Here is a 115343-nt window from a genome sequence, read left to right as displayed (position 1 = left end):
CGCGAGATGGTCCGCGACGGCCGCCGCCGCATCCTCGTCCTCGCCACCAGCGCCTACGCCTCCTACTCCGGCTGCCGCCAGTACCGCGAGAACCTCGCCGACGCGCTCGCCGCCCTGGAGAAGGAGGGGCTGGAGCTGCCGAAGATCGACAAGCTGCGGCACTACTTCAACCACCCCGGTTTCGTCGAGCCCATGGTCGACGGCGTGATCCGGTCGCTCGCGGAACTCCCCGAGGACGTCCGGGACGGAGCGCACATCGCCTTCTGCACCCACTCCATCCCCACCGCCGCAGCGGACACCTCCGGCCCCGTCGAGGCCCACGGCGACGGCGGCGCGTACGTCGCGCAGCACCTGGACGTGGCACGGCTGATCGCCGACGCCGTCCGCGAGCGCACCGGCGTCGACCACCCGTGGCAGCTCGTCTACCAGTCCCGCTCCGGCGCCCCGCACATCCCGTGGCTGGAGCCCGACATCTGCGACCACCTCGAGGAGCGGAAGGCCGCCGGCGTCCCGGCGGTCGTCATGGCCCCCATCGGCTTCGTCTCGGACCACATGGAGGTCATGTACGACCTCGACACCGAGGCCACCGCCAAGGCGGAGGAGCTGGACCTGCCGGTGCGCCGCTCGGCGACCGTCGGCGACGACCCGCGGTTCGCCGCCGCCGTCCGCGAGCTGGTGCTGGAGCGCGCCGCGGCCGAGAGCGGGCGGGACGTCACCCGGTGCGCCCTGGGCGCGCTCGGCCCCAGCCACGACCTGTGCCCGGTGGGCTGCTGCCCGGCCCGCGCCCCGCGTCCCGCCGCCGCGGGCGCCGACAGCCCCTACGCCTGAGGAGCCCCGTGACCGACCCCCTGCACGCGGAACTGCTGGACCTGGCCCGGGAGGCCGCCCGGCGCGCGGGTGAACTGCTGCGCGACGGCCGCCCGGCCGACCTCGCGGTCGCCGCCACCAAGTCCAGCTCGGTCGACGTCGTCACCGAGATGGACCTCGCGGCGGAGAAGCTGATCACCGGACTGATCGCCGAGCGCCGCCCGGAGGACGGCATCCTCGGCGAGGAGGGCGCCTCCACGGCCGGCAGCAGCGGCGTCCGCTGGGTCGTCGATCCGCTCGACGGCACGGTGAACTACCTGTACGGCCTGCCCACCTGGGCCGTCTCCGTGGCGGCCGAACAGGACGGCGTGGCCGTGGCCGGCGCGGTGTTCGCCCCGATGCGCGGCGAGGAGTACCACGCGGTGCTCGGCGGCGGGGCGTGGGCCACGGGTGCGTGGGAGGGCGAGCGGCGCCTGGCCTGCCGGCCGTCGCCGCCGCTGGACCAGGCGCTGGTCTCCACCGGTTTCAACTACGTCGCCGACGTCCGCGAACAGCAGGCCGAGGTCGCCCGCCGGCTGATCCCTCTGGTGCGGGACATCCGCCGGGGCGGCTCGGCGGCGATCGACCTGTGCGACGTGGCGGCCGGCCGCCTGGACGGCTACTACGAACGCGGCCTCCACCCGTGGGACGTCGCGGCCGGCGCCCTGATAGCCCGAGAGGCGGGCGCCCTGACGACCGGCCGCCACCCGGACAGCGTCCCGTCCGGCGACCTGACGGTGGCAGCGTCTCCGGGCGTTCTGAAGCCGCTGCTGGGCCTGCTGGAGGAGTTCGGCGCGTAGGAGGCGGCTGACGCCGCCGACCACCCGGGGGGGGCACCCCCCGAGAGCGGCCGCCGGACGGTGGCCGACTTCCGGCCGGGTTCGGCCGGGCCGGACCGCGTCTGCGGTGAAGTCGGTCGATCCCGGCCCGAGGGGGCGACGGCCAGCCGGGCCGGGGGGCGTCGGCGGGAGGCACGAGCTGCCCCGCAGGCCGGGTGCCTGCGGGGCGGTTCGTGCCTCGCCGGCGGCCGGGTGACGGCTCACCGAGCCGGGGCCGAGGCGGCGAGCCTTGCTGGGGCAAGTCCCTGTGCCGCTGCCCGCAGGGACGCCGGGTGTCGTCCGCCGGCCGCGCGCCGGAGGTGTGCCCCCGCTCCTCGGCTCGGTGACGGGCGGCTCGTCCGGAGGACACGGGTGCGTGCGGCGGGCGCGTGCGGGTGAGGGCGGCGCGCCGGCGGTTCTCGCGAGGAACGGGGGCGCGCCCCGGGGGAGTGATCCCACGCCTCGGCCCGGTGACGGGGAGGCTCGCGTGGGGAACACGCGTGCCGCGGGCGCGGTGTCGGTGAGGGCGGCCCGGCGGTCTCGCGCCTCCTGGGTGTCCGGGGGGCGTGCCCGCGAGGAACGGCGGCGGGCCCCGGTGGAGTCATCCACCGGGGCCCGCCGGGCGTTGCTGTGCGACGGTCAGACGCTCGTCGCGCCGACTTCCACGCCGTGTTCGGCCGCGAGGCGGCGCAGGTCGTCGAGTTCGCCCTGCTCCACGTCGACGAGGAAGTCGTCGCCCTCGTCGCGGGCCCGCGACAGGTCGGACTCGGTCGCCTTTATGCGCTGCAGAAGTCCTGCGGTGAATGCGTCCATGCTGCGCCCCCTCGTCCTGGGTCGGTGGGTCGGTGGCACGGGGGTGTGCCGTCGGAAGGGACGATCACGTCCGTGGCGGATGCCCGGCGCCGCTCGGCCGGGCGGCGACGGTACCGGACATCCACGCCCGCTCTGCGGAAGCGGAACGTGTGCACCGCATGGTGGTGCGGTGCAAGCAGAGCGTGATCGCGGGATGTAAACCCGTCCTCCCCAAGCTCCCTCCCGCGGAAACCTAACCTCGCGAGAAATTCTCGTATTCCCGCCCCGTTCGTCCGCACGTTCCCCGGTCCCGGCACCGCCGGCCACCCCCTGCTCCGACCGCCTTACAGCCGACTTACGGCCGAAAAGGGCAGGATGGAGGCAACAACACCCACCCGTACCCCCTGCCCGTATGCGCGCCCTCGCGGCCCGCGGGCGGGTCATGAGGAAGGACAAGCGACGTGCGCGTACTCGTCGTCGAGGACGAGCAGCTGCTCGCCGATGCGGTGGCCACCGGACTGCGCCGGGAGGCCATGGCCGTCGACGTCGTGTACGACGGTGCGGCCGCCCTGGAGCGCATCGGCGTCAACGACTACGACGTGGTCGTCCTCGACCGCGACCTCCCCCTCGTCCACGGCGACGACGTCTGCCGCAAGATCGTCGAGCTCGGCATGCCCACGCGCGTGCTGATGCTGACAGCGTCCGGAGACGTCAGCGACCGCGTCGAGGGGCTCGAGATCGGCGCCGACGACTACCTGCCCAAGCCGTTCGCCTTCAGCGAGCTCATCGCCCGCGTGCGGGCGCTCGGCCGGCGGACCAGCGTGCCCCTGCCGCCCGTCCTGGAGCGGGCCGGGATCAAGCTCGACCCCAACCGCCGCGAGGTCTTCCGCGACGGCAAGGAGGTCCAGCTCGCGCCGAAGGAGTTCGCCGTGCTGGAGGTCCTCATGCGCAGCGAGGGCGCCGTGGTCTCGGCGGAGCAGCTGCTGGAGAAGGCCTGGGACGAGAACACCGACCCGTTCACCAACGTGGTCCGCGTGACCGTCATGACCCTGCGCCGCAAGCTGGGCGAGCCGCCGGTCATCGTGACCGTGCCCGGCTCCGGATACCGGATCTGATCACCGACCATGGCTTCCACTCCCGCGCCCCCCACCGCGCCCCCCAAGCCCACCTGGGACCCCCGGTCGCCCACGCCGATGCCGTGGCTGCGTCCGACCATCCGCATACGGCTCACGCTGCTGTACGGCGGCATGTTCCTGATCGCCGGCATCCTGCTGCTGTCGATCATCTACCTGCTCGCCGCGCAGGCCCTGCGCACCGGCAGCCAGCCGCTGTTCAAGATCGTCGACTTCGACGGCCTGAAGGTCTCCAGCAACGACTGTCCGGGCATCGCCGACGGCAACCTCTCGCTGACCGAGTTCAACAACGCGATCAGCGAGTGCATCGACGACCAGCGCCAGGTCGCCCTGGACAATCTGCTCAGCCGCTCCCTGCTGGCCCTGCTCGGCCTCGCCGTCATCGCCTTCGCCTTCGGCTACGCCATGGCCGGACGCGTGCTGTCGCCGCTGGGCCGGATCACCCGCACCGCCCGCGCGGTGGCGGGCTCGGACCTGTCCCGCCGGATCGAGCTGGACGGTCCGGACGACGAGCTGAAGGAGCTGGCCGACACCTTCGACGACATGCTGGAGCGGCTCCAGCGTGCGTTCACCGCCCAGCAGCGCTTCGTGGGGAACGCCTCGCACGAGCTGCGCACCCCGCTGGCGATCAACCGCACGCTGCTCGAGGTGCACCTCTCCGACCCGGACGCGCCGGTGGAGCTCCAGCAGCTCGGCAAGACCCTGCTGGCCACCAACGAGCGCAGTGAGCAGCTCGTGGAGGGCCTGCTGCTGCTCGCCCGGAGCGACAACCAGATCGTGGAGCGGGGCCCCGTGGACCTCGCGGAGGTGGCCGGCCAGGCCATCGACCAGGTCGCCGCCGAGGCGGAGGCCCGGCACGTGACGATCCGCGGCAGGCGCCGCCCCGCCGTGGTCCAGGGCAACGGCGTGCTGCTGGAGCGGATCGCCCTGAACCTGGTGCAGAACGCCGTGCGGTACAACGTCCCGGAGGACGGCTGGGTGGAGGTGACGACGGACGTCCAGCACGGCCAGGCGGTTCTCGTGGTGTCCAACACCGGCCCGGTCGTCCCCGCGTACGAGGTGGAGAACCTCTTCGAGCCGTTCCGCAGGCTGCGCACCGAGCGGACGGGCAGCGACAAGGGCGTAGGACTGGGTCTGTCCATCGTGAGGTCGGTCGCCCGGGCGCACGGCGGGCACATCTACGCGCAGCCGAGGGAGGGCGGAGGACTCGTGATGCGTGTCACCCTTCCGATCTGACATCATGCCCCGCTGCTGATCCGTGTTCGTTTTGGGCGGAATTCCCGGGCGCCTCCGCAATCGAATTCATGTGTGATCGATCACAGGCGCGCCGATTCGGCCATCTACTCTCCGTGATCATGAATCCCGCCGGAAGGCCGGAAAAGTCCCGGTTTTCAGGCGTCCTGTTCACGGGAAGTACACGGTGAGGTGCCTTTGTAGTGCGGCATCGGGACCGTGTACGGTCCCCATCGCCATCCAAGCCGATCACTCATGAGGAGTCCGGTTGGGTGTCGATTGAGTAACAGACCTTGATGTGAGGCAAAATCTCCGCCTCAGGTCGGGCACAAGTCCGGCCTCTCACGCGTTACGTGCGCTGGAGACACCGCATACACCCAGAGGGGGAGAGCGACATGGCTACCGACTACGACACTCCACGCAAGACCGACGACGACGTCGACTCGGACAGCTTGGAAGAGCTGAAGGCCCGGCGGAACGACAAGTCGGCCTCGGCCGTGGACGTCGACGAGTTCGAGGCCGCCGAAGGCCTGGAACTGCCCGGAGCGGACCTCTCGAACGAAGAGCTGGCCGTCCGGGTCCTGCCCAAGCAGCAGGACGAGTTCACCTGCATGAGCTGCTTCCTGGTGCACCACCGCAGCCAGCTGGCCCGCGAGAAGAACGGCCAGCCGATCTGCCGCGACTGCGACTGAGGCGGGGTCGGCCGTGACTGGCTCGACCCCACCGCGGAAGCGCCGCTTCTTCTCGAGGGGAGCGGACCAAGGGTCCACCGAGGACCCACAGCACGACACGCGTGATCCCGAGCGAGGCTGGACCGGTGACGGGGCGGCCTCGCTCGAAGCGCCGGCCGGCCGGGGTGACCTCCCGGTGTCCGTGGAGGTCACCGCGCCCATGGCGCGCAGACGCACCGCCGTCGTCCGGGAGAAGGCCCTGGAAGGCGTCCGCAAGGGCGGAGCACGCGCCCGCGCGGGTCTGGCGCACCTCGCCGACCGGATCATCGACATCGCCCCGCGTGTGCCCGTACGGGACCTCGCGACGCTGCGGGAGCAGTTCCCCGGGCTCGGGCCCGAGGAGATCGCCGACAAGCTCGTGGCGGGCGCCGCGAAGGCCACCGCGACGGTCGGGGCAGGCGTCGGAGCGGCCGCGATGATGCCCGTGCCGCCGGCGATGCCGACGGAGCTGGCCGCCGAGGTCACCGGCGTCGCCGCGATCGAGCTCAAGCTGATCGCCGAACTGCACGAGGTCTACGGCGTACGGCCCGCCGGCACCCTCGCCCAGCGCAGCACCGTCTACCTCAACTCCTGGTCCCAGGAGCGCGGCATCGAGGCGACCAGGCCCTCCACCGTCAGCGCCGCGCTGAACAGCCGCATGAAGCGCGAACTGCGCCAGCGGATCATGAAACGCACGGTGCGCAACCTGCCGAACCTGATGCCGTTCCTCGTGGGAGCGGCCGTGGGCGCCGTGATGAACCGGCGTGACACCAGAAAGCTCGCCGCCCGCATCCGGGACGACCTGCGCAAGGTCCAGGTCCCCTGGGACGAACTGCCCACGCTCCCGGCACTGGAGCGCCCCGCCGACGCCCTCCCCGAGCACGCGCTGGAACTCGACATGAAGGCCGACCGCCACCGGAAGGACGACGGCCCCCGGTGACCCGCCCGGGGACCCCGGGACGGGCCTCTACGACGCGTCCGCCCCGTCCCTCGCCGCCCGGAGCGCCTGCGCCAGCCGCTCGGGCTCACGGGTGGACAGGAAGACGTACGGAGTGGGGTCCTCCGGGTCCGTGACCGTCACGCGCAGCGCGCCGGGGACGTACGCGCGCAGCAGCATGAACGCGCGCGGGTCGGCCTTCGGGCCGCGCCAGGCGCGCGCCTCCTCGGCGTCCAGCACCTCCGCGTCACCCAGCGCCGACGCCGGGATCTTCGCCTCGCCCGCGATCAGATGACCGTTCACGACCCGGATCCGCACCGAGCCGTACGCGCTCACCACGACCGCCGCCGCGGCGGCGGCGCCGGCCAGCCCGGCCAGCATCGGCAGGGTGCCGAACGGCAGCATGATCAGCGCGAAGGAGACCCCGGCCAGGAGGCACAGGAACCACCAGGAGCGGGGAGCGGTGAGGCGTTCTTCGTACGGGGCGGCGGAAAGCTGCATGAGGCCAAGCTTGGCACGCTTCCCGCGGGGGTCCCGCGCCAGGGCGGACGCATGCTCGGCCGCCTCCCGGCGGGCGGGTAAGGTCTGCGGCTGTGAGTGGTGATTCCGCAGCTCTTCAGCCCCCCGCCGACGCCGTGCCGCCCGTGCGCCACCCCGACGCCCCCGCACCGGGCGAGCTCCTCGGCGCCCACTACGGGCAGTGCTTCGGCTGCGGCGACGGACAGCCCCACGGGCTGCACCTCCAGGCGCGCGCCGGCGAAGGCGTGTCGATCACCGCCGAGTTCACCGTGCAGCCCGCGCACCAGGGCGCCCCCGGACTCGCCCACGGCGGCGTGCTGGCCACCGCCCTCGACGAGACGCTCGGCTCGCTGAACTGGCTGCTCCGCACCATCGCTGTCACCGGACGGCTGGAGACCGACTTCGTCCGGCCCGTGCCCGTCGGCACCGTGCTGCACCTCAAGGCCGAGGTGACCGCCGTGGCGGGACGGAAGATCTACTGCACCGCCACCGGGCAAATCGGCGGCCCCGACGGACCGGTCGCCGTCCGCGCGGACGCCCTGTTCATCGAGGTCAAGGTGGACCACTTCATCGACCACGGCCGCCAGGAGGAGATCCAGGCCGCCATGGAGGACCCCGACCAGGTCCGCCGGGCCCGCGCCTTCGAGGTGAACCCGTGACCGCCGGCCGCGGAGCGCTCGAGGTGCTCATCCGGCGCGTCGACCCGGACGTACCGCTTCCGGCGTACGAGCACCCCGGCGACGCGGGGGCCGATCTGCGGACCACCGAGGCCTGTGAGCTGGCTCCGGGGGAGCGGGCCGTGCTGCCCACCGGGGTGTCTGTCGCGCTCCCGGAGGGGTACGCGGCATTCGTGCACCCGCGCTCCGGCCTTGCCGCCCGCTGCGGCGTCGCCCTGGTGAATGCCCCGGGGACGATTGATGCCGGGTACCGTGGGGAGATCAAGGTGATCGTGGTGAATCTCGACCCGCGCGAGTCCGTGCGGTTCGAGCGCTTCGACCGGATTGCCCAACTGGTCGTCCAACAGGTCGAGAGGGTGCGCTTCGTGTCGGTCGCGCAGCTGCCCGCATCGGCCCGGGCCGAGGGGGGCTTCGGATCCACCGGCGGCCACGCCGCGGTGGAAGGTAAGAGCGGCACAAGCGTTCAGGCCGCCGAGGGCGGTACAGCGGGTGGGAATCGATACGCTTCGGTCGTATCCGACCGGGAAGGACAGTGACGTGTTCGGACGTCGCAAGAAGAGGGATGCCGCCGACGGTGCGGCCGGCGAGGCCGAGCAGGTCGTCGACGGTGTCGACGCGGAGGCGGACGCGGAGAGCGCGCGCGTGAGGCTGGAGCCCGCGCCCCGGCCCGACGGGCCCTGGGACAGCTCCGAGGTCCGCGAGCCCGGCGAGGGCCGGGTCGATCTGGGCGGTCTGTTCGTGCCCGGTGTGGACGGCATGGAACTGCGTGTGGAGGTCGCGGGCGACGCGATCGTCGCGGCCACCGTCGTGCTGCAGGACAGCGCCATCCAGTTGCAGGCCTTCGCCGCGCCCAAGCGCGAGGGCATCTGGGGCGAGGTGCGCGAGGAGATCGCCGCCGGCATCACCCAGCAGGGCGGCATCATCGACGAGGTCGAGGGTCCGCTGGGCTGGGAGCTGCGCGCCCAGGTGCCGGTGCAGCTGCCGGACGGCACCGGCGGCTTCCAGGTCGTGCGGTTCGTCGGTGTGGACGGCCCCCGCTGGTTCCTGCGCGGAGTGATCTCCGGTCAGGGTGCGGTGCAGCCGCAGGCGGCGGGTCTGCTGGAGCAGATCTTCCGGGACACGGTCGTGGTGCGCGGGGACGGACCCATGGCTCCGCGTGATCCGATCGTCCTCAAGCTGCCGAACGACGCGCAGATGGTGCCGGAGAACGTGCAGCAGGAGGAAGGGTCGCGGTTCGCGGGCGGGATGAGCCGGCTGCAGCGGGGACCCGAGATCACCGAAGTGCGCTAGCGCTGTTTCCTCGTCGGCCCGCGGGGCCGGTCGTTCGCGGCCGGTTTCCGCGGGCCGTCGTGTTTTCCGGGGCTCCGCCCCCCGACCGCCGGAGGGGCTGTTTCCAGCCGGTCCGGCGGTCGAGGACGAAGCCTGTGCGCGCGGCCTTGACGCGCTATTGGTCTGGACCTAACGTCCCGGATCAGTTCGGGTGTTCAAAGGGACGCCCACTGTTCATGTACGGGAACGGATGGCCCCCACATGTCCGCTTCACGCCCCCGTCGTCTCCGCTGCGGCCGCGCCGCCCTGTTCGCACTCCTGACCACCGCCCTCGTCGGCACCCTCGTCCTCCGCCCCGGCGCCAAGCCCGCCGAGGCCGCCCCCGCCACCTTCACGCACCCCGGAGTCACCGTCTCCAAGGGCCAGCTCGACTTCGCCCGGAGCAAGGTGCTGGCCGGCGCCCAGCCCTGGAAGGGCGCCTACGACCGCATGGCGGCGAGCAAGTACGCCGACCTGAACCGCACGCCGAAGCCCCGCGCGGTCGTGGAGTGCGGCTCGTACTCCAACCCCAACCTCGGCTGCACCGACGAGCGCGAGGACGCGATCGCCGCGTACACCCAGGCCCTCATGTGGTACGTCACCCGCGACGCACGCCACGCCACCAAGGCCATCCAGCTCATGGACGCCTGGTCGGCCGTCATCCGCGACCACACCAACAGCAACGCGCCCCTGCAGACCGGCTGGGCAGGCTCCTCCTGGGCCAAGGCCGCCGAGATCGTCAAGCACACCTACACCGGCGGCTGGCCCAACCAGGGCCGCTTCGCCACCGTGCTGCGCGACGTCTACCTGCCCGAGATCATCAACGGCTCCCACTCCAACGGGAACTGGGAACTGACGATGATGGAGGCCGCCGTCGGCATCTCCGTCTTCCTGGAGGACCGCGCCTCGTACGACAAGGCGATGGCCACGTTCCGCACCCGTACCGCCGCCTACGTCTACCTGGCCTCCGACGGGCCCCTGCCGAAGACCGTCCCCAGCCAGAACCTCGACACCCGCGACAAGATCGTCCGGTACTGGCAGAACCAGTCCACCTTCGTCACCGGCCTCACCCAGGAGACCTGCCGCGACTTCACGCACACCGGCTACGGCATCTCCTCCATCTCGCACGTCGCCGAGACCAGCCGCATCCAGGGCCAGGACCTCTACGGCACCGACGTCGGCGAGCGGCTGCGGCACGCGCTCGGCTTCCAGGCGAAGTACGAGCAGGGCGAGCCCGTGCCCGGCTGGCTGTGCGGAGGCTCCCTGCACCTCGGCCTCGGCCCGGTCACCGAGGTCGGCTACAACGCCCTGCACAACCGTCTCGGCTTCGCCATGACCAACACCCAGGCGCTGACCGAGCGCACCCGTCCCTCCGGCACCGACAACCTGTTCGTCGCCTGGGAGACCCTCACCCACGGGGACAACCCCGCCTGATTCTGTTGATCCACCGGGCGTCGGACGGCGATACTGGCGCCCGGTTCACGGGGGAGGGGCATCCACATGGGACGGACGATCACCGGCGCCATGGTGCGCGTCGAGGACGTGCACAAGTCGTACGGCAGCGGCGCCGCCGCCGTCCACGCGCTGCGCGGCGTCTCCTTCGAGGTCCCGCGCGGCGAACTCGTCGCCCTCAAGGGACGCTCGGGATCCGGCAAGACCACCCTGCTGAACATCGTCGGCGGCCTGGACACCCCCGACCGCGGACGGGTCGACGTGGACGGCCGCGACCTCGCGGACCTCGACGAGGACGCCCTGCTCGCCCTGCGCCGCGACCACGTCGGCTTCGTCTTCCAGTCCTTCGGCCTCATCCCCATCCTCAGCGCCGCCGAGAACGTCGGCGTCCCGCTGCGGCTGCGCGGCACGGACCCCCGCGAGCGCGAGGAGCGCGTCGAGCTGCTGCTGTCCCTCGTCGGCCTCGCCGACCACGCCGCCCAGCGGCCCGGCGAGCTGTCCGGCGGCCAGCAGCAGCGGGTCGCCATCGCCCGCGCACTCGCCAACAACCCCTCCCTGCTCGTCGCCGACGAGCCCACCGGCCAGCTCGACGCCGAGACCGGGCACGCCGTGATGGAGCTGCTGCGCGCCGTCGTCCGCAGCGAGAACGTCACCGCGCTCGTCGCCACCCACGACACCACCCTGCTCGACCTGGCCGACCGGGTCCTCGAACTGAGCGACGGGCGGATCATCGAGCACTGACCGGCCGGCGCCCGGCGCGCGCGTCAGGGTTGCGTCAAGGTCGGACCCCGCGCCCCCGCCCGCCGCCCGGCCGCCGCGCGCGGCGGCCTAGGGTCGACTCCGCGAGGAGCACGACCGGAAGACAATGGGGCCATGGGACGCGGCAAGCTTCGGATCCACCTCGGCGCCGCGCCGGGTGTGGGCAAGACCTACGCGATGCTCGCCGAGGCGCACCGCCGCCTGGAACGGGGCACCGACTGCGTCGTCGCCTTCGCCGAGACGCATGGCAGGCCCCGCACCGAGGCCCTGCTGCCGGGTCTGGAGAAGGTCCCGTACCGGCGGCTGGAGCAGGGCGGCGTGACCGTGGCCGAGATGGACCTCGACGCCGTCCTCGCCCGCCGCCCCCGCGTCGCCCTGGTCGACGAGCTCGCCCACACCAACGCGCCCGGCTCGCGCAACGCCAAGCGCTGGCAGGACGTGGAGGAGCTGCTGGCCGCCGGGATCGACGTGCTGTCCACCGTCGGCATCCAGCACCTGGAGTCGCTGGGCGACATCGTGGAGTCCATCACCGGCGTACGGGAGCCGGAGACCGTGCCGGACGAGGTGGTGCGCCGCGCCGACCAGGTCGAACTCGTCGACATGACACCCGAGGCGCTGCGCCGGCGCATGGCGCACGGCAACATCCACCAGCCCGACCAGGTGGACGCGGCCCTCTCCAGCTACTTCCGCCCCGGCAACCTCGCCGCCCTGCGCGAGCTCGCCCTGCTGTGGGTCGCCGACCGGGTCGACGCCCACCTCCAGCGCTACCGCAGCGAGCACGCCGTCTCGGCGATCTGGGGCTCGCGCGAGCGGATCGTGGTCGGGCTGACCGGCGGGCCCGAGGGCCGCACCCTCATCCGGCGGGCCGCGCGGCTCGCGGAGAAGGGCGCCGGCGGACAGCTGCTCGCCGTGTACATATCCCGCAGCGACGGCCTCACCTCCGCCTCGCCCGGCGAACTGGCCGCCCAGCGCACCCTCGTGGAGGACCTCGGCGGCAGCTTCCACCACGTCGTCGGCGACGACATACCCGCCGCGCTGCTGGACTTCGCGCGCGGCGCCAACGCCACCCAGATCGTGCTGGGCTCCTCCCGCCGCCGCACCTGGCAGTACGTCTTCGGCCCCGGCGTCGGCGCCACCGTCGCCCGCGACTGCGGACCCGACCTGGACGTGCACATCGTCACCCACGAGGAGGCCGCCAAGGGCCGCGGACTGCCCGTCACCCGGGGCGCGCCGCTGGGACGGCTGCGGCTCGCCTGGGGGTGGGCGGTCGGCACGGCGGGGCCCGTCCTCCTGGCGATGCTGCTCAACGCCTTCGACCCGGGGCTCGCCATCGACATGCTGATGTTCCTGGCGGTGACGGTGGCCGCGGCGCTCCTCGGCGGTCTTGCGCCGGCCCTCGCCTCGGCGGCGGTCGGCTCCCTGCTGCTCAACTTCCTGTTCACCCCGCCCCTGCACACCTGGACCGTCGCCGACCCGCGGAACATCGTCGCCATCGTCGTCTTCGTCGCGGTCGGCGCCTCGGTCGCGTCCGTGGTCGACCTCGCGGCCCGGCGCACCCAGCAGGCGGCCCGGCTGCGCGCCGAGTCGGAGATCCTTTCGTTCCTCGCGGGCAACGTGCTGCGCGGCGAGACCGGACTCGAGGACCTGCTGGAGCGGGTCCGGGAGACCTTCGGCATGGAGTCCGCCGCGCTGCTGGAACGCGCCGGGGACGTCGAGCCGTGGACCTGCGCGGGCCGGGTGGGCCGGGGCCGCCCGGTCGAACGGCCCGAGGACGCCGACGTCGAGGTGCCGGTCGGCGACCACATGGCGCTGGCGCTGACCGGCCGGGTGCCGCCCGCCGAGGACCGCAGGGTGCTGGCCGCCTTCGCCGCGCAGGCCGCCGTCGTCCTGGACCGGCGGCGGCTGCGCGAGCAGGCCGACCGCGCGCTCGCCCTCGCCGAGGGCAACCGCATCCGCACCGCGCTCCTCGCCGCCGTCAGCCACGACCTGCGCACCCCGCTGGCCGGGATCAAGGCGGCCGTCTCCTCCCTGCGCTCCGAGGACGTCGAATGGTCCGACGAGGACCGCGCCGAGCTGCTGGAGGGCATCGAGGACGGCGCGGACCGCCTGGACCACCTGGTGGGCAACCTGCTCGACATGTCCCGCCTGCACACCGGCACGGTCACCCCGCTGATGCGCGGCACCGACCTGGACGAGGTGGTGCCGCGCGCCCTCGGCGGGGTGCCCGAGGACAGCGTCGTCCTGGACGTCCCCGAGACCCTGCCCATGGTCGACGCCGACCCCGGACTGCTGGAGCGGGCCATGGCCAACGTGGTCGAGAACGCCGTGAAGTACAGCCCGCCGGGGGAGAAGGTGCTGGTCGCCGCCAGTGCCCTCGCCGGCCGGGTCGAGGTACGGGTCGTCGACCGCGGCCCCGGCGTCCCCGACGAGGCGAAGGAGCGCATCTTCGCGCCGTTCCAGCGGCACGGGGACGCCCCGCGCGGCGCCGGCGTCGGCCTGGGCCTGGCGGTCGCCCGCGGCTTCACCGAGGCCATGGGCGGCACCCTGAACGCCGACGACACGCCCGGTGGCGGCCTCACCATGACCCTGACCCTGCACGCGACGGGCGCCTCGCCGGAGGACGGCCGCGTGACCGCTCCGAACGAAAGGCGAGCCTCATGACCCGGGTACTGGTGGTCGACGACGACCCGGCCATCGTGCGGGCCCTGGTGATCAACCTCAGGGCCCGGCAGTACGAGGTGGACTCCGCCGAGGACGGGGCGGGCGCCCTGCGCGCGGCCGCCGCCCGCCACCCCGACGTGGTGGTCCTCGACCTGGGCCTGCCCGACACGGACGGCGTCGACGTCATCCGGCGGCTGCGCGCGTGGAGCCGGGTCCCGATCCTGGTGCTGTCCGCGCGGCACGCCTCGGGCGAGAAGGTCCAGGCGCTGGACGCCGGCGCCGACGACTACGTCACCAAGCCCTTCGGCATGGACGAACTGCTCGCCCGGCTGCGGGCCGCCGTACGGCGCGCGGAACCCGCCGACGGGGGAGACGTGGTCGTGGAGACCGAGGCGTTCACCGTGGACCTCGCCGCGAAGAAGGTCCACCGCGACGGACGTGACGTACGGCTCACGCCCACCGAGTGGCATCTGCTGGAGGCGCTGGTGCGCGCCGGGGGCCGGCTGGTGGGGCAGAGGCAGCTGCTGAGGGAGGTGTGGGGACCGTCGTACGGGACGGAGACCAACTACCTGCGGGTCTACATGGCGCAGCTGCGCCGCAAGCTGGAGGCGGACCCGTCGCGGCCGAGACACCTCATCACCGAGCCCGGCATGGGCTACCGCTTCGAGAAGTGACGGGGCCGTTCGGATCGGGGAAGCAGGGGGTACGTAACCGTCAGTGCACCCCGGTACGCTTCAGATATGAGTGCTGTTCCTCGGTCCGAGAAGCCGGCAGGCCGGTTCCGCCGCATGCTCGACCGGCTCTCGTCCTCCCAGGAGGACCTGGAGTCGGAGGAGCTGCGTGAGGACGCCGCGACCGCCGGTTGCACGCGGATAGGTGACTGCCAGGACCGCGAGATCGTCACGGTTACTGGTACCTTGCGCACGGTCACGCAGCGGCCACGCGCGGGAGTGCCGGCTCTGGAGGCCGAGCTGTTCGACGGCTCGGCCGCGCTGGACGTGGTGTGGCTCGGCAGGCGCTCGATCACGGGGATAGAGCCGGGGCGCAAGCTGATCGCATCGGGCCGGATCGGCATGAGCCGTGGTCGCCGGGTGCTGTTCAATCCGAAATACGAACTGAGACCCCTCGGACGGGAGTAGCCGGTGACGTCGCTCGACAAGCCGACAACCGAAGAGACCTCCGCGGACACGTCCGCGGACGACGCCCGGGCGGTGACGGAAGCGGCCCTGTTCGAGGCGTTCGGCGGTGTCCGGGGCATGGTCGAGACGGTGCTGCCGGGGCTGCTCTTCGTCAGCATCTACACGGTCAACAAGAACCTGCACATGTCCGCGCTCGCGGCGCTCGGCGTGGCGCTCGTCATGGTCGTGGTCCGGCTGGCCCGCAGGGACACCGTGAAGCACGCGTTCAGCGGCGTCTTCGGCGTCGGCTTCGGCGTGGTCTTCGCGATGATGACCGGCAACGCCAAGGACTTCTACCTGCCGGGCATGCTGTACACGCTGGGCCTGGCCGTGGCGTACATCGTCACGGCGATGGCGGGCGTCCCGCTGATCGGCCTGATGCTGGGCCCGGTGTTCAAGGAGAACCTCTCCTGGCGCACCAGGAACCCGGGCCGCAAGAAGGCGTACACCAAGGCCAGCTGGGCCTGGGGCCTGATCCTGCTCGCCAAGTGCGCGATCCTCTTCCCGCTGTACTGGTGGGCGGACACCACCCAGCTCGGCTGGGTGCTGGTGGCGCTGAAGATCCCGCCGTTCCTGCTCGCCGTCTACCTGACCTGGGTGTTCCTGGCGAAGGCCCCGCCGCCGATCGACGTCTTCGCCGAGATGGAGGCGGAGGAGCGCGCGGAGGAGGAGCGGAAGGCCGCCGCCGCGGAGGAGGGCGAAGGGGCGCCGGCAGGCCGGCACCGCCGGTCCTGAGTCCCTGCACGTGTGAGGGGCGCCCGGATGTCTCCGGGCGCCCCTCACGTCTCGCTGTTACGACTCCTTGCGGACCGAGAGCAGGTCCTCCAGCTGCTCCTCACGGGCCTGCGCGGCCACGAAGAGCAGCTCGTCGCCGGCCTCCAGGGAGTCCTCGCGGGTCGGCGTCAGCACCCGCGTGCCGCGGATGATCGTGACCAGCGAGGTGTCCTGCGGCCACTCCACGTCCCCGACCTGGGTGCCGGCCAGCGCGGACTCCTCCGGCAGGGTCAGCTCCACCAGGTTGGCGTCGCCGTGGCTGAAGCGCAGCAGCCGGACCAGGTCGCCGACGCTGACCGCCTCCTCCACCAGCGCCGACATCAGACGCGGCGTGGAGACGGCGACGTCCACGCCCCACGACTCGTTGAACAGCCACTCGTTCTTCGGGTTGTTCACCCGGGCGACGACGCGGGGCACGCCGTACTCGGTCTTCGCCAGCAGCGACACCACCAGGTTGACCTTGTCGTCGCCGGTCGCGGCGATGACGACGTTGCAGCGCTGGAGCGCCGCCTCGTCCAGGGACGTGATCTCGCAGGCGTCGGCGAGCAGCCACTCCGCCTGCGGGACGCGCTCCACCGAGATCGCGGTCGGGGCCTTGTCGATCAGCAGGACCTCGTGGCCGTTCTCCAGCAGCTCGCCCGCGATCGAGCGGCCGACCGCTCCGGCTCCGGCAATGGCGACCCTCATCAGCGACCGCCCTCCTCATCGGGCCCCTTGGCGAAGGCCGCCTCGACCCGGTCGATCTCGTCCGTGCGCATCATCACATGCACCAGGTCACCCTCCTGCAACACCGTCTGCGAGCTGGGCAGGATGGCCTCGCCGAGCCGGGTGAGGAACGCGACCCGCACGCCCGTCTCGTCCTGCAGCCGGGAGATGCGGTGCCCCACCCATGCCGGGGAGGTGTGCACCTCCGCGAGCTGCACCCCGCCGGTGGGGTCGCGCCACAGCGGCTCGGCGCCCGAGGGGAGCAGCCGGCGCAGCATCTGGTCGGCGGTCCACCGGACCGTGGCGACCGTCGGGATGCCGAGCCGCTGGTACACCTCCGCGCGCCGGGGGTCGTAGATGCGGGCGGCGACGTTCTCGATGCCGAACATCTCGCGGGCCACCCGGGCGGCGATGATGTTGGAGTTGTCGCCGCTGGACACGGCGGCGAAGGCGCCGGCGTCCTCGATGCCCGCCTCGCGCAGGGTGTCCTGGTCGAAGCCGACGCCGGTGACCCGGCGGCCGCCGAACGAGGAGCCCAGCCGGCGGAACGCGGTGGGGTCCTGGTCGACCACGGCGATCGTGTGCCCTTGTTCCTCCAGGGCCTGGGCCAGGGCGGAACCGACCCTGCCGCAGCCCATGATGACGATATGCATCGCGTTACACCGCGCTTCCTGCAGGCCGTGCGACCTTCATGACCTTCGTGCTCATGTCTCTCTTTCGGCTCGCCAGGCAACACGTCGCGGCCTGTTGGCGGCCGCCAGGCAACATCATGCCGGGGTCCGCGGACCCTGACGCCCCTCGGGGGCGTCCTGTCCGCCGTGACCGACGGTACGCGGGGGGCGCCGTCACCGGCGGCAGGGGGTGTGCGGGCGCGGCGGAGGGTGTTCCCGGGCCGCGTCCCGGACCCACGCGCGCAGTTCCCCGCTCCCATGCGGGTACTGCGGTGGACGCACCCGCAGGGGCGCGGGGAACTGCGCGAGCAACCCACGACGATGCGCATCGAACGCGTACCGTCCGACCGGCGCCCCGGGCAGGTCCGGGGAGCGCGGGCAGGCATCCAGGCCCTAGCGGCGCGTGATGCTGCGCACGCTGGCGATGGCCAGGACGCCGAGAACGACGAGCCCGGCCGCTGCGCCGATCAGTTCTGCGGTCGTGTGCATGGGACCCTCCACGAGACGTGGCGACAACGGCCGGGCATGTGGTCGTACAGGCATGGGCCTCCCCCGGCCTGCCCAGTCCGCACCCCGGCGCCCCGACTTTTCACCCTGAGGGCAGCGGCCGTATGGATGTCGTATGGATCGGGGGTGGCGGGTGCGCCACACGTCGCCGGACGGCTTACGATCCACACTTGTGTCCAAACTGACCGACGTGCCCAAACGCATCCTCATCGGGCGCGCACTTCGCAGCGACCGGCTGGGCGAGACGCTCCTGCCGAAGCGCGTCGCACTCCCCGTCTTCGCCTCCGACCCGCTGTCCTCCGTGGCGTACGCGCCCGGCGAGGTGCTGCTGGTCCTGTCCATCGCGGGCCTGTCGGCGTACCACTTCAGCCCCTGGATCGCCGTCGCGGTCGTCGTGCTGATGTTCACCGTGGTCGCGTCCTACCGGCAGAACGTGCACGCCTACCCCAGCGGCGGCGGCGACTACGAGGTGGCCACCACCAACCTCGGGCCGAAGGCCGGCCTGACGGTCGCGAGCGCCCTGCTCGTCGACTACGTCCTCACGGTCGCCGTGTCGATCTCCTCCGGCATCGAGAACCTCGGCTCCGCGGTCCCCTTCGTCGTCGAGAACAAGGTGGCCTGCGCGATCGGCGTGATCGTGCTGCTGACGCTGATGAATCTGCGGGGTGTCAAGGAGTCGGGCACACTCTTCGCGATCCCCACGTACGTCTTCGTCGCCGGCGTCTTCCTCATGATCGCGTGGGGCGCCTTCCGCGGGGTCGTCCTCGGCGACGACATGCGCGCGCCGACCGCCGACTTCGAGATCAAACCCGAACACCCCGGGCTGGCCGGCTTCGCGCTGGTCTTCCTGCTGCTGCGCGCCTTCTCCTCCGGCTGCGCCGCGCTCACCGGCGTCGAGGCGATCTCCAACGGCGTACCGGCCTTCCGCAAGCCCAAGTCGCGGAACGCGGCGACCACGCTCGCCATGATGGGTCTGCTCGCCGTCACCATGTTCTGCGGCATCATCGGGCTGGCCATGGCCACGGACGTCCGCATGGCCGAGAACCCCGCCAAGGACCTGATCCACGACGGAGCCCCCCTCGGCCCCGACTACGTCCAGGACCCGGTGATCTCCCAGGTCGCCGAGGCCGTGTTCGGTCACGGCAGCCTGCTGTTCATCGTTCTCGCCGCCGCCACCGCGCTGGTGCTGTTCCTCGCCGCGAACACCGCCTACAACGGCTTCCCGCTGCTCGGCTCGATCCTCGCCCAGGACCGCTACCTCCCCCGCCAGCTCCACACGCGCGGCGACCGCCTCGCCTTCTCCAACGGCATCGTGCTGCTCGCGGGCGCCGCCGGACTGCTGGTGTGGGTCTACGGCGCCGACTCCACCCGGCTGATCCAGCTCTACATCGTCGGCGTCTTCGTGTCCTTCACGCTCAGCCAGACCGGCATGGTGCGGCACTGGAACCGGCTGCTCGGCGCGGAGAAGGACCCGGCCGCGCGCCGCCGCATGGTCCGCTCCCGGGCCATCAACGCCTTCGGCGCCTTCTTCACCGGCCTGGTGCTGGTCGTCGTGCTGCTCACCAAGTTCACCCACGGCGCCTGGGTCGCGCTGCTCGGCATGTGCATCTTCTACGCGACCATGACGGCGATCCGCAGGCACTACGACCGGGTCGCCGAGGAGATCGCGGCGCCGGGTACCCCGACCGACGACAGCGTGCGGCCCTCCCGGGTCCACTCCGTCGTCCTGGTCTCCAAGGTGCACCGCCCCGCCCTGCGCGCCCTCGCCTACGCCAAGCTGCTGCGCTCCGACACCCTGGAGGCGCTCAGCGTCAACGTGGACGCCGAGGAGACCAGGGCGCTGCGCGACGAGTGGGAGCGGCGCGACATCGACGTCCCCCTGAAGGTGCTCGACTCCCCGTACCGGGAGGTCACCCGCCCGGTGATCGAGTACGTCAAGAGCCTGCGCGCGCAGTCGCCGCGCGACGTGGTCTCCGTGATCATCCCGGAGTACGTGGTCGGCCACTGGTACGAGCACTTCCTCCACAACCAGAGCGCGCTGCGGCTCAAGGGCCGGCTGCTGTTCACACCGGGCGTGATGGTCACCTCGGTGCCGTACCAGCTGGAGTCCTCCGAGGCGGCGAAACTGCGCGCCCGCAAGCGGCAGGACTGGACCGCGCCCGGCTCGGTGCGACGGGGACCCGCCGAGCGGGCGAAGGACAGCTCGCCGCGCACGTAGACTGGTGGGCTGTTGTCCCGGGCCGTCAGGCCCGCCCGCCCGTACCCGATGTTGTGGAGTCACCCCGCCATGCAGGCAGAACCGAGGAAATCACTGGTGGGGGAGGAGTACGAGGTCGAGATCGGCCCCGTCGCCCACGGCGGCCACTGCATCGCCCGTACGTCGGAGGGGCAGGTCCTCTTCGTGCGGCACGCGCTGCCCGGTGAACGGGTCGTCGCCCGCGTCACCGAGGGCGAGGAGGGCGCGCGGTTCCTGCGCGCCGACGCGGTGACGGTGCTGGAGGCGTCCAAGGACCGCATCGACGCCCCCTGCCCGTTCGCGGGCCCCGGCCGCTGCGGCGGCTGTGACTGGCAGCACGCCAAGCCGGGCGCGCAGCGGCGGCTCAAGGGCGAGGTCGTCGCCGAGCAGCTCCAGCGGCTGGCCGGGCTGACGCCCGAGGAGGCCGGCTGGGACGGCACGGTGATGCCCGCCGAGGGCGACAAGGTGCCCGCGGGCCAGGTCCCGTCCTGGCGCACGCGTGTGCAGTACGCGGTGACCGCGGACGGCCGCGCGGGACTGCGCCGGCACCGCTCGCACGAGGTCGAGCCGATCGACCACTGCCTGATCGCCGCGGAGGGCGTCAGCGAGCTGGGCATCGAGAAGCGGGACTGGACCGGCATGGACTCGGTCGAGGCGATCGCCGCGACCGGCTCCCAGGACCGGCAGGTCGTCCTGACGCCGAAGCCCGGCGCCCGTCTCCCGCTGGTCGAACTGGACCGCCCCGTCTCGGTGCTGCGCATCGACGAGCGCAACGGCCAGGTGCACCGCGTGCACGGCCGCCCCTTCGTCCGCGAGCGCGCCGACGGCCGCACCTACCGGGTCGGCAACGGCGGTTTCTGGCAGGTCCACCCGAAGGCCGCCGACACCCTCGTCACCGCGGTCATGCAGGGCCTGCTGCCGCGCAAGGGCGACATGGCGCTCGACCTGTACTGCGGCGTCGGCCTGTTCGCCGGCGCGCTGGCCGACCGGGTGGGCGAGCAGGGCGCCGTCCTCGGCATCGAGTCCGGCAAGCGCGCGGTGGAGGACGCCCGGCACAACCTGGCCGACTTCCCGCGCGTGCGGATCGAGCAGGGCAAGGTCGAGTCGGTCCTGCCGCGCACCGGCATCACCGAGGTCGACCTGGTCGTCCTCGACCCGCCCCGCGCGGGCGCCGGCCGCAGGACCGTCGAGCACCTCTCCTCCCTGGGCGCCCGCCGCATCGCCTACGTCGCCTGCGACCCGGCCGCCCTGGCCCGTGACCTCGCGTACTTCCGGGACGGCGGCTACAAGGTGCGGACGCTGCGGGTGTTCGACCTGTTCCCGATGACGCATCACGTGGAGTGCGTGGCGATTCTCGAAAAGGCCGCGAAGGACGTCTGACCGGCGGTTGCGCGGCTCAGGTGGGTCGTCATCGCAGGTCAGGCCTGTTTGAACAAGCAGTGGGTGTGCCCGGACCCGCTGTACGGAGGAAAACAGGTCGAGCGGACAGCCGACAGCCGGCTTACGCGAAGGGCGCAAGCCGGTGATCGGTCATGACGTCGCCCGGCCCATCGGTGACGACGGAGCGCATGCCGGAGGAGTCTCGTAGCCGCTCGCGGGCCGTCCGGTCGCGGACGCCCGGGACGTCCCCGCACGGACTTGGTGCGACTCGGTGCGCGGCACGCCCCGGGTGCTCCGGTCCGCTTCAGCCGCCGCCGAGCGTTACCCCTGAGGGAGCCGGGACCAGTCGGAACCCGCCGTCCTCGCGTAGCACGTGTCCGGCGGTCGGCGGCGGGAAGTGGCTCCCGAGCAGGAGAGTTGACGTACCGGCCAGTGAGCCGAGCACCTGGTTCCGGGTCCTGGCCGCGAGTTCGGGAGCGACATCTACACAACTGCACAGCTCCGGATGTGCCATCTGGACCGGGTGATGGATGCTGTCACCGGTGACCAACGCGGTCTCGCCACGGCTGCTCAGTTCCACCGCTACCTGCCCCGGTGTGTGGCCGGGGGTGGGCAGCAGACGGATGCCCGGCGCGACGTCCGTGCCCTCGTCGGCGACATCGATGAGGTCGAACAGACCTGCTTCCCGGACGGGATGGACCGAGTCCCGGAACATCTGCCGACGCGCCTCCTCCATGTCGACACCCGCCCAGTAGTCCCACTCGGTGCGTGAGGTGAGATAGCGCGCGTTCGGGAAGGTGGGCACCCAGGCGTCGCCCTCGGCACGCGTGTTCCACCCCACGTGGTCGGCGTGGAGGTGGGTCAGGATCACGAGGTCGACGCTCTCCGGCGTGAAGCCCGCCGCCCGTAGCCGTGCTTCGTAGTCGCTGTTCAGGTTGTGCCAGGCGGGGTTGGCGCGTCGCTTCCCGTTTCCGATGCCGGTGTCCACCAGCACCCGCATGCCGTCCACCTCGACGGCGAAGCTGTGACTCGCCAGGCGCAGGACGCCTTGCTCGTCGACGAATTCGGGGCTCAGCCAGGGGGTCCGGCTCACGAGGTCGGTGGTTGCCCCGGGCAGCAGCCACGGACCGGTCCGGGCGGGCAGGACCACTTCGTCGATGCGTCGTACGGTGTGGTCCCCCACCGTCCAGGAAGAGGCGGGGGGAGTGAGGGACTCGGTCGTTGGCGATGAGGTGAACACGACGCTTTTCCTTACCTGTTACGGGTCGCGAGGACGGAGATGTCTGGAGCGGGTGTGTCGGGTGAGGCGGATGTGCAGGTGCTCGTTGCCGGGCGGGAGGCGGGTGGCCGGCAGGCCGCGCACACCGCACAGTGGGTGTCCGGGGACGGTGCCCGGCGTCGACTGCGCAGCGACGCGGTCAGCGTCGCGACTGAGACGGCCGCCAGTACGGCCACGCAGCCGGCACAGGCCAGGACTGCCGCACGCAGCCCGAAACCGGCGGTGAGGGCGCCGGCGCCGATGGCGGGCAGACTCATGGCCAGGTAGCTGAGTACGTAATAGGAGGCGAGCGTGCCGCCCTTCACCCGGGCCGGGACCGAGTCGACGACCGCGCGCAGTGCACCCTGGGAGACGGCTCCGAAGCCGAACCCGGCCAGTGCCGCCCCGGCGAAGAGAAGTACGGGGCCGGCGAGATGGAGGGCACCCAGGGTGAGGACGGCCGCGGGAATCACCGCGCAGCTCCCGAGAAGAGCGGAGACGTCGGCACGCATCCTGCGCGTGAAGTACACCGTCGGGGCGGCGACGGCCGTCAGCGTGAAGAAGACCATGCCGCCGACGTATTCGGGTCCGCCGGGGGAGATGAGCCGTGTGAAGGCCGGTCCCAGGGATGAATAGAAGCCGCCGAGTGCCCAGACGGCGACGACGCCGGCGCCGTTGAGCAGGAAAGCGTGGGCTGCCGCCGACGGCAGCTCCACGTGAGGCCGCGTCGAGCGCAGTGCTCCGGGACGGCGGCGGACGGTCTCGGGTATCGAGGCAAGGGCGATGGCCTGCGCGGCGAACACGGCGATCAGGGCCGCGTGGACCGTGATCGTCGGAACGGGGGCGAAGCGCGCCATGAGGGTGGCTGCCAGGACGCCGGCCGCCATGCCCGTCATGGGCGCGATGCTGTTGGCGAGAGCGGGGCGGCCCGGCCGGGCGGGGTCTTCCAGGTCGAGGAGAGCCGCACCTGCCGCGCTGGTCGCCGCGCCAGTCGCGATGCCCTGCAGCACGCGGGCGCCGATCAGGGTGGTCAGGCCGCCGGCCGTCGCGAACAGTGCCATGGAGGCGACCTGGACCGCGAGCGCCCCCAGGAGCACGGGACGGCGTCCGACATGGTCGGAAAGCGTTCCCGTCGTCAGCAGTGCGATCAGGAGCGCCAGGGCGTAGGCGCTGAAGACCAGGGTGATGTCGAGGGACGACAACTGCCACTGAGCCTGGTAGTGGGGGTACAGCGGGGTCGGCGCGCTGGATGCGGCGAGCAGCGCGACCAGGATCGAGACGTGCAATGCGAACGGCAGGCGTCCGGATGGGGAGGTGCGGGGAGGCGCGAGGCCCGCAGGGACGCTCTGCATGAGGGTCCTTCCAGTGCTAAAAGCGATTGGTTTGCTTTAAGCCACCGTAAGTCCTTACGATCGACTAAAGCAAACGATTTGCTTTTACGGTGGCCGGAGGTCCTGTACCAGCCCCGGCCTGTCGCGCCGCACAGATCCGGAAGGAAGCCATGACCAGCGAACTCACACCCCAAGAGGCAGCCCGAGGGGCGCTGCGGGCGGGGCTCCCCCTCGAGGACGGCCGACACGAAGGAGTGGCCATGACGGCCAACCACATCCACTCCGTGATCAGCACGTTGCGCGAGCTCGACTTCGGCGAGACCCCTCCCGCGTCCTCCTACCGAGCCGGACAGGGGGACGCCGATGCGACCGTTTGAGCTGTCGCTGACCGAAGCCTCCCGTGCGGTGCGCGCACGGGAGCTGTCCCCCGTCGAACTCACCGAATCGGTGCTCGCCCGTATTGCCGCCGTCGAAGGACGGCTGGGCGCCTACGTCACCGTCACCGCCGACGCGGCCCTGGCCGCAGCGGTCCGCGCCGAACGGGAGATCTCCGGAAGCGGACCGCGCGGGCCGCTGCACGGGATCCCCATGGCGCTCAAGGATCTGATCGACGCAGAGGGGATGCCCACCACGGCGAGCTCGCACGTCCGGGCAGGGCACGTGGCGGAACGCGACAGCCGGGTGGCCGAACGGCTCGGCGCCGCCGGGGCCGTCCTCCTGGGCAAGACGCACACGCACGAGTTCGCCTACGGCCTGACCACCCCGCAGACGAACAACGCCTGGGACCACAGCCGGGTCGCGGGGGGTTCGAGCGGCGGCTCGGCGGTGGCTGTCGCCGCCGGAGGGGCGACGTTCGCCATGGGCACGGACACGGGCGGTTCCATCCGGGTCCCCGCGGCCCTGAACGGCGTGGTGGGCCTCAAGCCGACCTACGGCCTGGTCCCACGCACAGGCGTGACCTCGCTGTCCTGGTCCCTGGACCACGTGGGCCCTCTCGCCCGCACCGTCCAGGACGTCGCGCTGGTGCTGTCGGCGATCGCCGACCACGACCCGCGCGACCCGGCGAGCGTGTCCGGCCCGATGCTGGACCGCTTCCCGGGAGGCGACCTGCGAGGACTGAAGGTCGGCGTACCGCGGAACCACTACTTCGACCGGGTCGCGCCCGAGGTCGAGGAGTCCGTACGCGGCGCGATCGCGCGGCTGGCGGAGCTGGGGGCGGAGCTCGTCGACGTCGAGGTCCCGATGGCGCGTTACGTCCAGGCCGTCCAGTGGGGGCTGATGGTTCCCGAGGCCACTGCCTACCACGAGCGGTCGCTGCGGGCCACCCCCGACCTGTACGCGGCGGACGTTCGCATCCTGCTGGAGGCCGGCGAACTCACCTCTGCGGGCGACTACCTCCGCGCCCAGCGGGCCCGCACCATGATGCGAGACGCCTGGGCTCGCATGTTCGAGGGAATCGACGTCCTCGCCGCGCCGACGGTGCCGATGACCGCCGTCGAGGCGGGGCGGGAAGCCGTCGAGTGGGCCGATGGCACGACCGAGGCCGTGTCGGACAGCTACGTCCGCCTCTGTGCCCCAGCCAACATCACCGGCGTCCCGGCCCTCACCCTGCCGGTCGGTCACGACCGCGCCGGACTGCCGATCGGTATGCAGCTGATGGCGCGTCCCTTCCACGACGCGACGGTGCTCCGTGTGGGCCGGGTCTACGAGGAGTCGGTGGCCGGCGCGGGGCGGCTCGCTCCCCGCGCCGCCTGAGGGAAGGCGGACGTTCCAGCCGGCATGCGGTCGCGTCGCCGCAGAGGGCCGCCGTGCTCGGCCGCCCGGACACGCGGTCCCGCGGGCCGCCGACGCCGGCCACCGCCTAGAAGCAACAAAATCGCTTTAAGGTGGATCGCATGAGTCCCAAGCCCATGGTCCGCCCCGGCGGGCGCAGCGCACGCGTACAGGAGTCCGTCCATGCGGCGGTACGTGAACTCGTGGGGGAGGTGGGCCGCGACGCGCTCACCGTCCCGATGGTGGCCACTCGGGCGGGCGTGACCCCCTCCACGATCTACCGTCGGTGGGGCGACCTGCAGGAACTCCTGTCCGACGTGGCCGTCGAACGACTGCGCCCGGAAACGGATCCGGCCGATTGCGGAAGCCTGCGGGCCGATCTCGACGCGTGGGCGGAGCAGTTCATCGACGAGATGGCCTCGCCGCCCGGGCGCGCCTACATCCGGGACGCCCTGCTCGGCGACCCCGACGGAACCAATGCCGGTCAGTGTTCCGCGTATGCCGCAGAGCAGATCGACGTCATGTTGGCCCGTGCGGTGCAGCGGGGGGAGCCGGTGCCCGAGACGGAACTGCTGATCGACCGTGTCGTGGCGCCGATCATGTACCGCATCCTCTTCCGCCCCGGCCGGCTGGACGCCGCATACGCGCGCGAGCTCGTGACGAACGCCGTGTCCGCCCAGCAGACCGAGGCCGGCGCTCGCCCCGCCCAGGCTGCCGCCCCTCGGCGCTCGAAGAAGAAACCCGACAGCTGACCAACCCTGGAATCGACACAACGGAGGCCGGTCGGGGGTGACGCCGGTCACATCCGACGTCGCGTAACCCACGCCCCGGCCGCAGCCGGGCCGCCCCGTCGAGCCCGCCGCGGCAGCCGGCACGACCGGCATCCGGATCGGCTGTTCGCCGGTCCGCCGCTGGATTACGGTGAGAGGCACCCATGGTGGGTGAAGGGATCACGCGGGAAGGGGGGCAATCTGATGCAGGCCGTGTGCGGATCGCACGACGGGGAGGCCGCGGCGGACCGTCATGTCGCGGTGGAGTACTCCACCGACGACGAATGGGCCGCTCACCTCGTGCCCTTCGTTCGCGCGGGCTTCGACAAGGGCGAGCAGGTGCAGTACTTCGCGGACGCCACCGACCCCCGCCTCGTGATGCGCACGCTCGCCGACCGCGGCATCGACGCCGACACCGCGGTCCGGCGCGGACAGCTCGTGGTGACCACGGCCGACGAGACCTACCTGAGCGGGGCCCGCTTCGACCCGGACGCCATGATCGTTCTGTGGGGCCGCGCAGTCCAGGCCGCCCTCGGCCAGGGGTACCCCAACCTGCGCGTGATCGGTGAGATGTCCTGGGGCGCCCGGCACATGACCGGCGCGGAACGCCTGCTGGAATACGAGCTGCGCATCCACCACGAGGTCTTCGAGCAGCTGCCGCTGACGGCCTGGTGCTTCTACGACCGCCGCCTGCTGGCACCCGACGCCCTCGACGTGCTGACGGGCGCCCACCTGACGCGGGCGGGCGCCGCGCCCCGCTCCCACGCCCGGCCCGGACTCTCGGTCGTGCCCCTGGCCGGCGGGCCCGGCTTCCGTCTGTCCGGATCGGCCGGCTACGAGAGCCGCCGCGTGGCCGCCTCGGCGTCAGCCGCTGTCGCGGCCTCTCCGGCGCAGGACATCACCCTGGACCTGTCCTCCCTCGACCACCTCGACGTCGCCGCACTGGCCCACATCGCTGACGCGGCGCGGCGGCGTCCGTCCGGCGCACCGCTGCGGTTCGTCGGTGCGCCGCCCGCGCTCCGCCGCCTGCTGGAGCTCTTCCCCGAGCTCGCGCCCGGCCTGCAGGAGGTCGGACGGTGACGACGTACACACCGACGTCGGCGGGCCGGATCGATCCGTTCTTCGGCCACCCTGCCCTCTTCTACACCACGGAGAAGGACTACCTGCAGGGTGTGGGCGAGTTCGTCCGGGCGGAGGCGGCCGGCGGACGCCCAGTTCTGGTCGCTGTTCCCGGTCCACGACTGCAACTGCTCCGGGAGGCCGTCGGCGCCGAAGACGAAGACGTCACCTTCGTCGACATGCGGCAGGCCGGACGCAACCCCGGGCGCATCCTGTCGATGCTCCAGGAGTTCGCCGACCGGCACCGCGACCGGCACCCGTCCATCGTGGGCGAACCGATCTGGCCAGGGCGCACCGAAGCGGAGGCATGGGAAGCGACCCGCCACGAGGCACTGATCAACCTGGCGTTCAACGGACGGCCCGTCACGATCCTGTGCCCCTACGACACCGCCCTGCCGGAGCGGGTGCTGGCGGAGGCGTACCGCACGCACCCCGTGGTCGGAGACCTGAACGGCTACCGGCACAGCCCGCGCTACGAGGACCCGCTGACCGTGTGCCGCGACTGCGACACGCCCTTGGAGGAGCCGACGGATCCCCTCGTCCTGCACTTCACGGAGCAGGACCTCGCCGATGTCCGTGACACCGCAGGGCAGTGGGCCCGGACGGCCGGACTGTCCCCAGGCCGGCACACCGACTGGCTGCTGGCCGTCAACGAGGCCACCGGCAACTCGGTGCGGCACGGGGGAGGACAGGGCATCCTGCGGCTGTGGCGCACAGCCGACACCCTGATCGCCGAAGTGAGGGACCGCGGGAGGCTCTCTGACGCGCTCGTCGGCCGACGCCGTCCCGATCCGCTGTCCCCGGCCGGCGGCCGTGGCGTCTGGATGATGCACCAGCTGTGCGACCTGGTCGAGATGCGCACCCCGCCGTCGGGCCTGATCGTGCGTATGCATGTGGCGCTGGACTGATCGGTACGCCGGCCGGGACGCATCCGTCCCGGCCGACACCGCCGCCCTGGCCCTAGTGCGCCCCCATGCCGGAGAGGCCCGGCGGGCAGCGGATGCCCGGGACGAGGCGGCACCATGACTCGCGATCCCGCCGGCCGTCGTGGACCTCGCACGTGATCTCGACAGCTTGCGTCTGTCGGCTCGGGAGACCGAGGTGATGCGCAAACAGCACGCTCCAGCGGCGGCGCCCGGGGGAAGGATCAGCTCGGGCCCGGTTCACCGGTCCCGCCCCCGGTGGAGGCGTCGGTGATCGAGTCGTGCTCGCCGGTGCTGGTGGACGGGCTGTCGGTCATGGCGGTGACCGCTTCGGCGGCGGTGGCGTGGACCGGCAGGACCGCGTCGACACCGGTGAGGACGAGCATCCGCATCAGGCGGTCGGGGACGTCGGCGAGTCTGAGCGCACCGCCCGCCGCCTGGGCGGCGTGCCAGAGGCCGATGAGCGCGCTCAGGCCGGCGGAGTCGCAGAAGCGGACCTGTGACAGGTCCAGAACCAGGTGCGGACACCCGGGCCGGATGATCTCCGAGGCCTCGCGGCGCAGGGTGTCCGCGGTGCGCGTGTCCATGTCTCCGGCGACCATGGCGATCGCGAGGCCGGGACGGGGGTGCCGGACGGTCAGCTGCAGCGTGTCGATCACGTCGGTCGTCACTCCTGGCCGAAGTGTTCTGGCGCGGCGGCGGTGCGGGCGGTGGCAGCGACACTGCCGTCGGGTGTGGTGTGGGGGTGGGGGACGGACAGGGCCGGCAGAGCCACGACGTCGCCGGCCCCAACCAATGCCGCCGTCAGCCGGGCCCACCGGCACGGGGGATCGCGGCCCCGGCAGCCGCGCGGCGGTCGGCGGCGCGACGTCAGGCGTGCCTGGACCGCTCGGGAGGCCCGGGCGGTCCCCAGGGCCCCGGGGTCACGGTGTCGGGAAGGCCTGAGCCGCGCTCCTCGATGTGAGCCTCCCGACACGGCCCGGCGCGAGGGTGTCGCCCGCCGTTTCGGGGGCACGCTGCGTTCGTCGTGAACCGGTGCCGGCGTCCGCTGGACGTGCCGCGGACGCACCGCACGACAGGGCACGCGCGTGACCGCCGGAGCGGTCCGGCATGAGGGGAAGGGTGTCGGGTGGAGCGATCAGGCCAGCCGGGAGACGGCGTCGACGCGCAGGTGTTCACCTCCGACCCGGAGGTCGGCGCGGACCTCGCCCGGGTGGACTGGGCGGCCACGCCGCTCGGCCCGCCGGAGGAGTGGCCGCAGAGTCTGCAGACGGCCGTCAGCATCCTGCTCTCCTCCCGGTTCCCGATGTGGATGGCGTGGGGCGAGGAGCTGACGTTCTTCTGCAACGCCGCCTACCGGCGCGACACCCTCGGCCGTAAGTACCCCTGGGCGCTGGGACGGCCCGCGAGCGAGGTGTGGGCGGAGATCTGGGGGGACATCGGCCCGCGCATCGAGGCCGTGCTGGGCACCGGCCGGGCCACCTGGGACGAGGGGCTGCTCCTCTTCCTGGAGCGGTCCGGCTACACCGAGGAGACCTACCACACCTTCTCCTACAGCCCGCTGCGGGACGACGCCGACGACGTCGTCGGCATGCTGTGCGTGGTCAGCGAGGAGACCGAGCGGGTGATCGGCGAGCGGCGCATGGCCACCCTGCGGGACCTGGGCTCCGACCCCAGTGTCATCCGTACCGAGCAGGAGGTGCTGGCCTTCGCCGACCGGCAGCTGTCCCGCAACCCGCGTGACCTGCCCTTCACCCTGACCTACCTGTTCGACGGGGACGCCGCCCGGCTCGTCGGCGCGACCGGCGTCACCCCCGGTTCGCCCGTCGCGCCCCGCGTTCTTCCCGTGGGCGGCGACGGGAGCGTCTGGCCCGTCGCCGCGCTGGCCGAGGGGGAGGCCCGGCTGGTCCCGCTGACCGGCGCGCCCTTCGACGGCCTGTCCGGCGGCGGCTGGCCCGAGCCGCCCGTGGAGGCGCTCGTGGTTCCCCTTCTCCAGCAGGGGAGCGCGCCGTACGGCTTCCTCGTGGCCGGCCTGAACCGCTACCGCGACCTGGACGACCGCTACCGGGGGTTCGTCGAGCTGGCGGCCGGACACATCGCCTCCGGCATCGGCAGCGCCCGCAGCTACGAGGCGCAGCAGCGGCGCGCGGAGGAACTGGCCGAGCTGGACCGGGCCAAGACGACCTTCTTCTCCAACATCAGCCACGAGCTGCGCACTCCGCTCACGCTGATCATGGGCCCGGTCGAGGAGCTGCGGACCCGGCTCGCCGACGCGGACGAGGACGTACGGACGGAACTCGACGCCATCCACCGCAACGGGCTGCGGCTGGGCAAACTCGTCAACACGCTGCTCGACTTCTCCCGTATCGAGGCCGGCCGGATGCAGGCCCGCTACGAGCCGGTCGAACTGGGCACGGTGACGGCGGAGCTCGCCAGCGTCTTCCGCTCGGCCGTCGAGCGGGCCGGGCTCACCTTCGAGGTGGACTGTCCCGCCCTCGACGAACCGGTGCACGTGGACCGCACCATGTGGGAGAAGGTGATCCTCAACCTGCTCAGCAACGCGCTGAAGTTCACCTTCGAGGGAACGGTCCGGGTGGCCGTGCGCCGCTCCGGCCGGCACGCCGTGGTCACCGTGGCCGACACCGGGACCGGCGTGCCGGAGGCGGAGATGCCCCGCCTGTTCGAGCGCTTCCACCGCATCGAGAACGCCCGCTCCCGGTCGAACGAGGGCAGCGGCATCGGGCTGGCCCTGGTGCGGGAGCTCGTCGGTCTGCACGGCGGCACGATCGACGCCGAGAGCGCCGAGGGCAAGGGCACCGTCTTCACCGTCCGCGTGCCGTTCGGCACCGCGCACCTGCCCGAGGACTCCGTGGTGCCGGAGCCGGCCGGCACCAGGGCCTCGGCCACCGCCGACCCGTACGTCCACGAAGCCCTCCGCTGGCTTCCGGTGAGCGCGGCGGGAGACGACGGCCCGGAGGAGGCGACGGCCGCCCCGCTCGGGTCGGACGCCGGTCCCACCCGCAGCGCACGCGTGCTGGTCGCCGACGACAACGCCGACATGCGCGAGTACCTCACCCGCCTCCTGACCGCCGGGGGGTACGAGGTCACCGCCGTCACCGACGGCGTCGAGGCCCTCGACGCCGCCCGCCGCCGCACTCCCGACCTCGTCGTCAGCGACGTGATGATGCCCCGGCTGGACGGGCTGGAGCTGGTGACCCGGCTGCGCGGCGACTCCCGTACGGCCTCCGTGCCGGTGCTGCTGCTGTCGGCCAGGGCCGGGCAGGAGGCGTCGATCGAGGGACTGCGGGCCGGCGCCGACGACTACCTGGTGAAGCCCTTCGCCGCCGCCGAACTGCTCGCCCGGGTCCGCGCCAACGTCGAACTGGCCCGGCTGCGCGGCCACCACCTGCGCTGGCGGACCGCGCTCGTCGACTCGCTCCAGGAGGCGTTCTTCGTCTGCGACGAGTCCGGCGCCGTCGTGGAGATCAACGCGGCCTTCACCGACATCCTCGGCTACGGCCCCGAGGACCTGCCGTACGCCCCTGTCCACCCGTGGTGGCCGGACGCGGCCACCGACCCGGGCGCGCACGAGCAGGTCGGCGACGCCTTCGCCGGCCTGCTGGTGAACCCGCGGGGCTCGTACACCGTGCCGGTCACCCGCCGCGACGGCCGCCGCCGGTGGATCACCGTGACCTACAACAAGGCCGAGGACCCGGACACCGGACGCCGGGTCACCGTCGGCACCTTCCGGGACGTCACCGCCGAGCACTACGCCGTCCAGCGCGAGACGGCGCTCGCGGCGCTCAGCACCTCGCTGTCCCGCGCCTCCAGCATGCCCGAGGCCCTGTCCGGCGCCCTGGACCAGCTGCGGTCCCTGTGGCACGCGGACGCCGTGCTGGCCGCCGTCTTCGACGGCGACGACACCCCGGCGCTCACCGCGACCGACCCCGGCCTGCGCTGGGAGGACCTGCCGGAGGGACGCCGGGAACGGCTCGAAGCGCTGCGCGGCCGCCCCCCGCTCACCGTGGTCACGGAGGACAGCGGCGCGGGCGTCCTGCTGGAACACCCGCAGGGCCCGCTGACGCTCTGGGTCGACCTGGGCGGCAACCGGCCGTTCACCTCCGAGGACCAGCTGCTGCTGTCCCTGCTGTCCGGGCACCTCGCCCAAGGTCTGGTGCGGGCGCACCAGATCGACCAGCAGCGGGAGGCCGCGATCGCCCTCCAACGCGCCATCCTCGGCCCCGCCCGGCTCCCCGACGGCTTCGCCGTGCGGTACGAACCCGCCTCGCGCCCGCTGGAGGTGGGCGGCGACTGGTACGACACCGTCACCCTGCCGGACGGGCGGATCGGCATCGTGGTGGGCGACTGCGTCGGACGCGGCCTGGAGGCGGCCAGCGTCATGGGACAGCTGCGCAGCGCCTGCCGCGCGCTGCTGCTCCAGGACCCCAGCCCCGGCCGTACGCTGGCGGCGCTCGACCAGTTCGCGGCCGGCGTGGCGGGCGCGCTGTGCACGACCGTGTTCTGCGGGGTGCTCGACCCCGCCACCGGGGAACTCACCTACTCCAGCGCCGGGCACCCGCCGGGCATCCTCGTGCACCGCGACGGCACCCTACGGCTGCTGGAGGAGGGACGGGCCCTGCCCCTGGCCGTGCGGCCGGGCCGCACACGCCCGGAGGCCACGTGCTCCCTGCCCGCCCGGGCCACGCTGCTGCTGTACACCGACGGTCTCGTCGAACGCCGGCGGCTGCCGCTCAGCACGGGCATCGAGCGGGCGGGCGACGCCGTGCAGGAAGGCCGCGACATGCCGGTCGAGGACCTCGCCGGCGCGGTGATGGCGAGGCTCGCGCCGGCCGACGGGTACGACGACGACGTGGCGCTGCTGCTGTACCGTCACCCCGGGCCGCTGGACATCACCTTCCCGGCCGAGTCCTCCCAGCTCGCCCCCGTGCGCAGGGCGTTGCGGAGCTGGCTCGCCCAGTGCGAGCTGCCGCCGAACGCGGTCCAGAACGTCCTCGTCGCCGCCGGCGAGGCGTGCGCGAACGCCATCGAGCACGGTCACCGGCACACCCCGGGGGACGACGTACGGCTGCGCGCCGTCGCGCTGGTGGACACCTTGCGGTTGACGGTGGCCGACAGCGGCCGGTGGAAGGACCCGCAGCCCGCCGCGAACACGCACCGCGGCCGGGGCATGTCCCTGATGCGGGCGATGATGGAGCAGGTCACCGTCTCACCCGGCCCGTCCGGCACCACCGTCGACATGCAGATGAGGATCGCCTGATGACAACCCCGCTCACGCTCGCGCCCGGACGGGGTCCCGACGGCGCAGCCCGTCTCGCCGTCGGCGGCGAGATCGACATGAGCAACGCCGGTCGTCTGGCCGAGGCCCTGGACAGCAGTCGTGGCCCTCTCGTCGTGGACCTCACGGAGGTGGAGTATCTCGACAGCGCGGGCCTGAGCGTGCTGTTCGCCCACGCCGACCGGCTGACTCTCGTCGTGCCCCCGCTGCTCGAGCCCGTCCTCACCGTCTCGGGCCTCGCCGCACTGGCCACCGTCCACCGCTCCGGTGCCGGAAACGGGCCTCAGGGTTGACCGACCCGGACCGGGGAAGTGGCACTGTGCCCGTTCACTCCGGACGCCCGTGCGGCGGCGACGCCTGCCCCACGGGCGCCGGGGCCCGACCGTCCAGGAAAGATGTCCTACGTGAGTGAGGCCCTCGACACGACCGTCCGGTACACCGGCAAGCACACCGCCGTGATCGTCGTCACCGGAGACGTCGATCTGCACACCGCGCCCGTGCTGCGCGCGGAGGCGCTGACCGCGATGACGCAAGGCGCCCGGCATCTCGTCCTGGACATGGCCGAGGTGGACTTCGTCGACTCCACGGGCCTCAGCACCCTGATCGTCCTGCTGCACGCCACCCAGGAGGCGGGCGGCTCGCTCCGCGTCGCGAGCGTCCCCGAGCGTCTCGTACGCATGGTGACCATGACCGGTATCGCCGAACTGCTCCCCGTCCACGACACGGTCGCGGAGGCGCTGGCGGCGCTGGACGTGGCCGAGGGGGTGGACGACGCCGGGAAGGAGGGCGTGGGCGGAGCCGCGGACGAGGGCGTGGTCGTGTCCGCGACCGCGTCCGCGGGCCGGGGCGTGGAGGTGTCCGCGACCGCGTCCGCGGGCCGGGGCGCGGAGGTGTCCGACGTATCCGCGACGGCGTTGGCCGACCAGGGCGTTGACGATGCCGTCGGCGGGACCGGACCGTCCCGGTGAACCGCCCCTGCCTTGATGCCGGCCGCCCCTGTCCCGACTGCGGGCGCCACCGTCGCGTTCGTCGTGCCACATCCCGTCACCGGCGGCGCCCTCCGGGGCAGCAGGGACGCCAGGACACACGGTCCGGCGGTGGACGGGGGCCGGCGCCGAGGGGAAACGGCGCCGGACCGGCGCACGCGCCGGCGGAGGAAACGAGATGAGACCTGACCGGGAACCGCGGACAGGGGAGGGGACACGCCCGTCACCGGCGGTACGGGATCCGGACGACGACCTGTCGGTGCTGTTCGGCACGTCCACCGCGCTGTTCGCCTCCATGGCGGGGCCGGCCCATGTGCTGGAGGCCGCGAACCCGGCGTTCTTCGCCGCCATCGGGGGCGGGCAGCGGGAACGCACCGGTGTGCCGCTCGGCGAGCTGATGCCCGAGCTGGAGTCCCAGGGTTTCCTCCGGCTGCTCGACCAGGTCTACCGGACGGGGGAGCGGCACGTCGGCCGGGACACCCGTGTCGTCATCGGCGTGGGCGACCGGGCCCGTGAGGCGTACTTCGACTTCACCTACGAGGCCCGCCGTGACACCGGCGGCAACGTCGTGGGCGTCCGCATGATCGGTGTGGAGACCACGCGGGCCAAGCATGCCCGGCGGCTGGCCGCCGAGCAGCGTGCCCTCCTGGAGCAGATCGCCCGTCAGGCGCCCCTGCCGGAGGTGCTGGAGGGCATGTGCCGGGTGATCGAGGAGCTGTCTCCCGACGTCCTCGTCTCGGTGCTGCTCGCGGACGGGGAGGGCCGGCGTCTGCATCACGGCGCCGCGCCCAGCCTGCCGGACTTCTACAACCAGGCCATCGACGGCATCGCCATCGGTGAGGGCGTCGGCTCCTGCGGCACGGCCGCGTACCGGCGGCGGAAGGTGATCGTCACCGACATCGCCACCGACCCCCTGTGGGACGACTTCCGTGAGCTGGCCGGCCGGGCCGGGCTGGCCGCGTGCTGGTCCACTCCGATCCTCGGGCGCGACGGCCGGGTGCTGGGCACGTTCGCCATGTACCACCGCACACCGCGCGCACCCCAGGACACCGACCTCGCGCTGGCCGGCCTGTTCGTCGGCACCGCCGCCCTCGCCGTCGAGCGGCACCACGCCGAGCAGGCCCGGCGGACGGCCGACGCCCGGGAGAAGGCGGCCCGTGACGACCTCTCCTACCTGCTGACCGTCAGCACCGCGCTGGCCGGCCCGCTCGACGAGGGAGAGACGCTGCGGCGCCTGGCCGAGCTCGCCGTCCCGGCGCTGGCCCCGCTCGCCGCGGTGGACGTCGTGGAGGCCGGACGGGTGCACCGGGTGGCGGCCGCCGCCACGACCGGGCGCACCCGTGAACTGCTCGCCTCCCACAGCGCCGTCCGCGAGAGCGAGAACGACGCCGTCGCGCGCGTCCTGGCCACCGGCCACACCGAGGTGGCCCGACGCACTCCGGCCGGCCCCGGACCGTGGGAGGAATTGGGCGTCACCGGATACCTCTGCGTGCCGCTCATGGACCGGGAGCGGCCCTTCGGCGTGCTGAGCCTCTACGCGACCGACGACACGGCCCTCGACGGCCACCGGATCGCGCTGGCGGAGGAGGTGGCCCGCCGCGCCGCCTCGGCCGCGCACAACGCGCGCCAGTACGCGCAGCGCGCCGCCCTGGTCCGCGACCTCCAGACCGGTCTGCTGCTGCCGGACCTGCCCGACGTTCCCGGCGCGCAGGTGGCGGCCTTCTACCACCCGGCGGGCCATGGGCTCGACATCGGCGGAGACTTCTACGACGTCTTCCCCCGCGGGGACGGAAGCTGGTCCTTCGTCCTCGGGGACGTCTGCGGGCGCGGCGCCAGGGCCGCCACCACGACGGCCCTGGTCCGGCACACCGCCCGGGCCGTCGCCCCGCTCCTCGACGACCCGGTCGCCGTCGTCAAGGCCGTCGACAGAGCCCTGAACGACCGCGACCCCCAGCAGAACAACGGCTTCGTGACTCTCGTCCACGGCCATCTGACCCCGGCCGGGGACGGCCTCGCCGTCGAGCTGGTGCGGGCGGGCCACACCCCGCCCCTCGTGCTGGACGCCGGGCACACGGTGACGCCGGTCGAGGCCCACGGCGGCCTGATCGGTATCGGCATCCCGCCCCGCCTCGACGCGGTCCGCTTCACGCTGCGCCCCACGGAGAGCCTGGTGCTGTACACCGACGGCATCACCGAGTGCCGGGCCGCGGGCACGGAGCAGTACGGAGACGCCCGCCTGGCCAAGGCCCTGGCCTCCACCCCGGCCCGCCCGACCGCGACGGACATCGTGCGGAGGCTGACGGAGGACATCCGGGCGTTCACGAACGGGCGGACGGTCGACGACGACCAGGCGGCGCTGGTGGTGACGGCAAAGGGGCTGTGACCACGGCGGGCCGGCACGGTCTTCGGCCCGGTGGCCTCCGGAGCGGTGCCGGCCGGCGGCGGTCGCCGACCGGGCGAGCGTCCCACGGGCGTCGCACGCGGGCCGGAATCAGTCGCACCCCTTCAGAAGGCCGGAACCGCAGAGCCGTCGAAAGTTTCGAAGACATCTTGCTGCATTGCGATCAAGAGGTGTTCTCTTCTGTTCGTATCGCGGAAGAAGGGGATGTGAGGCTGGTGTTGAGCAGCGCAAATGCGGGATCCGTGCCCGTGTTTGTTACGGCTGAGTTTCCGAAAGTGCGTCGAAAGTGTTGACACGGTCATGCCGTTCTACGAACACTGTGGCCACCGCACGACAGCCAACCCCCGTGCCCCATAAGTCACTTGGGCGCCACGGTGGTCGGCCGTGCAAGGCCGCGGGTGGCAGCAGCCGCCCAGCCCCCCACCAGCCTTCATCGGGAGGACCCATGAACCAGGACGGCAAGCGGTACGAGTCCGAGCAGAACCCGCCCCCCTTCAGCGGCCTGAGCCGGCGCGGCTTCCTCGTCGGCGCCGGCGCGGGCGCCGCCGCGGCCGTCGCCGGGTCCGGGCTGCTGCTGCCCGGCACCGCGCACGCCGCCACCACCATCACCACCAACCAGACCGGGTACGACGGCATGTACTACTCGTTCTGGACCGACGGCGGCGGCTCCGTCTCCATGACGCTCAACGGCGGCGGCAGCTACAGCACCCGGTGGACCAACTGCGGCAACTTCGTGGCCGGCAAGGGCTGGGCCAACGGCGGGCGCCGCACGGTCCGCTACACCGGCTACTTCAACCCGTCCGGCAACGGCTACGGCTGCCTCTACGGCTGGACCTCCAACCCGCTCGTCGAGTACTACATCGTCGACAACTGGGGCAGCTACCGGCCCACGGGTGAGTTCCGGGGCACCGTCTACAGCGACGGCGGCACCTACGACATCTACAAGACGACCCGGTACAACGCCCCCTCGGTCGAGGGCACCCGCACCTTCGACCAGTACTGGAGCGTCCGGCAGCAGAAGGTGACCAGCGGCTCCGGCACCATCACCACCGGAAACCACTTCGACGCCTGGGCGCGCGCCGGGATGAACCTCGGTCAGTTCCGGTACTACATGATCATGGCGACCGAGGGTTACCAGAGCAGCGGCAGCTCCAACATCACCGTCTCCGGCTGACCCCGGACACCACATCCTCCCCGGCCGGCGGTCTCACCCTGCGAACCGCCGGCCGGGGAGCTCCACTTCGGCCGGGCCCGCGCACCGGAACCTCATTCGCGGCCCCGCGCGCGCCGGAAGCGGGTGAGCCCGTCGGCGAGGCCGACCACCGGGTCCGGGTAGCCGAGGGCGTCGCGCCGGTCCTCCGGGAGGCGCCACGGCTCGTGGATCCGTCCCGCGTCGACGTCCGCGAGCTCCGGGACCCAGCGGCGTACGTACGCGCCGTGCGGGTCGAAGCGTTTGGCCTGGACCGTGGGGTTGAGGACGCGGTGGGGGCGGGTGTCGGTGCCCGTGCCGGCGGCCCACTGCCAGTTGAGCTGGTTGTTGACGATGTCGCCGTCCACCAGCAGGTCCAGGAAGTGCCGGGCGCCGATCCGCCAGTCGACGTACAGGGTCTTGGTCAGGAAGCTCGCCGTCAGCAGGCGCGCCCGGTTGTGCATCCAGCCCTCGTGCCGCAGCTGCCGCATGGCCGCGTCCACGATCGGGTAGCCGGTGCGGCCGTCCCGCCACGCGGCGATGTCCTCGGCGGCGTCGTCCTCGCCGCGCCAGCGGTCGTCGCGGGTGCGGTAGTCCCGCCAGGACGCCTCGGGGCGCGCCGCCAGCACCTGGTGGTGGAAGTCCCGCCAGCACAGCTGACGTACGAACGCCTCCGCGCCCGGGCCTCCCTGCTCGCGGGCCCGGTGGACGGTCTCCGCCGCGGAGACCGTCCCGAAGTGCAGGTACGGCGACAGCCGCGACGTGGCGTCACCCGCGAGGTCGTCGTGCCGGTCCTCGTAGGCGGCCATCCCCCCGGAGCGCGACCAGCGCGCGAGCCGGTCCCGGCCCGCCGTCTCCCCTCCCGGCGGGAGACCCGGGGAGGTGCCCGACACGCCGGCGCGGCCGGGCGGCGGCTCACCGCGCACCCCCTCGGGGACGCGGACGGCGCGGGGCGCCGCGAGAGGCCGGCGCAGGGTCTCCTGAGACCAGCGGCGGAGGTACGGGGTGAACACGCCGTAGTGGTCCGATCCGGCCGGGGTGACCGCCCCCGGGGCGAGCGCGGTGATCACCGCCTCGTGCACACGCAGGGCCGCGCCGACGGCCCCGAGCTCCTTGCGCAGCCGCTCCTCACGGCGATGGGCGTATGCCGTCACACCCGCCGCCATGTGCACCTCGGCGGCCCCGCACGCGGCGGCCACCGCGCAGACCTCCCGCACGACAGGCCCCGACCGGAGCACGAGCCGGCCGCCGCGCCGCCGCAGCGAGGCGTCGAGGTCGCGCAGGCAGTCGGCGAGGAAGGCCCTCCGGTTGGGTGCGTCGAATCCGGCCGCGTGGATGCCGGGGTCCAGCACGAACAGCGGCACGACCTCGTCCGCGGACCGCAGCGCCGCGTGCAGCGGGGGGTGGTCGCGCAGACGCAGGTCGGCGGTGAAGAGGACCACGGCGACGGTCATGGCGTCACTCCGTGCGCCGGGTGCCGGGCAGCATCTCCTGCACCTTCGCCTTCAGCCCCTGCCGCACCATCGACCCGCGGTCGCTGTCGCCCTTCAGGACCGCCGCGGCCGCCGCCTCGATCTGGTCCAGGGACGCGTGCGGCGGGATCGGCGGCACCGCCGGGTCGGTGCGGAAGTCGATGACGAACGGCCGGTCCGCGGCGAGCGCCCGGTCCCAGGCGTCCTCGACCTGCTCCGGCTTCTCCACCCGCACCCCGTCAAGCCCGATGCGCCGGGCGATGTCCGCGTAGGGCAGGTCCGGGATGGCTTGCGACTCCTCGAACTGCGGGGCGCCGGACATGGCGCGCATCTCCCAGGTGACCTGGTTGAGGTCGCCGTTGTTCAGCACGGCGACGATCAGCCGGGGGTCGGCCCACTCGCGGTAGTACTTCGCCGCCGTGACCATCTCCATCATGCCGTTCATCTGCATGGCTCCGTCCCCGACCAGGGCGATCGCCGGGCGGCCGGGGTGGGCGAACTTCGCGCCGATGCAGTACGGCACGCCCGGCCCCATCGTCGCCAGGGTGCCGGACAGGGACCCGCGCATCCGGCCGCGCAGCCGCAGATGCCGGGCGTACCAGTTCGCGGCGGAACCGGAGTCGGCGGCGAGGATCACGTCGTCGGGGAGCCTGCCGTCCAGGGTGTGCACCACGTACTCAGGGTTCACCGGGTCCGCACTCACGGCCGCCCGCCGCTCCATGACCTCCCACCAGCGGGCGACGTTCTTCTCCACCTGCTCCCGCCAGGCCCGGTCCTCCTTGCGGTGCAGGCGCGGCAGCAGCCGCCGCAAGGTCTCGCGGGCGTCGCCGACCAGGTTCACCTCGTTCGGGTAGCGCAGGCCGATCATGTGCGGGTCGATGTCGATCTGCACGGCCCGCGCCTGGTCCAGCTCCGGCAGGAACTGCGTGTACGGGAAGCTGGAGCCGATCATCAGCAGCGTGTCGCAGTCCCGCATCAGCTCGTACGAGGGGCGCGTGCCCAGCAGCCCGACGGAGCCGGTGACGTACGGCAGGTCGTCGGGCAGGGCGTCCTTGCCGAGCAGCGCCTTCGCCACCCCGGCGCCCAGCACGTCGGCCAGCCGCTCGACCTCCTCGCGGGCGCCGCGCGCGCCCTGCCCGATCAGCACGGCGACCTTCTCGCCCGCGTTCAGCACGTCGGCGGCCCGCTGGAGGTCCTCGTCGGCGGGTACCGGCGCGGAGCTGCCGAGGCCCAGGCTGGACGGCACCATCTTGAAGGCGTGCGCGGGCGGGCTGTAGTCCATCTCCTGCACATCGCCCGGCAGGATGACCGCGGTGACCGTGCGGCGCCCGTACGCGGTGCGGAAGGCACGGTCGATCAGGTTCGGCAACTGCTCGGGGACGGTCGCCGTCTCGCAGAAGTCGGACGCGACGTCCTTGTAGAGCGCGGCGAGGTCGACCTCCTGCTGGTAGGAGCCGCCCATGGCGCTGCGGTTCGTCTGCCCGACCAGCGCGACGACCGGGACATGGTCCAGCTTGGCGTCGTACAGCCCGTTCAGCAGATGGATCGCGCCGGGGCCCGAGGTCGCCGCGCACACGCCGGCCTTGCCGGAGAACTTCGCGTAGCCGACGGCCTGGAAGGCGGACATCTCCTCGTGCCGCGACTGGACGAACTTCGGCCGGTTGTCGGCGCGCCCCCAGGCGGCCAGCAGCCCGTTGATGCCGTCGCCCGCGTAGCCGAAGACGTGGTCGACGTCCCAGTCGCGCAGCCGCTGGAGGATGAAGTCGGACACCTTCGTGCTGGCCATGCGCACTCCAATTCTGCTCCCGCCGGCGGACGGCCGGTCCCCGGCGCCGAGACGTGGGACGGGGCGCGGCCTCGGGCGTGCGGGGCGCGCCACCGCGCGGGTAACCGAGCGGGTGCGCGGGAAACGTCGCCGGCGGCGGGCGGGGTGCGTGAGGCGGACCCGCGGGGTTACTCGTCCGGCATGACTGAGACACGGCCACTCGCACTGATCACCGGCGCGTCCAGCGGCATCGGCCTGGAGCTGGCCCGGCAGTTCGCGTCGCACGGCTACGACCTGGTGGTGAACGCCGAGGACGAGGAGCTGGAGACCGCCGCCGCGCGGCTGCGGGAGGCGGGCGGGGAGGTACGCGCGGTGCGCGCCGACCTGCGGACCGGCGAGGGACGCTTTCTGCTCCTCGACGCGCTCGACGGCCTGACCGTCGACGTCGCCGTCCTCAACGCCGGGGTCGGCCAGGGCGGCGCCTTCGTCGACACGGACCTCGCCGACGACCAGGCGGTCATCGATCTGAACGTCACCGCGACCGTACGGCTGGCCAAGCCGCTGCTGCGGGCGATGGCGGCGCGCGGCGAGGGACGGCTCGCCTTCACCTCGTCCGTCGCCTCCCAGATGCCGGGCTCCTTCCAGCCGGTCTACAACGCGTCGAAGTCGTTCGTGCAGAGCTTCGCGCAGGCCTTGGCGGAAGAGGTGAAGGACACCGGGGTGACGGTCACCGCCTTCATGCCGGGACCGACGGAGACGGAGTTCTTCGACCGGGCGGACATGGCGGACGACACCCGCATGGGCTCCATGAAGAAGGACCCGCCGGAGCAGGTGGCCGAGCAGGCGTTCGAGGCGATCGTGAAGGGTGAGAAGAAGGCCGTCACCGGGTCGCTGATGACCAAGGCGCAGGGCCTGGCCGGGAAGGTCCTGCCCGACGGCGTGAAGGCGGCGGCCCACCGGCGCCTCGCCGAACCGGGCACGGGCGACGGCTCGCGCGACTGACCCGGTCGGCAGGGCGTTTCGTCCCGGGCGCACGAGACACCCGTGGAGCGGCAGGCGCGCATCGGCGCGCAGCCGACGGAAGGAGGAAGCCGATGTCGAACCCGCAACAGCCCGAACTGCGGCGCAGCGAGAAGGGCGGAGCCACGCCGCAGGAAAGCGGGGCCCGCAAGGCGTCCCAGCCCGGCCGGGGGGCGGGCGGCCACGCCCACGGCACCGACCGCGGCGGCAAGGGCGGCGGCCGGGGCGGCGGCAAGCCGCCGGAGCAGCAGCCGGACCATCCGGAGTGAGGATTTCCCGCCGCCGAGGGACGCGCCGTGACCGACGGCGCGCCCCTCGGCGCTGATCCGCCGCCAACTCGTGGGCCCGGCACGTCGGTTAACCTGACAAGGGGCGTTGCACGGGGGTGGGCGGGCACGGTGACGGTGACGGACGGCAAGGTGACCGCTGCGGCGGTGCTGCCAGTGGTGATGCGCGGGCGTCTTGCCGCTGTCGCCGTGCTCGCCTCGCTCGTGGTCGCCGGGCTCGGCGTCCGGTACGCCGGTGACGCCGGGCCAGGCCGGACGGACGCCCGGATCGGGGAGGCTGCGTACGGGGTCGGGGCGCCCTGGTGGCACATCGCGAACGCGACGGACTTCCTGGGCGACCCCGGGGGCGCCCTGCTGCTGCTCACGGCCGGTGCCGCCGGCTGTCTGAGGGCCCGCCGGCCCCGCGCCGCCGTGCTGCTGCTCGCCGGTCCCGGGCTTGCCGTCGGGGTGACGCGGCTGCTCAAGCCGCTCGCCGCCCGCACCATCAACGGCGACGACAACCTGGCCTTCCCGAGCGGCCACACCGCCTTCCTCACGGCGTTCGCCCTCGCCCTGGCGCTGCTCGCGGCAGGGCGGTTGGGGCTGGGCCCGACGTCCGGCACCGCCCTCGCCCTGGTGGCCGCCTCGGCCACCGGCGCGCTCATGGGCTGGGCCCAGGTCGCCACCGGGGCGCACTACCCGACCGACACGGTGGGCGGCTGCTGCACCGCGCTGGCGGTGGTGCCGGCGGCGGCGTGGGTCATCGACCGCGTGGCCGACGCCCGCCGCCCTCCCGTGAGGTGACGGCGCATCGCCGTCAGGCCGGCACCGGGACCCCTCGGACCGGGCTCCGTTCCGTAGCGGGTCGGCCCTTCACCGGCACGCTCTGCCGCCGGGGGAGGGGGCGTGGAGCACCGGCCCGCAGCACGGCGCCCTCCGCCCCCTCGCGCCTCACACCCTTCGCCGGAACACCGGCCGTACCGGCCTGCCCCCCAGCCACGGTGTCGGATCGCCCGCGTCCAGTGCCTTGCGGTACACCGCGCACGCCTGGCCGACCACGTCCACCGTGCGGTCGACGTCGGCCTCCTCCAGCGCGCTGCTCACCACGAACGACGGGGCCAGCACCCCGCCCGTCAGCAGACGGCGGAGGAACAGCGTCCGGTACTCCTGCGACGGCACCCCCCGCGCGTCCAGCGTCGCGAAGACCAGATTGCTGGCCCGGCCCCGGACCACCACATGCTCGGCGACCCCCATCGCGGCCGCCGCGTCCCTCACCCCTGCGGCCAGCCGCTCGCCCAGCGCGTGCAGCCGCGCGGTGACGCCCTCCTCCACGTAGGTCGCCTGCACGGCCATCGCCGCCGCCAGGGCGTGCGTCTCCGCGCCGTGCGTGGTGGACAGCAGGAACACCCGGTCGCCGTCGTGCCGGAGCCCGCCCCACTCCATCAGCTCACGGCGCCCGGCCAGCGCGGACACCGCGAAGCCGTTGCCCAGCGCCTTGCCGAAGGTGGAGAGGTCCGGGGTCACCCCGTACAGGCCCTGCGCGCCCGCCTCGGACCAGCGGAAGCCGGTGATCATCTCGTCGAAGACCAGCACGCTGCCGTGACGGTGCGCGAGGTCGCGGAGCCCGGCGAGGTAACCGGGCGGCGGCTCCGTCTGGGTGGCCGGCTCGAGGATCAGGCAGGCGATCTCGTCCGGGTACCGGTCGAACAGCGCCTCCACGGCGGCCAGATCACCGTAGGGGAACGTCACCGTCAGGTCCGCGGTCTCCGACGGGATGCCCGCCGGCATCGGTGTGGTGCCGATGAACCAGTCGTCCACCGAGAAGAACGGGTGGTCCGCGCAGAGCGCCACCCGTGCGCGCCCGGTGACGGCGCGCGCGAGCCGCACCGCCGCCGTGGTCGCGTCGGAGCCGTTCTTCGCGAACTTCACCATCTCCGCGGTCGGCACCGTGGCGAGGAACCGCTCCGCCGCCTCCGCCTCCACCACCGACGGGCGCACGAAGTTGCTGCCCCGGTCCAGCTCCCGCCGCACCGCCTCCAGCACCCGCGGATGGGCGTGCCCCAGACTCACCGACCGCAGCCCCGAGCCGTACTCGACGTACTCGTTGCCGTCGACGTCCCACACACGGGCGCCGCGGCCGTGGCTGATGACCGGCGCCAGGTCCTGCGGGTACTGGTCGTCGCCCTTGGCGTACGTGTGCGCCCCGCCCGGAATCGCCGCGTGCAGCCGTTCGTTCACCGCCCGCGACACGGGCAGCTCCAACTCCTCGCCGCTCATGGCGCCTTCACCTCCAGCGTGCTCAGCACCTCCGCCAGGCCCGGCGCCTTGCGGTCCCGTTCGGACGTCACCGTGACCGGCAGCGGCCAGGGGACGGCCAGTCCGGGATCGTCGAAGGCGATCGTCACGTCCTGAGCCGGGTCGTGCTCGCGGTCGATCCGGTACGACGTGTCGGCGGTCTCCGTCAGTGCCTGGAAGCCGTGCGCGCAGCCCGCCGGCACGTACAGCGTGGCCTGCGTGTCGCCGGACAGCTCGACCGTGGCCCGCCCCAGGTACGTCGGAGAGCCGGGCCGCAGGTCCACCACCACGTCGAAGATCCGGCCGTACGAGCAGCGGACCAGTTTCGCCTCGCCCTCACCGGACCGCAGATGCATGCCGCGCACCACGCCCCGCACCGAACGGGAGAGGCTGTCCTGGACGAAGGCCTCCGGGGCGATGCCCACGGAACGCGCCACGTCCGCGTCGAACGTGCGGCAGAAGAAGCCTCGTTCATCGGTGAACGGCGTCGGCTCGAACAGAAATGCCCCGGCGATCGCCGGGACCTCGGTCACCTTCATGGGGTCTCCTGTCGTGCGTGGTCGGGGGCGGCGCCGGACGCCGGTAAGAGGGCGGCGAGCGCCTCGAACTGCCGGCGGACGCGCCCGGCCAGCACCGGGTTGCGTTCGGCGAGGGTCCGCCGGACCTCCGCCCGGTCGCGTTCCAGCGCGCGGAACTGCTTCAGCAGCCGGTCCGCGTCGATCTCCCGCGCCGGGTGGCAGTGCTCGCCCAGCCCCATCTCGGCCATCAGCCGGTCGCTCTTCGCCGCGTAGCTCACGGCGAGCGCCGGGGTGCCGACCTTCAGCGCGCACACCAGGTTGTGGTAGCGGGTCGCCACCACGGTGTCCGCGACCGCCATCTCCTTCATCAGGTCGCCCAGCGACGCCGTGGCCGCGGCGACGACCAGCGGCGAGTCCACCGCCTCGAGGATCGCCTCGGCCACCGTCCGGTCCACGTCGTCGCCGGTGAGCAGCCGCACCGGCCTGCCCTCCGCGGCCAGCGCGCGCACGAAACGCGTCATGCCGTCCAGGTAGCGGCGGCGCAGTTCGTCCGCCCGGTCCCGTTCGTCGTTGCTGCCGCCGAAGTCCATGACGCCCACGCACACCGGTCCGGGCGGCCCCGAGAGGTCGCCCGGCGGGGGAGTCGGCAGGGTGAACACCAGGTCGGCGTACACCTCGTCGCGCCGGGTGTCCACGCCCATCGCCCGTAGCGCGTCCCGCGACAGCGTGTCCCGGTAGGACCGGTACGCGGCCAGCCGCGCCGCCCACCGGGTCAGCGCCCGCACCGGCCGGCTGCCGGTCTCGGACGCCCCGACCCCGACCAACGCGACCGGTGTGCGCAGCAGCCGCCCTGCCGCGCACACCAGGAACAGCGAGTACGGCATGCCCCACGGCCGCAGCGGCAGGGTGCTCTCCAGGATGCCGGTGCCGGGCACGATCACCACGTCGTGCCGGCGCACCCAGGCCGCGATGCGGAAGGCGTCCGCGAGCTTGCCCACGGCCTTGCCCGCGATGTCGCCCGGGCGCGCCGCCGTGCGGTACTCGCCGCGGAACCAGTGCAGCCGTGCCGCCGGTATGCCGTACCGGGCCGTGACGGTCTCGGGGCCGCCGCACAGGGCGTCCACCTCGGCGTCCGGACGGGCCGCGCGCAGATGGTCCAGCAGGGCCACGAGCGATCCGTCGTTGCCGACGTTCCCGGAGCCGAAAAGACCGAAGAGGCCCACCCGGGGAGCCCTCACGCGGCACCCCTCTCGCGGCCGGCGACCAGGGCGTCGACGGAGATGTCGAGCGCGGCCGGGTCCACCGGGGCCCGGTCCTCGACCCGCTCGCCCGCGCCCGGGCGGACCCGGCTGGTCGCCCAGGAGGCGAGGTGCCGGTAGCAGGCGCGCCGGTCGGCGGCGGACAGCGGCGCCCGTTTCACCGCCGAAACGAACCCCCACACGTACTCGGCGAGCAGCCGGGGCGTCGGGTGCAGCGGTCCCGCCCGGCGCGGGTCCAGGTTCACGCAGCGGGCGCGCTTGGAGGGGTTCGCCCGCTCGGCGCGGGTGGGGTGGTCGCGGCGGAAGTACAGCAGCTCCGGCACCTGGTGGAAGCGGCCGTGCAGGGTGATCTCGGCGACGAACGTGCGGTCCGCGTGGTGGTAGCTGTCGTGCGGCTTGACCCGGCGCAGCACGTCGGCGCGCATCACGCCGTAGAAGTCGTCGCCGCCGGGCTCGAACAGCAGGCTGCGGAACCGCTCCGGCGCGTGCGGCGAACCGGTGTTCAGGGTGTACGCGTAGGGCACCTTGACCTTTCCGTCGGCGCCGATGACGGCCTGGTCGCTGTGGGCGAGGATCACGTCCGGGTGCTCGTCCAGCGCCTCCACGCAGCGCTTCAGCAGGTCACGGGCGTACAGGTCGTCGTGCGAGGCCCACTTGAACAGTTCGCCACGGCACTGGGTGAAGACGTAGTTGTGGTTCGGCGCGGCGCCGATGTTCCGCGGCAGCCGGATGTACCGGATCCGGGAGTCCTGCTTGGCGTAGCGGCGGCAGATGTCCCGGGTCCCGTCGGTCGACGCGTTGTCGGTGACGACCAACTCGAAGTCCTCGTACGTCTGGCCGAGCAGGGCCTCCAGCGACTCGGCGAGGTACTCCTCGCCGTTGTACACGGGAAGGCCGATGCTCAGCCGGGGGTGCGCGGTCATGACGTCCTCACTTCACGGATGAGATCTCGGTGGTGCTCGCGCAGTGCGATCCTCAGGTGCAGCCACCACGCGGCCGAACCGCACACGGACGCGGCGGCAGCCCCCCAGGCCGAGCCGACGGTGCCGCCGAGGGCCGCACCGCCGATCCCGAGGCCCACGTAGCACACGGAGGCGAAGATCTGGCACCGGAGACTGAGCCGGGCCGCGCCGAGCGCGCGCAGCCCGGCGGCCGCTCCGGTACCGACACCGGCCCCCGCGACACTGAGGGTGGCCGGAACGATGAGTTCCTTGGCGGCGGGCCAGACGTCGCCGAGGACCAGTTCCCCCGCCCGGTCCGGCATCAGCAGCAGCACGCCGCCCCACAGCAGGGCGGCGGCCGCCTGTCCGCCGCCCAGGAACAGACAGAACCGGCCGAGCCGGTGCGGGGCCTGCCGCAGCATCCGCGCCGCCTCCGCCACGGTGACCAGCGTCAGCCCCATCAGCACGGCCAGGAACGGGCCCTGGAGCAGTTCGGCGCCCCGGACGACGCCGACCGCGCCGACGCCGACGATGGCGCCGAGCCCGTACGCGCGCAGCTGGCCCGCGCCGCTCACGCAGGTGTTCTCGACCAGATAGCGGTAGCCGAGGTCACGCTGGTCGCGGATCCACGTCCGGGCCCCGGTGAGCCGGGGCCGGATGCCGGACTGCGCCCAGCCGTACGCCCCCGCCACCGCGGCCGAACCGCCCCAGGCGAGCACGAACGCGGGCACCGTGCCCACCTGGGCCGCCACGACCATGGCGGGGATCAGCGCCACACCCCACACCACGTCGTTGACGAACGCCTTCCGGCCGACGCCGGCCGCGAAGAACGAGTACCGCCAGGCGTCCTGCAGCAGCAGCCCGGGCAGCACCACGCCCAGGCAGGCGAACGCGGCCCCCACGCTGCCGCCGAGCAGCGGCCAGGACGCCACGCACAGCGCCCCGATGGCCGCGCCGACGCACAGCGAGGTGCCCGTGGAGCGGGACACCGCCTGCCGCCAGGACGCCTCGGACACACCGCTGAACCGCACCACGAGCGGGTCGGTGGCCAGACCTCGGGAGACGCTGAGCACCACGCCGTAGGTCACCCAGGCCAGGCTGAACACGCCGAACGCGGTCAGTCCCAGCGAGCGCGCCACGTACACGCCCACGGCGAAGTTGGACAGGCTGGAGGCCGCCTGGTCGGCGAGCCCCCACGACAGGCGGCCCGCGACGGCCCGCGTCACGGTGCGGGCCGGGCGCGCCGCCGGCGCCGTCGTCCTGTCCCCCTCGGCGGCCATCGGCCTCACGCCTTGACCAGCCCGGCGCCGTGCAGGGCGTCGGCCGCCGCGACGACGGTGTCGAACGGCAGACCGGCCCGCTCGGCCACGTCCAGCAGACCGTGCTCGCCGTCGGAGAGGCTGAGCACCCACAGCATCGCCATCTGGGCCTCCTGCGCGTCGCTGCGCCCGCCGAGCGCCCCGTAGAGCCCGCGCCGCCCCAACTGCGGTTCCCCGTACGGGCTGAGGTTGACGTACCGACGGTTGCGGTCGAGCACGGCGAACACCTCCCGGCAGACGGCGAGGGTGTCCTCCATGGCCTCCGGCGTCACGAAGTCCAGGTCGTCCGCCGAGGTGTGGTACTCCGGGTAGCCGGCGTAGGGGGTCCGGCTGAGCGACCCCACCGCCAGGTCGAAGCCCGGCGAGCAGAACTGCCGCTCGTCGTAGCCGTACGGGGTGAACTCCCTTATCTCGTGCGGGCGTCCGGAGGTCTCCAGCACGTACCGCATCGCCCGGTCGATCTCCGCGTCCCCGCGCCTGCTGCGCTTGTAGGTCAGGGAGCCGCGGTCGCCCGCGCAGGCCAGCACCAGCCCGTGCTTCACCCGCTCCACCCGGCCGGCGTTGCGGGCCAGCCAGGTGATCGCCCCGATGGTGCCGGGCGCGAAGAGGAACCGGTAGGTGTGGTACGGCGTGCCCTCGGCCAGCGACCGGGCGAGGAAGGCCGCCACCGCGATGCCGGCCAGGTTGTCGTTGGCCAGCGCCGGGTGGCAGACGTGGCTGGAGACGATCACCTCGTCGGGCACCTGACCGGGCACCACGTGCTCGGCGTAGGTGAGGTGCCCGTCCGCGAGGGTGGAGTCGATCCGCACCTCGTACTCACCGTCCGGCAGCGCGTCCAGGGTCTCCTGCGCGAGGCAGAAGCCCCAGTCCGGCTTGTAGTAACTGGTGCGGTACGGCACCCACGTGGGGTGCTCGGGCAGGGTGTGCAGATGCGGGCGCAGCTCGGACAGCTCCATCCGCGCCGACACCGGCACGCTGTACCCGAGCACGTGCAGGCTGGAGTCGGCGAGGTCGACGACCCGCCGCCCGGACGGGTCGGCGATCCACGCCTCCCGGACGTTCCACTCCTGCGGCACCGTCCAGTCGAGCACCTGTGTGCCGGTGGGCACCTCGTGCACCTCCAGCGGCAGATGCTCCCCGACGATGTCCAGGGTGGCGCGCACCCCGTCGCCGGTGATGCTCCGGCGAAGCGGGTACATCCGCTCCACCAGGGCGTGCATCTCCTCGCCGGGCGTGGTCACGACCGCCACCGCAGGGTGCCGTCGACCGTGCCCGCGTCGGACGCGGCGCGCAGCACGGCGAGCCGGGTGAACCGCTGCTCGAACGCCTCCCGGGTCAGCCCGTGCGTCCGGTAGGCGTCGGCGAGTTCGAGCGCGCCGCGCTTCACGGTCCACTCGCACTCGAAGCCGGGGACCGCGGCGCGGAACCGGGAGAAGTCCACCCGGTAGGAGCGCGGGTCGGCGCCCGTCTCCCCGGTGATGACCACCTTGGAGCCGTCGACCGCGTCGGCGACCTGCTGGGCGATCTCCGCGACCGTGACGTTGTTGGTCTCGCTGCCGATGTTGAACGCCCGGTCGTGCACCGCCTCCCGCGGCGCCTGAAGGGCGGCCGTGAACGCGCGGGCGATGTCCGCGGCGTGCACCAGCGGACGCCACGGCGTGCCGTCGGACAGCACCAGCACCTCCCCGGACAGCAGGGCGTGCCCGACCAGGTTGTTCAGCACGATGTCGGCGCGCAGCCGCGGCGAGTACCCGAAGGCGGTCGCGTTGCGCATGTAGACCGGGCTGAAGTCGTCGTCGGCCAGCTCGTGCAGGTCGTCCTCCACCCGCACCTTGGACTCGGCGTACGGGGTCACCGGGCGCAGCGGGGCGTCCTCGGCCACCAGCTCGTCGCCGCCCGCCGCGCCGTAGACCGAGCAGGTCGAGGCGTACAGGAAGCGCCGCACCCCCGCGTCGCGGGCCAGTTTCGCCAGCCGCACGGACGCGTGGTGGTTGATGTCGTAGGTGAGTTCCGGCGCCAGCGCCCCCAGCGGGTCGTTGGACAGGGCGGCCAGGTGGATCACGGCGTCCACCCCGGCCACATGGCCGGCCGTGACGTCCCGCAGGTCCACCCGCGTCCCCGGAGGGTCCGCGGGCGCCGGCCCCAGCACGCAGTCGGCGAACAGGCCGGCGTCCAGCCCGACGACCTCGTGTCCGGCGGCCGTGAGCACCGGGGCCATCACGGTGCCCAGATAGCCCTGGTGTCCGGTGAGCAGTACGCGCAAGGTTTCAACCCCCCAGGTCGACAGTGAGTTTGGTGACGGCGAACGCCTCGGCGTAGCGCGCGTTGCTTTCGATGCCGCGGATCCGGGCGAGCCCGAGGAAGGCCTCCCGGTCGTACCAGGGCCGGTGCCGCTGCGACGGGTAGTGCTCCTGCAGCAGCCGCACCTTGTCCTCGGCCGCCTCGGGCGTCAGCGGCTGGTACACCACCGGGCGGCCCAGGTCCCCGTCCCACTTGACGATCTCGTAGCCGAGCACGAGATGGTCGCGGAACGCGGTCGTCATCAGCTTCGCCAGGCCGCGGTGGTCCTGGTGCGCGTCCTCGGTGCGCGGGGCGAGCACCAGGTCGGGCTCCGTGCGGGCGCGCAGCTCCTCGACCGCGGCCTTCGCCTCCGCCCAGTGCGCGGGCAGCCGGCCGTCGGGCATCTTGTCCACGGTCAGCCTGAGGTCGGCGCCCGGACAGAACGCGGCGAGCGCCTCCTGCTCCTCCTGCTCGCGCTCCGTCCCGCCGCCGGACAGCACCAGCGCGTCGACCCTGAGACCCGGGCGGGCCCGGCACAGGGTCAGCAGCGTGCCGCCGGCGCCGATCGCGATGTCGTCGCAGTGCGCGCCCACCGCGACGACCCGCTCGAGACGCCCGGTTCTCAGCCGGATCACGCGCTCACCCCCGCCCCCGTACGCTCCCGCTCCCACACGGCCCACGGCCTCTCCCCCCGGGCGTAGGCCTCGTCCAGCGCCGTACGCTCCTTCACGGTGTCGGTCGGCTGCCAGAAGCCGCGGTGCTGGTGCGCAACGAGCCTTCCCCGCTTGGCCAGCTGGGCACACCCGTCGGCGACGAGATCTCCGTTCTCCGGGATGTGGTCGAAGATCTCCTGGCGCAGCACGAAGTAGCCGCCGTTCTCCCACAGCGGCAGGTCGCTCACCGGAGTGATGCCGCCCACCAGGCCGTCCTGGCCCAGCTCCACGCAGTGGAACGACGACTGCGGCGGCACCACCATCATCGACGCGCCCGCGTCCCGGCGGGAGAACCGGTCGATCATCTCCGGCAGCGGGGCGTCGGTGAGCACGTCCGCGTAGTTGGCGAGGAACATCTCGTCGCCGTCCAGATGGTCCCGCACCCGGCGCAGCCGCTCCCCGATGGGAGACTCGATGCCGGTCTGCGCGAACGTGATGGTCCAGTCCGCGATGTCGGTGGACAGCAGCTCGGTGCGGCCGCCGCGCAGCACGAAGTCGTTGGAGACGGTCTCCTCGTAGTTGAGGAAGAAGTTCTTGATGTGGTGGGCGCCGTAGCCCAGGCACAGGATGAACTCCTTGTGCCCGAAATGCGCGTAGTAGCGCATCACGTGCCAGATCAGCGGGCGCGGACCGACCATCGCCATGGGCTTGGGGATGTCGTCGTTCGCCCCGGCGCGCATGCGCATCCCGTAACCGCCGCAGAACAGTACGACCTTCATCGCTCGACCTCGACAATGCTCAGTTCCGGGATGGGGAAGACCAGCCGGCCGCCCCACTCGTGCACGTACGACAGCTGCTCGACCAGCTCGGCGCGCAGGTTCCAGGGCAGCACCAGCACGTAGTCCGGCCGGTCGGCGGCGATCCGGTCGGGCGGCAGGATCGGGATGCGCGTGCCCGGCGTGTACCGGCCGTGCTTGTAAGGGTTGCGGTCCACCGTGTACGGCAGCAGGTCCGGCCGGATCCCGCAGTGGTTGAGCAGCGTGTTGCCCTTGCCGGGCGCGCCGTACCCGACGACTGTCTTCCCTTCCTCGGCCGCCTCGACCAGGAACCGCAGCAGGTCCCGGCGCACCTTGGCCACCCGGGCGGAGAACTCGGTGTACCCGGTCAGCTCCTGGAGCCCGGCGGCCTTCTCCCGGGCCAGCACGTCGGCCACCCGGCCGCTCGGCTCCCCGGCCGCCTCCTCGGGCCGCGCCCACAGCCGCAGCGAACCGCCGTGCGTGGGCAGCAGCTCCACGTCCACCAGCGTCAGCCCGCCGCTCGCCAGCGCCCGGATCGCGGAGGCGACCGTGTAGTACTGGAAGTGCTCGTGGTAGATCGTGTCGTACTGGTTCTCCTCGATGAGGGTCAGCAGATGCTGCACCTCGACCGAGACCCAGCCGTCGTCCGCGACCAGCGCGCGCAGCCCCTGCGTGAAGCCGATGACGTCCGGGATGTGCGCGTACACGTTGTTGGCGACCACCAGGTCGGCCGGCCCGTGCTCGGCGCGCACCGCCGCGCCCGTCTCGGGGCTCAGGAACGCGGTGAGCGTGGGCACGCCCGCCTCCCTCGCCGCCGCGCCGACGTTCACCGACGGCTCGACGCCCAGGCAGCGCACCCCGCGGTCCACCACGTGCCGCAGCAGGTAGCCGTCGTTGCTCGCCACCTCCACCACGAACGAGTCCTCGCCGAGCCCCAGCCGCGCCGCCGCGTCCTCGACGAACACCCGAGCGTGCTCCACCCAGGACGAGGAGTACGACGAGAAGTACGCGTACTCGCTGAACGTCTCCTCCGGTGTGATCAGCGGCGGTATCTGCGCCAGCCAGCAGTCCGTGCACACCCGCAGGTGCAGCGGGTACGTCGGCTCCGGCGCGTCCAGCCGCTCCGCCGCGAGAAAGCTCTCGCACGGCGGGGTCGCCCCCAGGTCGACGACGCTCTCCAGCGCCGTCGAGCCGCACAGTCGGCAACGTGTCATCTGCTTCCCCCATCCCGCTCGCGCAGGTCCCCCCGGCGCGAGCCCGTGTGCGTGTCCCCTCGCGACGGGTCCGGCCCGCCGCGTCCCGCGATCGCCGCGCGGTACCCCTCCTCCAGGCGCGCCAGCCCCACCTTCGGGCTGAAGCCCCGCTCGTAGCGGAGCCGGGCCGCCCGGCCCATCTCCCGGTTGCCGTCGCCGTCGGCGGTGACCCGGCGCAGCGCGGCCGCCAGCGACGCGGCGTCGTCCGGCCGGTGCAGCAGCCCGGTCACCCCGTCCTCGACCAGCTCGGTGAAGGCGCCGTGCCCGGCGGCTACGGCCGGCACCCCCGCCGCCATCGCCTCCACGACCACCAGGCCGAACGCCTCCTTCCAGGTCGACGGCGCCACCACGGCCACCGCCCCCGCGACGGCCTCACGGCAGCGCACCCGGTCGTACAGGCCGACGTGGCGCACGTCGTCCCGGCCCGCCGCCCAGGCCGCCACCTCCGCCTCCAGCGGGCCCGAGCCGGCGATCACCAGGGGCACGCCGACCCCGCCGGCGGCGGCGAGCTCGTCCCACGCGGCCATCAGCAGCCGCACGCCCTTCACCTCCGCGAGCCGCCCCAGGTACAGCAGGTGCTCGCCGGGACCGGTGCGCCGCACGGGCGTCTCGGGCACGAAGTTGTGCTTCACCACGAGCCGTCCGGCCGGCATCCCCGCGCCCACCAGCACCTCGCGCTGCGCCGCCGAGATGCAGAAGAACCGCTCCACGCCCGACCACCAGCGCCGCCGGTTGACCGACAGGCTCACCGCGAGCGGCACCGTCGCCAGCCGGGAGCCGCGGTAGCAGCCGTGCCGGACGGCGGGCAGCGGCGCCCGGCCCACGCACGCGGTGCACGGCGAGCCGTCCCGGTGCAGGGTGCCCGGCGGGCACACCTGGGTGTAGTTGTGCAGCGTGGCGACGGCGGGCACCCCGGCGTCCGCGCAGGCGGCGATCACCGCGGGCGACAGCAGCGGGAAGACGTTGTGGACGTGCACCACGTCCGGCCGCTCGGCGCGCAGCCGCTCGGCCAGCCGGGCGCGCACCGCCGGGTTCCACGGCACCAGCAGCGGGATCGCGGCCTTGGCCGGCAGCGAGCGCGCCGCGATGTCGTCGCTGCGCCGCTCGAACACCCCGACCCGGTGGCCGGCCTCCCGCAGCAGCGCCACCTCCTGGTCGACGACCTTGTTCTCCCCGCTCGGCTGCGCCGACGCGTAGCGGTTGTGCACCACCATGACGTGCATTCACGCCACCTCCTTGCCGCGGACCGGCCGCGCGACGGTCCGACGGACGGGATCCGGCGCCGGAGGACCGGCGTCGGGCACGGGCGGGGCGGAGGGCGCCACCAGCAGCGAGGCCGCGAGCGCCAGGTGCAGCAGGTACGGCGAGGCGTCGCCCAGACCCGCCTCGGTGTACGAGGCGAGCCCGCAGTAGGTGATCAGGAACAGCGCGCAGGCCCGAGCGAGCGACGGCGGCCGCAGCAGCGCGACCGTGGTCGGCACCAGCACGAACCCGGCGACCAACGCCACGCCCAGCAGGCCCTGTTCGTGGTAGACGGCGAGCCAGCTGTTGTCGATGGGCAGCCCGTCGAACGACTTGTCGCCGAGGCCCACCCCGAACAGCCGCTCCGCGCCCGACCGGGGCGCGTCCAGCAGCGCCTCCCACACCTTGGCGCGGCCGGTGAGGGTGGAGAAGTTCTCCTCGGTCTGCCCGCGCAGGAACCACGCCTGGAGCAGCGACCCGAACGCGACCGCGGCGACCGCGGCGCACGCGAGCGCCCAGCCGAACCAGCGGCGGGCGGCGGCGCTGGTCAGCACCATCGAGCCGATCGCCACCAGCAGACCGGCGAGCAGCCCGACCGTCGCCGTCCTGGTGTGCGTGAGGGCGAGCAGCGCCAGTGACGGCACGATCACCAGCGCGGCGCTCCGCCGGTCGGTGCGGCGGCCCAGCACCAGCAGCACCGCCAGCCCCACGACCACCGCCGCGTACTGACCGATCTGCGGCGGCGTCAGCGGCCACAGCGCGCCCACGAGCCGGCCGCCGTAGAGGTCGGGCAGGGCGGCGCCCGGCGACAGCACCAGGCCGGCGGCGACCGAGCACAGCACCAGGAAGTACCAGCGGATGTGGTACCGCACGAACGTGATAGAGCCGTCCCACCAGCGGGAGAGCAGCCACAGCGTGGCCACGAACACCGCGAACCGGCCGCACCGGAACAGCGCCCCGAACCCGGCGCTCAGGTCCACGCTGGAGATCAGGCTCGGCACCAGCAGCAGGCTGAGCAGCAGCAGGAACGCACTGGGCCGCACCCGCAGCCGCAGGTTCATGGCCAGCGCCAGCGCGAACGCGGCGACCAGGGCGCCCATCGTGACCATCTGGATCAGCGACCGGGGCAGCGGCACGATCGTCTCCGCGCCCGTGGACCCGAGGGTGTTGAGGACCAGCAGCCCCCACACCGCCTGGACGGTCCTCGGCGTGTGCTCCACCCGCACGTCAACCACCGTCCCCGGCGCGGTAGGTGCTGCCCGCGTCCTGCCGGTACGGCGCGCCCCGCCACTCCTGGAAGTCCAACTGCCCGCTCGGATCGTGCGCGACGAACGTCCACCGCCCCTCGTAGACGTTGCTGCGCCAGCGGTTGCGCTGCTTCAGCGTGACGGCGTCGGCGACCTTCTCGCCCATGTACGGCGACCAGTCCGGATAGGTGCCGTAGTTGGCGAGGACGGCCATGCGGTCGCACATCGACGTGCAGTCCATCACGGACCTGTCCAGCAGGAACCGGTTGTGGTGGACGTCCACCCGCTGGGTCCGCCACCGGCAGTCCGCGTACAGCGGCGCCCTGGCGATGCCGGGCCGCGCACAGCGGTCGATGTCCTCGACGAGCAGGGTGCAGTCGGCCGAGGAGGTGTTGGCGGGGCTGTTGCAGAACCGGTCGGCGTTCTCCCACAGGGTGATCGCGTTCCAGTTGTCCTCGAAGAGGTTCCCGGAGATCTCCAGCTCGTCGGTGCGGGCCTTCACACGGGGCTCGCCTCCGGACTCCGAGATGTAGACGGTGGCGAACGGGAAGGTGTCGCCGCGCTCCGCGTACCGCCTGCCCTCCACCCAGTTGTTCCGCCGGATCGTGTTGTTCCTGATCACCGCGTTGTAGCTGGTCTCGTACATCAGGGCGGCACCCTGGTTGTCCTCCAGGACGTTGCCCTCGATCAGGAAGTCGTTGTTGTTGGTGTCCGCCCACAGGCCGGTGCCGCGGTTGGCGTGCACCCAGTTGCCGCGCACGTCCGCCCCGTCCACGGCCCAGAACTTGACGCCGCCGGTGCAGCCGCAGCCGGGCCGCTTCGTCTCCCAGTCGTGCCGGTTGTTGTCGGTGATCTCGTTGCCCTCCAGCACCAGATCGCGCAGCGGACCGGACCCCTTGTACGCGTTCATGCCGTACTGGCCGTTGCCGCGCAGGCAGCTCGCCCGCACCTGCTGCCCGGACCCGGCCATCAGCCCGGCGCCGGAGTTGAACTGGACCCGGGAGTGCTCGATCACCCAGCCGTCGGCCGAGTCGTGGTTGACCACGCCCTCGTCGTGCGGAGCGACGAACCCCTGCACGGTCAGATGCCGGATGGTCACCTCGCGCGCGCCGCCGCCGAACGCGTACTGGTTCGTCTTCCGGCCGTCGAGCACCGCGCCGGGCGCGCCGATGTAGGTGTTGCCGTCCTTGGGCTCCACCTGCGCGTACCGGTCGGAGGCCAGCCGGTGGGTGCCGGGCTTCAGCCAGAACGTGGTGCCGGCCGGACTGGATCCGGTCTTCGCGGAGAGGTCGCCGGGCACCGAGGGGTCCACGGTCACCGCGCCGGACGGCGCCTTCGCCGGTCCGGGCTTCGGCTTCTCGCACACCCGGGCCACGGACCGCGGCGCCCCGCCGGAGTCCCCCGGCCGGGTGCGGGCGTCCGCCCGTGACCGCCCGTCCCGCTCGTTCGCCGGCTCGGACGCGCTCTCGCAGCCGGCGGTCGCCACCAGCGCCATCGCCAGCCCGGCCGCCGACGCCCAGCGCCGCCACCGGCGCACGTCCTCTCCACGCAGACCCACCGCAGCCCCCTAGCCGTCGAACCCGAGAACGGTGGTGAATTCGGCCGTTCCGTCGACGGATCCGCTGCCGACCAGCGTGGTGCTCGGCACCTTGCGCCCGAACCCGGGGGAGTACCAGCCCAGCGGCGGTCCGCTCTCTCCCCGGTGCGCCCGCCAGGTGAGCCCGGCCGGCAGGCCGAGCACCGCCGAGCGGTTCTCGCCGTCCCGCGTCCAGGTGAGCCGCGCCCGGCTCCCCTCCAGCTCCGCCGTGACGTCCGGGCCGAGGTGGAACGCCAGACGCACCTCCCGGCGGTCGCCGCTCACCGTGTCGACCACCCGCACCTCACGGCTCTCGTACGCGAGGTCCACCTGCCGCCGGTGGAGCAGCGGCCGGTAGCCGTCGTGCTCGGCGCACCAGCGCGCCGCCTTCTCCCCGTCGGCGTCCACCTCCAGCACGCGCGTCGCGGCGTGCCGCGTCCACAGGAACGGGCCGCCCGACACCGACTGGTCCCGGCCGCCGGCCTCGAGCGTGTTGTGGCCGAGGGTGGAGCGGAAGTAGCTCCGCCACTCGGGCCGGCCGTGGTAGCAGTACGTGCCCGGGTCGGCCAGCACGTCCACCCCGTCGTGCCGCACCTCCACCGACAGCGCGTCCGCGTGGGCGTGCGCGGCGATCGACAGGAAGCCGTGCGGTCCGCCGTCGCAGCGGCACCAGATCTCCCCGGGCCCGCGCAGCACGGTCAGCCCCGCGTCCGCGAAATGCGCGGGCCGCCTCTCCGGACGCGCCACGCCCTCGCCGTACGGCTCGATCAGCGAGGCCAGCAGCGGGGTGCGGACGTCGGAGCCGGGCACCTCGGGCCACCAGCCGAGCCGGCCGAACACCGCCTCGCCGGTGGCCAGCAGCGACCCCCAGCGGTCGGTGTCCGGGCCGTCCAGCACCAGCCCGTGCCCGTCGTCCGCGTCGCCCTGGCGGGGCGGACGCAGCCGGTTGTCGACGACGGCCGCGAGCGCGTCCGTCATCCGCAGCAGCACCAGCCGCGTCGTCGCGGGGACGGCCACGCCCGCGGCGTCCGCCTCGGCCAGCGCGGCCAGGCCCAGCTCCAGCACCAGCCCGTGGTACTCGCTCGCCAGCTCCCGGTTGATCCCGGACAGGAAGGTGTTGGCGCGCAGATGCCGGTCCAGGTCGCGCAGCGCGTCCGCCCGCCACCGCGGCGAGTACGGGAACCAGCCGAACGCGCAGGACGCGGCGAGCTGCCCGGCCGCCTCGGCGACCGCGTGGTTGTTCGCCGACGAGCCCCGGCTGGGGAACGCGGCCAGCCAGCGCTGGTGGTGCCAGATCTGGTCCAGCGCCACCGGGTTCTCCTCGAACAGCGCGGGCGCGCCCGCCCAGCCGTCCAGCAGCCGGCGGATCCACACCCACGACAGCAGCCGGATGCCCAGCTCGATGCCGCTGACCCAGTGCGCGCCCCGCAGCGGCGGATCGGCCTCCCACCACGACCGCAGATGCGCGGCGACCCGCTCCGCGTACCGGTCGTTCCCGGTGAGCGCGTACGCGGCGGCCAGCACGGTCAGGTACTGGTGCCGGGACGGCTCCCAGATCTGCTTGATGTCGCCGACCGCCTCCTCGTCCCGGTACGGCACGTCGAACGCGTGGTCCAGCGGGGCGCGGCGCCCGGTCCTCGGGTCGAACTGCCAGTCCGGGTCCGCCATGTCCTCGCGGACCACCCCGAAGAACTCGGCGCGCCCTGCCATCAGCCGGTCCGCCTCGGCGACCAGACGCCTCACCGCGTCCGGGTCCACCCCGGCGAGCGCGCCCTCGGGCAGCACGGCCGTGAACCGGACGCCCGTCACCGGCGGCCGCTCGGGCAGCGCCGACCGCCAGCGCCGCCGGCGCACCGCGTCGACGGCCCGGCCGCCGGCCTCCCGCGGCCCCATCCGGGACAGCCGCCGCAGGTACCACCCCGCGCTCATGCTCATCGCGCCCCCGCCAGGGTGACCGGGACACCGCTCGCCAGCGCGGTGTGCACGGCGAGCGTGGCCGTCGTCGTCGCGGCCAGCGACTCCAGCGGCACCGGCATCGGCCCACCCGTCCGCACGGCCTTCACGAACGCCGCGAGCTCCGCGTTCTGCCCCTTGTCCCGGGCCTTCGGCAGCCGCGAGCCGACCGACTGCCGGCGCCGCCCGTCGTACACGGCGGCCCGTGTGAAGTCGTCAAGCCGCAGCACCTTGCCGTCCGCGACGAGGTCCAGCGTCTCCTTCGGGAAGGACGAAGGCCCGGAGGTGACGTAGCTGATCGTCGCCGTGGACCCGTCCGGATAGCCCAGCACGATCTGCAGGTCCTCGTTGCCGGCAGGGGCGGCCGCGTACACCGACACCGGGTCGGCGTCCAGCAGCCAGCTCGCGGTGTCGACGAAGTGCCCGCCCTCCCCGGCGAACCGGGACCCCTCGGTGTCCTGCCGCAGATACCAGCTGCCGTGCTCCAGCCGGCCGGCGTTGACCAGGTAGCGCAGGCTAGCCGGGCCGGTGCGGGCGCCGAACAGCTCCCGGGCCTCCCGCAGCAGCGGGGCGAACCGGCGGTTGAAGCCCACCTGGACGCGGTCGTTGCCGGACTCCTCCACCGCCGCCAGCACGGAGGCCAGCTCCTCCTCGGTGAGCGCCAGCGGCTTCTCCACGAACACCGCCTTGCCCGCCAGCAGCGCCCGCCGGGTCAGCTCGGCGTGCGAGCTGTGTCGGGTCACCACGAACACCGCGTCCACGGCCGGGTCGCCCAGCACCGCGTCCAGGTCGGTGGTGGCCTTCCCGAAGCCGAACTTCCGCTGGGCGTTGGCCGCGGACAGCGCCGTCGTGGTGACGACCGTGGCCAGCTCCACGCCGTCGCGGCCCGTCAGATGCGGCAGCAGCATCGACGAGGCGTAGTTCCCCGCGCCGACGAACGCCAGCCGCACCGGGCCGGACCGCCGCACCGGCGCCGACCGGCCGGGACGCCGCCGCACCTGCGGCACCGTCACCTCCGGCACCTCGGCCGCGGGCGCGTCCTCCGCCGGCGCGTACCGGAACAGCACGGCCACCGCCTTGAGTTCGCCCTCCTCGAGCCGCCGGTACGTCTCCACGGCGTCCTCGAACCCGGCGACGTGCGACACCAGCGGCTCCACGTCGACGCCGCCCCGGGCGATCAGGTCGAGGAAGCACGCCAGGTTGCGGCGCTCGGTCCAGCGGACGTAGCCGACCGGGTAGTCGCGGCCCTGGAGTTCGTACTCCGGGTCGTAGCGCCCGGGCCCGTAGCTGCGGGAGAACCGGACGTCGAGTTCCTTCTCGTAGTACGCGTTCCACGGCAGGTCGAGCCGGCACTTGCCGATGTCGATCACCCGGCCGCGGTCCCGGCACAGCCGCGCGGCCAGCTCCACGGGCTGGTTGCTGCTCCCGCCGGCCGCCAGATACACCTGGTCCACGCCCATGCCGCCGGTGAGTTCGGCGACCGCGCTCTCCACGCCCGCCGAGCCCGGGTCGCCGCAGGCCGCCGCGCCCAGCCGCTCGGCCAGCTCGCAGCGCGCCGGGTCGGGGTCCACGCCGACCACCCGCACCCCGGAGGCGTTCAGCAGCTGCGTCACCAGCTGCCCGATCAGCCCCAGCCCGATCACCAGGGCCACCTCGCCGAGCCGCGACTCGCCCTGCCGCACACCCTGCAGCGCGATCGACCCGACCGTGCCGAACGCCGCGTGCCGGGGCGCGACCCCGTCCGGGACCGGGACGTACAGGTTCTTCGGCACCCAGTTCAGCTCGGCGTGCAGCGCGTGCTCGTTTCCCGCGCACGCCACCATGTCGCCGACCTTGACGTCGTCGATCCCGGCGCCGACCTGCTCCACCACCCCGCACAGCGAATAGCCCAGCGGCGTGTACGAGTCGAGCTTGCCCATCACCTTGCGGTACGTGGCAGGCACCCCGTTGGTGGCGACACTCTGCACGACCTTCGCCACCTGGTCCGGCCGCGACCGCGCCTTGCCCAGCATCGACATGCCGGCCTCGGACACCTTCATCAGCTCGGTGCCGGTGGAGATCAGCGAGAAGGCGCTGCGCACCAGCACCCCGCCCGGCTTGCAGCCCGGCGCCGGCACGTCGAGCAGCGCCAGCTCACCGCTCTTGTAGTTCTGCACTACCTGTTTCACGGAGTTCCTCTTGTCTCTACGCCGTCGAGGCGGGGGAGTCGTGGCCGGCCTTGGAGGTCGCGTCGCGGTACCAGTGCTCGAGGGTCAGCACATGCCAGAGGTGCTTGGAGAAGTCCCGCTGCCCGGCGGCGTCCTCGGCGACCATGCGCGCCAGAGCCTCCCGGCGCAGGAAGCCGGAGCGGACCAGCAGGCCGTCGTGCACCACCTCCCGCACCAGCGGCGCGAGGTCCCGGCTCATCCAGGCCCGCAGCGGGGCGCTGAACAGGCCCTTGGGCCGGTACACGATCTCCTTCGGCAGCACCGACGTGGCCGCCTCCTTGAGCACCGCCTTGCCCTGCCGCCCGGTGATCTTGCGCGTACCGGGGACCGCGAACGCCGCCCTGACCACCTCGACGTCCACGTACGGCACCCGCACCTCGGTCGACGCGGCCATGCTCGACCGGTCGGTGTAGGCGAGGTTGAGGCCCGGCAGGAACATCCGCGCGTCCGTCAGGCACATGCGGTTCACGAAGTCGCCGAGGGCGTTGTCGTGGTAGACGTCGGCGTGCTCGGTCAGCACGTCGTCCACCGCCGGGGCCAGGTCCGGATCGAGCAGCCCGATCAGCTCCTCGCGGTCGTACAGGGTGTAGCTGCGGCGGAACGCGGTCTCCTCCGGCAGGCCCGCGAACGACAGGAACCGCTTCGCGAACCGCACCGACCGCAGGCCGCGCCGGCGGGTGGCGACCGGCAGCCGGTCCACGGCGGCGGCCACCCCGTGACGCACCGGCCCCGGCACCCGCCGGTAACGCACCCCGATCAGGTTCGCCAGATGCTTGCGGTACCCGGCGAACAGCTCGTCGGCGCCCATCCCCGACAGCATCACCTTCACCCCGGCCTCCCGGGCGGCCGAGCAGATGAGGAAGGTGTTGATCGCGGCCGGGTCGCCGACCGGCTCGTCCAGGTGGTACGTCATCCGCGGCAGCAGGTCCTGCACGTCCGGGGCGATCTCGATCTCCCGCAGGTCCACACCGAACCGCTCGGCCACCCGGCGGGCGTAGCGCAGGTCGTCGGGCATCGCCTCGAACCGGGCGTCCTCCGCACGGAACCCGATGGTGTACGCGGGGATGCCGGGCCGGTCACGGGCCGCCAGCGCGGTCAGATAGCTGGAGTCCAGGCCGCCGGACAGGAACGTCGCCACCGGCACGTCGGACAGCAGATGGAGCCGCGTCGACTCCTCCACCACGGCCGCCAGATCCGGCAGATCCCCGGACCGGGCCCGCTCCTGCCCCTCGGCGGCGACCTCCCGCAGATCCCAGAACCGCCCGCGCTGCACCGAGCCGTCGGGGCGGCAGCGCAGCCAGGTCCCCGGCTGCAGCTTCTCCGCCCCGCGGAACGCGCACCGCGAGTCCGGCACCCAGTAGTAGAGCAGCGACGCCACCAGCGCCGCCGGGTCCACCTCCAGCGACCCGCCGGTCACCGCCGCGAGCGCCTTCAGCTCCGAGGCGAACACCAGCCCTTCGCCGCGCCGCAGCAGGAACAGCGGCTTGATGCCGAGCTGGTCGCGGGCCAGCACCAGCTCGCCGGTGCGCTCGTCGAACACGGCGAACGCGAACATGCCGCGCAGCCGGGGCAGACAGTCCGTGCCCCAGCGCCGCCACGCCTCCAGCAGCACCTCGGTGTCCGAGGTGCCCCGGAACCGCACCCCGGCGCCCTCCAGCTCGGCCCGCAGCTCAGGCGCGTTGTACAGCTCGCCGTTGTACGTCAGGGCCAGACCCTCCGACACCATCGGCTGGGCGCCGGTGCCCGACAGGTCGAGGATGGCCAGCCTGCGGTGCCCGAGGTGCACCTCTCCGTCGCCCAGCGTGTGGGCGTACGTCCCGGAGCCGTCCGGGCCGCGGTGGGCGAGGGTCTCGGTGAGCCGGTCGGTGACCGCCTTGCCGTCCGGCCACCGGTACGTGCCTGCGATGCCGCACATGAGCTACCGCGCCTCCTGGTCGCTGTCCGGGACCCGCGCCGCCCACATCGGCAGCCGTTCCGTACGCCGTGGACCGTCCGTCACCGCCTGCACGGCGGGGGAGGACCCCGTGCCGTTCTGCCGGACCGGCCGCCCCTCGCGGACGCGCGGCACCGGGAACGGCCCGTCCCACAGCGTCCCGTCCGTCCGGTCCCGGGGATCGGGGTCGACCAGCACCACGCCGGCCACCTCCACGCGGCGGTCGGCGAGCTGCCGCGCCACGGTGTGCAGCCACGCGGTCGTGCCGTGCCCCGCCCGAACGACCAGGACGGCCCGGCCGGCCAGGTCGGCGAGGTCGGACCAGGCCGCGCCGGGCGCCACCGACGTCACACCGATCCGGCGCCGGTCGGACGGCAGGGCCGCGGCCCGCTCCGGCCCGACCACCTCCGGGTCGCCCGGCTTCGGCCGCCGGCCGGCGAGACCCTGCCGGGGCAGGGCGTCGACCACGACCACCGGCTCGTCCGCCGCCAGCGTCCGCGCCAGGTCCAGGGCGATCACGCCCGCCACGCGCGGACAGCCCAGCTCCAGCAGCGCCAGCGGCTCCGAGGAGCCGCGCACCGTACGGGCCAGCGACGAGGTGAGCCGGGTCCGCGCCGCACGCCTGCGCCGGCGCCGCCACAGCAGACCCGGCCGCAGCGCGGACCGGGACAGCTCGGCGGTGACCGACGCGCCCAGGTGCCGGGCGATGTCCCGGCGCAGCACCGGGCGGTCGCCCACCACGGAGGTGACCGCGGCGATCACCAGGCCCAGCACCAGGCCGAGGACCAGCCCGATCCCGCCGTTGGTGGCGAGGGCCTTCGGCAGCGAGTGCTTCAGGGTGTGCGGGGCGTCGACGATCTGCGTGCCCGCGATCAGCCGGGGCGTGCCCACCCGGGCCTCCGCGGCCCGCTGCGAGAAGTCGCTGATGCGGGAGCTGAGTTCGGCGCGGCGGGCGAACAGCGTCTCCAGGTTCGCCGACTCCTGCGGGCTTCCCTCCTGCGGCCCGTCGCCGATCGTCTCGTTCACCTGGTCGAGTTCCTTCTGCAGTCGGTCGCGCTGCGCGAGCAGCGTCGAGGCGTCGGCCGCCGCGGCCTGCTTGATGCGCCGCACGTGGTCCGCGACGAACGCCTCGGCCACCGCGTCGGCGCGGGCCACCGCCTCCTCACCGGTCTCGCCCGTCGCCTTGATCTCCAGCAGGTTGTTGGTCAGCCCGGCGCCCGCGTAGTCCTCCATGAAGTCCTCGGCGCTCTCCGAGGAGTCGAGGGACTTCAGGGCCGCGTCGGCGATCCGCGTGGTGTGCAGCAGCGCCACGTCGGTCCGGATCAGCGTGCCGGGGTCGTTCGGCTGGTCGTCCTGGTGGGCGACCAGCACCTTGGTCACGGCGGTCGGCGGCGGGGGCAGCAGCACCGCCACCGCCGCCCCGAGCAGCAGCCCCAGCAGCGCCAGGGAGCCCCACAGGCGGCGGCGTCTGCGCACCGACACCACCAGGGCCTGCAGATCCAGCAGGGGGGCGGCGGCCGTGGGCTCCGTCGTCGTACTCGTCATCGCGCACCTCCCCGGGCGCCGTCGCCGAGGGCGAGCGCCGGTGCGGCGGCCTCCCGAGGCGGGCCGGCGGACCGCGCCGGACGGGTCCGGACCGCGTCGGCCAGGACGATGCCGACGACGTCGTGACCCGCGTCCGCGCACGCCTCGGCGACCCCGTGCAGCTCGGCGGCGGTGCGGGTGCCCGCGCTCAGCACGACAAGGACGCCCGACTCCTCCTCGCGGTCGGGCACCAGCGGCGCCTCGGCGGAGACCTCCGTCACCCGCAGCAGCGGGTCGCCCCCGGCCTCCTCCGCGAGCCGCTCGGCGGCCCGCAGGGCGATGCCGTCGTCGTCGGGCACGACGAGCAGCAGCCGCCGCGCGCCCGGCATCAGGTCGCGGATCCGGCCGCACACCCGCCGGTAGCGGATCCCCAGGCTCGCCTCGTCCCCGGCGGCCGGCGGGGCGGGCGTGTTCCAGGGTGTGTCCAGACCGAGCAGCCGGCGGGCCCGGTGCCGGGCGCCGCCGCCCTCGGGACGGTGCACGCCCCGCCGTGCGGCCACGTCGACGCCGCCCAGCAGCCCGGAGCCGAGCGCGGCGGCGATCTCCCGCTCGGAGCGCAGCCGGCGGTTCACCCGGGCCGAGGTGAGATGCCCGACCACCGCCAGCAGGAAGAACAGCACCGCCCCGGCGGCGATCAGCTGCACCCGGGTCGGCGGGGCCTCGCCGGACGGCTCGGCCGCCGGCCCCATGACGACCAGACGGGAGCCGGCCGCGTTCGAACCGGCCTGGTCCAGCTTCCCGACCGCCTCCTGCAGCGTGGTGCGCAGCTTCGCCAGCTCGGTGCGGGTCTGCACGCTCTCCACGGTCCGGCCGGGGTCGGCGGCGTCGGCCAGCTCGGTGATGCGGCGGCTGGTGGTGAGCACCGTCTGCCGCAGCTCCTCGGGGCCGGCCGCCGCCGTCGGGTCCGCGGTCTCGTCGACGATCCGCGCGGAGAACGACACGAACTGCCGGGCCAGTTCGTCGGAGAGCCGCTGCGCCTTCGCGGGGCTCCCGGCGGTGCCGGAGATCTTGATGATGTTGCCGTCGGTGACCTCGGCGCGCACCCGCTTGCGCAGCTCCTCGCCGTCCACCCCGTCCCAGCCCAGCTCCTCGGCCGTGCGGTCGGTCACCACCGTGCTGGTGGCGATCTCCGCCTGGGTCAGCAGCACGCGCTCCTCCCAGGCGCCCGGCAGCAGCACCGACGCCGACGTGGTGTAGCGCGGCGGGAACACCAGGGAGGCGCCGAAGCCGGTCAGCGCCCCCAGCACGACCAGGACCGTCAGCAGCCTGCCGCGCCTGCGGAGCATCCGCCCGATGGTGACCAGGCGTATCGCGTCATCGCTCAAGGGACGTGCCTCTTTCCCGCCCGCTCCGGGCCGCCGCGTCCGCGCCGCCCCCGACGGCGGACTCGTAGGCGGCCAGCAGCGCCGCCTGCGAGTTGCGCCAGGCCAGCGGGCCGTTGATCCGTTCCTGTCCGAACTTCCCCATGCGGGAGCGCTGTTCGGGGTCGTCCAGCAGCCGGGCGATGAGCGCGGCGAACTCGCCCTCGTCGTCGCCCTTCGCGTACACGGCGGCCTCGCCGGCCGAGACCCGCGCCTCCTTCAGGTCGAAGGAGACGATCGGCCGGCCCATCACCATGTACTCGAGGACCTTGTTCATGGTCGACACGTCGTTGAGCGGGTTGCACGGGTCGGGCGAGAGGCACACGTCCGCGGTGGACAGCCAGCGCACCAGGTCGGCGTCCGGCACGCGTCCCGTGAACTCCACCTGGCCGTCGAGCCCCAGCTCACGGGACAGCTCCACCATCGCGTCGAAGGTGTCGCCCGCCCCGACGAACACCGCGTGCCAGTCGGTGCGGCCCACCTCGTCGCGGAGCTTCGCCAGCGCCCGCAGCGCGTAGTCGACGCCGTCCTGCGGGCCCATCACGCCCAGGTAGCACAGCAGATGCGGCTTCCCGCGCTTCAGCTCCGGCTCGGGGTCCACCGGGTGGAACCGTTCGGTGTCGGGCGCGCTGCGCACCACGAACACGTCCTCGGGCCGCCGTCCGCCGCGGCGCACGGCGACGTCCTTGTAGCTCTCGTTGGTGGCGAGCACCACGTCAGCCGCCCGGTACGTCGCCCGCTCCAGCGCGCACACGCCCCGGTAGAGCAGGTCCTTGCCCCGCCCGAACCGGGACAGGTACAGCTCCGGCACCAGGTCGTGCTGGTCGAAGACGAACTTCGCGCCCTGGCGCTTCAGCCGCAGCGCGGGCAGGAACAGCAGGTCCGGCGGGTTGCAGGCGTGCACCACGTCCACCGGGCCGACCTTGCGCGCCAGGCGGGCGGTGTGCCACAGCGCGGCGCCGTACTCCTTGAGGTAGCCGGCCGGTCCCCCGGTGGCCGCGCGCAGCGGGTAGCGGTGGATCCGCACCCCGTCGATCACGGCCTCCGGCTCGGTGTCCCGCTTGGTGCCCTGCGGGCAGATGACGTCGACCTCCCAGCCCGCGTCGCGGAGCGTGCGGCACTCCTGCCACACCCGCCGGTCGAACGGCACCGACAGGTTCTCCACCAGGATCAGCGCGCGGCGGCCCCGCGCGCCCTTCGGCTCACCAAGCAAGGCCCACGTACCCGGGTTCGGCCCGGCGCGCGTCGGCGTCGGGGAGGCGGACGAGGTCGATGATCACGGGGTCGTCGCCGTGCGGCAGCGCCGACAGCACCGCCGGGTCCTTCGTGCCGACCAGGACGACCTCGGCGTGGTCCAGCACGTCCCGCACGGAGTCGGCGAGCAGCTGCGCCAGGTGCGGCAGCCGGGTCTCGATGTACTCGCGGTTGGCGCCGAGCAGCCGGGACAGGCTGACGTTGGCGTCGTGGATCCGCAGGTCGTACCCCTTGCCGAAGAGCCGCTCCGCCAGCTCCACCAGCGGGCTCTCGCGCAGGTCGTCGGTGCCCGGCTTGAACGACAGCCCGAACAGGCCGACCTTGCGCCTGCCGGTGCGCTCGACCAGCTCCACCGCGCGCTGCAGGTGCTCCTCGTTGGAGGGCAGCACATGGGAGAGGATCGGCACCGACACGTCGGCCCGGTGCGCCGCGTGCACCAGGCTGCGCAGGTCCTTCGGCAGGCAGGAGCCGCCGAAGGCGAAGCCCGGACGCAGGTAGGCGGGGCTGATGTTCAGCTTGCGGTCGGCGAGGAACACGTCCATCACCTGGTGCGAGTCCACTCCGAGCGCCCGGCACACCGCGCCCAGCTCGTTGGCGAAGCCTATCTTCAGCCCGTGGAAGGCGTTGTCCGCGTACTTGATCGCCTCGGCCGTCGGCACGGGCACCCGGAACACCTCGCCGGGCAGGTCCTCGTACAGCGCCGCGACGACGTCGCCGCTCGCCGTGTCGAGCTCGCCGATGACGGTCTTCGGAGGGTCGAAGAAGTCCCGCACGCTGGTGCCCTCGCGCAGGAACTCCGGGTTGACCGCCACGCCGATGTCCACGCCGGCGGTGCCCCCGACCTGCTTCTCCAGGAGCGGCACCAGCAGGCCCAGGCAGGTGCCCGGCAGCATCGTGCTGCGGAACACCACGGTGTGCCGCCCGCCCCGCTCGGCCAGCGCCGCGCCGATCTCCTCGGTGACCCGCTCCAAGTACGTCGTGCACAGGCTGCCGTTGGGCTCCGACGGGGTGCCCACGCAGACGAGGGACACCTCGCTGCCCTCGATCGCCTCCCGCACGTCGGTGGTCGCGCGCAGCGCCCCGCTGCCCACGACCTCGGCGATCAGCTCGCCGATCCGTTCCTCCACGACGGGCGCCTTGCCGTCGTTGACCAGGTCCACCTTCACCGGGTTGACGTCCACCCCGACGACCTCGTGACCCATGCTGGCCAGGCACGCGGCCGACACGCAGCCCACGTAGCCGAGCCCGAACACGCTGACTCTCATGACCCGTTCCTCCCCCCGGGCAGGCCCCCTCGGCCTGCGGTCCCCACCTCGGCCGCCCCACGGCCGCCGCGCATCAGTACGCCCCCTGTCCCTGCACCACGGCGCGCAGCGTCTTCCACAAGATCACCGTGTCCAGGGCGAGGGACCAGTCCTCCACGTACCGCAGGTCCAGCCGGACCGCCTCCTCCCACGACAGGTCGCTGCGTCCGCTGATCTGCCACAGCCCGGTGAGCCCCGGCTTCACCTTCAGCCGGCGCCGGATGTCCGGGCCGTAGGCGGCGCACTCCTCCGGCAGCGGCGGCCGCGGGCCGACCAGCGACATCGACCCGGTGAGCACGTTGAACAGCTGCGGCAGCTCGTCGAGCGAGTAGCGGCGCAGCACCGCCCCGATCCGGGTCACCCGCGGGTCGCGGCGCATCTTGAACAGCGGTCCGGCGCCCTCGTTGAGGCCGGCCAGCGCGGCGCGGGCGCGGTCCGCGCCGGGGATCATCGTGCGGAACTTCAGGATGGTGAACTCGCGGCCGTCCTTGCCGACCCTGCGCTGCCGGTAGAACACCCCGCCCCGGCTGTCCGTCGCCACGAGCGCCGCGACGAGCACCATCAGCGGCGCGAGCAGCAGCAGCAGGACCAGCGCGCCGAGCCGGTCGACGACGCCCTTGACCGCGCGTCGGCCGCCGGTGAACGCCGGCATGCTGACCCGCAGCAGCGGTATGCCGAGGACCGCGTCGACGTGCAGCCGCGGCCCCGCCACCTCCATCAGCACCGGCGCGACGACCATCTCGGCGTCGGAGCCCTCCAGGTTCCACGACAGCCGCTGGAGCCGGTCCGGCGACCAGTGGGGGTCGGGGGTGACGGCGACGACGCGGTAGCCGTGGCGGCGGACGTGGTCGGCGACGTCAGCCAGCCGTCCCACCACGGGCACACCGTCCAGCCGGTCGCCGTCGAGTCCGGGGCCGTCGGTGGTGCACACGGCGTCCACGCGCCAGCCCAGGTGCGGGTACCTGCGGGTGCGGGCGATCAGGTCCCCCACCGTGTCCGGGCTCCCGGCCGCCAGCACAGGGCGCAGGCAGCGGCCCTCCTTGCGCTGCCGGTGCAGCCGCAGGCGCAGCAGGTAGCGCATCGTCATGGTGACCAGCGCGATCGCGGGGATCGCGACGAAGATCCAGAGTTTGATGTTGCGCGAGGTCAGGGCGATCCCGCCGAGCGCGAGCACGACGGTCGCCATGAACAGCGAGCGGCCCAGCCGCCGGAACTCCTCGGCGCCCTGGCCGAGCACGGTCGGCGCCCAGGACCTGCTCACCGCCAGCGCCGCGAGCACCAGTAACCACGTGCCGAAGGCGAGGATGCCCCACTTCTCGTGCCAGTCGGCGGCGTCCCGGACGCCGAAGAAGTTGCCGATCCCGGCGACGACGACGGCGGTCGCCACCGTGTCGCTCGTGATCACGGTACGGCGGTAGCGGTGCTCCCAGTCGGCCGTGCCACGGTTGAACTCCCCGTCCGTCAGATGACCCCGCTCCGACGGGAACGGGCTGACCAATCCCCCTTGCCGCACAGAACCCCCCAGGTCCCCAGTGATGCGACGTGTTCGCCTGACACCGTTTCTGCCGGGGGGACCCCACCCCCCGAACCGCGCTGCTCCTCGCCGCGGGAGGCCCCCGCCTCCCGCGCGCCGCCATGCCGGCTACGAACGGACAAAGAACAACGTGAACAACCTGTCGCGGCGGCAGCGGCACATGGCCGTGCCGGTCCATGGAGCCGAGCGGACCTGGCCGGTCCCTCGGGTGCCCCCGCACCCGAGCCCCCCCGGGGCTCAGCGGTGTGATCACCCCCACGCCTGGCGCCGTTGGACGAACCCCTCCCCGGGCGCCGGACTTAAAGATCATTCAATCGGTCGCCTCGGGCCCGAACGGCCGAAGCAGGGTCAATCTAGACCATCGCGGCCGGTAAGAAGAGAGGGTGTGGGGAAATTGTGTTCAGGCGGCGTGGCCGAATACGCCGTCCGGAACCCGTCCGCGTAGCTCTCGCACCGGCGTCTCAACTCCCGTCGTACGAAAGCCTGATGACACTTACGCCCCGCGCCGACACCGCCTCGCGGTCCGCCCCGCGCCCCCGCCGACCCGGCGACGGCCGAGGTCCGGGCACACATGACGTACACATGGGCTCACCGCCCCCGCCGCGCTCCGAGCGCCTCACGATGCCCGGTCCCGGGACCGGAATCGCACCCACGGCTCCCCGTCGAACGATTTCGTGTGTGTTCCACGGATGTCCGAGATCCAACCGCTGAAGCGACCGTTCCGCAGGGCAGGCGGGGAAGTCCTGACGGCTGTCGGCGGCCGAGCCCGGTGTCCACGCCCAGGGCCCGACCGCCCTCTCAGACTGGGTACGCCGTGTGGATGTGGCCGTCGCGGATGACGACTTCGACGATGCTGGTCTCCCGGCCGCTGCCGTTCACGCCTACGGGCTCGCCGTAGTCGAAGCGGTGCAGATGACTGTCCTGGCCGGCCCGGGCGCGGGGGTTGGGGATCGCCGGGGTGCCGTCGACACCCTCCCGGAGCCGTCGGCCCAGGACGAAGTTGTCGCCCTCCCAGAAGAAGTCCTCGTAGAACTCGCCGGGCAGTGAGGGCTCAGGCCCGGTAGGGTCGGCGTTCTCCCGCACTCGGTCCTGGGCACCCGGGCCGTGCTGGCCCTCGATGTGGGCCTCGCGTTGCTCCGTGATGCCGTGCCTGCTGCTCTCGCAGTTGACCAACCCCCACGGATCGGTCCAGCGAAGGGGGTCAGGGACGTACCCGTGGTGGTTCGGCGCTGGGGCGAGGCCCAGCGGATCCGGACTGATGTAGCGGGCGTTGGCGGGGTCGTAGTAGCGGCGGAAGTTGTAGTGGAGGCCTGTCTCGCGGTCGTGGTACTGCCCCGGGAAGCGGAGAGGGCAGTCGACGGGATCCGAGGTAGGGGCCAGCGGCGCGCCCCACAGAGTGGCGCGTGCCCGCCAGGCGATCCGGCCTTCGTCGTCGACCAGTTCCGTGGGTGTGCCCACCACATCGGTGACGATGGCGTAGAAGCGGCGGTCGACCTCGTCCTGGTCCAGTTGTACCAGCGCGCGGTTCGTGCCGGGAGCCCACTCCCAGCTCCTGGTGGAGCCGTCGGCGGAATCGCTCTGTTCCACCAGGTGGGAACCGTCCCAGGTGAAGACGGTTTCCTCTGCGGTCCGGCCGTCGTCGGACAGCCGCCGCTTGGCGACACGTCGGCCGAGACCGTCGTACACATACGCCCAGCGGCAACCGTCCGGGGTCGCGACCTGAGTGAGCCGGTCCTCGGCGTCCCACATGTAGGTCCATTCCCTCGTCCCCCCGGACAGCAGCTTGCGTGTCTGCCGGACGAGGCGCCCCTGCGGGTCGTGCACGTAGGTGACGTGGCCGGCCCTGCGGATGAGGGTCCCGTCGTGGATCCGCTTCCCTTGCGGGCCGCCTTCCGGCGTGTCGGCGCGGCTGACGTTGCCCACCGCGTCATAGGCGTAGCGCTCGGACCACCCGTCGGCCGTGACCGCCTCGACCCGGCCGAGGCGGTCACGGGTGAACCTGCGGACGCCATGGGTCTGGTCCGCGACGGCCGTCAGGCTGCCGTCAGGTCCGTACGAGTAGGCGCGGTGCAGCACTGCCCCATTGAGGGCGTCCGAACCGGAGGCGGCTCCTGCCAGGACCGTCTGGCCGGTGAGACGGTGGCCGGCGTCCCACTCCTGGGTGAGTACCGCCGCCGCGCCGAGCCGTCGCTCGGTCTCGTGCCCCGACGCACCGTAGCCGAAGGACAGGGAGTTCTCGGCCAGTCGTATCCGGAGGGGGCGGTTGTTCGCGTCCCATTCCCACCGACTGACGACACCTGACGGAGTCGTCCGCTCCACCCGCCTGCCGAGAACGTCGTACGCAGTGTGCAGTGTGCGCCCGTCACACTCCTCCGCGACGACACGGCCCGCCGCATCGCGTGTGAGTGTGAGGACGGTGTCGGGCGTGACTGCCGTTACCAACTGGCCGGCGGCGTCGTAGGCGAAGGTGGCGACCTCCTCCCCGGAACGCCGTTGCACGACCCGCCCGCATGCGTCGCGTATGTACGTGGTGATCTGCCCCGCGCCGTTGGTGCGCCGGACCAGGCGGCCCGCCGCGTCGTAGGCGTAGGACACGGTGCGTCCGTTGAAGTCGGTCTCGCTCACGAGACGGCCCGCAGGGTCGTACTCGTAGATCCATACGGCACCCGACGCGCTCGTTACAGAGGTGAGCCGCAACTCCGTGTCGTACGCGAACCGCGTCGTCGAGCCGTCTGTCTCCGTACGGGCCCGCACCCGGTCGAAGTGGGTGATGGTGTGAGTCGTGCTCCGTCCGTCGGTGCCGGTGTGGCGGACGACGTTGCCTTCTCCGTCGTAGGACCAGCTCTCGCTGCTGCCGTCGGCCATGACCCGCTCGGCCGGAAGCCCTTCCACCGTCCAGGTGGTACGAGTGGTCGAGCCGGTGGCGCCGACGGATTCGACGATGCGCCCGAAGGCGTCACGGGCGACCCGGCTGGTCCCGCCGAGCGGCGCCGTTACGGCGTCGGGCAGGCCCAGCGGTCCGGGCTGGACACGGTGGGTCGCGCCGAGCGCGTTGGACACGGAGAGGAGCGCTCCGGAGGCGTCGTGGGCGTAGGTGGTCACGGCGCCGTCGACGTCGACCGTCGCTGTCGGGTTGCCGTTGTCGTCATAGGCGTACCCGCGCCTGCCGCCGGTCGGCAGGGTGATCCACACCGGACGGTCGAAGTCGTCGTACTCACAGGTCGTCGTCGTGCCGTCGGGCCGCACCACTGAGGTGGGGTTGCCGCGCTCGTCGTAGCTGAATCGGGACGTGTGGCCCAGCGGATCCGTGCGGGAGAGAAGCCGGTTGTACGCGTCCCATTCGGCGTGCGTGGTGTTGCCGAGCGGGTCGGTCTGGGCGACCACCTGTCCGCGCTGGTTGTACCGGTAGGTCGTGGTGTGGCCCAGAGAATCCGTATACCGCGTCTCGCGGGCATCAGGGTCGTAGGCGATCGTGCAGGACAGGAATCCCTCCACGCCGTCACCCCGGACGCACCGGTCGTGGTCGTCGTACGTGAAGCGGTACCAGGAGCCGTTGCGGTCGGTCCAGGACGTGATGCGTCCCTGGAGGTCGTAGGTGAGCTTGAACGGCAGTCCGCTGGAGTTGCAGATCTCGGTGAGATGCCCCTCGGTGCTGTACGCGTATCGCAGTAGCGTCGTTCCCTCGGGCCCGTCCGCCTCGTTGCGCAGCCGCAGTGCGACGATCCGGTCGTCCTCGGTGTCGATGTGCAGATGACGGCCGCCGGAGTCGCGGACGGCGGTGGGCGCGCCGGAGGCGTCCCGGTCGAAGTCGATGCGCCGCCCGCCGCGGTCGGAGACCGCGGCCAGCGGGAGGGTGAACGCCTCCTGCGCGGCGACAGGTGTGGCCGGCGGAGCGAAGTGACGGGTGCGGCCTGATGCCGGGTCGGTGATGCGAAGGGGGGCACCGGGCGCCCCGTCCCAGTCCAGGGGCCAGCGCGGTCCCTCGAGAGGCATGACCGAAGTGCCGGGTGAGGGGACGGGGTACACGAGGATCATGCCGTCCTCGGACGCGAAGACGGCTCCGTTTTCGTCCAGTTCGAGACGCTCGTCGAGCGTCGATGCCCAGGAGGGGCCGAACCACCGGCCCCAGTGGTAGGTCGACAGATGTGTTCGCCGCAGCACGAGGGGGAGGAGCCCGGGAAGACTGACGTCGGTCTCCTCCACGATCATCTCGCCGGAAACCATGTCGACGGGATCGCCGTTCTTGCAGCGCCCCTTGGCGGGCTTGCTCTTGCCGACGGCGTCGTCCGCTCCCTTCCGCAGCCCGCGTCCGAGCCCTTTCACCATGGCTTTGAGGCCGCCCTTGCCCAGCGCCTTCATGCCTTTGGCGAGCCCCCCGAGGGTGGTCAGTCCCTTCATGCCGGGTATGCAGTCCAGCGCGGCCAGTCCGACGTCCCACAGGGACGCTTGGCCTTTGCTGTATTTGTGGAGCGTGTCGGCGAGGACGACGAGCGCGGCGATGAGGACGATCGCGCCGAGGATCGGCCCGCCGATGATCATCGCGACGATGCCGACGACCGCGACCACGATCTTGCAGGCGGCGACGATGCTGTCCCAGTTGTCGGTGAACCAGTCGCCGATCTCCTCCCACCACGACCGGTTCTGGATCCCCGCGTCGGAGGCCTCGTCGATCTTCGACTTCGCGTCCCGCGCCGCCTCCTCGCGCATCTTCCGCGCGTCCGCGGCCATCTTCTTCGCCGCGTCCAGCGCGCTCTGCGCGGACGTCACGTCCGACTGCGCCTTCTCCTGCGCGCTCTTGGCGCTCCGCACGTCCCGGGTCGCGGCCCGCACCTTCGCCTCGTCGGGCTTGTCCGCGTCCGACTTCGACCCCGTGGGGTCGTCCTTGTACTTGTCGGCCTCCTTCGTCGCCCGCCCCACCCACGACTCCGCCGACGCCAGCTTCGACTTCGCCGACGTCAGATCCGCCTGCGCCTCCCGCGCCTTCACCAGCGCCTTGTCCGCCAGCGCCTGCGCCCGCTCCAGCTTCGGCCAGTAGTCCGCGAGCGCGTCCCCGCACATCGCGTACGACTTCTCCAGCTTCTTCAGGTTCTTGGGAACGCCGGAGAACTCCTCCTTGAACACCTTCGCCGACTTGCCCGCCCACTCCGCCAGCGTCCCCTCACCGGCCATCCCCTTCACCAGACGCAACGCCTCGGAGACGTCGTCGGCGAAGTCGTGCAGGAACCTCGCCAACCGGCGCACCCGCTCCGGGTCACCGGGCGTCGGGTCCTTGTCCAAATCAAGGACATGCCAATCATGTGGGCGGTGACCCATGAGCTCCCCCGTTGCGACGCTTCACCCGTGGAACGTGTGCCTGAGCAAAGCTACTTGATCCCGCCCTCGTAGACTCGTGAGGTGAGTGATGACCGAGTGACACCTGGTGACGGCACTTCCGGGCGGCGGCGATGGGAAGAGGCCAGTCCGGAGGAACTGGCGCGTCTGGCCGGGCAGCGACCGGAAGAGCTGTTCGCGGCGGCTGAGCGGCTGTGCGCCGAGGCGTCCGGTGAGGGGTTCGGAGGTGGCCCGGCAGTGCGCACCGTCGGGCGCATCGCCGAGGCCCTCGCCGAGACGCGCTCCCAGGGCTGCGCCGCTTACGCCGTGGACATCGTGAGCCGACTGCTGCCCTCCGAGGCTGTGGACTGGCAGGAAGGGGACCGGATTCGGCGCTCGGTGGCCGCGAGGCTGGCCAAGGTGCAGCCTCTACGGAACCTCGAGCCCTTGTTCGGGCAGGTGCCGAACGGACTTCATGACTCCGAGGTCGAGACACGGGCATGTCTGCTGGGTGAGCTCGCGCTGCTCGGTGCCGGGACGGGGCGGGCTCGTATGGACGCCTACGCCGAGAGGTTGCGCACACTCGGACACCCGCTGGCGTGGCTGCCCGAGACCCGGCTCGACATCGAGCACCGGTTCATGGTGAAGGTGCGCGGGCTCGGGTCGGTCAAGACCGTGCGGCAGCTTCGGGCGCGTTTTCCGGAGGTGCCGCCGAGTGAGGCCGGTGCGGATGCCGGGCCGCACGCTGTCGGTGTGCCGGATGACGCCCGGGCTCAGGCGGCCGCGCGGCCCTTCGTCGCCGGCGGGTGGGCCCGCACCCCCGAGGTGCGGTTCTTCGCGCTGCCCGAGCCGCTCGAGCCCGGTGACCTCGGGATGGCCTTTCTCCGGCAGCTTCCCCTGGACTGCCTGGAGGGCGACGGGACCGCGGTCGCCTGTGTCACGACGCCCGATGACGTCCTCAACGAGTTGTTCTCCGCCGCCTGTTACGGCGGGGTCGGTGGGCAGGGGCAGGGCGGTGCGTATGCGCGGCTCTTCGCGTGGGAGAGTCTGTACGCCCTCATGGGGCTACCCGCCGACGTGCCGTTCCTCGACGCGGTGCGGGCCACCCCCGATCACCGGTGGGTGCGCTTCCTCGCATCCACCCCGTGGTTCCACCGCGACACCGCCGACCTGGGCCTCGCCGTACTCGACCCTTCGCGTACCCGCGTCGCGGTCCTCGCGGCCACCGACACCGATGTCACGGCGCCGGACGGGTCAGCACGGCCGTGAACTTGTAGCGGGAGCCCCGGTACACCGACCGGACCCACTCCACCGGCGTCCCGTTCCCGTCCCGCGAGTGGCGGGACAGCAGCAGCATCGGCAGGCCCACGTCCGTGCCGAGCAGGCCCGCCTCGCGCGGGGTCGCCGGGGAGGTCTCGATGGTTTCGTCGGCCTCCGCCGGCCGCACCCCGTACACCTCGGCGAGCGTGGTGTAGAGGGAGGTGTAACGGGTGAGGTTGCGGCGCAGGCCGGGGAAGCGGCGGGCGGAGAGGTGGGTCGCCTCGATCGCCATCGGCTCGCCGCCCGCCAGCCGCAGCCGCTCGATGCGCAGCACCCTGTCCTCCGGCTCGACCTCCAGCAGCGCCGCCAGCTCCTCGTCGGCCGCGACGTAGCCGATGTCCAGGACCCGCGAGGCGGGGTTCAGTCCCTGCGCCCTCATGTCCTCCGTGTAGGAGGTGAGTTGGAGCGTCCGGTACACCTTCGGACGTGCCACGAACGTGCCCTTGCCCTGGATCCGGTCCAGCCGCCCCTCGCTCACCAGCTCCAGCAGCGCCTTGCGGACCGTCGTACGGGACGTGCCGAACTCGACGGCGAGCAGCCGCTCGGCCGGCATCGGGGAGCCCGGGGCGCGCTCGTCCGTCATCTGCAGCAGCCGCTGCTTGATGCGGTAGTACTTCGGCACGCGGTCCCGGCGGCCCCGCGCCCCCGTGCCGGGCTGGGCGCTGCTGACGTCCGTACTCATGTCCTGCCTTCCGGTGCGGTGTCCGGCGCGCGGACGGCAGGGGCCGGCCGCGGTGCACGTCGGCGGACCGCCAGGGGATCGGCGCCGCACGCTCGGCGATCCCGTTATAACGGCGCGCTCTCCCGTTGGTCTAGTCCAACCTTGTATCCCGTCCCTCTTTGGGCGGACATCTCCACCCCGCACCAGGGCCGTTGCCGTTACCCAGCCGTGAGTCGGACAACCCTTGACATGACCATAGGTCTAGGCCAAGCTCCCCCTTGCTGGTCTAAACCATTTAGCGGAAGCCGGGTCCCAGCCCGCCGAGCTGTTGCGCCGTTGTCAGGGTCACCGCGAGGGCGTGGGTGTGCAAGGCATTCCTGAGGAGGGGTGGCGCGTGAAGCGCAAGCTGATAGCCGCGATCGGGGTCGCGGGCATGTTGTTCTCGGTCGCTGCGTGCGGGGGCGACGACGGCGGTGACAGCGGCAAGAAGGCCGGCGCGGACGGCTACGCCGGGCAGACGCTCACCGTCTGGGTCATGGACGGCTCCTCACCGGACCAGTGGCAGAAGGACCTCGCCGCCGAGTTCGAGAAGAAGACCAAGGCGAAGGTCAAGTTCGAGGTCCAGCAGTGGAACGGCATCCAGCAGAAGCTGACCACCGCCCTGTCCGAGGAGAACCCCCCGGACGTCTTCGAGATCGGCAACACCCAGACCCCCGCCTACGCCAAGACCGGCGGCCTCGCCGACCTCGGGGACCTCAAGGAGGAGATCGGCGCCGACTGGACCGAGTCCCTCAACGAGTCCTCCATCTACGAGGGCAAGCAGTACGCCGCCCCCTGGTACTTCGCCAACCGCGTCGTCCTCTACAACAAGAAGGTCTGGGCCGACGCCGGCCTCAAGGACACCCCCAAGACCCGCGACGAGTTCTACGCCGCGCTCAAGACCATCGGTGAGAAGACCGACGCCGAGCCGATCTACCTGCCCGGCCAGAACTGGTACCACTTCGTCGGCCTGGTCATCGGCGAGGGCGGCGAACTCGTCAAGAAGGACGGCGACAAGTACGTCTCCAACCTCGACGACCCCAAGGTCGCCGCGGCCGCCGAGACCTACAAGAAGTTCCAGGCCCTGTCCAAGGCGCCCAAGGACAAGGACGAGGCCACGCCGCAGCAGGGCGAGGTGTTCGCCAAGGGCAACGTCGGCGCCTTCATCGGCATGGGCTGGGAGGCCGGCATCGCCGTCGAGGCCAACCCGGCCATCGAGAAGCAGATCGGCTACTTCACCATCCCCGGCGCCACCGCCGACAAGCCCGAGGGCGTCTTCCTCGGCGGCTCCAACCTCGCCGTCGCCGCGGGCAGCCAGAAGCAGGAGCTCGCCAAGGAGTTCCTGAAGCTCGCCCTCTCCGACAAGTTCGAGGGCCAGCTCGCCAAGGAGAACGGCGTCATCCCCAACAAGGAGTCGCTGCAGAGCAACCTCAAGGGCAACGCGCCCGCCGAGGCCGCGGCGCCCGCCGCCGCCGTCGGCGGCACCACCCCGCTGATCCCCGAGTGGGCCGCCGTCGAGAACGACCCCAACCCGATCAAGACGTACCTGACCGCCGTTCTGAACGGCAAGTCCCCGGCCGCCGCCGCGAAGCAGGTCGAGGGCGAGTTCAACAAGCGCCTGGCGCAGCAGCAGTAACAGCGCACGCGCTCCGACCGGAGCGGGGACCGGCCGACGGGACGGTCCCCGCCCCGCGTTGAGCACGCCGAGAAGAGAGATCGCGAGCATGACCGTGCAGACCGAACGGCCGCCCTCAGGACCGGCGGACGTCCGCAAGTCGGACGACCCCGCACCCGCCGGGCCCCGACCCAGAGCCGCGTCGCGGGCCGGCGCGCTCGCCCCGTACCTCCTGCTGCTGCCCGCCTGCGCGGCCACCGTGCTGCTGCTGGGCTGGCCGCTGCTGAAGGACCTGCTGCTGTCGTTCCAGAACCTCAACATGGCGCAGCTGATCCAGCACGTCACCGAGTGGAACGGCATCGACAACTACAAGGAGGTCCTCACCGGGGAGGACTTCTGGCGGGTCACCCTCCGCTCCATCCTGTTCACGGCCGTCAACGTCGTCCTCACCATGCTGCTGGGCGCCCTCGTCGGTCTGCTGCTCGCCCGCCTCGGCAAGCGGATGCGGTTCACCCTGATGATCGGCCTGGTGCTGGCCTGGGCGATGCCGGTGGTCGCCGCCACCACCGTCTATCAGTGGCTGTTCGCGCAGCGCTTCGGCGTCGTCAACTGGGTGCTCGACAAGCTCGGCTGGCACTCCATGGCCGACCATAGCTGGACCAGCAGCCAGATGTCGACGTTCTTCGTCGTCACCCTGCTCATCGTCTGGATGTCCGTGCCGTTCGTCGCGATCAACCTCTACGCGGCGACCACCACCATCCCCGGCGAGCTGTACGAGGCGGCCGCGCTCGACGGCGCCGGCGCCTGGCGCAGCTTCACCACCGTCACCCTGCCGTTCCTGCGGCCGTTCCTCTACGCCACGACGTTCCTGGAGATCATCTGGATCTTCAAGGCGTTCGTCCAGGTCTTCACCTTCAACGGCGGCGGCCCCGACCGGCTCACCGAGATCCTGCCCGTCTACGCCTACATCGAGGGCGTCGGCAACCAGCACTACGGCATGGGCGCGGCGATCGCGGTGCTGACCATCCTGATCATGCTCGGCCTGACCGCGTACTACCTCAGGATCGTGCTCAAGCAAGAGGAGGACGAGCTGTGAAGCGCTCGCTCTTCGGCCGTGTCTGGCCCAACGCCACCGCCCTCGTCGTCTTCGCTGGCTGCGTCTTCCCCGTGTACTGGATGTTCGCCACGGCGCTGAAGCCGACCGGCGACATCATCGCGGAGGACCCGGTCTGGTTCCCCACGGACATCACGTTCGAGCACTTCGGGACCGCGACGGACGCCGAGCACTTCTGGACGTATCTCCGCAACTCGCTCACCGTCACCTGCCTGGCCGTCCTCTTCTCCCTGATCATCGCGCTGGCCGGCTCGTTCGCCCTGGCCCGCATGCGGTTCAAGGGGCGGCGCGGCTTCGTCATCGCCTTCATGCTGGCCCAGATGGCGCCGTGGGAGGTCATGGTCATCGCGATCTACATGATCGTGCGCGACGCCTCCATGCTGAACAGCCTGGTGCCGCTGACCGCGTTCTACATGATGATGATCCTGCCCTTCACCATCCTGACGCTGCGCGGCTTCGTCGCCGCCGTGCCGAAGGAGCTGGAGGAGTCCGCGATGGTGGACGGCTGCACCCGCGCCCAGGCGTTCCGCCGCGTCATCCTGCCGCTGCTCGCGCCCGGCCTGATGTCCACGTCCATGTTCGGCTTCATCACCGCCTGGAACGAGTTCCCCCTCGTCCTGGTGCTCAGCAAGGAGTCCGGCGGCGCGCAGACCCTGCCGCTGTGGCTGTCCAGCTTCCAGACCCAGTTCGGCGACGACTGGGGTGCGACCATGGCCGCCTCCTCGCTGTTCGCCGTGCCGATCCTGATCCTCTTCGTCTTCCTGCAGCGCCGCGCCGTCAGCGGCCTCACCGCAGGCGCCGTGAAGGGATAACGCCCCCAGATGACGACATTCACCACCGGCGCCGGCACCCTCACCCGGGACGCGCTCGCCGTGCTGCAGCCGGGGTTCACCGGCACCACCGCACCGGACTGGGTGCGGCGCAGGCTGGCCGAGGGCCTGGTCTCCGTTGCCCTGTTCGGCCGTAACGTCGCCGACCCCGAGCAGGTCACCGCCCTCACCGCCCAGCTGCGGGCCGAACGGGACGACCTGCTGGTGGCCATCGACGAGGAGGCCGGCGACGTCACCCGCCTCGAGGTCCGCACCGGCTCCTCCTTCCCCGGCAACCACGCCCTCGGCGCCGTCGACGACCCCGCCCTGACCCGGCGGGTGGCCCGCGAACTGGGCCGCCGGCTCGCCGCCTGCGGCGTCAACCTCAACTGGGCGCCCTCGGCCGACGTCAACGCCAACCCCGACAACCCGGTGATCGGCGTACGCTCCTTCGGCCGCGACCCCGCCCTGGTCGCCCGGCACACCGCCGCCTACGTCGAGGGCCTGCAGTCCAACGGCGTCGCCGCCTGCACCAAGCACTTCCCCGGCCACGGCGACACCAGCGTCGACTCCCACCACGCGCTCCCGCAGATCGACCTGGACGCCACCACGCTGCACGAGCGGGAACTCCGTCCGTTCCGTGCCGCCATCGAGGCCGGCACCCGCGCCGTCATGACCGCCCACATCCGGGTGCCCGTGCTCGACCCGGACCGCCCCGCCACGCTCTCCCCGCGCATCCTCACCGGCCTGCTGCGCGAAGAGCTCGGCTACGACGGCCTCATCGTCACCGACGGCATGGAGATGGGCGCCGTCGCCGGCACCTACGGCCTCGAACACGGGGTCGTGCTGGCCATCGCGGCCGGCGCCGACGCGATCTGCGTGGGCGGGGGACTGGCCGACGAGGACACGGTGCTGCGGCTCCAGGACGCCCTCGTCACCGCCGTGCGCTCCGGCGAACTGCCCGAGGAGCGGCTCGCCGACGCGGCCGCCCGGGTGAGGTCCCTCGCCGCGTGGACGACCGGCATGCGACACCCGCCCGCCGCCGCCGGCGACCCAGCGCCGGAGATCGGCCTGACCGCCGCCCGCCGCGCGGTCACCGTCACCCGCGCGGCCGGTCCCGCGCCGGTCACGGACCCCGTGTACGTCGCCACGTTCAGCCCCGCCCCCAACATCGCCGTCGGCGACGAGACGCCGTGGGGTGTCGGCACGGAGCTGGAACGGCTTCTCCCGGGCACCGCCACCGGCCACTTCACCGGCCCCGACGCCGGCACGGAGGCGCTGCGCGCGGCCGGCGGCCGACGGGTCGTCGCCGTGGTCCGTGACGAACACCGGCACCCGTGGATGGGGGCGGCCCTGGACACGCTGATCTCGGCGGGCCCGGACACGGTGGTCGTGGAGATGGGCGTGCCCCAGTCCGCGCCGCGCGGTGCGGTGCACATCGCCACGCACGGGGCGGCGAGGGTGTGCGGCGTGGCCGCGGCGGAGGCGGTCCTGGCGGGCTGACCCACCCTTGGGGCTGCGCCCCCTGACGCCCCTTGATCGGCCCTGGCGGGTCCTCGTCCTCGAACGCCGGACGGGCTGGGAGGAGCGGGGTCCGGGGCGGAGCCCCGGGTCGGGACGGGAAGGGGCGGAGGGGGCGAACACCCCCCGCCCTTCACGGGTACAGCTTCTCGCCCGCCGTCAGCATGGCCACGAACTTCTCGATCCGCGCCGCCCGCGTCCCCGCCCGCTTCGCCTCCTCGATCCGGTGCAGAATCGCATACCGGTTCCGGCTGTCCAGCGAGTCGAAGAACTCCCGCGCCTGAGCAGGCGCGGCGTCCAACGCCGCCCGCAGATCGTCGGGCACGGTGGCCGCCCGCTGACTCGCGTACGCCGCCTCCCACCGCCCGTCGGCCTTGGCCCTCTCCACCTCGCGCAGTCCCGCCGCCCGCATACGCCCCTGCTCGATCAGCTCGACCGCCTTCTGCCGATTGACCGCGGACCACCGACTCCGCGCACGCCGCGGCGTGAACCGCTGGACCCAATGCGTCTCGTCCAGACTCCTCTTCTGACCGTCGATCCACCCGAAGCACAGTGCGGACTCCAGCGCGGTGGCGTAGTCGACGCCCTTCAGACCAGATCCCTTCCGCGGAATCTTCAGCCACAGTCCCTCGGGGTCCCCCTGGTGCTCCTCCAGCCACGCCTCGAAGTCCTCCTGGGTCTCGAAACCCAGCACCGGCCCTGTCGTACCGCCCGTCTCACCAGCCATGCGCACATGCAAGCGGTGCCGGCGACCAAGGTCAACAGCCGCCGGGTACCCGGGTGTTGCGGGCGGAACGATGGCGGAGCGTGTCGTTATTGGGCCGAACGGGTGACCATGGGTAAGAATTGGCCGATGCAGACAGCCAGCGCGACAGGGGACGGAGCATGCCGGTGAGCAGCCACGATGTCACCGACGAACAGTGGGAGGGGCTCGCCCAGGTCGTGCCGCTGCGGGGCCGCGACGCATGGCCGTCCTCGGTCGGCCACCGCGTCGGGCCGGAGGCCAGGACGGAGGCGCGGCGCCGCTTCGTCGTCCTGCGTGTGAACGTCTTCGCGGACGCCCGCGAGGTCGCCGAGACCCTGATGTCCGGCATACCCGTCCTCCTCGATCTGACGGGCGCGGAACCGGACGTCGCCAAGCGCGTCCTCGACTTCAGCACGGGTGTCGTCTTCGGCCTCGCCAGCGGAATGCACCGCGTGGACCGCAACGTCTTCCTGCTGACGCCGGAGGGCATGGAGGTCACAGGCCTGATGGAGGGCGTAGGGGCGCCGGGCGCGTGACGGTTCACGCGCCCCGCGCGCACGGACCCGAGGGGCGCGTACGGCGCTCGGGCGTGGGATGACGGCACGGGGTCACGCCGTCCGTTCGTAGGAACCGCCCCCGAGGGAACGGTTCGGCGGCAGCGGAAGCGTTTAGCGTCCGGCGCATGACCCCGCCGCCCCCGCTCCAGCCGGTCGCGACGACGCCCCCGCCGCCCGCCGCGCCCCCCACGCACGCTCCCACGGATGCCGGGCGGGCCCGGCGCCCCGCGCTGCCCCGGGTCACCGAGCTGCTGCTCTCCGCCTTCGGCGGGCACCGCGGCACCACGTTCCGGCTGGGCGACCTGACCCTGCTCGCCGGCCCCAGCGGCACGGGCAAGACCGTCGCGCTGCGCGCGTACGAGGCATTGGCCCGGCTCGGCGGCGGTGCCGAACTGGGCGAGGTGTTCCCGGACCCGTCGGCCTGCGTCCCGGAGCGGGCCCGGCCCGACGCGCAGCGCCGCCGCGGCTTCCGGATCGGCTGCACCGCCGACGGCCCCGAGGGCCCGGTCCGCCTGGAGGTCGCCGTCCAGGCGGAACCCGAACTGCGCATCGTGGGCGAAAGGCTGTCCGCCGACGGCCTGGTCCTGCTGGAGACCGCGCTGCGCGACCCGCGCCGGCGCACCGTGCAGGCCGCCTGGCACACGGCGGGCGCCACCGCCGTCACCCGCGCGCCTCTCCCCGACGACCGTCTCGGCACCGCGCTGCTGCCGCTGCGCGTGGCCGGCACGACCGAAGGACAGCTCCGCGTGCTGGCCGCGGCCGAGCAGATGCTGGTGGCGCTGCGCTCCGTCTTCCCCTGCGACCCCCGCCCCGAGCGGATGCGGGCCCCCGTGCCGGCGGGCAGCGGCCGGCTGCTCCCGGGCTGCGAGAACCTCGCCGACGTGCTGTGGCGCACCCGCTCCGAGTGCACCCGCCGCCACGCGCTGCTGGTGGACGCGGTGCGCGTCGGCTGCGCCGGACCCGTCGCCGACCTGCTCTCCGAGCCGTGCGCCGGAGGCCGTCTGGTGCGGGCCGTGCTGGAGCGCGACAACGGCGTCCGCACCGCGCTGCGGCGGCTCGGCGACGGCGAACTGCGCTACACCGCCCTCGCGCTGGTGCTGCTCACCGGTCCCGGTGTGCTGGAGGCCGACGTGCCCGGTGAGGTGCCGGCCGCTCTGCAGTGCCTGACCGTCCTCGCCGACAACCTGGACCGGGCGCAGGATCCGGCCCAGCGCGCGGCCCTGCTGGCGCTGGCGGCGCGGATGTGCGAGCGGGGGCACATCCGCCTGGTCGGCGCGGTGAGCGACGCCACCTGGGCCGCCGGGGTGCCCGGAGCGACCGTGGTACACCTGAGGCGTGACTGACCCGCACGACGACGCGTCCCGGCCCGCCGACCTGCCCGCGCTCCAGCGCCGCCTCGCCGACTTCGCGGCCGCGCGGAACTGGCAGCCGTACCACACGCCCAAGAACCTCGTCGCCGCGCTCGGTGTGGAGGCCGCCGAACTTCAGGAAATCTTCCAGTGGTTGACACCGGAGGAGTCCACCCGCGTGATGGACGACCCGGACACCGCGCACCGCGTCACCGACGAGGTGGCCGACGTGCTCGCCTACCTCCTCCAGTTCTGCGAGGTCCTCGGCGTCGACCCGCTGGCCGCGCTGGCGCGGAAGATCGACCGGAACGAGCACAGGTTCCCGGTACCGGGCCCGGAGCGGTCCGACGCTCCGCCCCACGCCTAGGAGCCATCCCTTCCGTTCTTACGCTCCGTAGTCGAATGCGCGACGCGGCACCAAGGGCTGTCCACAGATTTCGGACTTCCTCTGGTCTTTTGTCTCACAGAGCTTCACTCTGGGTAGTGAACAAGGGAGTTCAACGGATGCGGACGCGTGGGCAGCGCGTCGGACAGACGGGGGCAGCGCATGGACGCTGTGCGGCTCATCGTGACGAGCAGGAGGGCCCTGGCCGCCGGCGGCGGGGTTCCGGATCTGCTGGCCGAGGTGTGGCAGGCGCAGGCCCTGGCCCAGGCGATAGGGAGCCGCCTGACCCTGCTGGGCCCGCCCCACCTACGCGAGGAGGCGACAGTGCTTTCCGATCTGGCCGGCCGTGGCATCTGCGTCCTCGACCGGCCGCCGCTCGATTCCGGTGAGCCGCGCGCGGCCCGGCTCACCGAGCTGGGCGACACCCGCGCGTGCCTGATGCACCTGGGCGGTCTGCTCGGTGACGTCGGCATCGCCCTCGTCGGCATCGCCTGCGCCGCCGAGGACGAGGCGACGTACTGGAGCTGTGTCGAGGCCATCGACGCGGCGGACGAGGCCCGGGACCGGGTCCGGGACATGCTCCGCAAACTGGCGGACCGGGAGGCCGCGTCACCCCGGCGGGAGGCGGTCTGACCGCCCCGCCCCCCGCGCACCGGCCGTTGCTCCGATCGGCGGATCGGCGGATCGGCGGATCGAGGGCACGGAGACCGCCTCAGGCACCCGGGCGCGCGGGCCGTCCCGGACGCCGGGCGAGGAGGCTGCGGCGGTGGGGACCGGTCCGAACCGGCCATCACGGCCGGCACCGCGACCGCCCCGCCTCAGGAGCGCGGGCCGCCCTCGGGCCCTTCGCGGCGGACGCCCCGGTCTGTGCCGCACTCGCGCCTCAGCCGCGCGGGCCGTCCCGGACTCCCGGGCTCAGTCGCGCGGGCCGTCCTTCGAGCCCCCCGCGGCGGACGCCCGGACCTCCGCCGCGCGCACCCCGCCAGGCGCTCCCGACGCCGTCGGCGTCTCACCCCGTCCGCCGGACCCCTGGAGTTCCGCGTCCAGCGCGGACAGGTCCGCGTTCAGGGCCGCCATCAGCAGGTCCATCTGCGCCAGCAGACCCCCCTGCGGCCCTCCTGCCGCCCCGCCCCGCTGCGGCACACTGCTCTGCTCCTCCGACATGACGGCCCCCTCGGCCCATGGCCCCGCCCGGGGGCCGACACGGTGACGCCCCGGCGTCACAGGGCCGGCGCGGGCGCCGGACGCTCCGGCTCCGAACGAGCCAACGATCTTCCCCACCCCCGGTCACGACCGGCCGTACCACCGGCGTGCGGCGAGGCACGCCGAGGGCCCTCGCGCGCCCCCACCCCGGGGAACGTGCAGGATAAGAGGCATGGATCTCCGCATCTTCACCGAGCCCCAGCAGGGGGCCACCTACGACACTCTGCTCACCGTCGCCAAGGCCACCGAGGACCTCGGCTTCGACGCCTTCTTCCGTTCGGACCACTACCTGAGCATGGGCTCCGGGGACGGCCTGCCCGGCCCCACCGACGCCTGGATCACCCTCGCCGGACTCGCCCGCGAGACCCGGCGGATCCGCCTCGGCACGCTGATGACGGCCGGCACCTTCCGCCTGCCCGGCGTGCTCGCCATCCAGGTCGCGCAGGTCGACCAGATGTCCGGCGGCCGCGTCGAACTCGGCCTGGGCGCGGGCTGGTTCGAGGAGGAGCACAAGGCGTACGGCATTCCCTTCCCCAAGGAGAAGTTCGCCCGCCTCGAGGAGCAGCTGGAGGTCGTCACCGGCCTGTGGGCCACCGAGGTCGGCAAGACCTTCGACTTCCACGGCACCTACTACGACCTCACCAAGTCGCCCGCGCTGCCCAAGCCGGCCCAGTCCAAGGTGCCCGTGCTGATCGGCGGCCACGGCGCCAAGCGGACCCCGCGCCTCGCGGCCCGGTTCGCCGACGAGTTCAACATCCCCTTCGCGTCCGTCGAAGACTCCGCGGCCCAGTTCCAGCGGGTCCGCGACGCCGCCCGTGAGGCCGGCCGCGACCCCGGCGACCTCGTCTACTCCAACGCCCTCGTCGTCTGCGTCGGCCGCGACGACCAGGAGGTGGCGCGCCGCGCCGCCGCGATCGGCCGCGAGGTCGACGAGCTGAAGGCGAACGGTCTGGCGGGCTCCCCGGCCGAGGTGGTCGACAAGATCGGCCGCTACGCCGAGGCCGGCTCCCAGCGCGTCTACCTCCAGGTGCTCGACCTGTCCGACCTGGACCACCTGGAGCTCATCTCCTCCCAGGTCCAGTCCCAGCTGTCCTGACCGGAGCATCGAGCGGGGCCGTCCTCTCCGGGGCGGCCCCGCACCGCATATGCGCGAAAAATACGCGGACCCCCGCGACGCCTTCCCTGTACGTTGGGCCGACACCGGAATCCCGGTGTGTAACCCCAGCTCAGAAGGTGTCTCGAGGTGTGATTCCGTGTTCCTGACGATCAGTACCACCGGCTCCGCGCAGCGCCCGGCGACCGACCTCGGTCATCTGCTGCACAAGCATCCCGAGAAGGCGCAGGCGTTCTCCACGTCGTACGGCACGGCGCACGTCCTCTACCCCGAGGCGGACGCCGAACGCTGCACGGCGGCGCTGCTGCTGGAGGTGGACGCGGTGGCACTGGTCCGGCGCGGCAAGGGCAAGGGCCGTGGCGGCGCACCCGACGCCGCCCTCGCGCAGTACGTCAACGACCGCCCCTACGCGGCTTCTTCCCTGCTCGCGGTCGCCCTCGGCTCGGTCTTCTCCAGCGCCATGCGCGGCGTGTGCAAGGCCCGCCCCGAGCTGCCCGACACCCCGCGGCCGCTGCGTATCGAGGTGCCCGCGCTGCCCGCGCGCGGCGGCGCCGACCTGGTCCGCCGCCTCTTCGAGCCGCTCGGCTGGACGGTCGGCGCCGAACCGGTGCCGCTGGACACCGAGTTCCCCGGCTGGGGCGACTCGCGCTACATACGCCTGACCCTTCGGGCCACGGACCTCACCCTCGCCGAGGCGCTGCGCCACCTCTACGTGCTGCTCCCCGTCCTGGACGACGCCAAGCACTACTGGGTCTCCCCGGACGAGGTCGACAAACTGCTGCGCGCCGGCGACGGCTGGCTGGCCGGACACCCCGAGCGGGAGCTGATCACCCGCCGCTACCTCTCCCACCGCTGGTCGCTGACCCGGCAGGCGCAGGAGCGGCTGGAGCTGGTGCGGCTGGCCGAGGCGGACGACAGCGAGGTCGAGGACCTCGACAACGCCGTGGAGCCGGAGGCCGAGGACGAGGAGAAGCCGACCCCGCTGGCCGTGCGGCGCCGCGAGGCGATCCTCGGCGTGCTGCGCGCGTCCGGCGCCGCCCGGGTGCTCGACCTCGGCTGCGGGCAGGGCCAGTTGGTGCAGGCGCTGCTGAAGGACCCGGCGTTCACCGAGATCGTCGGCGTGGACGTGTCGATGCGGGCGCTCACCATCGCCTCCCGGCGGCTGAAACTGGACCGCATGGGGGAGCGGCAGGCGTCCCGCGTCACGCTGCTCCAGGGCTCCCTCGCCTACACGGACAAGCGTCTCAAGGGCTACGACGCGGCCGTGCTCAGCGAGGTGATCGAGCACCTCGACCTGCCGCGGCTGCCCGCCCTGGAGTATGCGGTGTTCGGCGCCGCCCGCCCCCGCACGGTGTGCGTCACCACCCCGAACGTCGAGTACAACGTGCGCTGGGAGAGCCTGCCGGCCGGGCACGTCCGCCACGGCGACCACCGCTTCGAGTGGACCCGTGAGGAGTTCCGCGGCTGGGCCCGCACCGTCGCCGAACGGCACGGCTACGCCGTGGAGTTCCTGCCCGTCGGGCCGGACGACCCCGAGGTCGGACCGCCCACCCAGATGGCCGTGTTCCGGCTCGGCACCCCGAAGGAGGCGAAGGCCGCATGACCACCACCGACATCACCACCGCCGCCGCGCGCGGCCGTGCCCTGCCGGTCACCGACCTGTCCCTGGTCGTGCTGATCGGCGCCTCCGGCTCGGGCAAGTCCACCTTCGCGCGCCGTCACTTCAAGCCGACGGAGGTCATCTCCTCCGACTTCTGCCGGGGTCTGGTCGCCGACGACGAGAACGACCAGAGCGCCTCCCGTGACGCCTTCGACGTGCTGCACTACATCGCGGGCAAGCGTCTCGCGGCCGGCCGCCGCACCGTCGTCGACGCCACCAGCGTCCAGCAGGAGGCCCGGCGACAGCTGATCGACCTGGCCAGGCAGCACGACGTGCTGCCCATCGCCATCGTGCTCGACGTGCCCGAGGAGGTGTGCGCCGAGCGCAACGCGGCCCGCACCGACCGCGCCGACATGCCCCGCCGGGTCATCCGCCGCCACACCCGCGAACTGCGCCGCAGCCTCCGCCACCTGGAGCGCGAGGGCTTCCGCAAGGTGCACGTGCTGCGCGGCGTGGACGAGGTCGAGCACGCCACCGTCGTCACCGAGAAGCGGTTCAACGACCTCACCCACCTCACCGGCCCGTTCGACGTCATCGGCGACGTCCACGGCTGCTCCTCCGAGCTGGAGGCGCTGCTCGGCAAGCTGGGGTACGCCGACGGCGTCCACCCGGAGGGCCGCACCGCCGTGTTCGTCGGCGACCTCGTCGACCGCGGCCCCGACAGCCCCGGCGTGCTGCGCCGAGTGATGGCGATGGTGAAGTCGGGCAACGCGCTGTGCGTGCCCGGCAACCACGAGAACAAGTTCGGGCGGTACCTCAAGGGCCGCAAGGTCCAGCTCACCCACGGACTCGCCGAGACCGTCGAGCAGATGGAGGGCGAGAGCGAGGAGTTCCGCGCCGAGGTGCGGGAGTTCGTCGAGGGACTGGTCAGCCACTACGTCCTCGACGGCGGCAGCCTCGTTGTCTGCCACGCCGGTCTGCCCGAGAAGTACCACGGCCGCACCTCCGGCCGGGTCCGCAGCCACGCCCTCTACGGCGACACCACCGGCGAGACCGACGAGTTCGGGCTGCCCGTGCGCTACCCGTGGGCGGAGGACTACCGAGGCCGGGCCGCCGTCGTCTACGGGCACACGCCCGTCCCCGAGGCGACCTGGCTCAACAACACCATCTGCCTGGACACCGGCGCGGTGTTCGGCGGCAAGCTCACCGCGCTGCGCTGGCCGGAGCGCGAGCTGGTCGACGTACCGGCCGAGCGGGTGTGGTACGAGCCGGTGCGGCCGCTGCGCACCGAGGCGCCCGGCGGGCACGAGGGGCGTCCGCTGGACCTGGCGGACGTGCACGGCCGGCGGGTCGTGGAGACCCGGCACATGGGCCGGGTGGCCGTGCGGGAGGAGAACGCGGCGGCCGCGCTGGAGGTGATGAGCCGGTTCGCGCTCGACCCGCGGCTGCTGCCGTACCTCCCGCCCACCATGGCGCCCACGGCCACCTCGCAGCTCGACGGCTACCTGGAGCACCCGGTGGAGGCCTTCGCCCGCTACGAGCAGGACGGCGTGGCCCGGGTGGTGTGCGAGGAGAAGCACATGGGCTCGCGCGCGGTCGCCCTGGTGTGCCGTGACGCGGGCGTGGCGGCCGGCCGCTTCGGCGCGGCCGGGGGCGGGACGGGCTCGCTGTACACCCGTACCGGCCGGCCGTTCTTCGACGACGCGGACGTCACCGAGGAGATCCTCGGCCGGCTGCGCACGGCGGCCGGCGAGGCCGGTCTGTGGGACGAACTCGAGACCGACTGGCTGCTGCTGGACGCCGAGCTGATGCCCTGGTCGCTGAAGGCGTCCGGGCTGCTGCGCACCCAGTACGCGGCGGTCGGCGCCGCGGCCGGCGCGGTCTTCCCGCCCGCCCTCGCGGCACTGGAAAGCGCCGCGGCCCGCGGGGTCGACGTGGGTGAGCTGCTGACCCGCCAGCGCGAGCGGGCGAGCGCGGCGGCCGGGTTCACCGACGCCTACCGCCGCTACTGCTGGACCACCGACGGGCTGGAGGGCGTGCGTCTCGCGCCGTTCCAGATCCTCGCCGTCCAGGGGCGCAGCCTGGCCGCACTGCCGCACGACCGGCAGCTCGCCCTGATCGACCGCATGGTCGAGCACGACGCCACGGGCCTGCTGCGGACCACCCGCCGGCTGTACGTCGACACCGCCGACCCCGAGTCGGTGCGGGCCGGCGTGGACTGGTGGCTGGAGATGACCGGACGCGGCGGCGAGGGCATGGTCGTCAAACCGGTCGACGCCCTGGCCCGCGACGGCGCCGGACGGCTGGTGCAGCCGGGCATCAAGTGCCGCGGCCGGGAGTACCTGCGGATCGTCTACGGTCCCGAGTACACCCGCCCGGAGAACCTGGCCCGGCTGCGGTCCCGCTTCCTCGGCCACAAGCAGTCCCTCGCCCTGCGCGAGTACGCCCTCGGGCTGGAGGCCCTGGACCGCCTCGCCGACGGGGAACCGCTGTGGCGCGTCCACGAGCCGGTGTTCGCGGTGCTGGCCCTGGAGTCGGAGCCGGTCGACCCGCGCCTGTGAGGCGCGCGGGGCGCGGAGGACCCGTACCTCCGCGCCCCGCGCGATCCTCCCCGCCCCCCGGCCTGCGCTTCCCGCGTGTGGCGGACGGGATTCGGCCGGGGCAGGGGTGAACCCGGGTCAGGGCGGTCAGGATGGAGGCATGACCTACCACGTCGACTCCGAGGCCGGGCGGCTGCGCCGCGTCATCCTGCACCGGCCCGATCTCGAGCTCAAAAGGCTCACCCCGAGCAACAAGGACGCGCTGCTCTTCGACGACGTGCTCTGGGTGCGCCGGGCGCGCGCGGAGCACGACGGCTTCGCGGACGTGCTGCGCGACCGGGGCGTCACCGTCCACCTCTTCGGCGACCTGCTCACCGACACGCTGCAACTGCCCGAGGCGCGGGCGCTCGTGCTCGACCGGGTCTTCGACGAGAAGGAGTACGGCCCGCTGGCCACCGACCATCTGCGCGCCGCGTTCGAGACGCTGCCCGCGCCGGAGCTGGCCGAGGCGCTGATCGGCGGGATGACCAAGCGGGAGTTCCTCGACTCGCACTCCGAGCCGGTCTCCGTGCGCTTCCACGTGATGGAGCTGGACGACTTCCTGCTCCACCCGCTGCCCAACCACCTCTTCACCCGCGACACCTCCGCCTGGATCTACGACGGTGTCGCCATCAACGCCATGCGGTGGCCGGCCCGGCAGCGCGAGACGGTGCACTTCGAGGCGATCTACCGGCACCACCCGGAGTTCCGTGACGGGTCGTTCCACCTGTGGTCCGAGGGACAGGCCGACTACCCGTCCACCATCGAGGGCGGGGACGTCCTGGTCATCGGCAACGGCGCGGTGCTGATCGGCATGAGCGAGCGCACCACCCCGCAGGCCGTGGAGATGCTCGCGCACAAACTGTTCGCGGCCGGCTCGGCGCGCACCATCGTCGCCCTTGACATGCCGAAGAGACGCGCCCTGATGCATCTCGACACCGTGATGACCATGGTCGACGGCGACACCTTCACCCAGTACGCGGGCCTCGGCATGCTCCGCTCGTACACGATCGAGCCGGGGGCGGACGAGAAGGAGCTGAAGGTGACCGACCACCCGCCGGAGCACATGCACCGGGCGATCGCCGCCGCGCTCGGCCTGAGCGAGATCAGGGTGCTGACCGCCACGCAGGACGTGCACGCCGCCGAGCGGGAGCAGTGGGACGACGGCTGCAACGTCCTGGCCGTCGAACCGGGCGTGGTCGTCGCCTACGAGCGGAACTCCACCACCAACACCCACCTGCGGAAACAGGGCATCGAGGTGATAGAGATCCCCGGCAGCGAGCTGGGCCGGGGCCGGGGCGGGCCGCGCTGCATGAGCTGCCCGGTCGAACGGGACGCCGTGTAGACGGTCACTGTATAGAATTGCGGGTGATCGTATAGACTTCCATGGTTCATGTCCCCCAGTCCTGGAGCGCCCCCATGGCGACAGTCCCGACCCCCCTCGCCGGCCGTCACTTCCTCAAGGAGGTCGACTTCACCGCGGAGGAGTTCCGCGGCCTGCTGGAGCTGGCCGCGGAGCTGAAGGCCGCCAAGCGGGCCGGGACCGAGACGCCGTACCTGCGCGGGAAGAACATCGCGCTGATCTTCGAGAAGACCTCGACACGCACCCGCTGCGCCTTCGAGGTCGCCGCCGCCGACCAGGGCGCCTCCACGACCTACCTCGACCCGTCCGGCTCGCAGATGGGCCACAAGGAGTCCGTGAAGGACACCGCGCGGGTGCTCGGCCGGATGTACGACGGGATCGAGTACCGGGGCGACAGCCAGGCCAAGATCGAGGAGCTGGCCGCGTACGCGGGCGTGCCCGTCCTCAACGGGCTCACCGACGACTGGCACCCCACCCAGATGCTCGCCGACGTGCTCACCATGACCGAGCACAGCGGCAAGCCGCTCACCGGCATCGCCTTCGCCTACCTCGGCGACGCCCGCTTCAACATGGGCAACTCCTACCTGGTCACCGCGGCCCTGCTCGGCATGGACGTACGGATCGTCGCGCCGAAGACGTACTGGCCCGCGCAGGAGGTGATCGACCGCGCGCGCGAGCTGGCCGCCGCGAGCGGGGCCCGGATCACGCTCACCGAGGACATCGCCGAGGGCGTCGCGGGCGCCGACTTCGTCGCCACCGACGTCTGGGTGTCCATGGGGGAGCCCAAGGAGGTCTGGGGCGAGCGGATCGCCGCCCTCGCGCCCTACGCGGTGACCATGGACGTGCTGCGCGCCACCGGCAACCCGGACGTCGGCTTTCTGCACTGCCTGCCGGCCTTCCACGACCTGGGCACCGCGGTCGGCCGGGACGTGTACGAGGAGCACGGCCTTCAGTCGCTGGAGGTCACCGACGAGGTGTTCGAGTCGGCGCACTCGCTCGTCTTCGACGAGGCCGAGAACCGCATGCACACCATCAAGGCGGTCCTGGTCGCCACCCTCGGCTGACGCCGCCCGTCAGGCCGGGCGCCGCTGGCCCGGAAGCCGGAACCACACCGCCTTGCCGGACTCGGTGGGGCGGTGCCCGCACGACGAGCTGAGCGAGCGGATCAGCAGCAGCCCGCGCCCGTGCTCCTGCCACGGGTCGGGCAGGTCGAGATGCGGCCGGGTGAGGTCATGGGGCGGCTCCGGGTCGGCGTCGTGCACCTCCACCTGGAAACCGGTCGGCAGCAGCCGCAGGACCAGCTCGATCGGCGTGGCGCCGGAGGTATGCTCCACGGCGTTCGCCACCAGCTCCGCCGTCAGCAGTTCCGCCGTGTCGCAGTCGGCGGAGTGCTCCCGCTCGGCGAGCGCCGTGCGCACCAGGGCGCGCGCGACGGGCACGGCCGCGGTCGTGTGCGGCAGCGCGACGCGCCAGGAGGTGGGAAGGGCGGGGGGTTCGTGCACAGCGGTTCCGTTCATGGAGCGGGCGCTCCCGTTTTTCGAGTGCCCATGGTACGGCGCGCCTCACCCGGCCCCGCCCCCGGGCCGGGGGAGCCGCCGGAGCCCTGCCGGGCGCACCGCCCGGGGCGCCGCGCCCCGGCTGTCGGGGCCTACCCGCCGGGCGACCCCGCCTCGCGCGCCCGTCCGCACCGTTACCGAGGCGTCGATGTTCCGTGACGGGTGTGACGGTGCCCGAACGGCGTATCGCGCACTCGTGACGACAGTCACCAACCAGTGATAACTTCGAGTGGCAGACCTCACTGAGCCGCGCAGTGCCCGCCCGAGGAGGCCGCCCTCATGAGTCCTTTCACCGGCTCCGCCGCCCGCACCGCGCGCTGGGAGCATCTGCGCGTCGAGCTCGCCGACGGCGTCGCCCACGTCACCCTCGCCCGCCCCGACAAGCTGAACGCGCTCACCTTCGGCGCCTACGCCGACCTGCGGGACCTGCTCGCCGAGCTGTCCCGGGAGCGGGCCGTCCGCGCCCTGGTGCTGGGCGGCGAGGGGCGCGGCTTCTGCTCCGGCGGCGACGTCGACGAGATCATCGGCGCCACCCTCTCCATGGACACCGCGCAGCTTCTCGACTTCAACCGCATGACCGGCCAGGTCGTCCGCGCGGTACGCGAGTGCCCCTTCCCCGTCGTCGCCGCGGTCCACGGCGTCGCCGCGGGCGCCGGCGCGGTCCTCGCGCTGGCCGCGGACTTCCGCGTCGCCGACCCCACCGCCCGCTTCGCGTTCCTCTTCACCCGGGTGGGCCTCTCAGGCGGCGACATGGGCGCGGCCTACCTGCTGCCCCGGGTGGTCGGCCTCGGCCACGCCACCCGCCTGCTGATGCTGGGCGAGCCGGTGCGCGCACCGGAGGCCGAGCGGATCGGACTGATCAGCGCGCTCGCGGACGAGGGCGGCGCGGACACCGCGGCCCGCGAACTGGCCCGCCGCCTCGCCGACGGCCCGGCCCTCGCCCACGCCCAGACGAAGGCCCTGCTCACATCGGAACTCGACATGCCGCTCGCGGCAGCGATCGAACTCGACGCCTCCACCCAGGCCCTCCTCATGACGGGCGAGGACTACGCGGAATTCCACGCGGCTTTCACGGAGAAGCGCGCCCCGAAATGGAGGGGACGATGACCCCCTCAGGGGCGCGGGGAACCGCGCGCCCGGCCCCCACGGCGCCGCACCTGCGCGTAGCCGTCGTGGGTGGAGGCCCCGGCGGCCTCTACGCCGCCGCCCTCCTCAAACGCCTGGACCCGACCAGGGACATCACCGTCTGGGAACGCAACGCCCCCCACGACACCTTCGGCTTCGGCGTCGTCCTCTCGGACGAAACGCTGGGCGGCATCGAACACGCGGACCCGGAGGTCTACTCCGCCCTCACGACGGAATTCGTCCGCTGGGACAACATCGACATCGTCCACCGCAGCACCCGTCACACCTCCGGAGGACACGGCTTCGCAGCCCTCGGCCGCCGCCGCCTCCTGGAGATCCTCCACCACCGCTGCCGCTCCCTGGGAGTGGACCTCCGCTTCCGCGAGGAGGCCCCGGGCCCCGCCCGCCTCGCGGAGACGCACGACCTGGTGATCGCCGCCGACGGAGTCCACAGCACCACCCGCACCGCCTTCGCGGACGTGTTCCGCCCGCACATCACCGCGCACCGCTGCCGCTACATCTGGCTGGCCGCCGACTTCGCCTTCGACGCCTTCCGCTTCGAGATCGCCGAGACCGAGCACGGCGTCATGCAGCTGCACGGCTACCCGTTCTCCGCCGACGCCTCCACCGTGATCGTGGAGATGCGCGAAGAGGTGTGGCGCGCCGCCGGGTTCGACGAGCTCGACGAGACCGGGTCCGTCGAACGCTGCGCCAAGATTTTCGCGGACGCGCTCGGCGGTCGCCCCCTGCGCTCCAACAACTCGACGTGGACGACCTTCCGCACGGTCGTCAACGAGCGCTGGTCGCACGGCAACGTCGTGCTGCTCGGCGACGCCGCCCACACCGCCCACTTCTCCATCGGCTCCGGCACCAAGCTCGCCGTGGAGGACGCGCTCGCGCTCGCCGCCTGTCTGGGCGAGCAGCCCACGCTCACCGCCGCCCTCGAGGCCTACGAGGCGGAACGGCGGCCCGTGGTCGCCTCCACCCAGCGCGCGGCACGCGCCAGCCTCGAGTGGTTCGAGAACCTCGCCCTGTATCTGCGCCAGCCGCCGCGCCAGTTCGCGTTCAACCTGCTCACCCGCAGCCGCCGCGTCACCCACGACAACCTGCGGCTGCGCGACGCCCGGTTCACCGAGGCCGTGGAGCGCGGCTTCGGCTGCCCGCCCGGCACCCCGCCCATGTTCACCCCGTTCCGGCTGCGCGGACTCACCCTGCGCAACCGGGTCGTCGTCTCGCCCATGGACATGTACTCGGCGGCCGACGGCCTGCCCGGCGACTTCCACCTCGTCCACCTCGGCGCCCGCGCGCTGGGCGGTGCGGGGCTGGTGATGACGGAGATGGTGTGCGTCAGCCCGGAGGGCCGGATCACCCCCGGGTGCGCCGGAATGTGGAGCGGCCGGCAGGCGGAGGCGTGGCGGCGGATCACGGACTTCGTGCACACCCGCGCCCCGGGCACGGCCATCGGCGTGCAGCTTGGCCACAGCGGCCGCAAGGGTTCGACCAAGCTGATGTGGGAGGGCATGGACGAGCCGCTCGACGAGGGCAACTGGCCCCTGGTCGCCCCGTCCCCGCTCCCGTACAGGCCGGGGAGCCAGACCCCCCGCGAGCTGTCCCGTGCGCAACTCACCGATCTGCGTGAGCAGTTCACGGCCGTTGCGGTGCGGGCCGCGCGGGCCGGGTTCGACCTGCTCGAACTGCACTGCGCGCACGGCTATCTGCTCTCCGGCTTCCTCTCCCCGCTGACGAACCGGCGCACCGACGCCTACGGCGGCTCGCTGGAGAAGCGGCTGCGCTTCCCGCTGGAGGTGTTCGACGCGGTGCGGGCGGTGTGGCCGGAGGACCGGCCGATGACCGTGCGGATCTCCGCGACGGACTGGGCGGAGGGCGGCACCACGGCGGAGGACGCGGTCGCGATCGCCCGCGCCTTCGCCGACCACGGGGCCGACGCGATCGACGTGTCCACCGGGCAGGTGGTGGCCGACGAGGAACCGGAGTTCGGCCGCTCCTACCAGACGCCGTTCGCCGACCGGGTGCGCAACGAGGCCCGTGTCCCGGTGATCGCGGTCGGCGCGATCTCCTCCTGGGACGACGTCAACTCCCTCATTCTGGCCGGACGTACGGACCTGTGCGCGCTGGCTCGCCCGCATCTGTACGACCCGCACTGGACGCTGCACGCGGCCGCCGAGCAGGGGTATGAGGGTCCGGGCGTGGTCTGGCCGCCGCAGTACCGCGCGGGCAGCCGCCCGCCCCGCACCGGCCGCACCGACGCCCCCAAGCCCCGCCTCACCCTGTCCGACCTGCCGCTCACGGAGGCGCCGGACGCGTGACTCAGCGGGGTGCGCCCCGGTCGGCCTCCGCATCCGAGACGGGGTTCGCGAACTCCGCCCCCGCGTCCCGCAGCCGCTCGTGAAGCGCCCGGAAGACGGACGCCGAGCGGGTGCCCGGCCAGCCTGCCGGCAGCAGACCGGCGGGCAGGCCCGGGTCGGCGTAGGGGAGGTGACGCCAGGAGTCCAGGGCCAGGAGGTAGTCGCGGTACGCCTCCTCGGGCGGGGTGTCCGTACGCTGCTCCCAGGCGCGCAGCACCGGCGCGTGCTGTGCCAGGAACGCCTCGTGCTCCGCCGCGATCGCCTTCAGGTCCCACCAGCGGGCCACTGCCTCCGCCGTGGCCGCGAATCCGAGGTGCTCGCCCCGGAACAGGTCGACGTACCCGACCAGCCGCAGCCGCTCCAGCGTGTGCCGGGTCTCCTCGTACAGCCGGGCCGGGGCGATCCACACGCCGGGCGCCGCCGTGCCGAAGCCGAGACCGGCCAGCCGGGAGCGCAGCAGATGCCGCTTCTGCCGCTCCGACTCCGGCACCGAGAACACCGCGAGCACCCAGCCCTCGTCGGCGGGCGGCGCGGTGGCGTAGATGCGCCGGTCACCGTCCTCCAGCAACTGGCGTGCCTCCGGGGACAGTTCGTAACCGGCCGCGCCCTGGGCGGTGCGGGCCGGGAGCAGCAGTCCGCGGCGCTTGAGCCGGGACACCGAGGAACGCACGGACGGGGCGTCCACGCCGACGGCGGCCAGCAGCCGGATCAGCTCCGCGACGGGCACCGGGCCCGGCACGAACCGGCCGTAGGCGCCGTAGAGCGTGACGATGAGAGACCGTGGAGCATGCTGGTCGGACACGTTGATCATCTTAGGTCGTGGCCGCCGCCCCGCGTTCCCGGCATCAGCCCTGCTCGTCTCCGGCTCCGGCGCCGGTGCGCAGCCGGAACCGCTGGAGCTTGCCGGTGGCCGTGCGCGGCAGCGCGTCCAGGAAGACGATCTCCCGCGGGCACTTGTACGGCGCCAGCTCCGCCTTCACGAACGCCCGCAGCGCCTCCGCGTCCCGCCCGGCGCCCTCCTTGAGGACCGTGTACGCCACGACGACCTGGCCGCGCGCCTCGTCGGGCCGCCCGACCACTGCCGCCTCCACCACGTCCGGATGGCGCAGCAGCGCGTCCTCGACCTCGGGGCCGGCGATGTTGTACCCGGCCGAAATGATCATGTCGTCGGCGCGGGCCACGTACCGGAAGTAGCCGTCGGGGTCGCGTACGTAGGTGTCGCCCGTGACGTTCCAGCCGTCCCGTACGTAGTCCCGCTGGCGCGGGTCGGCCAGGTAGCGGCAGCCGACGGGCCCGCGCACCGCGAGCAGCCCCGGCTGCCCGTCGGGCAACGGAACGCCGTCCGCGTCCTGCACGCGCGCCTGCCAGCCGGGCACGGGGACGCCGGTGGCGCCGGGGCGGATGTCGTCGTCGGCGGCGGAGATGAAGATGTGCAGCAGCTCGGTGGCGCCGATGCCGTTGATGATGCGCAGCCCGGTCCGGTCGTGCCAGGCCTGCCAGGTCGCGGCCGGCAGGTTCTCGCCCGCCGAGACACAGCGGCGCAGGCTGGACAGGTCATGGCCGTCCGCCTCCGCCAGCATCGCCCGGTAGGCGGTGGGCGCGGTGAACAGCACCGACACCCGGTGCTCATCGATCGCCGCCAACAGCTGTGAGGGACGGGCCTGTTCGAGCAGCAGCGCGCTCGCGCCCGCGCGCAGAGGGAACACCACCAGACCGCCCAGGCCGAAGGTGAAGCCCAGCGGGGGACTGCCCGCGAACACGTCGTCGGCGACCGGCTTGAGGACATGCCGGGAGAAGGTGTCCGCGATGGCCAGCACGTCCCGGTGGAAGTGCATGCAGCCTTTGGGCTTCCCGGTCGTGCCGGAGGTGAAGGCGATCAGGGCGACGTCGTCGGCGGCCGTCGGCACGGCGTCGAACGGGCCGTCGGAGGCCGGGCGGCGCAGCAGGTCGTCGCGTGAGTCGCCGCCGAACGCGGCGATCCGCAGGTCCGGGACCTCCGCCTTCACGAGGTCGTCTAGGGAGCGCACGTCGCACAGGGCGTGCCGCACCTCGGCGAGCGCGCAGACGGTGGCCAGCTCGTGCGGCCGCTGCTGGGCCAGCACGGTGACGGCGACCGCGCCCGCCTTCAGCACCGCGAGCCAGCAGGCGGCCAGCCACGGTGTGGTGGGCCCGCGCAGCAGCACCCGGTTGCCGGGCACCACCCCGAGGTCCGTGGTGAGCAGATGCGCCAGCCGGTCCACCCGCGCGCGCAGCTCCCCGTACGTCAGGACCCCGCCGTCGGGCGTGCGGAACGCCGGGTGGTCCCCGGGCGGGCCGTGGAGCAGTTCCGCGGCGCAGTTCAGCCGGTCGGGGTAGCGCAGCTCCGGCAGGTCGAAACGGAGCTCGGGCCACTCGTCCGGTGGCGGGAGATGGTCGCGGGCGAAGGTGTCGACGTGCGCGGTGGACCGTGGATTCATGTCGATGCGCCCCCTCGGCGTGGTGGGCTCGCATCAGGAGCGTATCGTGTTGGTGACGGCAGTCAACGGTTCGCGATAACCTCGGCGGGTGGCCCACCGGCGAGGGAAGGGACCGGCGATGACCGCATTCTCGCTCGAACCGTCACAACTCGCCCGGTGCGCGGAGCTGCGCACCCTGGCCGCCGAACGGCTGCGGCCGCTCGCCGAGAAGGGGGAGCCGGGCCGTGTGAACCGGGCGCTCGTCGCCGAGTTGGGCGCCCTCGGGCTGCTCTCCCGGCTGTTCACCGCCGGCGCGCTGGACCTGTGCCTGATGCGCGAGTCGCTCGCCCAGGCGTGCACGGAGGCGGAGACCGCCCTCGCTCTCCAGGGCCTCGGCGCCCACCCCGTGCACGCCCACGGCACCCCCGGACAGAGGGAGCGGTGGCTCCCCCGGGTGAGTGACGGCACGGCGGTCGCGGCCTTCGCCCTCTCCGAACCCGGCGCCGGCTCCGACGCGGCCGCCCTGTCCCTGCGCGCGGAGCGCGACGGGCCGGACGGGTGGCGGCTCACCGGCGAGAAGTGCTGGATCTCCAACGCCCCCGACGCCGACCTCTACACGGTCTTCGCCCGCACCACGCCCGCCGCCGGCGCCCGTGGCGTGACCGCCTTCCTGGTGCCCGCCGACCGGCCCGGCCTCACCGGCAGCCGCCTGGACATGGTCGCCCCGCACGCCGTCGGGACCCTGCGCTTCGACGGCGTGCCCGTCACCGCCGCCGACGTCCTCGGCGAGCCCGACGCGGGCTTCCGGGTCGCCATGGACACCCTCAACCTGTTCCGGCCCAGCGTCGGCGCCTTCGCCGTCGGCATGGCGCAGGCCGCCCTCGACGCGACCCTCGCCCACACCGCCACGCGGGACGCCTTCGGCGGCAGGCTCAAGGACCTCCAGGCCGTCGCCCACCAGGTCGCAGAGATGTCCGTCCGCACGGAGGCCGCCCGCCTGATGGTGTACGCGGCGGCCACCGCGTACGACGAGGGCGCGGACGACGTGCCGCGGCGCTCCGCCATGGCGAAGCTGCTGGCCACCGAGACCGCCCAGTACGTCGTCGACACCGCCGTCCAGCTGCACGGCGCGCGCGCCCTGTGCCGTGGCCATCTGCTCGAGCACCTGTACCGCGAGGTCCGTGCGCCCCGCATCTACGAGGGGGCGAGCGAGGTCCAGCGCGGCATCATCGCCAAGGAGCTGTACAAGACCCTGGAGGTCCGGTGACCGCCGAGCGCGTCAACCCGCCCGACCTGTCCCCGCCCGCCGGCTTCTCCCACGCCGTCGTCGCCACCGGCTCCCGCGTGGTGTTCCTGGCCGGCCAGACCGCACTCGACGGCGACGGGAAGGTCGTCGGCGACACGCTCCCCGAACAGTTCACCCGCGCCCTCACCAACCTCCTCACCGCCCTGCGCGCCGCCGGCGGCACCCCCGCCGACCTGGCCCGCGTCACCGTCTACGCCACCGACGTCGCCGCGTACCGCGCGCACGCGCGGGAACTCGGCCGGATCTGGCGCGACGTGGCGGGACGCGACTACCCGGCGATGGCGGTCGTGGAGGTGGTCCGGCTGTGGGACGAGGAGGCGATGGTCGAGCTCGACGGGTTCGCCGTCCTCCCGTGAGCCGCCGCGCGCTGCCCGCCCGCTCCTCCTAGCCTGGTTCGATGCCGGAGATCGAGCTGAGCGCGGGCACCGTCACGTACGAGGACACGGGCGGCGAGGGGCCGGTGGTCGTGCTGCTGCACGGCCTGCTGCACGACGCCTCCGTCTGGCGTCATGTCATCGCCGAACTGCGCACCGACCACCGCCTGATCGCGCCGACCCTCCCGTACGGGGCGCACCGCACGCCCATGACCCGGCCGCCCACGCCGGACCTGGTCAACGAGCTGATCGCCGAGTTCCTCGACCGGCTGGACCTGCGTGACGTCACGCTCGTCGAGAGCGACTGCGGACGTGCGCAGACGGTCGCGGCCCGGCATCCCGAGCGGCTGGACCGGCTGGTGCTGATCTCCTGCGAGGCCTTCGACAACTACCCCCCGGGTCTTCCCGGCAAGATGATCGGCCTCGCGTGCCGGGTACCCGGCGGTGTCTTGCTGATGGTCCGCGCCCTGGGCTGGAAGCCGCTGCGCCGGCTTCCGGTCGGCTTCGGCGCGCTGACGAAGCGGCCGGTGCCCGACGAGCTGGCCGAGCGATGGCTCCGGCCCCTGCGCACGGATCCGGCGATCCGCCGGGACTTCCGTCACTACACCACGCATGTGCGGCGTACGGAACTTCTGGAGGCGGCGCAGGGGCTGCGGCGCTTCGATCGGCCCGCGCTGGTCGTCTGGGCGGCGGAGGATCTGATGATGCCGCGGGAACACGGCCGCATGCTGGCGGAACTGCTGCCGCGGGGGCGGCTGGTGGAGCTGAGGAACACGCGGACGCTGATCGCGGAGGACCGCCCGCAGCGGCTGGCGTCGCTGCTGCGGTGGTTCGTGGCGAACGGCTGACCGGGCGGCCCGGCGCCGCGCCGAGTGTTCGCGGGCCGGTGGGGGCTATCGCGCAGTTCCCCGCGCCCCCTCGGGGGCGCGGTCAAGCCGCGGCCGTCAGGCCCTCCGCCGGCGGCCGGTGCGGGGCGATGACGCGACCGTCAGGCCGCAACTCACCCGTGTCGTCGAAGACGATCGCGCCGTCGCACAGCAGGGTCCAGCCCTGCTCCGGGTGGGCGGCCACCACGTGCGGGGCGGGGGAGCCGGTCTGCGGGCAGGACGTCCGGTGGGCACACATGGCGCACCTCCACATCGGTGGAACGAGCCGAACACGTCGTACCCCACGACCATGCGCCACCCGCACCGTCCGCCGGTACGGCCCGGCGGGAAGCGTGACAGTCCCCGGACAAGGCAGGGACGGTTCCCCGACGGCCGATGCGGGTCCGCCACCGAAGGGTGACGATGAGTGGCCGCGCCCCCGTGCGGCGGGTACTGCTGGAGGTCCCCCTTCCGCTCACTTCGGAGGTCCCCCCTCATGCCCGTACGCCCCCTCCTCCGCACGGCGTCCTGCGCCGCGCTGCTGCTGCTCGGCGCCGCCGCGGCGGTCCCCTCGGCGGCGGCCGCGCCGTCCGCCCCCGCGGAGTACGTCACCGTCGACCCGGAAGGCCGGATCGCCGCCGACGGCACCGTCACCCTCACCGGCACCTACCGCTGTACCGCCGGGACCGGACGGGTCTACGTCAGCTCCTCGGTCAACCAGAGCACGCCCAACGTCAGCTACGGCATCGGCGGTTCCGTCGCGGTGTGCGACGGCGCGGAGCACCGCTGGCAGAACAGCGGCAAGGCCCCGAAGGACGCCCTGAAGGCGGGCCCGGCCAAGGTCGAGGCGACCCTGCTGGAGCTGCGCGGCAGCGGCATCCTGATCATCCCCGTCCCGCACGCCGCCGGCCACCACGACGTCACCCTCGTCGAAGGCTGACCCGCGGCCGCCGGACCGTTGCCGGGCGCCGGAAGCACCTCCGCCGGCGTGCTGCCGGGTCCGGGCATGGACCGGAGCGCCTCGCGGACGCCACCGTGTCCGTATGGTCCGCACCGCCCGCACGGTGGCCCTCGCGCCCGTCCCGCGCCCCTGGCTCGTCGACGCCCTCGGAGCCCTGACCGACCTCGCCGAGAGCACGGTGGCCAAGGACGGGCGCGTCCTGCTGCCCGACGGACGGCAGGTCCCGGAGCTGCGGCCGGCCGAGGGACGCCGGCGAGCTTCTGACGGAGCCGTAGGCCGTACGCTGCCGGCGCGTCGGGTCCGTTCGGCAGCCGGGCCCCGACGGCCGTCGCCCGCGGCTGGACGGCCCAGGTGCCGCGGCTGACCGCCGTGGGCCCGAGGAGCTGCGGCGCGAGCTTCTGACGCTACGCCGCCGCCGAATGCGGCCAGTCCAGCAGCCGGGCCCCGATGACCGCCGTCTGCAGCATGTAGCGGTGGGCGGGGTCGCCGGGGTCGGCGCCGGTCAGCCGGTGGATCCGCTCCAGCCGGTACGTCAGCGCCCGCACGCTCAGCGACAGCCGCCGGGCCGCCTCGGCGGCGACGCAACCGGAGTCGAAGTAGGCGGTGAGCGTGTCCAGCAGCGGCTCGGCCCCGCCACGCGCCTCGGTCAGCGGGCCCAGCGTGTTGTGCACCAGGTCGGCCATGGCCTGCCGGTCGCGGGCCAGCACCGGGTAGACCAGCAGGTCGGAGGCGCGCAGCACCGGGTCGTCCATGCCCAGCCGTTCGGCGATCTCCAGCGCGTTCAGCGCCTCCTCGTACGACTGGACCACCCCGCCCGGTCCCGGCTGCGGGCGTCCGACGGCGACCTGGCCGCCGTCCGTGGCGGCGTGCGCCTGCTTGGCGAAGTGGGTGAGCACGTCCTGCTGGTGGCCGGGCGCGATGCACAGCAGCCGCCCGTCCTTGGTGGTGAGCAGGATGCTGCGGTTGCCGAACCGGGTGATCAGGGCGCGTTCCACCTGACGGGGCACCGGATCGCCCTCCTCGTAGGCGACGGGGCCCCGGGCGACGGCGACCGCGTGCTCGTGGGACAGCCGCAGCCCGAACCGCTCGGCGCGCTCGGCCAGCCGGCCCAGGTCGCTGCGGCCGTAGAGCAGGTCGTCGATGAACTCCCGCCGCGCCGCCTCTTCCTGACGGACCGCCAGCCGCTGCGCCCGCTCGTACCCTTCGGCGAAGGCGTCCACCGCCTGCTGCACCGCGGCGAGCGCGTCGGCCGCGTCCTCACCGCGGGCCGGCCAGGCGCCGCGCGCGGCGGCGAGATGGGCGATGACGAGGGAGCGGAGCCCGTAACCGGCCTCCGCGGCCTGTTCGCCGAGGGCACGGCGGGAGGCGAGTTCGTCGCGGGTGAGGCGCCGGCCCGTGGCCGCCACCTCGGTCAGTATCCGGTCGTAGCCCTCCAGATACTGCTCCGGGATCTCTCGTTCCGACACATCGTCCCCTCACGTTCCCGACGCCGTCCTGATGCGTTCATGGCGGCACACCGGCATGCAGACCCTAGTGAACTTTGCCGGAAACCGGCAATGCGCGGTGCGGGCCGGACCGGGCAGCATGGCTCGCGGGGAGCACTGCGGAAGGTTCCGGTGCCGGACACCGGCAGGTGTCCGTGCCCGGAACCGGAGGGGAGCAGTGCTGCCCGACGACACCGACCGTCGCACGCACGGACGGAAAGACGAGAGGGGGGCGGGCACATGCGGACCTTCGTGAACCGCGCCGACGGCCCGGCCGCCCCCCGTCGCACGGGACCGCTGCACCGCAGCGCCCCGACGAACCCTGGCCGTCCCGGTCCCCGCGCACGCGCGGTGCGGACCGGGACGGTGCGGCGCGCCCCCTCGCGGAAGCCAACCGTCCGCGTCCGGCGCGAAACCGCGCGGACGGCTGACGCCGTCTCCACCACCACCTGACGTCACCGCCTCGCCCGCACGCGAGGAGGCGGAGACCGCGCGGGTCGTCGAGGAGGAGCGGCTGCGGGCGCAGAGCGCCTTCCTGCGCACCGAGGAACAGCTCGGCGTGCAGCGGGAGAACCAGGCCCGTGAGGTCGCCGTCGCCGCGAAGAAGGCCGGCAACCCCTACACCGAGTCCGGCGAGGTCTTCCGGGTGCCCGACATGCTGGCCAACCGGGCCGACGTGTGGAACCTGGGCGACGTCCTCACCGGCAAGGAGGACGTCTTCGCGCTCAGCTTCGTGGAGAACGCGCTCACCGCGAACCCGGTGCTCGCGCCGCTCGCCGGACGCGACCGCGCCGATCTCGACCTGCTGATCCGGCTCGCCTCCGACGACCCGACGGCCCGCCCCGACCGTCTGCGCCACCCGTACGCGCCGACCGAACTCGACCGCGTGCTCGCGGTGCTGCGCCATCTGCTCACCGCCCGCCGCACGGTGCTCGCGGTCAACGCCGCCTACATCGCGTCCGCGGCCCGCTCCGACGACGCCCGCACCGAGCCGCCGTTCCTGCTCCAGGGCTCGTACCGCAACATGAACAAGATCGCCCAGCGGATCCAGCCCGTGATGAACGACGCCGAACTGTCCGCCGTGATCGAGGACCACTACACGGCCGAGGCCCAGACCCTCACCACGGGCGCCGAGGCGAACCTCCTGAAGCTCGCCGAGCTGCGCGGCACGCTCACGCCCGAACACGTCGCCCGGTGGGCCGAGGTGAAGGCGGCCCACGTCCGCACTCTTACCCTGGGCGGCCCCGACGACGACGCCCTCGCCCGCGCGGTGTCCGCCCTCGCCCTGCTCGGCGACCGCAACCCGGCGGTGGAGTCGGCGATCACGCGCGCGGCCGACCCCCGGCGTCTCCTCGTGCCCCCGCCGCGGCAGGACGGGCAGGACTGAACGGGGCCGTCGCACCGACCGTTCGGCCACACCGCGTGCCGGGCCGTGAGGGGGAGGCCCGGCTCACTCTTCCGCCGCCGAAATGGGCGGTGGACAGGGCGCAGTCGAGGTTTATCTACGCGCGGAGCCGACTCGGTCACCTCAGTATTCGGGTCATAGCGGAAGACTTTTCGCCCGGTAGTTACCGTGCGGTATCCCGCCCTGCTACAACACCAGTTGCTCCCTCAACCATCGTCGCGAGTTTCGTCGTGAGAGGCGGATACACGTGTCAACGCGTTCACTGGGAACAACTCTCGCCACCCTGATCCTCGGTGTGGCGACCGTCCTCGGCCTGGCGCACCCTGCCGCGGCCGCCGGCCACCACTACGTGGCGCTCGGCGACTCCTACTCCTCCGGAGTGGGCGCCGGGAGCTACACCTCCGAGAGCGGCGTCTGCAAACGCAGCACCGCCGCCTACCCGCAGCTGTGGAGCAACGCCAACGCCCCCGCGTCGTTCAGGTTCGTCGCCTGCTCGGGCGCGACGACCACGAGCGTGGCCTCCACCCAGCTGGGCGCGCTGTCCTCCACCACCACCCTCGTCAGCGTCACCGCGGGCGGCAACGACATCGGCTTCGCCGACGTCATGCAGACCTGCGTCCTGCAGAGCGAGGCCACCTGCGTCTCCGCCGTGAACAACGCCGTCTCGCAGATGCAGAACTCCCTGCCGGGCAAGCTCGACTCGCTGTACTCGGCCATCCGCTCCCGCGCCCCGCAGGCCCGCGTGGTGGTCCTCGGCTACCCGCGCTTCTACAAGCTGTCGGGCAGCTGCATCGCCGGCCTCAGCGAGACCGAGCGCGGCGCCATCAACAGCGCGGGCGACACGCTCAACGGGGTCATCGCGAAGCGCGCGGCCAACGCCGGGTTCGCCTGGTCCGGCGTGGCCGACGAGTTCACCGGGCACGAGCTCTGCTCGGGCGACGCCTGGCTGCACAGCGTCACCATCCCGATCGGCAACTCCTACCACCCGAAGGCCGTCGGCCAGTCCTCCGGCTACCTCCCCGCCTTCCGCTCGGCGGTCTGACGGGACGACACCGACGCGCGGGCGACAGCATTCCGTTTCGTCCTCTGGCGGACGCGCGTAGACCCCGGGCATCATCTGTCTGCCCCACCTGCACGGCAGTTCCCCCCCCGAACCCTGGCCCCTCAGCAGGAAGGTCCCCCACATGAAGACCCCCAAGGCCCCGAAGCTCCGCTCGCTCCTGACCGCCCTCGCTCTCGTCGCCGCACCCGGTGCCGTTGTCATGGGCACCGCAGGCGAGGCCGCCGCCGTCACCAAGATCAGCCACGCCACCGCGACCTCCATGTTCAGCCAGGTCGGCATCACCTGGTCGTCGTCCGGAGGCTGCTCCAACCGCAACGTGTCCACCTGCACGTCCTTCGACCAGCTCAACCTGGCCACCGCCCAGGGCGCGCAGACCCTGAAGCGGGCCAGCGGCTGCGCCCTGAACATCACCGGCGGCACCGAGACCGGGCACGCCTCCGGCACGTACTCGCACTGGAACGGCTACAAGCTCGACTACTCCAAGACCACCTGCGTCGGAAACTACATCAAGAACACCTTCACCTACATCGGCGTGCGCGGAGACGGGGCCCAGCAGTGGCGGTCCGGCTCGGGCAACATCTACGCCGACGAGGGCAACCACTGGGACGTCACGTACTACAACTGCGGCGGTTGCTGACGCCTCGTCGAGGTTCTAGCCCGCACTCCGGTCCCCGTACTCCGGCAGGGCGGCCAGCGCCGCCAGCTCCTCCGGGGTGCGGGGACCGGCGCCCCCGCCCGTCCGGACACCGTGCGCCCGCAGGAGCAGGCCGGCCGCCACGCCCCACGGCAGCCTGAGCCCCGCCGCCGTGAGGAGGTCCCGCCGGGACAGCATCTGCGGGGCCGGGCCGGTGTGGGCGCCCGACGGGGTGAGCAGCGCCGCGTCGTCGGCCCAGCGCAGGGCGAGATCCACGTCGTGCGTGGCCATCACCACCGTCGTGCCGCCCTCCCGAAGCCTGTCCAGAGTGGCCAGCAGCCGTTCCTGGCCGTCGGGATCGAGGCCCGCCGTCGGCTCGTCCAGGATCAGCACCCGCGGCCGCATCGCGACCGCGCCCGCGATCGCCGTCCGTTTCCGCTGCCCGTACGACAGCAGATGCGTGGGCCGGTCGGCGAGCGCGGTGATGTCCAGCGCCTCCAGCGCCTCCGCCACCCGCGCCCGCACCTCCGCGTCGGGCAGCCCCAGGTTCAGCGGCCCGAACGACACGTCCTGCCCCACGGACGCCGCGAACAACTGGTCGTCCGGGTCCTGCACCACCAGCTGCACGGTGGTGCGCAGCGCCGTCAGCCCCTTCCGGTCGTGCCGCACCGCACGGCCCGACAGCAGCAACCGACCGCCTAGCGGCCGCAGTCCGCCGCTCAGCAGCCGCATCAGCGTGGTCTTGCCGCAGCCGTTGCGCCCCAGCAGGGCCAGCGCCCTTCCCTCGTGCACCTCGAAGTCGAGCCCGGTGAACACCGGCGGCCCTTCCTCGTACGCGAACGACACGTCCCGCAGTGCCACCAGCACGGATCCGCTCACGACAGGGGCCTTTCCAGTACGAAGGTGAGGGCGGCCAGCGCTGCAAGAAGCGTCCCGCCGGCGGCCGTGAACCGGACGGACACCCGGGCCTCCGGCACCAGCACGCGCAGGGCGCCGTCGTAGCCGCGGCCCGCGAGTCCGGTCTGCAGCCGCGCCGCGCGGTCGAAGGACCGCACGAACGCGGTCGCCCCGAGACCGCCGAGCGAACGCCAGGTCGCCGCACGGGTGGTGTGGCCGAGCCGCGCCGCCTGTGCCCGGTGCACCCGGCGCACGGAGTCCAGCAGCAGGAAGCTCATCCGGTACGTCACCAGCGCCACGTCCACGAGCGGCGCGGGCACCCCGGCGCGCACCAGGCGGGGCAGCAGGTCCGACATCGGCGTGGTGAAGGCGAACAGCAGCACGCCCAGCGAGGCCGCCGAGGTGCGCAGCAGCAACTCCCCGGCCCTCAGTGGCCCGTCGGGGGCGGGCGACACGAGACCGCCGGGTCCGCCCACCCGCACCAGCAGGGTCAGCGCCCCGGTGACGCAGAACCCCAGCGGCACCCGGTAGGCCCGCCACAGCCGCCCGGCCGGCACGCCCGCAGGGCCGAGCAGCAGCGCCAGCGCGGTGACCAGCACCAGCGCGGCGCCCGGCCACGGGGGCAGCGAGATCGCGAGGACGGTGAGACCGAGACCGAGGACGGCCTTGTCCACGGGGTGGCGGCGGCGCCAGCGGCTGCTGTGCGCCGCCACGTCGATCGGCAGCACGGGCCTGTCAGTCCCGTCCGCCGTCGGCGCCGCCGCGCACACCCGCGTCCGCGTCCTGTGCGCCGGCCCGCTCACGGGCCCGCGCCTCGCCCTGCCGGCGCCCGCGCCGCAACCCGAAGTAGTACGCCAGGACCCCCGCGCCGAGCGCGGCCTGAAGGGCGAACAGCGCCGACTCGATCTCCCCGGACGGCGGTTCGTACAGCGGCGAGAACCACGGCTCGTAGTCCGGGTCGATCTCGGTGATCGCGGTCTCCGCCTCGCCGTCCGCCCCGGTGAACGGTTCCTCCTTGTGGTCGCCGAGCCCCAGCGCCAGCGGGATCACGGCGAGGGCGGCCACGAGCAGCAGGAGCAGGGTGTTGATCTTCGCGTTGCGGCTCACCGGGTCACCGCCTCGGCCGACTCGGCCCGCTTGCCCCCGGCCGCCGAGGTGACCAGCACCCCGAGCCGGGTCAGCTCGCCCTTGCTGGACTGCACCAGCAGGCGCATCACCAGCACCGTCAGCAACCCCTCGCTGACCGCGAGCGGGATCTGCGTGACGGCGAAGATGGAGCCGAACTTCCCCAGCGCGCCCAGGAACCCGCTGCCCGGGTCGGGGAACGCCAGCGCGAGCTGGACGCTGGTCACGCAGTACGTCGACAGGTCGGCGACGAACGCGCCGCAGAACACCGCGCCCATCAGCGGCACGTCGTACCGGCGCAGCAGCCGGTAGACGGCGTACCCGGCCCAGGGGCCGACGATCGCCATGGAGAAGACGTTGGCGCCGAGCGTGGTGAGTCCTCCGTGGGCGAGCAGCAGAGCCTGGAACAGCAGGGTGATGGTCCCGAGTACCGCCATGACCGGCGGCCGGAACAGGATCGCGCCCAGCCCGGTCCCGGTGGGGTGGGAGCAACTCCCGGTCACGGAAGGCAGTTTCAGCGCGGAAAGGACGAACGTGAACGCTCCCGACGCGCCCAGCAGCAGCGTGCTCTCGGGGTGCTCTCTGACGTCACGGATGAGCGACCGGGCTCCGTGGACGACGAACGGCGCCGACGCGACGCCCCAGGCGACCGCGTGCGCCGGAGGCAGGAAACCCTCGGCAATGTGCATGGCTCAGCAGACCCTCTCCAGCACCTCGTGGATGGTTGACGCGCCTTGGCCGGTCTCCTGGCTGACGGGTACCACCGCCCGTGCTCCGCCTTCCCGGGTCCTTGAGGACCCAGTGGCTGCCCGTGAGGGCCGGAGCCGGACTTCCCGATCACAGTGGCGAGGGCCGCACCGGTATCGCACCGATTTCCCGTCACCAAGGCGTGGTGACAGTAGTCCCCGTCGCGGCCCGGTGACAAGCGGCGGCGGGGGCGCGCGGAGGGCGCCCGGCGGCTCGGACCCCGGCGCACACCTGCGCGTTCGGGCGGCCCGGCAACCCCGGCGACTGGGGGGCCGCCGTTCTGGTCAAGGTCTTCCTGCAACTAATATGCAAGAGCTATTTTCCAGCAACAGGGATGTGAGGTTCGATGACGACCCGACGACGCATACGGGGCGCCGCCGCCGTGCTGGCGACGGCCGCGGCGGTCTCCGCCTGCTCGGCGCCGGGCTCCGGCACCGCGGACGGCGCGGCGGCCGGCGAGTCGGTGGTGATCGGCGTCTCCACCGAGCCCGACACCCTCAGCCCGCTCCTCGGCTACGGCAAGGACGGCAACTCCAAGCTGTTCGACGGCCTCCTCGCCCGCACCGCCGACATGACCCTGGAACCCGCGCTGGCCAGGGCGCTTCCGCGGATCACGGACGGCGGACGCACCTACACGTACACCCTGCGCGAGGGCGTGAAGTTCAGCGACGGCAAGCCGCTGACCGCGCGGGACGTCGTCTTCACCTACCGCACGGTCCTCGACGACGGCACCAACAACACCGCCAAGAGTGAACTCGCGGCCGTCAAGGACGTCCGGGCGGTGGGCGACGACACGGTCGTCTTCACCCTCCACCACCCCTACGCGCCGTTCGCCGCCCGCACGGTGCTGCCGATCGTCCCCGAGCACGTCGCAGGCGAGCAGGATCCCAACACCGGCCCCTTCAACACCGAGCCGGTCGGCACCGGACCGTACGTCCTCGTCGACTGGCGCAAGGGCGAGAAGCTCACCTTCAAGGCCAACCCGCACTACTGGGGCGGCGCCCCGAAGGTGAAGAAACTCACCATGGCGATCGTCGCCGACGACGACGTCCGCGCCACCCGGCTCCGCTCCGGCGACCTCGACGGCGCGGTCCTCCCGCCCAACCTCGCCGCCACCTTCAAGAGCGACGACGACAAGAAGACGTACCGGGCCACCTCCTACGACGTCCGCGTCGTCACCCTTCCCAGCGGCAACCCCGTCACCGGCGACACGGCGATCCGCCGCGCCCTCGACCTCGCCGTCGACCGGCAGGCCATGGTCGACAAGATCCTCGACGGCGCCGGCCGCCCCGCCTACGGGCCCCTGCCCGTCGACGACCCCTGGTTCGCCGAGGACACCGAGCGCTCCCGCGACCTCGCCGAGGCCGGCCGCATCCTCGACGCCGCAGGCTGGACGAAGGGCGAGGACGGCATCCGCGCCAAGGACGGCCGCCCCGCCCGCTTCACGCTGTACTACCCCTCCGGCGACAAGGTCCGTCAGGACCACGCCCTCGCCTACGCCTCCGACGCCAAGAAGGCCGGCATCGACGTCCGGGTGGAGAGCGCCACCTGGGAGGTCATCGAGCCCCGCATGCACCGGGACGCCGTCCTCGCGGGCTTCGGCAGCACCGGCGACCCGGACTTCGGGCTCTACACGATGCTGCACTCCTCCCTCGCCGGCGACGGCTTCAACAACATGGCCCACTACGACAACCCGGCCGTCGACCGCGCCCTGGAGACAGGCCGCCGCAGCCAGGACCCGGAGACCCGCAAGGCCGCCTACGACGCCCTGCAGCGCGCCCTCGTGAAGGACCCCGGCTACACCTTCCTCACCCACATCGACCACCTGTACGTGCTCGCCGACCGCTGGAAGGGCCTCACCACCCAGACGGAACCCCACGAGCACGGCTTCGCCGCCGGACCCTGGTGGAACGTCGAGGACTGGCAGCCCGCGCCATGACCCACGCCCTCTGGCGCCCCATGGCACGGCTCACGGCGCGCCGCGCGCTGTACGCCGTGCCGGTGCTCCTCGTCGTCACGTTCGGGGTGTTCGCCGTCGCCGCGGCGTCCCCGTTCGACCCCGTGAAGGCGTACGCGGGCACCGCAGCGCTCGGCGCCGACCAGGAGACCCTGGACCGGCTGCGGGAGAACCTCGGCGTGGACCGGCCGTTCACCGCCCGCTGGTGGGACTGGCTGACCTCCGCCCTCGGCGGCGACCTCGGCCAGTCGGCGGTGATGCGCCAGCCGGTGGCCGAGGTCATCGGCGAACGGCTGCTGTGGTCCACGCTGTTGTGCGCCGTCGCGTTCGCCGCGGCCGTGCTGCTCGGCACGGTCCTCGGCGTGCTCGCGGCCCGACGCCCC

General features: G+C 72.8%; 97 protein-coding genes, 1 pseudogene and 1 riboswitch (2 of these 99 only partly in view). Of the genes and pseudogenes, 55 read left to right on the top strand and 43 right to left on the bottom strand.

The features are described 5' to 3' along the window. Positions 1 to 828 carry the 3' portion of a ferrochelatase gene (locus ELQ39_RS07325; protein WP_225625005.1) on the top strand. Its footprint begins 300 nt before the window's first position, so 828 of the gene's 1128 nt are visible here — the last part of the coding sequence; the start codon falls outside the window, past its left edge; the stop codon is at positions 826 to 828. 8 nt (positions 829 to 836) lie between these two features. Continuing rightward, the gene (locus ELQ39_RS07320; RefSeq protein WP_190001062.1) at positions 837 to 1646 is read left to right on the top strand and encodes an inositol monophosphatase family protein; all 810 of its coding nucleotides are present in this window, start codon (positions 837 to 839) and stop codon (positions 1644 to 1646) included. Positions 1647 to 2303: 657 nt separating this feature from the next. On the opposite strand, the gene ELQ39_RS07315 is transcribed toward ELQ39_RS07320, so the two are convergent. After that, on the bottom strand, positions 2304 to 2477 hold the full coding sequence (locus ELQ39_RS07315) for a hypothetical protein (RefSeq protein WP_190001063.1): 174 nt from the start codon (positions 2475 to 2477) through the stop codon (positions 2304 to 2306). A 440-nt stretch (positions 2478 to 2917) separates the two neighbouring features. On the opposite strand from ELQ39_RS07315, the gene ELQ39_RS07310 reads away from it, so the two are divergent. The 4 genes from ELQ39_RS07310 (at position 2918) to ELQ39_RS07295 (ending at position 6472) form a co-directional block, all read left to right on the top strand. Beyond that, positions 2918 to 3571 (top strand): response regulator transcription factor, encoded by a 654-nt coding sequence (locus tag ELQ39_RS07310; RefSeq protein ID WP_003993508.1) that lies wholly within the window; start codon positions 2918 to 2920, stop codon positions 3569 to 3571. Positions 3572 to 3580: 9 nt separating this feature from the next. Then, complete coding sequence (locus tag ELQ39_RS07305; RefSeq protein WP_190001064.1) at positions 3581 to 4825, top strand: sensor histidine kinase; 1245 nt, start codon at positions 3581 to 3583, stop codon at positions 4823 to 4825. Between the two features lie 392 nt (positions 4826 to 5217). Then, positions 5218 to 5514: a DUF4193 domain-containing protein gene (locus ELQ39_RS07300; protein ID WP_003993510.1), complete on the top strand. Its 297-nt coding sequence runs from the start codon at positions 5218 to 5220 to the stop codon at positions 5512 to 5514. A 13-nt stretch (positions 5515 to 5527) separates the two neighbouring features. Then, a complete protein-coding gene (locus ELQ39_RS07295) occupies positions 5528 to 6472 on the top strand; it encodes a hypothetical protein (protein ID WP_242591429.1) in 945 nt (314 codons plus the stop codon). Positions 6473 to 6499: 27 nt separating this feature from the next. Here the strand turns inward: ELQ39_RS07295 and ELQ39_RS07290 are convergent, their stop codons facing one another. Then, on the bottom strand, positions 6500 to 6970 hold the full coding sequence (locus ELQ39_RS07290) for a DUF3093 family protein (RefSeq protein WP_190001066.1): 471 nt from the start codon (positions 6968 to 6970) through the stop codon (positions 6500 to 6502). A 92-nt stretch (positions 6971 to 7062) separates the two neighbouring features. Between ELQ39_RS07290 and ELQ39_RS07285 the strand changes: the two genes are divergently transcribed. The 9 genes from ELQ39_RS07285 to ELQ39_RS07245 all read left to right on the top strand — a co-directional run bounded on the left by ELQ39_RS07285 (position 7063) and on the right by ELQ39_RS07245 (position 15758). Beyond that, entirely contained in the window at positions 7063 to 7647 is a 585-nt protein-coding gene (locus ELQ39_RS07285; protein ID WP_242591428.1) for a PaaI family thioesterase, read from the top strand. Further along, positions 7644 to 8201 (top strand): dUTP diphosphatase, encoded by a 558-nt coding sequence (gene dut, locus ELQ39_RS07280; RefSeq protein WP_225640356.1) that lies wholly within the window; start codon positions 7644 to 7646, stop codon positions 8199 to 8201. Before ELQ39_RS07285 ends, dut begins: the two co-directional genes overlap by 4 nt. 1 nt (position 8202) lies before the next feature. Then, a complete protein-coding gene (locus ELQ39_RS07275) occupies positions 8203 to 8955 on the top strand; it encodes a DUF3710 domain-containing protein (RefSeq protein ID WP_190001069.1) in 753 nt (250 codons plus the stop codon). A 240-nt stretch (positions 8956 to 9195) separates the two neighbouring features. Further along, complete coding sequence (locus tag ELQ39_RS07270) at positions 9196 to 10407, top strand: alginate lyase family protein (protein WP_242591427.1); 1212 nt, start codon at positions 9196 to 9198, stop codon at positions 10405 to 10407. A 66-nt stretch (positions 10408 to 10473) separates the two neighbouring features. After that, positions 10474 to 11166: an ABC transporter ATP-binding protein gene (locus tag ELQ39_RS07265; RefSeq protein WP_242591426.1), complete on the top strand. Its 693-nt coding sequence runs from the start codon at positions 10474 to 10476 to the stop codon at positions 11164 to 11166. A gap of 132 nt (positions 11167 to 11298) precedes the next feature. Next, on the top strand, positions 11299 to 13845 hold the full coding sequence (locus ELQ39_RS07260; RefSeq protein ID WP_225640354.1) for an ATP-binding protein: 2547 nt from the start codon (positions 11299 to 11301) through the stop codon (positions 13843 to 13845). Continuing rightward, a complete protein-coding gene (locus tag ELQ39_RS07255; RefSeq protein ID WP_190001073.1) occupies positions 13842 to 14519 on the top strand; it encodes a response regulator in 678 nt (225 codons plus the stop codon). Before ELQ39_RS07260 ends, ELQ39_RS07255 begins: the two co-directional genes overlap by 4 nt. A 66-nt stretch (positions 14520 to 14585) precedes the next feature. Beyond that, a complete protein-coding gene (locus ELQ39_RS07250; protein WP_190001074.1) occupies positions 14586 to 14984 on the top strand; it encodes an OB-fold nucleic acid binding domain-containing protein in 399 nt (132 codons plus the stop codon). Positions 14985 to 14987: 3 nt separating this feature from the next. Beyond that, positions 14988 to 15758, top strand: a complete 771-nt coding sequence (locus tag ELQ39_RS07245; RefSeq protein ID WP_190001075.1) for a DUF3159 domain-containing protein — start codon at positions 14988 to 14990, stop codon at positions 15756 to 15758. A gap of 57 nt (positions 15759 to 15815) precedes the next feature. Here the strand turns inward: ELQ39_RS07245 and ELQ39_RS07240 are convergent, their stop codons facing one another. Together ELQ39_RS07240 and ELQ39_RS07235 are read right to left on the bottom strand one after the other, a co-directional pair. Then, positions 15816 to 16484 (bottom strand): potassium channel family protein, encoded by a 669-nt coding sequence (locus tag ELQ39_RS07240; protein WP_037930094.1) that lies wholly within the window; start codon positions 16482 to 16484, stop codon positions 15816 to 15818. Then, positions 16484 to 17155: a potassium channel family protein gene (locus ELQ39_RS07235; protein WP_190001076.1), complete on the bottom strand. Its 672-nt coding sequence runs from the start codon at positions 17153 to 17155 to the stop codon at positions 16484 to 16486. Before ELQ39_RS07235 ends, ELQ39_RS07240 begins: the two co-directional genes overlap by 1 nt. Positions 17156 to 17852: 697 nt before the next feature. On the opposite strand from ELQ39_RS07235, the gene ELQ39_RS07230 reads away from it, so the two are divergent. Next, a complete protein-coding gene (locus ELQ39_RS07230) occupies positions 17853 to 19898 on the top strand; it encodes an APC family permease (protein WP_242591425.1) in 2046 nt (681 codons plus the stop codon). Positions 19899 to 19967: 69 nt separating this feature from the next. Next, positions 19968 to 21296, top strand: a complete 1329-nt coding sequence (locus ELQ39_RS07225; protein WP_225640353.1) for a class I SAM-dependent RNA methyltransferase — start codon at positions 19968 to 19970, stop codon at positions 21294 to 21296. 304 nt (positions 21297 to 21600) lie between these two features. Here the strand turns inward: ELQ39_RS07225 and ELQ39_RS07220 are convergent, their stop codons facing one another. Continuing rightward, positions 21601 to 22536, bottom strand: a complete 936-nt coding sequence (locus ELQ39_RS07220) for an MBL fold metallo-hydrolase (RefSeq protein ID WP_242591424.1) — start codon at positions 22534 to 22536, stop codon at positions 21601 to 21603. 11 nt (positions 22537 to 22547) lie between these two features. Next, positions 22548 to 23906 (bottom strand): MFS transporter, encoded by a 1359-nt coding sequence (locus tag ELQ39_RS07215; protein ID WP_242591423.1) that lies wholly within the window; start codon positions 23904 to 23906, stop codon positions 22548 to 22550. A 149-nt stretch (positions 23907 to 24055) separates the two neighbouring features. On the opposite strand from ELQ39_RS07215, the gene ELQ39_RS07210 reads away from it, so the two are divergent. The 5 genes from ELQ39_RS07210 to ELQ39_RS07190 all read left to right on the top strand — a co-directional run bounded on the left by ELQ39_RS07210 (position 24056) and on the right by ELQ39_RS07190 (position 28455). Continuing rightward, entirely contained in the window at positions 24056 to 24262 is a 207-nt protein-coding gene (locus tag ELQ39_RS07210) for a hypothetical protein (RefSeq protein ID WP_190001098.1), read from the top strand. Further along, a complete protein-coding gene (locus tag ELQ39_RS07205) occupies positions 24249 to 25640 on the top strand; it encodes an amidase (RefSeq protein WP_242591422.1) in 1392 nt (463 codons plus the stop codon). The genes ELQ39_RS07210 and ELQ39_RS07205 overlap by 14 nt, the downstream gene beginning before the upstream one ends. A gap of 140 nt (positions 25641 to 25780) precedes the next feature. Next, positions 25781 to 26410: a TetR/AcrR family transcriptional regulator gene (locus ELQ39_RS07200; RefSeq protein ID WP_242591421.1), complete on the top strand. Its 630-nt coding sequence runs from the start codon at positions 25781 to 25783 to the stop codon at positions 26408 to 26410. 231 nt (positions 26411 to 26641) lie between these two features. Beyond that, positions 26642 to 27508 carry an MEDS domain-containing protein gene (locus ELQ39_RS07195; protein WP_242591420.1) on the top strand — a complete coding sequence of 289 codons (867 nt, stop codon included), beginning with the start codon at positions 26642 to 26644 and terminating at the stop codon, positions 27506 to 27508. After that, entirely contained in the window at positions 27505 to 28455 is a 951-nt protein-coding gene (locus tag ELQ39_RS07190; protein WP_242591419.1) for an anti-sigma factor RsbA family regulatory protein, read from the top strand. The genes ELQ39_RS07195 and ELQ39_RS07190 overlap by 4 nt, the downstream gene beginning before the upstream one ends. 239 nt (positions 28456 to 28694) lie before the next feature. Here ELQ39_RS07190 and ELQ39_RS07185 read toward each other — a convergent pair whose 3' ends face one another. Continuing rightward, positions 28695 to 29141, bottom strand: coding sequence for an STAS domain-containing protein (locus ELQ39_RS07185; protein WP_242591418.1), 447 nt, complete (start codon positions 29139 to 29141; stop codon positions 28695 to 28697). 458 nt (positions 29142 to 29599) lie between these two features. On the opposite strand from ELQ39_RS07185, the gene ELQ39_RS07180 reads away from it, so the two are divergent. The 5 genes from ELQ39_RS07180 (at position 29600) to ELQ39_RS07160 (ending at position 38327) form a co-directional block, all read left to right on the top strand. Continuing rightward, positions 29600 to 33748 carry a SpoIIE family protein phosphatase gene (locus ELQ39_RS07180; RefSeq protein WP_242591417.1) on the top strand — a complete coding sequence of 1383 codons (4149 nt, stop codon included), beginning with the start codon at positions 29600 to 29602 and terminating at the stop codon, positions 33746 to 33748. Beyond that, positions 33748 to 34059, top strand: a complete 312-nt coding sequence (locus tag ELQ39_RS07175; RefSeq protein ID WP_242591416.1) for an STAS domain-containing protein — start codon at positions 33748 to 33750, stop codon at positions 34057 to 34059. Before ELQ39_RS07180 ends, ELQ39_RS07175 begins: the two co-directional genes overlap by 1 nt. Before the next feature lie 111 nt (positions 34060 to 34170). Further along, the gene (locus ELQ39_RS07170) at positions 34171 to 34734 is read left to right on the top strand and encodes an STAS domain-containing protein (protein WP_242591415.1); all 564 of its coding nucleotides are present in this window, start codon (positions 34171 to 34173) and stop codon (positions 34732 to 34734) included. A gap of 196 nt (positions 34735 to 34930) precedes the next feature. Beyond that, on the top strand, positions 34931 to 37135 hold the full coding sequence (locus ELQ39_RS07165; protein WP_242591414.1) for a SpoIIE family protein phosphatase: 2205 nt from the start codon (positions 34931 to 34933) through the stop codon (positions 37133 to 37135). A gap of 463 nt (positions 37136 to 37598) precedes the next feature. Beyond that, positions 37599 to 38327, top strand: a complete 729-nt coding sequence (locus ELQ39_RS07160) for a glycoside hydrolase family 11 protein (protein WP_190001114.1) — start codon at positions 37599 to 37601, stop codon at positions 38325 to 38327. A 92-nt stretch (positions 38328 to 38419) separates the two neighbouring features. Here the strand turns inward: ELQ39_RS07160 and ELQ39_RS07155 are convergent, their stop codons facing one another. Then, positions 38420 to 39796, bottom strand: coding sequence for a cryptochrome/photolyase family protein (locus tag ELQ39_RS07155; protein ID WP_242591413.1), 1377 nt, complete (start codon positions 39794 to 39796; stop codon positions 38420 to 38422). A 4-nt stretch (positions 39797 to 39800) separates the two neighbouring features. Next, complete coding sequence (locus ELQ39_RS07150) at positions 39801 to 41600, bottom strand: thiamine pyrophosphate-requiring protein (RefSeq protein ID WP_242591412.1); 1800 nt, start codon at positions 41598 to 41600, stop codon at positions 39801 to 39803. A 180-nt stretch (positions 41601 to 41780) separates the two neighbouring features. Here ELQ39_RS07150 and ELQ39_RS07145 point away from each other — a divergent pair, with 180 nt between their 5' ends. The 3 genes from ELQ39_RS07145 to ELQ39_RS07135 all read left to right on the top strand — a co-directional run bounded on the left by ELQ39_RS07145 (position 41781) and on the right by ELQ39_RS07135 (position 43669). Then, positions 41781 to 42581, top strand: a complete 801-nt coding sequence (locus tag ELQ39_RS07145; protein ID WP_242591411.1) for an SDR family NAD(P)-dependent oxidoreductase — start codon at positions 41781 to 41783, stop codon at positions 42579 to 42581. A 92-nt stretch (positions 42582 to 42673) separates the two neighbouring features. Beyond that, positions 42674 to 42868, top strand: a complete 195-nt coding sequence (locus ELQ39_RS07140; protein WP_190001118.1) for a hypothetical protein — start codon at positions 42674 to 42676, stop codon at positions 42866 to 42868. Between the two features lie 180 nt (positions 42869 to 43048). Further along, positions 43049 to 43669: a phosphatase PAP2 family protein gene (locus ELQ39_RS07135; protein ID WP_242595561.1), complete on the top strand. Its 621-nt coding sequence runs from the start codon at positions 43049 to 43051 to the stop codon at positions 43667 to 43669. 147 nt (positions 43670 to 43816) lie between these two features. On the opposite strand, the gene ELQ39_RS07130 is transcribed toward ELQ39_RS07135, so the two are convergent. The 22 genes from ELQ39_RS07130 to ELQ39_RS07025 form a co-directional block, all read right to left on the bottom strand. Next, a complete protein-coding gene (locus tag ELQ39_RS07130) occupies positions 43817 to 45142 on the bottom strand; it encodes a glutamate-1-semialdehyde 2,1-aminomutase (protein WP_225625026.1) in 1326 nt (441 codons plus the stop codon). Further along, positions 45139 to 45699 carry a dTDP-4-dehydrorhamnose 3,5-epimerase gene (gene rfbC / locus ELQ39_RS07125; RefSeq protein ID WP_242591410.1) on the bottom strand — a complete coding sequence of 187 codons (561 nt, stop codon included), beginning with the start codon at positions 45697 to 45699 and terminating at the stop codon, positions 45139 to 45141. The genes ELQ39_RS07130 and rfbC overlap by 4 nt, the downstream gene beginning before the upstream one ends. Further along, positions 45696 to 46901, bottom strand: a complete 1206-nt coding sequence (locus tag ELQ39_RS07120; RefSeq protein ID WP_242595560.1) for a polysaccharide pyruvyl transferase family protein — start codon at positions 46899 to 46901, stop codon at positions 45696 to 45698. Before ELQ39_RS07120 ends, rfbC begins: the two co-directional genes overlap by 4 nt. Before the next feature lie 11 nt (positions 46902 to 46912). Further along, positions 46913 to 47860: a glycosyltransferase family 2 protein gene (locus ELQ39_RS07115; protein WP_225625028.1), complete on the bottom strand. Its 948-nt coding sequence runs from the start codon at positions 47858 to 47860 to the stop codon at positions 46913 to 46915. Continuing rightward, complete coding sequence (locus ELQ39_RS07110; RefSeq protein WP_242591409.1) at positions 47857 to 49158, bottom strand: hypothetical protein; 1302 nt, start codon at positions 49156 to 49158, stop codon at positions 47857 to 47859. Before ELQ39_RS07110 ends, ELQ39_RS07115 begins: the two co-directional genes overlap by 4 nt. A 5-nt stretch (positions 49159 to 49163) precedes the next feature. Next, positions 49164 to 50447: a DUF4910 domain-containing protein gene (locus ELQ39_RS07105; RefSeq protein WP_242591408.1), complete on the bottom strand. Its 1284-nt coding sequence runs from the start codon at positions 50445 to 50447 to the stop codon at positions 49164 to 49166. After that, the gene (locus ELQ39_RS07100) at positions 50435 to 51460 is read right to left on the bottom strand and encodes an NAD-dependent epimerase/dehydratase family protein (RefSeq protein WP_190001127.1); all 1026 of its coding nucleotides are present in this window, start codon (positions 51458 to 51460) and stop codon (positions 50435 to 50437) included. Before ELQ39_RS07100 ends, ELQ39_RS07105 begins: the two co-directional genes overlap by 13 nt. Before the next feature lie 4 nt (positions 51461 to 51464). Beyond that, on the bottom strand, positions 51465 to 52112 hold the full coding sequence (locus ELQ39_RS07095; protein ID WP_242591407.1) for a PIG-L deacetylase family protein: 648 nt from the start codon (positions 52110 to 52112) through the stop codon (positions 51465 to 51467). Then, positions 52109 to 52909: a glucose-1-phosphate cytidylyltransferase gene (locus tag ELQ39_RS07090; RefSeq protein WP_190001131.1), complete on the bottom strand. Its 801-nt coding sequence runs from the start codon at positions 52907 to 52909 to the stop codon at positions 52109 to 52111. The genes ELQ39_RS07095 and ELQ39_RS07090 overlap by 4 nt, the downstream gene beginning before the upstream one ends. Next, entirely contained in the window at positions 52906 to 54141 is a 1236-nt protein-coding gene (locus ELQ39_RS07085; protein WP_242591406.1) for a class I SAM-dependent methyltransferase, read from the bottom strand. Before ELQ39_RS07085 ends, ELQ39_RS07090 begins: the two co-directional genes overlap by 4 nt. Next, positions 54138 to 55403, bottom strand: coding sequence for a glycosyltransferase (locus ELQ39_RS07080; protein ID WP_225640333.1), 1266 nt, complete (start codon positions 55401 to 55403; stop codon positions 54138 to 54140). Before ELQ39_RS07080 ends, ELQ39_RS07085 begins: the two co-directional genes overlap by 4 nt. Further along, positions 55404 to 56657 carry an O-antigen ligase domain-containing protein gene (locus tag ELQ39_RS07075; RefSeq protein WP_391665146.1) on the bottom strand — a complete coding sequence of 418 codons (1254 nt, stop codon included), beginning with the start codon at positions 56655 to 56657 and terminating at the stop codon, positions 55404 to 55406. Further along, positions 56650 to 58206, bottom strand: coding sequence for a right-handed parallel beta-helix repeat-containing protein (locus ELQ39_RS07070; RefSeq protein WP_443334356.1), 1557 nt, complete (start codon positions 58204 to 58206; stop codon positions 56650 to 56652). The genes ELQ39_RS07075 and ELQ39_RS07070 overlap by 8 nt, the downstream gene beginning before the upstream one ends. Positions 58207 to 58236: 30 nt before the next feature. After that, on the bottom strand, positions 58237 to 60180 hold the full coding sequence (locus ELQ39_RS07065; protein WP_225640332.1) for a heparinase II/III domain-containing protein: 1944 nt from the start codon (positions 60178 to 60180) through the stop codon (positions 58237 to 58239). Next, a complete protein-coding gene (locus tag ELQ39_RS07060; RefSeq protein WP_242591404.1) occupies positions 60177 to 62366 on the bottom strand; it encodes a bi-domain-containing oxidoreductase in 2190 nt (729 codons plus the stop codon). Before ELQ39_RS07060 ends, ELQ39_RS07065 begins: the two co-directional genes overlap by 4 nt. A gap of 16 nt (positions 62367 to 62382) precedes the next feature. Then, positions 62383 to 64320, bottom strand: coding sequence for an asparagine synthase (glutamine-hydrolyzing) (gene asnB, locus ELQ39_RS07055; RefSeq protein ID WP_242591403.1), 1938 nt, complete (start codon positions 64318 to 64320; stop codon positions 62383 to 62385). A gap of 3 nt (positions 64321 to 64323) precedes the next feature. Next, positions 64324 to 65883, bottom strand: coding sequence for a Wzz/FepE/Etk N-terminal domain-containing protein (locus ELQ39_RS07050; RefSeq protein ID WP_242591402.1), 1560 nt, complete (start codon positions 65881 to 65883; stop codon positions 64324 to 64326). Then, positions 65880 to 67247, bottom strand: a complete 1368-nt coding sequence (locus ELQ39_RS07045; RefSeq protein WP_242591401.1) for a polysaccharide biosynthesis protein — start codon at positions 67245 to 67247, stop codon at positions 65880 to 65882. The genes ELQ39_RS07050 and ELQ39_RS07045 overlap by 4 nt, the downstream gene beginning before the upstream one ends. Beyond that, complete coding sequence (locus ELQ39_RS07040; protein ID WP_242591400.1) at positions 67237 to 68496, bottom strand: glycosyltransferase family 4 protein; 1260 nt, start codon at positions 68494 to 68496, stop codon at positions 67237 to 67239. Before ELQ39_RS07040 ends, ELQ39_RS07045 begins: the two co-directional genes overlap by 11 nt. Next, entirely contained in the window at positions 68486 to 69802 is a 1317-nt protein-coding gene (locus ELQ39_RS07035; RefSeq protein ID WP_242591399.1) for a nucleotide sugar dehydrogenase, read from the bottom strand. Before ELQ39_RS07035 ends, ELQ39_RS07040 begins: the two co-directional genes overlap by 11 nt. Positions 69803 to 69875: 73 nt before the next feature. Then, positions 69876 to 71354, bottom strand: coding sequence for a sugar transferase (locus ELQ39_RS07030; protein ID WP_242591398.1), 1479 nt, complete (start codon positions 71352 to 71354; stop codon positions 69876 to 69878). 819 nt (positions 71355 to 72173) lie between these two features. Beyond that, a complete protein-coding gene (locus ELQ39_RS07025) occupies positions 72174 to 76652 on the bottom strand; it encodes a DUF6531 domain-containing protein (protein WP_242591397.1) in 4479 nt (1492 codons plus the stop codon). A 132-nt stretch (positions 76653 to 76784) separates the two neighbouring features. Here ELQ39_RS07025 and ELQ39_RS07020 point away from each other — a divergent pair, with 132 nt between their 5' ends. Further along, entirely contained in the window at positions 76785 to 77954 is a 1170-nt protein-coding gene (locus ELQ39_RS07020; protein WP_242591396.1) for a DUF6183 family protein, read from the top strand. On the opposite strand, the gene ELQ39_RS07015 is transcribed toward ELQ39_RS07020, so the two are convergent. After that, entirely contained in the window at positions 77923 to 78687 is a 765-nt protein-coding gene (locus tag ELQ39_RS07015; RefSeq protein WP_225640323.1) for a GntR family transcriptional regulator, read from the bottom strand. The two genes, ELQ39_RS07020 and ELQ39_RS07015, sit on opposite strands and share 32 nt — an antisense overlap. A gap of 373 nt (positions 78688 to 79060) precedes the next feature. On the opposite strand from ELQ39_RS07015, the gene ELQ39_RS07010 reads away from it, so the two are divergent. From ELQ39_RS07010 to ELQ39_RS06995, 4 genes are all read left to right on the top strand, one after another. Continuing rightward, the gene (locus tag ELQ39_RS07010; protein ID WP_225640322.1) at positions 79061 to 80341 is read left to right on the top strand and encodes an extracellular solute-binding protein; all 1281 of its coding nucleotides are present in this window, start codon (positions 79061 to 79063) and stop codon (positions 80339 to 80341) included. Between the two features lie 88 nt (positions 80342 to 80429). Next, the gene (locus ELQ39_RS07005) at positions 80430 to 81416 is read left to right on the top strand and encodes a carbohydrate ABC transporter permease (protein ID WP_190001161.1); all 987 of its coding nucleotides are present in this window, start codon (positions 80430 to 80432) and stop codon (positions 81414 to 81416) included. Then, entirely contained in the window at positions 81413 to 82246 is an 834-nt protein-coding gene (locus ELQ39_RS07000) for a carbohydrate ABC transporter permease (protein ID WP_190001162.1), read from the top strand. Before ELQ39_RS07005 ends, ELQ39_RS07000 begins: the two co-directional genes overlap by 4 nt. Positions 82247 to 82255: 9 nt before the next feature. Next, positions 82256 to 83746, top strand: coding sequence for a glycoside hydrolase family 3 protein (locus ELQ39_RS06995; protein WP_242591395.1), 1491 nt, complete (start codon positions 82256 to 82258; stop codon positions 83744 to 83746). A 151-nt stretch (positions 83747 to 83897) separates the two neighbouring features. On the opposite strand, the gene ELQ39_RS06990 is transcribed toward ELQ39_RS06995, so the two are convergent. Next, the gene (locus ELQ39_RS06990) at positions 83898 to 84491 is read right to left on the bottom strand and encodes a YdeI/OmpD-associated family protein (protein ID WP_190001164.1); all 594 of its coding nucleotides are present in this window, start codon (positions 84489 to 84491) and stop codon (positions 83898 to 83900) included. A gap of 158 nt (positions 84492 to 84649) precedes the next feature. Here ELQ39_RS06990 and ELQ39_RS06985 point away from each other — a divergent pair, with 158 nt between their 5' ends. From ELQ39_RS06985 to ELQ39_RS06970, 4 genes are all read left to right on the top strand, one after another. Beyond that, positions 84650 to 85045 (top strand): cell division protein SepF, encoded by a 396-nt coding sequence (locus ELQ39_RS06985; protein ID WP_190001165.1) that lies wholly within the window; start codon positions 84650 to 84652, stop codon positions 85043 to 85045. Positions 85046 to 85191: 146 nt separating this feature from the next. After that, positions 85192 to 86409, top strand: coding sequence for an ATP-binding protein (locus tag ELQ39_RS06980; protein WP_242591394.1), 1218 nt, complete (start codon positions 85192 to 85194; stop codon positions 86407 to 86409). Beyond that, positions 86402 to 86782: a nucleotide pyrophosphohydrolase gene (locus ELQ39_RS06975; protein WP_242591393.1), complete on the top strand. Its 381-nt coding sequence runs from the start codon at positions 86402 to 86404 to the stop codon at positions 86780 to 86782. The genes ELQ39_RS06980 and ELQ39_RS06975 overlap by 8 nt, the downstream gene beginning before the upstream one ends. A gap of 180 nt (positions 86783 to 86962) precedes the next feature. Continuing rightward, complete coding sequence (locus ELQ39_RS06970) at positions 86963 to 87433, top strand: DUF6099 family protein (RefSeq protein WP_242591392.1); 471 nt, start codon at positions 86963 to 86965, stop codon at positions 87431 to 87433. A 282-nt stretch (positions 87434 to 87715) separates the two neighbouring features. On the opposite strand, the gene ELQ39_RS06965 is transcribed toward ELQ39_RS06970, so the two are convergent. Then, entirely contained in the window at positions 87716 to 87964 is a 249-nt protein-coding gene (locus ELQ39_RS06965; RefSeq protein WP_242591391.1) for a hypothetical protein, read from the bottom strand. A gap of 211 nt (positions 87965 to 88175) precedes the next feature. On the opposite strand from ELQ39_RS06965, the gene ELQ39_RS06960 reads away from it, so the two are divergent. The 5 genes from ELQ39_RS06960 (at position 88176) to argF (ending at position 95723) form a co-directional block, all read left to right on the top strand. Beyond that, positions 88176 to 89099 (top strand): LLM class F420-dependent oxidoreductase, encoded by a 924-nt coding sequence (locus ELQ39_RS06960; RefSeq protein WP_242591390.1) that lies wholly within the window; start codon positions 88176 to 88178, stop codon positions 89097 to 89099. Positions 89100 to 89256: 157 nt separating this feature from the next. After that, positions 89257 to 90720, top strand: a complete 1464-nt coding sequence (locus tag ELQ39_RS06955; protein WP_242591389.1) for a 3' terminal RNA ribose 2'-O-methyltransferase Hen1 — start codon at positions 89257 to 89259, stop codon at positions 90718 to 90720. Beyond that, a complete protein-coding gene (locus ELQ39_RS06950; protein ID WP_242591388.1) occupies positions 90717 to 93278 on the top strand; it encodes a polynucleotide kinase-phosphatase in 2562 nt (853 codons plus the stop codon). The genes ELQ39_RS06955 and ELQ39_RS06950 overlap by 4 nt, the downstream gene beginning before the upstream one ends. A 139-nt stretch (positions 93279 to 93417) precedes the next feature. Beyond that, positions 93418 to 94641, top strand: coding sequence for an arginine deiminase (locus tag ELQ39_RS06945; RefSeq protein WP_190001172.1), 1224 nt, complete (start codon positions 93418 to 93420; stop codon positions 94639 to 94641). A gap of 74 nt (positions 94642 to 94715) precedes the next feature. Next, positions 94716 to 95723 (top strand): ornithine carbamoyltransferase, encoded by a 1008-nt coding sequence (argF, locus tag ELQ39_RS06940; protein WP_225625048.1) that lies wholly within the window; start codon positions 94716 to 94718, stop codon positions 95721 to 95723. Positions 95724 to 95732: 9 nt separating this feature from the next. On the opposite strand, the gene ELQ39_RS06935 is transcribed toward argF, so the two are convergent. After that, positions 95733 to 96176 carry an ATP-binding protein gene (locus ELQ39_RS06935; RefSeq protein ID WP_242591387.1) on the bottom strand — a complete coding sequence of 148 codons (444 nt, stop codon included), beginning with the start codon at positions 96174 to 96176 and terminating at the stop codon, positions 95733 to 95735. A gap of 318 nt (positions 96177 to 96494) precedes the next feature. On the opposite strand from ELQ39_RS06935, the gene ELQ39_RS06930 reads away from it, so the two are divergent. Together ELQ39_RS06930 and ELQ39_RS06925 are read left to right on the top strand one after the other, a co-directional pair. Further along, positions 96495 to 97322, top strand: a complete 828-nt coding sequence (locus ELQ39_RS06930; protein ID WP_225640316.1) for an enoyl-CoA hydratase family protein — start codon at positions 96495 to 96497, stop codon at positions 97320 to 97322. Beyond that, the gene (locus ELQ39_RS06925) at positions 97319 to 99667 is read left to right on the top strand and encodes a bifunctional salicylyl-CoA 5-hydroxylase/oxidoreductase (RefSeq protein ID WP_242591386.1); all 2349 of its coding nucleotides are present in this window, start codon (positions 97319 to 97321) and stop codon (positions 99665 to 99667) included. Before ELQ39_RS06930 ends, ELQ39_RS06925 begins: the two co-directional genes overlap by 4 nt. A 1-nt stretch (position 99668) precedes the next feature. Here the strand turns inward: ELQ39_RS06925 and ELQ39_RS06920 are convergent, their stop codons facing one another. Both ELQ39_RS06920 and ELQ39_RS06915 read right to left on the bottom strand, forming a co-directional pair. Further along, on the bottom strand, positions 99669 to 100517 hold the full coding sequence (locus tag ELQ39_RS06920) for a PaaX family transcriptional regulator (protein WP_242591385.1): 849 nt from the start codon (positions 100515 to 100517) through the stop codon (positions 99669 to 99671). A 34-nt stretch (positions 100518 to 100551) separates the two neighbouring features. Beyond that, positions 100552 to 102162, bottom strand: coding sequence for an AMP-binding protein (locus tag ELQ39_RS06915; protein WP_242591384.1), 1611 nt, complete (start codon positions 102160 to 102162; stop codon positions 100552 to 100554). Positions 102163 to 102280: 118 nt separating this feature from the next. Between ELQ39_RS06915 and ELQ39_RS06910 the strand changes: the two genes are divergently transcribed. From ELQ39_RS06910 to ELQ39_RS06900, 3 genes are read left to right on the top strand one after another with little or no spacing between them, the layout of a single operon-like run. Further along, positions 102281 to 103408, top strand: coding sequence for an acyl-CoA dehydrogenase family protein (locus ELQ39_RS06910; RefSeq protein ID WP_242591383.1), 1128 nt, complete (start codon positions 102281 to 102283; stop codon positions 103406 to 103408). Continuing rightward, positions 103405 to 103803 (top strand): RidA family protein, encoded by a 399-nt coding sequence (locus ELQ39_RS06905; RefSeq protein WP_242591382.1) that lies wholly within the window; start codon positions 103405 to 103407, stop codon positions 103801 to 103803. Before ELQ39_RS06910 ends, ELQ39_RS06905 begins: the two co-directional genes overlap by 4 nt. A 41-nt stretch (positions 103804 to 103844) precedes the next feature. Then, positions 103845 to 104669, top strand: coding sequence for an alpha/beta fold hydrolase (locus ELQ39_RS06900; RefSeq protein ID WP_242591381.1), 825 nt, complete (start codon positions 103845 to 103847; stop codon positions 104667 to 104669). 82 nt (positions 104670 to 104751) lie between these two features. Here ELQ39_RS06900 and ELQ39_RS06895 read toward each other — a convergent pair whose 3' ends face one another. Continuing rightward, the gene (locus ELQ39_RS06895) at positions 104752 to 104946 is read right to left on the bottom strand and encodes a DUF5999 family protein (protein ID WP_242591380.1); all 195 of its coding nucleotides are present in this window, start codon (positions 104944 to 104946) and stop codon (positions 104752 to 104754) included. A 237-nt stretch (positions 104947 to 105183) separates the two neighbouring features. Between ELQ39_RS06895 and ELQ39_RS06890 the strand changes: the two genes are divergently transcribed. After that, positions 105184 to 105627, top strand: coding sequence for a DUF6299 family protein (locus ELQ39_RS06890; protein WP_242591379.1), 444 nt, complete (start codon positions 105184 to 105186; stop codon positions 105625 to 105627). Positions 105628 to 106052: 425 nt separating this feature from the next. On the opposite strand, the gene ELQ39_RS06885 is transcribed toward ELQ39_RS06890, so the two are convergent. Next, complete coding sequence (locus ELQ39_RS06885; protein ID WP_242591378.1) at positions 106053 to 107114, bottom strand: PucR family transcriptional regulator; 1062 nt, start codon at positions 107112 to 107114, stop codon at positions 106053 to 106055. Positions 107115 to 107733: 619 nt separating this feature from the next. Between ELQ39_RS06885 and ELQ39_RS06880 the strand changes: the two are divergent. From ELQ39_RS06880 to ELQ39_RS06870, 3 genes and pseudogenes are all read left to right on the top strand, one after another. After that, positions 107734 to 108519, top strand: a pseudogene (locus ELQ39_RS06880) (DNA repair ATPase); the annotation flags it as partial. 265 nt (positions 108520 to 108784) lie between these two features. Further along, positions 108785 to 109579 carry an SGNH/GDSL hydrolase family protein gene (locus ELQ39_RS06875; RefSeq protein ID WP_337662994.1) on the top strand — a complete coding sequence of 265 codons (795 nt, stop codon included), beginning with the start codon at positions 108785 to 108787 and terminating at the stop codon, positions 109577 to 109579. A gap of 142 nt (positions 109580 to 109721) precedes the next feature. Then, the gene (locus ELQ39_RS06870; RefSeq protein WP_242591377.1) at positions 109722 to 110237 is read left to right on the top strand and encodes a hypothetical protein; all 516 of its coding nucleotides are present in this window, start codon (positions 109722 to 109724) and stop codon (positions 110235 to 110237) included. Positions 110238 to 110252: 15 nt separating this feature from the next. Here ELQ39_RS06870 and ELQ39_RS06865 read toward each other — a convergent pair whose 3' ends face one another. From ELQ39_RS06865 to ELQ39_RS06850, 4 genes are read right to left on the bottom strand one after another with little or no spacing between them, the layout of a single operon-like run. Beyond that, positions 110253 to 111113 (bottom strand): ATP-binding cassette domain-containing protein, encoded by an 861-nt coding sequence (locus ELQ39_RS06865; RefSeq protein ID WP_242591376.1) that lies wholly within the window; start codon positions 111111 to 111113, stop codon positions 110253 to 110255. Continuing rightward, on the bottom strand, positions 111110 to 111859 hold the full coding sequence (cbiQ, locus tag ELQ39_RS06860) for a cobalt ECF transporter T component CbiQ (protein ID WP_242591375.1): 750 nt from the start codon (positions 111857 to 111859) through the stop codon (positions 111110 to 111112). The genes ELQ39_RS06865 and cbiQ overlap by 4 nt, the downstream gene beginning before the upstream one ends. A gap of 7 nt (positions 111860 to 111866) precedes the next feature. Continuing rightward, positions 111867 to 112238 (bottom strand): energy-coupling factor ABC transporter substrate-binding protein, encoded by a 372-nt coding sequence (locus ELQ39_RS06855; RefSeq protein ID WP_190001190.1) that lies wholly within the window; start codon positions 112236 to 112238, stop codon positions 111867 to 111869. Further along, entirely contained in the window at positions 112235 to 112945 is a 711-nt protein-coding gene (locus tag ELQ39_RS06850) for an energy-coupling factor ABC transporter permease (RefSeq protein ID WP_225625060.1), read from the bottom strand. Before ELQ39_RS06850 ends, ELQ39_RS06855 begins: the two co-directional genes overlap by 4 nt. A 30-nt stretch (positions 112946 to 112975) precedes the next feature. Further along, positions 112976 to 113158, bottom strand: a riboswitch (cobalamin riboswitch). Between the two features lie 191 nt (positions 113159 to 113349). Here ELQ39_RS06850 and ELQ39_RS06845 point away from each other — a divergent pair. Together ELQ39_RS06845 and ELQ39_RS06840 are read left to right on the top strand one after the other, a co-directional pair. Then, the gene (locus ELQ39_RS06845; RefSeq protein ID WP_242591374.1) at positions 113350 to 114942 is read left to right on the top strand and encodes an ABC transporter substrate-binding protein; all 1593 of its coding nucleotides are present in this window, start codon (positions 113350 to 113352) and stop codon (positions 114940 to 114942) included. A 20-nt stretch (positions 114943 to 114962) separates the two neighbouring features. Further along, positions 114963 to 115343, top strand: the beginning of a protein-coding gene (locus ELQ39_RS06840) for an ABC transporter permease (protein WP_242595557.1). It continues 588 nt past the right edge of the window; the window shows 381 of its 969 coding nt (coding positions 1-381); it begins with the start codon at positions 114963 to 114965; its stop codon lies beyond the right edge, outside the window.

The sequence above is a fragment of the Streptomyces sp. GB4-14 genome (assembly GCF_022696125.1).
GTDB classification, from domain to species: domain Bacteria; phylum Actinomycetota; class Actinomycetes; order Streptomycetales; family Streptomycetaceae; genus Streptomyces; species Streptomyces werraensis.
The sequence above is the reverse complement of the archived record's forward strand: the minus strand, read 5'-3'. Positions and strand labels throughout refer to the sequence as shown.

Coding starts and splice junctions, on each gene's coding strand:
- ELQ39_RS07315 (WP_190001063.1), bottom strand. CDS start 2,477: ATGGACGCATTCACCGCAGGACTTCTGCAGCGCATAAAGGCGACCGAG.
- ELQ39_RS07305 (WP_190001064.1), top strand. CDS start 3,581: ATGGCTTCCACTCCCGCGCCCCCCACCGCGCCCCCCAAGCCCACCTGG.
- ELQ39_RS07300 (WP_003993510.1), top strand. CDS start 5,218: ATGGCTACCGACTACGACACTCCACGCAAGACCGACGACGACGTCGAC.
- ELQ39_RS07290 (WP_190001066.1), bottom strand. CDS start 6,970: ATGCAGCTTTCCGCCGCCCCGTACGAAGAACGCCTCACCGCTCCCCGC.
- ELQ39_RS07270 (WP_242591427.1), top strand. CDS start 9,196: ATGTCCGCTTCACGCCCCCGTCGTCTCCGCTGCGGCCGCGCCGCCCTG.
- ELQ39_RS07265 (WP_242591426.1), top strand. CDS start 10,474: ATGGGACGGACGATCACCGGCGCCATGGTGCGCGTCGAGGACGTGCAC.
- ELQ39_RS07260 (WP_225640354.1), top strand. CDS start 11,299: ATGGGACGCGGCAAGCTTCGGATCCACCTCGGCGCCGCGCCGGGTGTG.
- ELQ39_RS07255 (WP_190001073.1), top strand. CDS start 13,842: ATGACCCGGGTACTGGTGGTCGACGACGACCCGGCCATCGTGCGGGCC.
- ELQ39_RS07250 (WP_190001074.1), top strand. CDS start 14,586: ATGAGTGCTGTTCCTCGGTCCGAGAAGCCGGCAGGCCGGTTCCGCCGC.
- ELQ39_RS07240 (WP_037930094.1), bottom strand. CDS start 16,484: ATGAGGGTCGCCATTGCCGGAGCCGGAGCGGTCGGCCGCTCGATCGCG.
- ELQ39_RS07235 (WP_190001076.1), bottom strand. CDS start 17,155: ATGCATATCGTCATCATGGGCTGCGGCAGGGTCGGTTCCGCCCTGGCC.
- ELQ39_RS07225 (WP_225640353.1), top strand. CDS start 19,968: ATGCAGGCAGAACCGAGGAAATCACTGGTGGGGGAGGAGTACGAGGTC.
- ELQ39_RS07215 (WP_242591423.1), bottom strand. CDS start 23,906: ATGCAGAGCGTCCCTGCGGGCCTCGCGCCTCCCCGCACCTCCCCATCC.
- ELQ39_RS07210 (WP_190001098.1), top strand. CDS start 24,056: ATGACCAGCGAACTCACACCCCAAGAGGCAGCCCGAGGGGCGCTGCGG.
- ELQ39_RS07205 (WP_242591422.1), top strand. CDS start 24,249: ATGCGACCGTTTGAGCTGTCGCTGACCGAAGCCTCCCGTGCGGTGCGC.
- ELQ39_RS07200 (WP_242591421.1), top strand. CDS start 25,781: ATGAGTCCCAAGCCCATGGTCCGCCCCGGCGGGCGCAGCGCACGCGTA.
- ELQ39_RS07175 (WP_242591416.1), top strand. CDS start 33,748: ATGACAACCCCGCTCACGCTCGCGCCCGGACGGGGTCCCGACGGCGCA.
- ELQ39_RS07165 (WP_242591414.1), top strand. CDS start 34,931: ATGAGACCTGACCGGGAACCGCGGACAGGGGAGGGGACACGCCCGTCA.
- ELQ39_RS07160 (WP_190001114.1), top strand. CDS start 37,599: ATGAACCAGGACGGCAAGCGGTACGAGTCCGAGCAGAACCCGCCCCCC.
- ELQ39_RS07155 (WP_242591413.1), bottom strand. CDS start 39,796: ATGACCGTCGCCGTGGTCCTCTTCACCGCCGACCTGCGTCTGCGCGAC.
- ELQ39_RS07150 (WP_242591412.1), bottom strand. CDS start 41,600: ATGGCCAGCACGAAGGTGTCCGACTTCATCCTCCAGCGGCTGCGCGAC.
- ELQ39_RS07145 (WP_242591411.1), top strand. CDS start 41,781: ATGACTGAGACACGGCCACTCGCACTGATCACCGGCGCGTCCAGCGGC.
- ELQ39_RS07140 (WP_190001118.1), top strand. CDS start 42,674: ATGTCGAACCCGCAACAGCCCGAACTGCGGCGCAGCGAGAAGGGCGGA.
- ELQ39_RS07135 (WP_242595561.1), top strand. CDS start 43,049: ATGCGCGGGCGTCTTGCCGCTGTCGCCGTGCTCGCCTCGCTCGTGGTC.
- ELQ39_RS07130 (WP_225625026.1), bottom strand. CDS start 45,142: ATGAGCGGCGAGGAGTTGGAGCTGCCCGTGTCGCGGGCGGTGAACGAA.
- rfbC (WP_242591410.1), bottom strand. CDS start 45,699: ATGAAGGTGACCGAGGTCCCGGCGATCGCCGGGGCATTTCTGTTCGAG.
- ELQ39_RS07115 (WP_225625028.1), bottom strand. CDS start 47,860: ATGACCGCGCACCCCCGGCTGAGCATCGGCCTTCCCGTGTACAACGGC.
- ELQ39_RS07110 (WP_242591409.1), bottom strand. CDS start 49,158: ATGGCCGCCGAGGGGGACAGGACGACGGCGCCGGCGGCGCGCCCGGCC.
- ELQ39_RS07090 (WP_190001131.1), bottom strand. CDS start 52,909: ATGAAGGTCGTACTGTTCTGCGGCGGTTACGGGATGCGCATGCGCGCC.
- ELQ39_RS07085 (WP_242591406.1), bottom strand. CDS start 54,141: ATGACACGTTGCCGACTGTGCGGCTCGACGGCGCTGGAGAGCGTCGTC.
- ELQ39_RS07080 (WP_225640333.1), bottom strand. CDS start 55,403: ATGCACGTCATGGTGGTGCACAACCGCTACGCGTCGGCGCAGCCGAGC.
- ELQ39_RS07065 (WP_225640332.1), bottom strand. CDS start 60,180: ATGAGCATGAGCGCGGGGTGGTACCTGCGGCGGCTGTCCCGGATGGGG.
- asnB (WP_242591403.1), bottom strand. CDS start 64,320: ATGTGCGGCATCGCAGGCACGTACCGGTGGCCGGACGGCAAGGCGGTC.
- ELQ39_RS07050 (WP_242591402.1), bottom strand. CDS start 65,883: ATGACGAGTACGACGACGGAGCCCACGGCCGCCGCCCCCCTGCTGGAT.
- ELQ39_RS07035 (WP_242591399.1), bottom strand. CDS start 69,802: ATGAGAGTCAGCGTGTTCGGGCTCGGCTACGTGGGCTGCGTGTCGGCC.
- ELQ39_RS07015 (WP_225640323.1), bottom strand. CDS start 78,687: ATGAGTACGGACGTCAGCAGCGCCCAGCCCGGCACGGGGGCGCGGGGC.
- ELQ39_RS07005 (WP_190001161.1), top strand. CDS start 80,430: ATGACCGTGCAGACCGAACGGCCGCCCTCAGGACCGGCGGACGTCCGC.
- ELQ39_RS06995 (WP_242591395.1), top strand. CDS start 82,256: ATGACGACATTCACCACCGGCGCCGGCACCCTCACCCGGGACGCGCTC.
- ELQ39_RS06990 (WP_190001164.1), bottom strand. CDS start 84,491: ATGGCTGGTGAGACGGGCGGTACGACAGGGCCGGTGCTGGGTTTCGAG.
- ELQ39_RS06985 (WP_190001165.1), top strand. CDS start 84,650: ATGCCGGTGAGCAGCCACGATGTCACCGACGAACAGTGGGAGGGGCTC.
- ELQ39_RS06980 (WP_242591394.1), top strand. CDS start 85,192: ATGACCCCGCCGCCCCCGCTCCAGCCGGTCGCGACGACGCCCCCGCCG.
- ELQ39_RS06970 (WP_242591392.1), top strand. CDS start 86,963: ATGGACGCTGTGCGGCTCATCGTGACGAGCAGGAGGGCCCTGGCCGCC.
- ELQ39_RS06965 (WP_242591391.1), bottom strand. CDS start 87,964: ATGTCGGAGGAGCAGAGCAGTGTGCCGCAGCGGGGCGGGGCGGCAGGA.
- ELQ39_RS06960 (WP_242591390.1), top strand. CDS start 88,176: ATGGATCTCCGCATCTTCACCGAGCCCCAGCAGGGGGCCACCTACGAC.
- ELQ39_RS06950 (WP_242591388.1), top strand. CDS start 90,717: ATGACCACCACCGACATCACCACCGCCGCCGCGCGCGGCCGTGCCCTG.
- ELQ39_RS06945 (WP_190001172.1), top strand. CDS start 93,418: ATGACCTACCACGTCGACTCCGAGGCCGGGCGGCTGCGCCGCGTCATC.
- argF (WP_225625048.1), top strand. CDS start 94,716: ATGGCGACAGTCCCGACCCCCCTCGCCGGCCGTCACTTCCTCAAGGAG.
- ELQ39_RS06935 (WP_242591387.1), bottom strand. CDS start 96,176: ATGAACGGAACCGCTGTGCACGAACCCCCCGCCCTTCCCACCTCCTGG.
- ELQ39_RS06930 (WP_225640316.1), top strand. CDS start 96,495: ATGAGTCCTTTCACCGGCTCCGCCGCCCGCACCGCGCGCTGGGAGCAT.
- ELQ39_RS06925 (WP_242591386.1), top strand. CDS start 97,319: ATGACCCCCTCAGGGGCGCGGGGAACCGCGCGCCCGGCCCCCACGGCG.
- ELQ39_RS06920 (WP_242591385.1), bottom strand. CDS start 100,517: ATGATCAACGTGTCCGACCAGCATGCTCCACGGTCTCTCATCGTCACG.
- ELQ39_RS06915 (WP_242591384.1), bottom strand. CDS start 102,162: ATGAATCCACGGTCCACCGCGCACGTCGACACCTTCGCCCGCGACCAT.
- ELQ39_RS06910 (WP_242591383.1), top strand. CDS start 102,281: ATGACCGCATTCTCGCTCGAACCGTCACAACTCGCCCGGTGCGCGGAG.
- ELQ39_RS06900 (WP_242591381.1), top strand. CDS start 103,845: ATGCCGGAGATCGAGCTGAGCGCGGGCACCGTCACGTACGAGGACACG.
- ELQ39_RS06895 (WP_242591380.1), bottom strand. CDS start 104,946: ATGTGTGCCCACCGGACGTCCTGCCCGCAGACCGGCTCCCCCGCCCCG.
- ELQ39_RS06890 (WP_242591379.1), top strand. CDS start 105,184: ATGCCCGTACGCCCCCTCCTCCGCACGGCGTCCTGCGCCGCGCTGCTG.
- ELQ39_RS06870 (WP_242591377.1), top strand. CDS start 109,722: ATGAAGACCCCCAAGGCCCCGAAGCTCCGCTCGCTCCTGACCGCCCTC.
- ELQ39_RS06850 (WP_225625060.1), bottom strand. CDS start 112,945: ATGCACATTGCCGAGGGTTTCCTGCCTCCGGCGCACGCGGTCGCCTGG.
- ELQ39_RS06845 (WP_242591374.1), top strand. CDS start 113,350: ATGACGACCCGACGACGCATACGGGGCGCCGCCGCCGTGCTGGCGACG.